We start from the raw sequence: 115,343 nt of genomic DNA, 5'->3' as shown, positions 1-115,343 counted from the left end.
GGCCGCGAGCGCGGGCATCCGGCCGGGAGACGTCGTGCTCGAACTCAACGACACGCTGCTCGAAACGCCGGACGACGTGCAGGCGCTCGAAGCGAAAGGCGGCGTGATCGCCGTGCTGATTCAGCGCGAGAACGCTCGCAAGTTCGTGTCGGTGCGGGCGCGGTAGGGTGTTGACGGGGGCGCGGGGCAGACCCGCGGTGCTCCGTCGATTCGTCATGTGGACGATGCAGCGCATCCGACGGCTTGACCGGAAACGGCGAACAGGTTGTGACGCGCTTCATGGGCGCCCCTGATCGCGACGACGCGCAACGCGTGGCACCGGAATCGAGCACACCTCGGCTGATGTGCGTTGCACTCACGCCATGCCCGTGGTCGCATCGTTACGCATGCGATATTCAGTCGGCGTTGTCGACAGGTATTTCCGGAACAGCCTCGCCAGTTGTGCGCCACTGTTGATGCCACAGCGACGCGCGACCTTGTCGACCGGCAAGCTCGATTCCACCAGCATCCTGCAGCTCATGTTCAAGCGCGCGCGTTGCAGATAGTCGGATGGCGTCATGCCGATCTCGCTCTTGAACCTTCTCAGGAAGTTGCGCTCGCTCATGGCCGCAACTTGCGCCGCAGCATCGATCGAGACGGGCCGGTCGACGTTTGCCTCCAGCCAGCGCGCGGATGCCGTGATCTGCTCGCTCACACGTGGCGCGTTGCTCGCCGCAACGAACGCATCCGACGGTGCAGGCGCCGGCATCGCCAGAGACCCGGACACTTGCCGCGCGAGCTCCCCGCCCAAATCGTCTTCGACGACGCGCAACGCAATGCGAATGGCATCAGGCTCGCCGCCCGGCGACCTGGCGGCATGCATGTCGGGAGTGTCGTTGGCTGCACGAAATCCGCTCGGAAGACCGGCCGCATCCAGAAGCAGCTTTCCGTCAGCGATCGGATGAACGGTTTCGCATAGCGGATGCTGGCGGCGCAGCCAACTGATCAGCCGCTTGTCACGACAGGCCGCATGATCAGCCGCTCCGCCGGCGACGAACATGATCTGCTTGCCTTCCACGCGCCGCCGCGAATCGATGCTTTCCGTCCAGACGAAGACCGATGAAGAGGCGGCAATTCGGCCGCCAGCAGCGGACACCAGCGATACGTCATAGCGCGCCTCGCCGGACGGACGAGCTGTGGTCAGCGCACTTGCCTTATGAAAAATCTCGATGATCGCCGCGACGTCGTGCAGTGCGAATCCGTTGGACAGCACAATGTCGACTCGCGTCGGCGCCCATGCGGCGGGCTTCTGCGAGCGAGACATGGTGGAGTGCTCCGATTCCATCGGTGATTCCCCAAGGATGTTGTTGACCGGCAGCGGCCCGCTTCGGGCTCTGCAACTCGAAGCCGTTGACGCATGCCTTACAGGCGGCCCTCGGCAACCATCGCGTGGCCGGATTCGACAGCCTGTGGCTGCCTGAAACAGGTAAGCACCCACGGACATGCGGCCCCGAGAATTCTAGGAAGGGCGGTCGGGGCGGCTTGACACTCCGTCTCAAAAAAACGGAACTTCTATCGGATGCGCAGGGCCCGGTCGGATTGCCGGAAGCACGAGCGATCAGGCCCGCCTTCGCGCAGGTGGAGAAATCGCGATTCGCAAACGATTGCTTGATGCTGAAGAAGTGGGAGGAGGGGCGCCGTGTGCTACGGCAAAGCACGTACTGGTATGCTTCGCGTGCTGCACTAGCGCGTTCCGGGCGAGCTATTGGATCAATATGGCGTTCAGGAGTGCTGGGCGGATCAAAGCCGGACGAAAATCAGCGAAGAGCGCCGCATTGAACGACGACCCACTACACACTGCGATACCGCCAGGCCGCCTGTTGTTGCCGCCGGAGCAGCCGGTGCTCGCGCCCGGCATCGTGCACAGCAGTTTCAGCGTTCAAGGCGACGCCCGTCGAAGCTTGCTGGCCTGGCAAGAGCGCATGAGTCCTGTCTACGACATACTGCCCTCGTCAAAGCAAGCTGAGGATACGTTCGATGCATCGATGTCCCGTTACACGATCGACAATCTGAGCATCTTCGACTTTCGCACGGGGCCGAACCTGGCCGTGCGATCGTTGGGGCGGGTTTCGACCGAGAGCGTGCGGGACATCACGTTCAGCATATTCCTTGAAGGGCCACCGGCGCAGTTCCTGGGCGGCAAACCACGGTCCGACACGCCGCACGTGCCGCACGTGCCAAGTATCCTCGCCCTGGACATGGATCAGCCGTGCACGATCCGGAGTTTTCATGGCCGGATACTTCTCCTTTTTGTGCCGCGCGCACTGGTGGAAAAGTCATTCCCTGATGCGGCCTCGCTGCATGGCCGCTGGATTCACGCTACCGATCCTCTGACGCGCATGCTGATCGAGCATGTGGTGGCGCTCAAGAAAACCATCGTCGGACTGAGCAAGGAGGAGGCGCATCGGTCCTTTCTCACCGCGGTGGAGCTGATCGTTGCAGCCTTCTGCCGCCAGGCGGGTCTTGCCGGCAATGCCCGAGCGGCGGTACGCGCTGCTGTATACGGGCAAGTGCGGCGGCACGTCGAGGCACATCTGCATGATCCGAATTTGTCGCCTGACAGTGTGTTGGCGTCGCTACATCTCTCACGCGCCAGCGTGTACCGCATATTCGAGCATGAAGGGGGCCTGGCCGCTTATATCCGCAACCGCAGGCTGCGAATGGCAGCCGATGAACTGGTGCGCTTTCCCCATGTGGAGGTACAGGACGTTGCCTCGGGGTTGGGCTTCAATGATGCGTCAAGCTTTACACGTGCATTCCGTCGCGCCTTCGACATCTCGCCACGGGAATTGCACGAGTACGCGCCGTTGCTCCAGCATGGAGATACAAAACGGGAGCGCTTCACGAAGAGGCAGGGTTGAACGGATTGGCTCGTCGGCTGCGACGAACCTGGCCGGCAGCATGTGTTTCGATAGCCGCTCGAAAGCGGCCACTGACTTCGGCCATCGGGGTGAACGATTGCTGCATGACTCGGCGCTGCTTCGGGAGATTACGGCGCATGAAGCGCCCGCCGTCAGCCTGCATGCTCATTCGGACACTCGAGCGACCGCTCCAGTCGGCAAACGGCCGTTCCGACGAGAACGATTCAGATCTCGTCATCTGCCAAAGCGCGGCTGACCTGCACTCAGGGTGTCCAGAACCTGGTGAATTCTCAACCCGACGGATGGGCGCTGCGGCGACATGCTACGATCAACGCGATCCGACTTTCATTCCGACGCACCATGACGACAATGTATGAATTGCTCGGTGTGTGCGAGAACGCCACCGACGAGGAAATCAAGCGCGGCTACCGAAAAGCAGCGATGAAAGCGCATCCCGACCGCAACGTCGGGTGCGAAGCGGACGCGCATGCGCGATTCCAGGAGATCAAGGAGGCATACGCGATTCTCTCGGACCCGCAACTGCGCCGCGTCTATGACACCGTTTACGCAGAGGAAATGCTCCGTCACGCACGGCTTCGCGAAGAAGAGGAGCGCTTGAAGGCAGAGCGCGAAGCGGAATATGCGCGGTTCGTGGCATTGGCGATGCGCTTCGCCGAGCAAGGGCAGAACCGCGACGTCGTGTTCGGTGTTCTGCTCGGCCGTGATTGCGATGTTCAACTCGCCGAGCGCATTGCCGGCAGCGTGGTCGAGCTGCATGCGTCGCGCCAGCCGGGCGCATCGCAGGACGGGCAGCGTGATGAGCAGATGCCGCAATGCGACGAGGGGGCGACACAGGCGGCATCGGCGCAGGCGCCAAAGAGCGACGCGCGAAGGAGTGACGAACACGCGCATACGGACTTTTTCAGCGCTCTGTGGCACGGCGTGTTCGGGCTGCGCCAGTGAGTCCTGGTGGGTGACCGGTTTTGCGAACGCGGAACTCGACCGCGGTCGGTGCCATCTTCGGGGGAGGTTCTTCGATCGACTGCTGCATTTTTGACGTGACACAGCGTCTGTGGAAACACAGTTGAGGCGTCAATTGAAAATCCTTCCGACACAAACAGACAAAGCCAGTCTTTCCGCCCTTGGGAAGGAAGCGTGCGCGATGCTCATGTGGCGCGATTATGCGGGATTGGCCGATCAGTTCGGTTATGCCCTCGCGCACGGTCGCGAGCTCGCAGCAGCCATTGAAGCCGACTTCATAGCCGCCGCCGCGTCGCCTTTTAACGAGGTTCTCGAAGAGAACCCTTCAATTGTGCTCACCTATTTCAAACCTAACAGCACGGGATTGTTTGCGGCTGTGGATTGCACCGTTGCAATAGGCGATGCGGCCTGTGTCTTTTTGAGTCTTGTTATTACAGGGAAGGGAGAAGAAAAATACGTAACCTTAGAGGACGTTTGTGGCGTCGCGTCGTAGCCCTGGCAATCTGAAAATCTTGAATGGACTGCTGTCCGTTCCCGGTAGCCCGATCAGGATTGACGGCTGTCGGCCAGTAGCGGAAGTTCGTCGCAGCCGAAGACCTGTCGTTGGAATGGCTGCTTTACATCCGTGACCAGCCGCGAGGCCAATTCACACAACTCGGCCTGAAACCCGGGGCAGGTCAGCGCGCCTGAAATGCCTGACTTCCACTTGCGGCGAAGTGCTATCGGCTCGCCGGTTCGCGCGCCGTCTCGCCAAGGTGAACACGCACAAAGCCGACATGCTCGCGAAGCACATAGAGGGCGTCCGCATAGGCCAGCGGCATGCGCAACGTATTGAGGGACTCGTCGATCTTGTCGAGCTCCTGAAGGAGCGCCTGTCCGTCACCTACCGACGCGTGATCCAGCGCGCGACGCTCGATCGCGATCAATGCGCCGTAGTACCGATAGAGGCGCGACTTCACGCGCCAGTTGTAAATTGCGGGGATCAACCTCAATGCTGGGAACACCAGAAAGGCGATCGGCAATACGACGACCAGCAGGCGGTCTGCAATGCTGGCGAGCCAGAAGGGCATCGTGCGATAGAGAAAGCTTTTGCCGGACTTGTAATAGCGCGCGGCGTCCTTGCTGATCGGGTATTCGCGTTCGGTCGGGTTCGGAAATTGCCCGGCGTGCTGCAGGAGCCCCGGCATGCTATGCACTTCCTGGGCAGCTTCGATAATGAGATCCGAAATGGCCGGATGCAGGTTCGACCGGGCCACGATTTCGACGGTTGGGCTGATCAGGCGCACCGTGTCGGGCGGTATCCGGTGTCGCAGATCGAACACGCCCGCCGGCAGGTCGATTTCGTCGAGATAGGGAAAGAGTCGCGTATACGTGCTGGCATCCCGGAAATCCAGCAGCGAGATACCTGGAGTGCGATACAGCTTCAAAATCAACGCGCGCGTGGCCGAGTCGCCGCTGAACACGGCTGCATCGATCCTCCCCGCCGCCAGTTCCGTGGCGGCCTGCGTGCCGTCCAACGGCAGGAATTCCGTCGCGCCGCCCGGTTCGATGCCGTTGGCGGCAAGCAGCTTGAGAGTAAGCTTGCGCGTGCCGCTGCCCTCGCGGCCGACTGCAATCTTCTTGCCTTCCAGCTGCAATAGCTGCGTCAGGCCCTTGCCCCGGTAGAAGATCACCGACGGAATATAGAAGACGCTGCCAAGGGATACGAGCTTCGACGCGGCGAATCCGTCCGATACGCCGCCTTGCACCAGCGCGACGTCAACCTGCCCTTTCGGGTCCAGCAGGCGTTGCAGGTTCTGGACTGAGCCCTCGGATTCAAGCACGTTGAGCGTGACGCCGTTGCGCGCGAGGATCTTCTTGTATTCTTCGGCCGTTTGCAGAAATGCGCTGTCGTGAGAGCCTGCGCTCATCGTGATCGATTTTGGCGGAGCCGGGTTCGCGACCCAGACAATCACCACGACCGCCAATGCAATGACGAGGGCAATCGACGCGACCATCAACGCGACGTCGCCCCACATCGAATGGCGGTGGCGCAATCGGAGTTGAAGCTGCTTAGGGAGCAGGCGAAATCGTTTCATGAGACGCCGTCCGTAGAGCCTGATTATCAGATCAATGCCATCATGCCAAATTTCGGCAAAAAGCTGCAACCAACCCGGCGTGAACGCAAGACCGTTGGAATCCGAGAACGGCCGTTGGCGTCCCTGCGACCTGAGTGACGGCAATGGGTCGACAAACGACCTCCCCGGAAATCCACGAAGAACGTTTTTTTGCATTGCGCACGTCCACGCGACGCGTGCGCGGAGGGCACCCGCTTGCAACCAAACCTGCCGATCGCTTCCGAACCGGCTGCACCGCGACACGCGACGCTGATCCTGCTGTGCGCGTTCTCGGTGCTGCCGTTGGGCCTGTTCCTGCCGTCGCTGCCGGCGATCGCGCGCGACCTGCACGCTGACTATGCGCTCGTCGCGCTGTCGCTCGGCGGCTACGCGGCGGTCGCTGCGTCGCTCGAGTTCGTGATGGGGCCGCTGTCGGACCGGTTCGGGCGGCGGCCGATCATGCTGACGAGCCTCGGCATCTTCACGCTCGGGTCGCTCGGCTGCGCGATGGCGACCGATATCCGCGGGTTCCTCGCCTGCCGGCTGATGCAGGCTGCGATCACGTCGGTCTATCCGGTGTCGATGGCGACGCTGCGCGACACCGCGGGCGGCGCGCGTGCGGCGAGCCGGATCGGCTATGCGGCGATGGCGGCCGCGTTCGCGCCGATGATCGGCCCGACGCTCGGGGGCGTGCTCGATCAGACGGTCGGCTGGCGCGCGAGCTTCTGGCTGCTCGGTGCGGCCGGCATCGTGCTGCTCGGCTGGTGCGCGTTCGAGCTCGCGGAGACTCATACGAAGCGCGCCACGACGCTTGCACAGCAGCTTCGCGCGTATCCCGCGCTGCTGCGTGCGCGACGCTTCTGGGCCTATGCGATTTGCATGGCGTTTTCGACCGGCGCGTTCTACGCGTTCCTGGCCGGCGCGCCGCTCGCCGCGCAAACGGTGTTCCGCATTCCGCCCGCGGAAATCGGCTTCTACATGGGGACGATCACGGCCGGCTTCGTATGCGGCAGCTTTCTGGCCGCGCGTTGCGCGCACTGCTATCCGCTCGCCACGACGATCCTGTGCGGCCGCATCGTCGCCTGCATGGGGCCGGCGATCGCACTCGCGCTGTGGTTCGGCGGTGCGACGCATGCGATCGCATGGTTCGGCCCATGCGTGCTGATCGGCATCGGCAACGGGCTGTCGAATCCGGGCGCACATGCGGGCGCGATGTCGGTGCGGCCGGAACTGGCCGGCAGCGCATCGGGGCTGGCCGGCGCGATGACGATCGCGGGCGGGGCCGTGCTGTCGTCGTTGACGGGGGCAGTGCTGACCGTCGGCAACGTCGGTCGTGCGCCGCTGGTCATGATGCTGCTGTCCACGGCGATCGCGCTGGCGGCCGCGGTGTGCGTACGAATCTTCGACGGCCGCGAACGGGGCGCGTGATCGACGCGACAGGATCGGTATGCCGATCCGGCGCGATGCGATCGCGGCCCGGATCGGCAAGGAGCGATACGACCCGACCCGACCCGACCCGACCCGACGGCCGTCGGACCGACTGCGCGTCGCGTGCGCCCGCACGATGCCTTACGGCTTCGCCCCCATCACGAACTCGAACGTCGCGACACCATCGACGCCACCCGTCACCCGGTCGCCCGGCTGCAGCGCGCCGACGCCGGCCGGCGTGCCGGTGAAGATCAGGTCGCCGGCCTTCAGCTCGACCGAGCGCGACACGTACGCGATCACGTCCGGCACCGCCCAGATCATGTCGGCGAGATCGCCTTGCTGGCGCGTTTCACCATTGACCGCGAGCCAGATCCGGCCGCTTGCCGGATGGCCGGTCGCGGTCGCCGCGTGCAGCGCGGTCACGGGGCCCGACGCGTCGAAGCCCTTCGCCCAGTCCCACGGCCGGCTCAGCTTCTTCGCTTCGGCCTGCAGGTCGCGGCGCGTGAGGTCGACGCCGACGCCGTAGCCCCACACGTGCAACAGCGCATCGGCCGGGTCGATCGACCGGCCGTCCTTGCCGATCGCGACGACCAGCTCGATTTCATGATGGAGGTCGCCGGTCAGCGGCGGATACGGGACGGTGCCGGCGGCCGGGACGATCGCGTCGGCCGGCTTCGTGAAGAAGAACGGCGGTTCACGGTCGGGATCGGCGCCCATTTCGCGCGCGTGGTCGGCGTAGTTGCGGCCGACGCAGAACACGCGGCGCACCGGAAAGCGCGCGGACGACTGTTCGACTTCGACGGAAGGACGCTCGGAAGCGTCGATGACGTATGCGGACATCGGATGGCCTCGTTCGATGAAAAGACGGATGCCGTTGCCCGCGCAATGCGCCGCGGGCCGGCATGCATGGAACGATACCCGACGCATGCGCGCCGGGATGCGACGCAACTGCGCTTTAACCGGACAAATCTACGCGTCGCCGGCCGCCGGCGCTGCATCGGCGGCCGGCAGCGCGGCGTTCGCATCCCGGTACGCCTTCGGCGACACGCCGACCCGCGCGCGGAAACGCCGCGCGAAATACCCTTCGTCGCGGAAGCCGACCGAGCGCGCGATGTCGGCGATGCGCCGGCTCGTATGCGCGAGCAGCGACTGCGCGAGCGCGATCCGGCGCTCGGTCACGAGATCGGTGAAGGTGCTGCCGGTTTCCTTGCGCACCAGGTGCGCGAGGTAGTTCGGCGACAGGAACGCGGCCTCGGCGGTGGCCGCGAGCGTCAGGTCCTCGCGGGTCAGGTTCGCGCGCACGTGGCGCAGCACGCGCGCGAGGGCGTCGCGCCGGCCCGCGCGCTGGGCGCCGCGCTGCGCGAGCTTGTCGAGCGCGCCCGCGTACTGCGTGCAGACGAGGCCGATCAGCTGCAGCAGGTAGCCGCGCAGCAACGTGGTCGAGCCGAAGGTGCGCACGCGGTCGGCATCGAGCATGCACAGCGCGAGGCGGCGCGCCTCGTCGAACGCGTCGCCGGTCAGGATGAAGTCGAGATGTTCCTGGAAGCGGAACGGCGTCAGCTCCGGAAAGCGCTGCGCGGGGACATCCTCGAGATCGAGCGGATCGACGTCGAGATCGGCGCGCAGGAACGCCTGGCTGAAGTTGATGACGATGAAGTGCGCGCCTTCCGGATGCGGAATCAGGTGCTCGCGGTGCGGCAGCACGAACGCGAGCGCGCCGCGCGGAAACGGCCGCGTGACGCCGCCGATCCGCTGCTCGGTGTCGCCGCCGAGGTTGAACTGGATCTGGAAATACGCGTGCCGGTGCGGCTCGGTGATCGCCTGGCGCGACGCCTGGTCGCGGATGTAGAAGTCGAGCCGGTCGCTGCGTTCGGGCATCCCGTACAGGCGCGGCGGGGCGGTGGAGGGCATGAAGGATTCTGCTGTTCGTGACGCGGTTGAGCCGCGATGGTACAGCGAACCGGGCGCGGCCGGAATCCGCGGGCCGATCCGCGCAGGCCGGCCGGGCGGGCCGCGTGGGGGCGCGCCCCGCCCGGCGACAGGGCAATCAGGCGGCCGGATGGAAGCCCAGGTAGCGGCAGCGCGTGCCGGCCTCGTCGGTGGCGAGCCGGCTGGATGCGCCGACCGAGCGGAGCGTGTCGGCGGTCGCGGTGCGATTCGTGAGCAGCGTCCATGCCGTCGGCGCCGGCTCGGCGGCCGCCGTCGCGCGCGCATCGTCGAGCGCGCTCAGCGCGGCCAGCAGCGCGTCGGCGGACGGCGCGTGAATCGCGAAGCCTTCGTTCGCGACGGCTGCCGTATCGATGCCGAGCGCCGCGCACAGTCGCGCGCGCAGCGGCGTCTCGGCCACGCTCGTCTCCCGTGCGCGCGCGATGTTCTCGCGTGTGAGCGCATCGACGATCGTGCCGCCGCGGGTGAGCGGCGCCTGCTGCCATGCGTCGGCCGGGCACTGCTTGCCGTCCGGCACCAGCGGTACGAACGGATTGACCTCGGCCGGGTAGATCCGGCACACCAGCGGCCGTTCGTCGTAGATCGCGCAGCGCAGGTCGTCGCGCAGGTTCGGGCACGGCCCGGCATGGGACGCGGTGAGCAGGGTGGTGACGCGTACCGGCAGCGTGCCGCTGAACGCGGGCGACGAACGTGCCCGCTTGTATGCGGCGAACGCGTCGTCGGGGGCCGGTTCGACGGGCCACGGCATGGCGTCGCACAACAGTTCCACGTGGCCGCCGCGCCGCAGCCATGCCGTGGCCTCGGCGACGGTCAGCGGAATGCGCAGGTCGTGGCAGCAGCGGCCGCAGCCGGTGCATGAAAAGTCGATGTCGTTCTGATTCATTTCGATAGGGAGCAGGGGTGCGGCCAGCTTGCGTCAGTCGGCGATCAGCGGTGCGACGCGGCGGCGCAGTTCCGGCACGACCTCGGCATCGAACCACGGATGGTGCTTGAACCATGCCTGGTTGCGCGGCGACGGATGCGGCAGCGGCAGCACGTCGGGGCCATAGTCGCGCCACGCGTGCACGGTGTCGGTCAGCGTCGCCTTGCGCGTGTCGCGCAGGAAATGCCGCTGCGCGTACTGGCCGATCAGCAGCGTCAGCCGGATCGACGGCAATTCGGCGAGCAGCCGGTCGATCCACAGTGGTGCACATTCGGGACGCGGCGGGTTGTCGCCGCTCGCGCCGCGGCCGGGGTAGCAGAAACCCATCGGCACGATCGCGAAGCGGGTCTCGTCGTAGAACGTGTCGGCGTCGACACCGAGCCAGCCGCGCAGCCGCTTGCCGCTGGCATCGTCCCACGGGATGCCGCTCGCATGGACGCGGGCGCCGGGCGCCTGCCCGACGATCAGGATGCGGGCGTCGCGATGGGCGCGCACGACGGGGCGCGGGCCGAGCGGCAGGTCGGCTTCGCAGGCGCGGCACGCGCGGATTTCGGTGAGCAGCACGTCGAGCGGCGTGCGCGTTCGTTTCGGCATCGATTCTGAACGGGGACGGACTGGCGGCGCGGATGCAAACGCGTCCATGCGGCGCGGCGAGCCGGAGCGGACCGGCGCATCGCGTCAGGCATTTCGCGGGGCGCGGCGTGGTGCTGCGCGGCGGCTCCGGCATCCCGTGCCGGGATGGATCACCTGTCCGCCGCACCACCTTCGGCGACCGCAGCATCATACAACGCCGTCTGCGCGATCGCCGCGGCGATGGCCGCGTCGTCGTGCGTACCGTCGAGCATGCCCCAGCGGCGGTACTGCAACAGGAACCACCGGCCTTCCTGCGGATCCGGCCGGTTCACGGCGCCGCCGTCGTGGAAGCGGATCGGCAGCGGCGGCTGCGCGAACGGCCCCGGGCCGTAGTCGCCGAGCAGGCGCGGTGCGATCAGCCGGGCCGGCACGCCGAGCGCATCGGGCGACGCGAGCCAGCCGGCCGCGTCGCGACGGTGCGCGGCGCTGTCGAGCCACGCGCACGCATCGACGAGCGTGCGGATCAGCGCGCGCGCGGTGGCCGGATACAACGCGACGAAATCGCGCCGGGCCGCGAGCACCTTCTCCGGATGATCGGGCCAGATCTCGCTGGTGACGGCGACGGTCCGGCCCGCGCCGCACGCTTCGGCCACCGCGTGCCACGGCTCGCCCGCGCAGAAGCCGTCGAGTTCGCCGCTCGCGAGCGCCGCGACCATCTCGGGCGGCGGAATCACGACGCTGCGCACATCGCGCAGCGGATCGATGCCGTGCGACGCGAGCCAGTGGTTCAGCCACATCGCATGCGTGCCGGTCGGGAAGGTCTGCGCGAGCAGCGGCTTGCGGCCGAGCGTCGAGAGCGCCGCGCGGACGTCGCCGCTTGCGCGGTAGGCGTCGGCGAGGCCGCGGGCGAACGTAATCGCCTGGCCGTTGCGGTTCAGCACCATCAGCGCGGCCATGTCGGCCTGCGGGCCGCCGATGCCGAGCTGCAGCCCGCACACGAGCCCGTACAGCGCGTGTGCGGCGTCGAGTTCGCCGCTCAGCAGCTTGTCGCGCACGGCAGCCCACGACGGCTGGCGGCTCAGCTCGAGCGTCAGGCCGTGGCGCGCGCCGAGATTCAGCTGCTGCGCGACGATCAGCGGGGCCGCGTCGCTCAGCGCGACGAACCCGAGACGAAGATGCGCGCGTTCCGGCGCGGCGGGAGGCGAAGGGTTCATGGCATTCATGACGGTTGGGACGCATCGAGCAGTTGCCGCGCGACGTCGACGATGCGCAGGCCCTGGTCCATCGCGCGCTTGCGCAGCAACGCATACGCATCGTGCTCGGACAGCCTGCGCTGATCCATCAGCAGGCGCTTCGCGCGATCGATCAGCTTGCGTTCGGCGAGTTCGCGCTCGACGTCGGCGAGCCGGCGGCGCAACGCATCGTCGTGCGAGAAGCGCGCGAGCGCGACTTCGAGGATCGGCGCGAGGCGCTCGGCTGACAGGCCCTCGACGAGATACGCGCTGACGCCGGCGCCGACCGCCGCGTGAATCAGCGCCTGGTCGGCATCGTGGCTGAACATCAGCACGGGGCGCGGCGCGGTCGCGTGCATCACGGCCAGTTGCTCGAGCGTGTCGCGCGACGGCGAATCGGTGTCGATGATCACGACGTCGGGGCGCTGCTCCTCGACGGCGGCGGGCAGGCGGGCGGGCGTCGCGACGTCGTTGAGCATTTCGTAGCCGAGGCGCGCGAGTGCGTCGCCGAGTTCGCCGATCGGCTTGTCGGTGTCGGTGACGAGCAGCACGCGCAGGCGTGCGGGCGGGACGGACGAACTCATGACGCGAACGGGGACGGACCGGCTTCGGTGCAAGGGTTGAACGGGCGGTGCGGGGTGCGGGCGAAAGTCGATGTGCTCGTCGGAACCTCGCGCATGCATCCCCGGCAGCCGGCGCGAACGCGGCCGCGGTGAGCGGAACGGGCGTGGGGACGGTGCCGCGTGACGTGACCCATGCTACGCCGCTCGCGACAGGCGCGCCTCGCCGGCGGCGTCGGTGCACTGCACTGCGGCTTCGCCGATCGCCGCGCCGACCAGCATCACGGCCGGGCTGCCGAGCCCGGCCGCCGCGACGCCGCGCGCGAGGCCGCCGAGCGTGCCGGTCCAGCGGCGCTCGTGCGGCGTGCCGGCCCACTGCACGGCGGCGGCCGGCGTCGACGCGGGCAAGGCGGCGAGCAGGCCCGCCGCGATGCTGGCCACGCGGCTCATGCCCATGTAGATCGCGAGCGTGGTGCCGGTTGCCGCGAGCGCGGCCCAGTCGGGTTCGCCGTGGTCCTGGCGATGTGCGGTGACGAACGTGACGCCCTGGCAGTGCTCGCGGTGCGTGAGCGAGATGCCGAGGCTCGCGGCGGCCGCGAAGCCCGACGAGATGCCGTTGATGATGTCGACGGGAATCGCGGCGGCGCGCAGCGTCGCGAGTTCCTCGCCGGCGCGGCCGAACAGCAGCGCGTCGCCGCCCTTGACGCGCACGACGTGCGCGCCGCGCAGCGCGTAGCGGCGCATCAGTTTCTCGATGAACGCCTGCGGCGTGGAGCGGCAGCCGCCGCGCTTGCCGACGCGGATCACGCGCGCGTGCGGCGCGAGTTCGACGACGCCGGGCGCGACGAGATCGTCGAGCAGCAGCACGTCGGCGGCCGCCAGCGCCTTCACGGCCTTCAGTGTGAGGAGATCGGGATCGCCGGGGCCGGCGCCCAGCAGCGTGACTTTTCCAGTCGTCATGTCGTGTTCCAGTGCCGCGTGCGTGCGGCGGTCGATAACGCATTGTTGCTTGCGGCGGCGGCGGGCGGTCGAAGCGATCGCGACATCCGGCCGTGCCGGGCACGGGGGGACGTCGTTGTCCTGATCTGTTCTGTTGCGCCCGCCTGCGACGGCGGGCCCAACTTGCGGGGACTGCCCACCGGCGCCGTTGCCGGTGTGGTCCGGATTCAGCAATATCCGGGCCAACCTGCTCAAACCGGGCGGCGAGCGCGGCAACAGACGTGGCGTAAGTGCGGCAATTAGTGCGGCAATAAGTGCGGCAATAAGTGCGGCGATACACACGGCGCGACCGCCACGACGGATGCCGGCCCGCATGCGGCCGCGGGGCCGCGGCGCACGCGATGCCGCATCGGCGTGCATCGTGCCCCGTCCACGCGCACCGCGATGTCGCACGGCGACAGTGCTGCAGCGCACCACATCTGTGCCTCGCTGCATCCCGACGCATCGCGCGCGGCGTCCCGCAGCGATGCGTGTGGCAGCCGGCGAGCCTTGCGCGGCGGGGCTGCGCGTGTGATTCGGGCCGACATGGCACGGCGTTTGCGTAAGCTGGCTCGGGCGGATCAATGGCGATTCGTCCGCAGTACCGATTACCGACGCGCCCGGAAACGGGCTTCATGGGCAACGGCGTCCTACACATCGGGTCTCGACGAGACCGGGTGTGCAGGACGCCGTTTTTCGTTTGGCGGATGACATGACCGACAAAGCTACCCGTATCGATCTCTTCAGCTTCCGCACCGCGCCGATGCGCGCGTTCCACATGACGTGGATGGCGTTCTTCGTATGCTTCTTCGCGTGGTTCGCATGCGCGCCGTTGATGCCGCTGATTGCGCGCGAGTTCCACCTCACCGCGGCACAGGTCGCGAACATCAACATCGCCGCGGTGGCCGCGACGATCGCCGTGCGGCTGCTGGTCGGCCCGATGTGCGACCGCTTCGGCCCGCGCCGCATCTATGTCGGGCTGCTCGTGCTCGGCGCGATTCCGGTGTTCGCGGTGTCGTTCTCGCACGACTATGTGACGTTCCTGATCTGCCGGCTCGGCATCGGCGCGATCGGCGCGGGCTTCGTGATCACGCAGTACCACACGTCGGTGATGTTCGCGCCGAACGTGGTCGGCACCGCGAACGCGACGACGGCCGGCTGGGGCAACGCCGGCGCGGGCGCGACGCAGGCGATGATGCCGCTGCTCGTCGCCGCCGGCCTGATGCTCGGCTTCGGCGACGACGCGTCGTGGCGCATCGCGCTCGTCGTGCCGGGCGTCGCGATGCTCGCGATGGCCTGGGCGTACTGGCGCTTCACGCAAGACTGCCCGCAAGGCGACTTCGTCGCGCTGCGCAAGCAGGGCGTGACGGTCGACAGCGGCAAGAAGGGCGGCTGGGCGAGCTTCTTCGCCGCGTGCGGCAACTATCGCGTGTGGATGCTGTTCGTCACGTACGGCGCGTGCTTCGGCGTCGAGGTGTTCATCCACAACATCGCCGCGCTGTACTACGTCGATCACTTCAAGCTGTCGCTGAAGGACGCCGGCCTCGCAGCCGGGACGTTCGGGCTGCTCGCGCTGTTCGCCCGCGCGCTCGGCGGCTGGCTGTCGGACAAGATCGCCGCGCGCCGCAGCCTCGACGTGCGCGCGACGCTGCTGTGCGCGCTGATCGTCGGCGAAGGGCTCGGGCTGGTCTGGTTCTCGCATGCGCAGGGCATCGGCATGGCGCTCGTCGCGATGCTGACCTTCGGCCTCTTCACGCACATGGCCTGCGGCGCGACCTATGCGCTGGTGCCGTTCATCGACCGCAAGGCGCTCGGCGGCGTCGCCGGGATCGTCGGCGCGGGCGGCAACGTCGGCGCGGTGGCCGCGGCGTTCCTGCTGAAGGGCGTCGGCGACGTGCAGCACACGCTGAGCCTGCTCGGGCTCGCCGTCACCGCGACCGCGCTGTGCGCGATGGCCGTGCGCTTCAGCGAAGAACACAAGGCACGCGAGGCCGAGCTGCGCGACCGCGCGCTCGCCGCCGCCAGCGTCGCGAACTGATCGACCGAAGGAAACGTCATCATGAAACTCATCGTCATCGGCCACGGGATGGTCGGCCACAAGCTCCTCGAATGCGTCGCCGCGCAAGCCGGCGCGGCGGGCGCGCTGCAGGTCACGGTGCTCGGCGAGGAACCGCGTCCGGCGTACGACCGCGTGCACCTGTCGGAATTCTTCGCGGGCAAGTCGGCCGACGACCTGTCGCTCGTTGAGCCCGGTTTCTTCGAACGGCATCCGCAGTTCGACCTGCGCCTGAACGCGTGCGTCGCGTCGATCGATCGCGACGCGCACACGGTCACGCTCGCGTCCGGCGAAACGCTCGCATACGACAAGCTGGTGCTCGCGACGGGCTCGCGTCCGTTCGTGCCGCCGGTGCCGGGCCGCGATCGCGCGGGCTGCTTCGTGTACCGGACGATCGAGGATCTCGAAGCGATGCAGGCGTGCGGCACGCACGCGAAGCGCGGCGTGGTGATCGGCGGCGGGCTGCTCGGCCTCGAATGCGCGAAGGCGTTGCGCGACATGGGGCTCGACACGCACGTCGTCGAATTCGCACCGCGGCTGATGGCGGTGCAGGTCGACGACGGCGGCGGCCGGATGCTGCGCGCGAAGATCGAGGCGCTCGGTGTGACCGTGCATACGGGCAAGAACACGCTCGAGATCGTCGACGGCGAGCAAGGCACGCACCGGATGGCGTTTGCCGACGGTTCGCATCTCGATGCCGACATGATCGTGTTTTCGGCCGGCATCCGCGCACGCGACGAACTGGCGCGTGCGTGCGGCCTCGAAATCGGCCCGCGCGGCGGCGTCGCGATCGACGACGCGTGCCGCACGAGCGACGCCGACATCTACGCGATCGGCGAATGCGCGGCCTGGAACGGGATGGTGTACGGGCTCGTCGCACCGGGCTACGACATGGCGCGCGTGGTCGCGAAGCAGCTCGGCGGTGCCCCGGAAGAAGCGGCCGACGCCGCGTTCGCCGGTGCCGACATGAGCACCAAGCTGAAGCTGATGGGCGTCGACGTCGCGAGCATCGGCGACGCGCACGGCGCGACGGCCGGCAGCCGCACCTACCAGTACGCGGACGAGCGCCGCCAGGTCTACAAGAAACTGGTGGTGTCCGACTGCGGCAAATTCCTGCACGGTGCGGTGATGGTCGGCGACGCGGCCGAATACGGCACGCTGCTGCAGATGATGCTGAACCGCATCGAGCTGCCCGAGTCGCCGGAATTCCTGATCCTGCCGTCGTCGGACGGCGCGGCGAAGCCCGCGATCGGTGTCGACGCGCTGCCGGAAGGCGCGCAGATCTGCTCGTGCAACAACGTGTCGAAGTCGCAGATCTGCGCGGCGGTGGCCGACGGCGCGACGAGCCTGGGCGCACTGAAGTCGTGCACGGGCGCGGGCACGTCGTGCGGCGGCTGCGTGCCGCTCGTCACGCAGATCATGAAGGCCGAGATGAAGAAGCAGGGCCTCGCGGTCAACAACCATCTGTGCGAGCACTTCCCGTATTCGCGCCAGGAGCTGTTCCACCTGATCCGCGTCGAGCGCATCACGACCTTCGACGCACTGCTCGCGAAGCACGGCCACGGGCTCGGCTGCGACGTGTGCAAGCCGGCGGTGGCGGGCATCCTCGCGTCGTGCTTCAACGAGTTCGTGCTGAAGAAGGAGCATGCGGGGCTGCAGGATTCGAACGACTACTACCTCGCGAACATCCAGCGCGACGGCACGTACTCGGTCGTGCCGCGCATGCCGGGCGGCGAGGTGACGCCGGAAGGGCTGATCGCGGTCGGTCAGGTCGCGAAGAAGTACGGGCTCTACACGAAGATCACCGGCGGCCAGCGCGTCGACCTGTTCGGCGCGCGCGTCGAGCAGCTGCCGTCGATCTGGGAGGAACTGATCGCGGCCGGCTTCGAATCGGGGCATGCGTACGGCAAGGCGCTTCGTACCGTGAAGTCGTGCGTCGGCTCGACGTGGTGCCGCTACGGCGTCGACGATTCGGTCGGCCTCGCGATCGACCTCGAGAACCGCTACAAGGGCCTGCGCGCGCCGCACAAGATCAAGTTCGGCGTATCGGGCTGCACGCGCGAGTGTGCGGAAGCGCAAGGCAAGGACGTCGGGATCATCGCGACCGAGAAGGGCTGGAACCTGTACGTGTGCGGCAATGGCGGGATGAAGCCGCGCCACGCGGAACTGCTCGCGTCCGACCTCGACCGCGCCACGCTGATCCGCTACATCGACCGCTTCCTGATGTTCTACGTGCGCACCGCCGACCGGCTGCAGCGCACCAGCGTGTGGCGCGACAACCTCGAGGGCGGGCTCGACTACCTGGCCGACGTCGTCGTGCACGACACGCTCGGGATCGCGGCCGAACTCGAAACCGACATGCAGCACGTGGTCGACACCTACGAATGTGAATGGAAGAAGGCCGTCACCGATCCGGACACGCGCAAGCGCTTCCGCCACTTCGTGAACAGCGACGCGCCGGACACGACCATCGCATTCGTCGAGACGCGCGGCCAGATCCGGCCTGCCACGCTCGCCGAGCGCGCGGGCGGCAAGCCCGTTGCGATTCCCGTCGTCGCCGAACCCGCAACCGTGTGACTTCGACCGACACCAGCGTCTTTTCCAAGGAGCCCATCATGAACGATCGTCATCCCCTGTCCTGGACCCGCGTGTGCCCGCTCGACGACATCGTGCCGAACACCGGCGTGTGCGCGCTCGTCAACGGCGAGCAGGTCGCCGTGTTTCACGTCGCGCATGCCGCGGAAGGCGGCGTGTTCGCGATCGACAACGTCGACCCGGTGTCGCAGGCGGCGGTGATGTCGCGCGGGCTGATCGGCAGCCTCGGCGAGCGCGTGGTGGTCGCGTCGCCGCTGTACAAGCAGCATTTCGACCTGCGGACCGGCGAATGTCTCGAAGCGCCCGAGCAGTCGGTGAGCGCGTATCCGTCGCGGGTCGAGGACGGTTTCGTGTGGATCGCCGCCTGAACGCCCCGGAGCACGCATGAGCGCCACCCCCGTCAAGAGCGTGTGCCCGTACTGCGGCGTCGGCTGCGGGATGGTGCTGCACGTCGAGGATGACGAAGTCGTCAAGGTATCGGGCGACTCCGACCATCCGACCAACTTCGGGCGGCTGTGCACGAAGGGCGCGTCGGCGCACGTCGCGTTGCGCCGTTCCGGGCGGCTCGACCGCGCGTTCGTGCGGCGCGCGCGCGAGGACGACCTCGTGCCGCTGCCGGCCCGCGACGCGATCGCCGAGACCGCGCGGCGGCTGCGCGCGGTGCTCGACGCGCACGGGCCCGACGCGCTGTCGTTCTACGTGTCGGGGCAGATGTCGATCGAGGCGCAATACCTCGTGAACAAGCTCGCGAAAGGCTTCGTCGGCACCAACAACATCGAGTCGAACTCGCGCCTGTGCATGGCGAGCGCGGGCACCGGCTACAAGCAGTCGCTCGGCGCGGACGGCCCGCCCGGGTCGTACCAGGACTTCGATCGCGCGAACCTGTTCTTCGTGATCGGCGCGAACATGGCCGATTGCCACCCGATCCTGTTCCTGCGGATGATGGATCGCGTGAAGGCCGGCGCGAAGCTGATCGTCGTCGATCCGCGCCGCACCGGCACCGCCGACAAGGCCGACCTGTTCCTGCAGATCCGGCCGGGCACCGATCTCGCGCTGACCAACGGATTGCTGCACCTGCTGCACGCGAACGGCCGCACCGATGCCGCGTTCATCGATGCGTACACCGAAGGCTGGGACGCGATGCCCGCGTTCCTCGCCGACTACACGCCCGAGCGCGTTGCCGAAATCACGGGCCTCGCGGAAGCCGACATCCGCACGGCCGCGCAATGGATCGGCGACGCGCAGGAATGGATGAGCTGCTGGACGATGGGGCTCAACCAGAGCACGCACGGCGTGTGGAACACCAACGCGATCTGCAACCTGCATCTCGCGACGGGCACGATCTGCCGCCCGGGCAGCGGGCCGTTCTCACTGACCGGCCAGCCGAACGCAATGGGCGGGCGCGAGATGGGCTACATGGGCCCCGGGCTGCCGGGCCAGCGCTCGGTGCTGTCCGACGACGACCGGCGCTTCGTCGAACACCTGTGGCGCGTGCCGGCCGGCACGCTGCGCCAGGACGCCGGCCGCGGCACCGTCGACCTGTTCGAACGGATGGCAGCCGGCGACATCAAGGCATGCTGGATCGTCTGCACGAATCCTGTCGCGACGGTGCCGAACCGGCAGAACGTGATCGCGGGGCTGCAGGCCGCGGAGCTCGTGATCGCGCAGGACGCATTCCTCGACACCGAGACCAACCGCTACGCGGACATCCTGCTGCCCGGCGCGCTGTGGGCCGAGGGCGACGGCGTGATGATCAACTCCGAACGCAACATGACGCTGATGCGCGCCGCGGTTGCGCCGCCCGGCGACGCGCTGCCGGACTGGCGCATCGTCGCGGAAGTCGCGCGCGCGATGGGTTTCGGCGATGCGTTCGACTATGCGTCGGCGGCCGACGTGTTCGACGAGATCGTGCGGTTTTCGAATCCGGCGACCGGCTACGACCTGCGCGGCGCGAGCCATGCGGCGCTGCGCGAGGGCCCGGTGCAATGGCCGGTCGCGCCGGGCGCCGCGCGCGAGCGGCACCCGATCCGCTACCTGAACGACGGCGTGAGCCAGACGCCGCGCGCGGCAGCCGACGGCGGCGATGCGCCGCGCCTCGCGTTCCCGACGCCGTCGGGCAAGGCGCGCTTCTTCGCGCGGCCGCACGTCGATCCGGCCGAGCTGCCGGACGATACGTTCCCGATCGTGCTGAACACCGGCCGTTTGCAGCATCAATGGCACACGATGACGAAGACGGGCAAGGTCGCGATGCTGAACAAGCTCAATCCGCGCCCGTTCGTCGAACTGCATCCGGACGACGCGAGCGCGCTCGGCATCGCCACGAAGGACAGCGTCGAGATTCGCTCGGCGCGCGGCCGCGCCGTGCTGCCGGCCGTCGTGACCGAGCGCGTGCAGCGCGGCAACTGCTTCGCGCCGATGCACTGGAACGACGTGTACGGCGACGACTTGTGCATCAACGCGGTGACGAACGATGCGATCGATCCGGAATCGCAGCAACCCGAACTGAAGTATTGCGCGGTCGCGCTCGCGCGCGTCGACACGGACGCGTTCGCGTCCGCCGCCGACGACACGGCGCGACCCGATGCCGCCGCTGGCGACGCGCGGCCCGTGCCGGCGGCGGTGCAGATCACGGCTTCACAGGAATCCGACATGGCAGACCTCGACACTTTCGCGGCCGCGCTCGGCGTGGCCGATCTCGCGCCGCCGCCGCTCACCGACGCGGAGCGCCTGTACGTGGCGGGCCTCGTCAGCGGGCTGAAGGCGAGCGCCGGCCGGCGCGACGGCGGCGTGCCGGTGCTGCCGGCCGGCGCGCCGCTCACGCCGCCGGTGCGGTTCTGGCTCGACGGAATGCTGGCGGGGCTGTTCAGCCGCGCGGTGCCGGCCCACACCGCGGATGGCGCGGCGCCCGCACTGCCGGCCGAGGCCGCCGCGCCCGGCGGCGTGCGGATCGTGCGCACGCGCCCGAAGGTCGTGCTGCTGTGGGCGTCGCAGACCGGCAACATCGAATCGCTGACCGAGGATTATGCGACGCAGCTGATGAACGCCGGCTTCGAGATCCGCACCGCGTGCATGTCCGACTATCCGGTCGCGTCGCTGGCCGGCGCGCAATACGTGCTGCTGATGACGAGCACGTTCGGCGACGGCGACGCGCCCGACAACGGCAGCGAGTTCTGGGACGCGCTGCAGGCCGGCAGCGCCGCGCGCCTCGACGGCGTGCACTTCGCGGTGCTCGCGTTCGGCGATCGCAACTACGACCAGTTTTGCGGGCACGGCCGCCGGCTCGATGCGAGGCTCGCGGAACTCGGCGCGGCGCGCCTGTGCGCGCGAGTCGATTGCGACGTCGAGTTCCAGCGCGATGCCGACCAGTGGCTCGAACGCGTGGTCGCCCGGATCAAGGAGGCGGATGCGGCGCTGCATGCGGTGCCGACCGCCGGGATGAGCGCGTCGGGGCTGCTGCCGACCAAGGCGCATCCGGCGCCGTCGAAGCTCGTCGCGAACCTGCGGCTCAACCGGCCGGGCGCCGCGAAGGACACGCGCTACGTGTCGCTGTCGACCGAAGGCGCGAACCTCGAATACGAAACCGGCGACGCGCTCGGCGTGTGGCCGACCAACTGCCCGGAGCTGGTCGACGAGCTGCTGTCGGTCACCGCGCTGAAGGCCGATGCCACCGTGTCGGTCGCGGGTGTCGGCGACGTGCGTCTCGGCGATGCGCTGGCGCGCCACTTCGACATCACGCGCCCGCATCCCGACACGCTCGCGTTCATCGCATCGCGCAGCGCGAATGGTGCGCTGAAGGCGCTGCTCGGCGACGATCGCAAGGCCGACCTGAAGCAATGGTTGTGGGGGCAACAGCTCGCGGACGTGCTGCACGAGTTTCCGGTCGATCTGTCGGGCACGGAGCTGGTCGGGATGCTGAAGCGGCTGCAGCCGCGCCTGTATTCGATCGCGTCGAGCCCGAGCGCGCACCCGGGCGAGATTCACCTGACGGTGTCGGCCGTGCGTTATCACAACGGCCGGCGCGCGCGCAAAGGCGTCGCGTCGACGTTCCTCGCCGATCGCGCGGACGACGGCCGTGTGCCGGTGTTCGTGCAGAAGTCCGCGCATTTCCGGCCGCCGGTGAACGGCGACGTGCCGGTCGTGATGGTCGGGCCCGGCACCGGCGTCGCGCCGTTCCGCGGCTTCCTGCACGAGCGGCAGGCGCGCGGCGCGCGCGGACGCAACTGGCTGTTCTTCGGCGAGCAGCATGCGCAGACCGACTTCTACTACGGCGACGAACTGAGCGCGATGCGCGACAGCGGCTTCCTGACGCGGCTCGATCTCGCGTTCTCGCGCGACCAGGCCGACAAGATCTACGTGCAGGACCGGATGCGCGAGCAGGGCGCCGAGCTGTACAAGTGGCTGGAAGAGGGCGCGCACTTCTACGTATGCGGCGACGCCGCGCGGATGGCCAAGGACGTCGATACCGCGCTGAAGGCGGTCGTCGCCGAGCACGGCGGGATGTCGGACGAAGCCGCGAACGACTACGTCGCGAAGCTCTCGAAGGCGCGGCGCTACATGCGGGACGTGTACTGAGCGCGCGCGGCGCGGCTCGACGCGGCCCGCCCGGTTGCGGGCCAGGCTTCGGCGACGCGTTGACCCGCGACGGTTCGTGCCGTCGGGAAGGTCATCGACGGCGAACGTCGTACGCGACAGGCCGGGCGGCGGGCAGGGCGTTCCTGCGTGAACCGCCGGCCGCCGCCGGTTTGCGTCACTGCTGACGGTCCCACGCGCGCGCCTGCTCGGCGCGCACGAACGCTTCCGACGACTGCGGCAGCAGGTTGCGGAACGCGCCGCCGTCGCTTTCGATCACGTCGACCATCTTCGCGATCATCTCTTCCGGATCGTGCTGTTCGAGTGGGAAGGTCAGCCGCTCGGGCGTCACGGTGTGGACGGCCGGATCGCGCCAGCGCCGCGGTGTTTCCATCATCCGGTCGTTGAAGCCGGTGCTGTACGGGCCCGGGTTCACGACCGCGACGCGGATGCCGTGCGGCGCCAGTTCCGCGTGCATCGCCTCGGCGACCGATTCGACCGCGTGCTTCGACGCGCAATAGGCGCCCGTGAACGGCCCGGTGATCAGCCCCGCGATGGACGACACGAACACGATCTTGCCGTGCCCGCGCGCGAGCATGCCGCGGGCGATCTGCTGCGTGAGTTCGAGCGGCCCGAACAGGTTGACGTCGAACAGCTCGCGCACGATCTCGACCGGCAGGTCGACCAGCGCGCCGGCTTCGCCGACGCCCGCGTTGTTCACGAGCACGTCGACTTCGAATTCGGCCGCGCGGGCGCGGTCGTAGGCCGACGTCACGTCGAGCTTCACCGCGCGCAGTGCCGTGCCGCGCTGCGCGGCGGCGTCCGTCAGCGCGTCGATCTCGGCGGTCGTGCGCACGCCGGCCGTGACCGCGTGACCGTGTTGCGCGAGCCGCAGCGCGACTTCGTGGCCGAAGCCGGTGCCCGCGCCGGTGATGAGGATGCGTTTCTGTGCCATGTGCTTACCTCGAGGTGGGAAAGATTGCGTGAAAGCGGTCGCGGCAGTGCCGGGCGATCGCGTCGTCCTGCTCGACGCTGCCGCCCGATATGCCGATCGCGCCGACGCAGCGCCCGCTGCCGTCGACGAGCGGCTCGCCGCCGCCGAACGTGACGAGCCCGCCGTGGCTGTGCTCGATCCCGCGCAGCGGGCCGTCGCCGGACATCGCGCCGAGCGCGGCGGTCGATGCGCGGAAGCGGATCGCGGTCAGCGCCTTGCGTTGCGCGAGGTCGATCGCACCGAGAAAGCAGTCGCCGGTGCGCAGGAACGCGAGCAGGTTCGCGCCGGCGTCGACGATCGCGACCGACACGCCGGCGACCTGCAGCGACGCAGCCTGCGCGAGCGCGGCTTCGATCGTCTGCCGGACGGCTGTGAGCGGCAGTGCGGGGCTGTTGTGCGAATTCATTCGATGTTCCGGTTGAAGGGCGACCGAGGCAGTGTAGGCAGTTCCGGTATATGGGAGAATCCGTATTCCACTCGAAGGAGTTTCAAGTTTTTTTAATGATGAGCAGACGCGATCCGATGGCCGGGCTGCACGTGTTCATGAGCGTCGCGACGGCCGGCAACTTCACGCGCGCGGCCGCCGCGCTGGGCCTGACGCCGGCTGCCGTCAGCCTTGCGATTGGCCAGCTCGAAGGCGAACTGAACGTGAAACTGTTCAACCGCAGCACGCGCGGCGTGAGCCTGACCGAAGCCGGCCAGCATTACCGGCAGCAGACGGAGCCTGCGTACCGGCAGGTCATGCAGGCGCGCGACGCGCTGAAGGAGGTGCGCAGCGAGCCGGGCGGGTTGTTGCGCGTCACGGCGCTGCCGCTGGCCCGCTCGCTCGTGATCGCGCCGGTTCTGGCCGCGTTCCGCGCGCGCTATCCGAAGGTCCGGCTCGAAATCCGCTACGAGAACGAGCTGGTCGATATCGCGAAGGAGGGCTTCGACGCGGGGATTCGTCTTGCCGACCGGCTGCAACCCGGCATGATCGGCGTGCGGATCGCGCCCGCGCTGACCTGCGCGCTGGTCGCCTCGCCCGGCTATCTGGCGCGGCACGGCACGCCCGCGTCGATCGCCGAGCTGGCGCGCCATGCGTGCATCCGTTTCCGGTTTTCGGAGAGCGGGCGCCTGCACAAGTGGCTGCTGCACGACGGGCGCCACGACGTCGATCTCGATCCGGAAGGCGTGCTCGTGACGAACGATGCGGATGCGGTGATCGATGCCGCGCGCGAGGGCGTCGGCATCGCGTTCGCGTTCATGCGCGAGCGCATCGACGCGGACCTGCGCGACGGCACGCTCGTCGAGGTGCTGCCCGGTGCGTGCCGGACACTGCCGCCGATGTGGCTCTATTACGTGAATCGCAAGCACGTGCCGGCGAAGCTGCGCGCGTTCATCGACGTGCTGCGGGAGCGCGACGGTGCGGATGCGACGTGATCGCATCGGCCGGCTGACTGCAGCGATGGCCGTGGCGGCGCATGATGGCAGCTCCAGCCACCAAGCCTTGGAGTCGCGTCATGACGGCATCTCCGTATTCTCCGATTCGAACCCTTGTGATCGCCGCAGCGCTGGCCGGCGCCGCGATCTGCGGCGCACCGGCCTTCGGACAGATGTCGACCGTGCCGGCCGGCTCGGCCACTGCGACGCCCGACAACGCGATATTGCTGACGGTTTTCCTGAAACACGACCAGTCGCGCCCGCTTGCCGAACTGAATGCGCAACTCGCGAAGCAGGGGTTCTACAAGGCGTTTCCGCCGCCGGGCGTCGAAGTGGTGAGCTGGACCGTGACGATGGGGATCGGGCAGATCGTCGTGCTGCGGCTGCCGGCGTCGCGGCTGCGCGAGGTCAATCGCGTGCTCGAGGATACGGCGTGGGGCGCGTACCGGACGGAGTTTTATCCGACTTACGACTACAAGGCGATTGCGTTGGGGGAGCGTGAGCGGGGGAAGTGAGGCGGAATATAAAAAGTGAAATGCGTGGTCGATTTCGAGATGGTGTTGAGGGCGCATCCTTTATCTCGATAATGATTTTTCAATGAAACACATTTTGACTATTTATCGTTCGGTAGTTTGTGGCGAGTCTCCGGAAAATTCGTGCTTGATATGAAATCATCGGGAATGCAATGAATGAGAAATGCCGCTGATTTGGCGGCAAATAGTGTGGAATCGATTGCGAATGGATAATTGCAATCGGACAAGTATTAAAAATAATAAATTTCACACATTTACGACGCTTGGCAATTGTTGACGGTTCGCCTGTGGTTTCCTGACGATTGCTTTGCTAACGTTCATCGATCTGAAAAGAAATCCAATAAAGAGCGATGAACCAGAAGACCTACCGTCTGGTGTATTCCAGATTCCGGGGAATGGTGGTGGCCGTCGAAGAGACGGCTACTGCTTCGGGGAAAACAGCTTCCGGCGAGCGCCGTGCCGGCCGGCGTGCGCTCGGCGGTTCGGGCTGGCTGATCGCGGCGGCTGCATCGCTGGCCGGCGCGCCTGCGCTCGCGCCGGCGCAGATCGTGCCGACGCCGGGCGCGCCCACCCACGTTATCCAGACGCAAAACGGCTTGCCGCAGGTGAATATCGCCAAGCCTTCCGGCGCTGGCGTATCGGTAAATACCTACAACCAGCTCGACGTTCAGAAGAACGGCGCGATCCTGAACAACTCGCCGACGCTCGTCAATACGCAGCAGGCCGGCTATATCAACGGGAATCCCAATTTCGGGCCCGGCCAGTCGGCGCGGATCATCGTCAACCAGGTGAACAGCGCGAACCCGTCGCAACTTCGCGGTTATGTTGAAGTCGCCGGAAATCGTGCGGAAGTGGTACTGGCCAACCGGGCCGGCATCGTCGTCGACGGCGGTGGCTTCATCAATACGTCGCGCGCCACGCTGACAAGCGGGCAGCCATATTACGGCGCGGACGGTTCGCTCGCCGGCTACAACGTCAATCGCGGCCTCGTCACCGTGCAGGGCGCGGGGCTCAATGCGGCGAACGTCGACCAGGTCGACATCATTGCCCGCGCCGTACAAGCAAACGCAGCGATCTACGCGAAGAACCTGAGCGTCGTCGCGGGTGCCAACCAGGTCAATCACGAAACGCTGACAGCGACGCCGATCCAGGGCGACAGCGCCGCACCTGGCGTCGCGATCGACGTCAGCCAGCTTGGCGGGATGTACAGCGACCGGATCCAACTGGTCGGCACAGAAGGTGGTGTTGGCGTACGTAACGCCGGCACGATCGCGGCGCAGGCGGGCGATATGACGCTGCAGTCGAACGGCCGGCTCGTGCTGACCGGCAAGACCACGGCGACCGGCAATCTCGCGATGTCGGCAGCGGGTGGTATCGACAACAGCGGCACGATCTACGCGCAGCAATCGGTATCGGCGAACACGGCGGCCGATCTAGTGAACAGCGGTACGTTCGCCGCGCGACAGAACGCGACGATTGCGGCTGGCTCGGTGAACTCGACCGGCACGCTCGGCGCCGGCGTGAACGACGACGGCGCCGTCGGGCACAGCGGCGACCTGAACGTCACGACGTCGGGGCAACTGACGGCGACCAGCCAGAACCTCGCCGGCGGCAATGCGTCGCTCACCGGCGGAGGGGTGAATCTTGCCGGCAGTCAGACGGCTGCGAACGGTGCGCTCGCGTTGAATGCGACGCAGGGCGACCTCAACTTGTCGGACGCGAAGACGAGTGCGCAGGGTGCCATTACGGCGAATGCGGCCGGTATGCTTGTCAACGATCGCGGCAGCCTGTCGAGCGACAACGACATCACGCTCAGGGGCGGCAACGTGTCGAACCAGGGCGGCAAGGTGTCGGCGCAAGGCTCGCTATCGGTGCATTCGGCTGGGCAACTCGCCAACCAGTCGGGCACGCTTGTGTCGCAAGCTGCGGCGGAGGTGCGCGGAGGCGCGATCCTGAACAATCGGGGCGCGATCCAGAGTGCCGCCGGGATGACGGTGGCCGGTGGGGCGCTGGACAACTCGGGCGGGCGCGTTACGTCGCTGAGTGGCGATGGGTTGTCGGTGGCGACGTTGGGACTACTGACGAATGCGGGCGGACCGACGGCGGATGGCGCGCAGGGCGGCGTGATAGGTGGCAACGGCGACGTCACGCTCCAGGCGGGTCAGTTGGTCAATCACGGTACGGTGACCGCCCGGCAGGATCTTCGCGCGACGAGCCAGGCGCTCGATAATGGCGGCGGCACGTTGTCAGCCGGGCGGAATGCGAACATCGATGCCGATGCAGCACTGACGAACGCCGCTGGCAGTATCGCAGCTGGCCATACGGCGGTCGTCAAGGCGACGTCACTCGACAACAGCGGCGGCGTCATCAACGCGGCGCAACTGACACTGACTGCCGGCGATCTTGCGAACCGCGGCGGGTCGATTGTGCAAACCGACACGGGCGCCATGCTTGCGGCGGTCTCCGGGACGTTCGATAACACCAGCGGTACGCTGCAAACCAACAGCACCGACCTGAGCCTGTCGCCGACCGCGCTGGTCAATGACCATGGCAAGATCGCGCACGCCGGCAGCGGCACGTTGTCGATTGCGACCGGCGCGCTGTCGAACAACGGTGGGCAGATCGCGACGAATGGCGCACTCGCGCTGCAAGCGGCCGAGCTGTCAAACCGGGCCGGCACCTTGAGTGCGCAGCGGCAGGCTTCCGTCACCGTCCAGTCGCTGGACAATCGTTCAGGAGGCTACGTCGGAGCCGACAGCGTCGCGCTGAATGCGCGAGGCAGGATCGATAACGGCGGCGGCATGATCGAGGCGAACAACGGCCTGACGGTCGCGGCCGACAGTCTCGCGAACGACACGGGTTCGATCAAGAACATCGGCGCAAGCAGCCTGAGCGTAACATCGAAGAACGCATTGTCGAACACGGCCGACGGCACGATTGGTGGCAATGGCGACGTGTCGGTCCTGGCGGGCCGTTTCGACAACTCGAACGGCTCTCTGTTGTCGGCGCAGGCGCTCACGCTGAAGTCGAGCGGCGCGTTGACGAACACCGCCGGCCTGATTCAGGCCAACGGTAATCTGGACGTTCACGCTCAGGGGGCGATCGGCAACGCCGGCGGTCAGATCGAGGCGAGCGGTGCGACATCGACGCTGGCGCTTTCCGGCAGCAGCATCGACAACAGCGATGGCCGGATCGTCAACGTCGGGACCGGTTCGACGACGATTGATGGAGGCGCATCGATCACGAACACCAATGCGGCAGGCAAGCCCGGCGCGGGCGTGATCGGCGGCAACGGGAACGTGGCGGTCACGGCGCAATCGCTGGCGAATACCCTGGGCGCCCAGATGCTGGCGGGCCGCGATCTGATGCTTGCCGTCGCCAATCGGCTCGACAATTCGAGCGGCGTGCTGTCCGCTGCGAACAATGCAACGCTGAACGGCCAGAACACGGTGCTCGTCAACCAGACGGGTTCCATTCGCGCGAACGGTGCGCTGGCGCTGACCTCCGCATCAATCGACAACACGAACGGCAAGATCGGCAACGACGCAGGTAGCGGCGGCAGCGTGGTGTTGAACACCGGCGCGCTGGTCAACCAGGGCGGCGCGATCGGCAGCGATCAGGATCTGACGCTGATGGCTGGCTCGCTGAGCGGCGACGGGTCGGTGGTCGCCGGCCGTAACGGCAGTGTGTCGCTAGCGAGCGATTACACGCATACCGCCGTGAACAAACTGCACGCGAACGGCGATCTGACGTTCTCTACGTCGGGCAAGCTGACGAACCAGGGTACGCTCGACGCCAACGGCGCGCTAACCGTCAACGCAGCCAATGTCGACAACCAGGTGGGCGCCGGTCTGAACTCGGCAAACACGACCGTCAATGCGAACGGCGGAACGATCGACAACGCAGGCCGAATCGAGGGCGACACGGTCGCGACGAACAGCGCGACGCTGAACAACACGGCGACGATCATCGGCCGCGACGTCACGCTGAACGCCGGCGTCATCTCGAATGCCGGGGCGGCGGCCGTGATCGCTGCAGCCAATCGGGCAAACCTGTATGCGTCGAACCGGTTGTCGAACACCGGCGGGGCGAGCATCTTCAGTGTCGGCGACATCAACGTCGCGGCGAACGGCCAGCGAGACGCGGACGGGTTCCTCGCCAATCGCGCGCCGATGGTGCTGAACGACCAGTCGTCGATCGAGGCGCTGGGCAACGTCGAACTGGCGGCCGATACGTTCACGAATACGCGCCCGGCTCCTGTGGTCGACACCAAGACGACCAGCGTCGACAAGAAGCATGAGACGAAGCGCAGCAAGTACATCGGTTGCCCGACCGGCAACGCGGCGCCGAATCACGGTGTTTGCTCCGATTCGACATGGCGCGGGCCGTACAAGACGCCGCAGACCGCGACGTATTCGAGCAGCCAGCTTGTCTCCAGCACAAACGGCGACAATGCCGTCGATCGCGTGCTCGTCGTCAACGTCAACGGCCAGTCGCAGACGATCTACTACAACACGCTGACCGACAACGGCAACGGTACGCTCACGGCCGTTTACTGGGACGGCTACGACCCGCGTGTCAACTACGACCCCGCCAGCGAATACGCGACCCGCAGCGACGGTCACAATGGCTACCAGCGCGTCGAGATCGCGCGCGACACCACGACGACGATCCGGCAGGACAAGGTAACGAGCCAGGCGCAGCAGGCGCAACTCGTCGCCGGCGGCAACATCGTCATGAAGAATGTCGGCACGATCAACAACGAATACAGTGCGATTTCGGCAGGCCGGTCGATCAAGATCGGCGATACGGACGTTGCCGGAAACGCAGCCTCGGGCGGCTACGGCGGGACGACGGTCAATAACATCGGGCAGACGCTGTATCAGTACGAGCGCGACGACATCGTCTCCACTTATGCGTGGAACGAGAACACCAGCTCGGACGTCGGAACGATCGTGCAGCCGTCGCGGGTGTACACGCCGGTCGCGATCGGCAATAGCGGCGGCACGATCGTCGCGAACCAGTCGATCAATATCGATGCGAAGGACGTGAACAACCGCAATGTCGCAGCGGAGAACTCGGCGACGGGTGCGACCGGCGGCACGCTCGGCGCGAACCAGGCCAATGGCGGTGTGACCGGCACCGGGCAGTCGAAGGTCGGCTCCGCGACCGGACAGAAGCCAGTCGACGCAGTGCAGTCGGTGGTGAGCCCGACCGGTGTGCTGCCCGACCTGAAGTTGCCGACGAGCGGCCTGTACTCGATCAATCCGGCGCCTGGGCAGCCGTATCTGATCGTCACTGACCCGCGCCTCACGGGCTACACGAACTTCATCTCGAGCGATTACATGCTCGGCCAGCTCAACCTGAATCCGGCGAGCATCGAGAAGCGTCTCGGCGACGGCATGTATGAGCAGCAGATGGTGCGCAACCAGATCACGCAGCTGACGGGGCGCACGTTCCTGCCGGGTTATGCGAGTGCCGAAGACGAGTATCGCACGCTGATGACGAGCGGCGCGAATTACGCGAAGCAGTTCGGCATGGTGCCGGGGATGGCGCTGTCCGCCGCGCAGATGGACGCGCTGACGAGCGACATCGTGTGGCTCGTGAACCAGACCGTGACACTGCCGGACGGTAGGACGACGCAGGTGCTCGCACCGGTCGTGTATCTGGCGAAGACGCACGCGAACGATCTGCAACCGACCGGTGCGCTGATCGCGGCCGACGACGTCGAGATCCGCGCAGCCGGCAGCACGACGAACAGCGGCGTGATCAAGGGCGGCACGAAAACGGTCGTGACGGCGACGGACATCCTGAATCGCGGCGGCGCGATCGCGAGTAGCGGGACGAACGGCACGACGGTGGTGTCGGCGAGCAACGACGTCGTGAACGCGTCGGGCCAGATTACCGGCAACCGGGTGGCAGTGCTGGCCGGGCGGGATGTGCTCAATACGACGCTGGTGGATACCGTCGGCGTGAGCGGGGCCGCCGGGGCGAGCAAGGTCAGCCAAAGCCTGGTCGGTCAGCAAGGAACGATTGCGTCGACGGGGGATTTTGCCGTGCAAGCTGGGCGGGATCTGTCGATTCATGGCGCGAATCTTTCGGCGGGTGGCGATGCGCTAGTCACGGCCGGGCGCGATATCAACGTTGATACGGTTCAATCGAAGACGGATCAGTCGTTGTATCTGAACGAACAGCATCATTGGGAAGAGGCGACGACGACGCATGTCACGAGCGGCGTCAGGGCGGCCGGCAACCTGACGATGCAAAACGGGAACGATGCGTCATTCAAGGGGGCGACCGTGATGGCCGGGAAGGATCTGTCGGTCGTGGCGGGCGGGAATCTGACGGCGACGGCGGTAACCGACGAGCATCAATTGAATAACGTCGCGGTCGACGGCCGTGCGCGCCAGGAGGTCGATCGCACATACGATCAACGGGCTGTCGGAACAACCTTCAGAGCGGGGAAGGATGCGACGCTTGGCGCCGTCAACGGGACCGATGCGACCAAAGGCAATGTCGTATTGACGGGCTCCTCGGTGACGGCTGGCGCGAATGCTGCCACGCCGGGCGGCGTGACGATCGCGGCATCGAGAGACTTGACCGTCAATGAAGCCCGCGAAGAGCACGACAGCTATCAGAACGTGCAGGTTAAGCGCGGCAGTTTCGTGTCGGGTACTGCGACGAAGGAATCGCACGACACGCGCGCGAATATCGGCGTGGCGAGCACTGTGTCCGGCGATACGGTGCAGATCCAGGCGGGCAGGGATCTCGCGGTTCAGGGCAGCAACATCGCCGGCACCAACGATGTGAAGCTCGGGGCGGCCAACAACATCACGATCACGAGTTCGCAAGATACCGTCCAGTCGGCGAACAGCTACGAGAAGAAAGAATCCGGGTTCATGTCGAACGGCGGGTTGTCCGTATCGGTTGGCACGCGTTCGATATCGGATCAGCAGCATTCGACAGACGTTAGTAACACGGGCAGCATGATCGGTTCGCTGAACGGGAATCTGACGATCGCGGCGGGCGACGACCTGCACGTAACGGGTAGTACGCTGCACGCGGGCAATGACGTGAACCTCGCGGGTAAGAGCGTCAAGATCGATGCTGCGACGGATACGACGAATTTTGCGGAGCAACAGCAGTTCCGCCAATCCGGATTGACGGTGGGCGTGACGAACCCGGTTGTGGCTGCGGTACAGACGGGCAGGCAAATGGCGAACGCGGCCCAGAGCGTGGGCGGCGATCCGCGGCTGCTCGCGCTTGCGGCGGCCACAACGGGGCTTGCGGCGAAGAATACCTATGACGCGGTGAAATCGGTCAGTGGCAATCCGGTGACGGCGGCGGCCAGTGTCGGTATCAACGTATCGGTTGGGGCGAGCAAGAGCGACAGCCAGACGCAGGCACAGTCGAGCACGGCAGCGGGGAGCACGGTGTCGGCGGGTCGGAATGTGACGATCGCGGCGGCTGGTGCCGGCAAGGACAGCAATATCGACGTGATCGGCAGCACGATCTCGGCAGGCAAGAACGCGATGCTTGCCGCCGAAGGCGATGCGAATCTTCAAGCGGCTCGGAATACGAGCAGTCAGCACAGTACGAATAGTGGATCGAGCGCTTCGGTAGGTGTTTCGTTCACCGTTGGCGCAAAGACTGGGGTTGCGCTCACGGCAGGAGTGGCAGGGAATCGTGGTAACGCTGACGGTGATTCGTCGACATCGACGAATACGCACGTAACCGCAGGCAACCAACTCGCCATTCAGTCAGGTGGAGATACGAATCTGAAGGGCGCGGTCGCATCTGGGACGCAGGTGGTTGCGGACGTTGGCGGCAACCTGAATATTGAAAGCCTGCAGGACAAGGATCGCTACGACTCGAAGCAGCAGAACGCAGGCGTATCGGTGAGCGCGTGTCCCCCGCCGTGCGTATCGAGCGTGGCGGGCAATGTCGGCCAGACGAAGATGAGCAGCGACTACGCCAGCGTGACCGAGCAATCGGGGATCAAGGCGGGCGATGGCGGTTTCCAGGTCGATGTGAAGGGCAACACCGATCTCAAGGGCGGAGTAATCGCGAGCAGCGACAAGGCTGTGCTGGACGGTGTGAATAGTCTGACTACGGCGACGCTGACGCATAGCGATATCGAAAACCATGCGTCATACGATGCCTCGCAAGTCGCGCTGAGCGGTGGCTACAGCTTCGGCGGGGATAACGGTTCGGGCGGCAACAAGAGCGGTATTGGTAAGGGCCAGAAGGGCAAGGCCGACAATGTGAATCCGGTTCCCGGGACCGAGTTGCCGAAGGGTGATGGTGGATTCTCGGTAGCACCCCCAATTGCGCTGGGCGCATCGGGCGACGCGAATTCGACCACGCGAAGCGGGATCAGCGGCGGCGCGTTGACGATTCGTGACGATTCAGCGCAACAGCAACTCACCGGTCAGTCCGCCGCTGAGATTGTCGCGAGCATCAATCGGGATACATCGGATACCGGCGGCGCACTTGCGCCGATCTTCGATAAGGGGAAAATTCAGGCCGGATTCGATATTACGAGTCAGTTCATCAATCAGGTTGGAACGTTCGTTACGAATCGTGCGACCGAAGTCGATGCAGCGAGGAAGGCGGCAGGCGACGCGAGCTTGACGCCGGAACAGCGCGCGGCGGCGCAGCAGCGAGCGGATCAATTGTCGGCGGAATGGGCGCCGGGCGGGACCTATCGTCAGGTGTTGACGGCGCTGGCTGTTGCGGCTGGCGGGAATGTGACGGGAGGAGCTGGTCAGTTTGCTCAGAACGCGACTGTGGCATATCTGCAGGAACTGGGGGCGAATGGTGTCAAGCGGATTGCGGATTCGCTTGGTAGCGAGTCGGCGCGTGCGGCGCTTCATGCGATCGTTGGCTGTGCGGGAGCGGCAGCGGGTAGTCAGAACTGCGGCGCGGGGGCGATGGGGGCGGCTGCTAGCTCAGTGATCGGAACGCTGCTCAAACCGACAGAAGGAATGTCTGCGGAGGACCGACAAGCGCGAGAGAACCTGGTGAGCAGTCTTGTGGCGGGAATTGCCGCGTCGGCGGGCGCAAATGCGGCGACGGCGACAGGGGCTGCCCAGATTGAAGGCGAAAATAATCAGTTGTGGGTGGTACCTGCGCCACGCTTGCCGCCTCTCGGTGGGTACGCAGGGAATGCGCCAACGAAAGGCGATGGTGTGATTGTTGATTCCGCCACTGAACTTGACCCGCCGATTAAAGTAGGCACACCAGGGTCGCAACTTGCGGGATCGGGTGTAATTGATCGAATATTTGATGCTCCGGCAATAGACGTTGTTTCGTGGCTGGTTGAGCATTTCGTTAATTCGGTTGGCGGGAAAAATTCCAGCGTTCCACCTTCAATCACTGGAAGTGACGGAACGCTACCGGCCGGTATAGGCGGATTGGGTACACCAATTCCGATGCCACCCAGCAGAGACCCGAATGCGACTGCCGAGAAATTTGCAAAAGATGCGTTCAATGGTCAGACACCCGTAAAAGTTGCTAACAACGTTACCGGGGAGGGAAGTTGGGTCGCCATTTTGCCAGACGGTACTGCTGTGACGTATCGTCCCGCTGGACAGGCATCATCCAAGACGGCTGGTGACACTGCAACCGTGGAGGTCAACAACTCGGCGGTTAAAGCAATAAACAGGGGTGAAATTGCAAAATTTAAATTTCCTGGAAAATGAGATTGCCATGAATGAATTCTCAGAAATAGCTTACCAGAAGCAGCTTATCGTATCCGGGCTTGATGATTTTTCTCCTAATGCGACGCTTCCGCGTGTGTTTGGTGGTCAGTTTGGTTCGAGTCCTGAGAGGTGGAAGGCCGCCGTTGTTGAGTTTCTGTGCATTAACGTTCGAGTGGGTTTGCTGGAATGTGTGAATCGAAAGGAGATATCAGGTGAAATCGGTGAGATTGTATTGAGGGAGTTGCTGAATTTTGGTGATAAAGAAAAAAACATGGATGCCGAGATGGTATGGAATATTCTATATTTCAGTTCGACTCCAGATATGGACCAAATATTGCAATCGTTGGGTTTGAATTCTTGGGATGCACTCAATCAAGGCGTGAATCGCCAGTTTTGTGAGATTTTGCGGGCATTGTATTATAAGGTTTGAGTGGCTGGTGTGATGGTTTGTGGTGCTTGTTGAAAATATGGCGATATGGGCGGGTGATGAAAGTTTATGTTGTGACGCTGGGGGGGTGATAAAAACATCACTTTACGTTCTGTGTCGAGCTCGCAAGGAGTTGCGTAGGCGAGATGGATGATCGACATGAGAAAAACTCGGATCCAAGTAGATTGGTTTCGGGCGCAAAATTGTTGTGGGTTTTGAGGGGGTTGCATGATGAGTGGTGAGGCGGGTTGTTGTTGCTCGAAATTATGGAAATCAATTTCCGAAACACGAGTTGAAATTATAAATATGTTCGAGAATGCACTCCGGAGAGTGATGTGGGGCTGGATAATGGGATGTGGATTTTCTGAGTCATGCCCCGCTTGAATTGGTTGGATTGGTCAGGGTGGACATGTCTATTGGATGTTAAATGCTCGGCACAGGTGCTTTGTGTGAGCATTGTTTCTCCGGCGCTAGATAGAAAAGTGTGAGCGACGGTGAATTGAGAAATCGGTGTCGACACTGACTGAATGAAGAAAAAAATGCGAGAGACCCAAAAACCGCCGCTTGTCGTCGACCTCGATGGCACGCTGACGACATCGGACACCCTTATGGAATCCGTGATCCGCGTCGTCAGGCGTAATCCTGCCTACCTGCTGCGATTGCCATTCTGGTTCACCGGCGGGCGCGCCTCATTCAAGGCGAAAGTGGCAGAACACGCCGATTTTCGAGCTGAGACACTCCCGTATCGCGAACCGCTTGTCGACTATCTCGAGAGCGAACGCGAAAGCGGCCGCAAGATCGTGCTCGCAACTGCCGCGCATCGTTCGATCGCCGAGCAGGTAAATGCGCATCTCGGTCTGTTCGATTTGGTCATCGCAACTACCGGCAACACGAATCTCAAGGGTGCGACCAAACTGGCCGGCATTCGCCGGCTGGTCGGCGACGACTTCGTCTATGCGGGTGACAGCAAAGCCGATCTGCCGATATGGGCAGGCGCGAAGGGTGCGGTCCTGGCCGGCGTTACGCATGGTGTTGCGGTGCATGTCCGTAATCGCGTTCCGGTTGAGCGAGAGTTTTCGAACGAGCGCGCAGGCTTCGCCACATGGTGCAAAGCGCTGCGTGTCCACCAGTGGCTGAAGAACCTGTTGCTGTTCGTTCCGCTGCTGACTGCATTTGCGTTCCTCGACACCGACAAGGTTGCCACACTCGCACTAGCCTTCCTGTCGATGTCGCTTGGCGCGTCGGCCACCTACATCGGCAACGATCTCTGGGATTTGGACAACGATCGCCGACACCCTCGTAAGTGCAACCGCGCATTCGCAAGTGGCACGCTGTCGATTGTGCAGGGGCTCGGTTGCGCGGCACTGCTGCTGACTCTGGCGTTTGCGCTGGCATTCGTGGTGTCGCCCGAATTTGCCGGCATGTTTGCGCTCTATCTGCTGCTCACGACCGCATACAGTTGGCGCCTGAAATCGATCGTTCTGCTCGATGTCGTCGTTTTGTCGTTGCTGTACACGTATCGAATCATCGCCGGAGCCGTCGCTGCGGAAATCACGGTCAGCCGCTGGTTGCTCGCGTTTTCCGTATTTGCGTTCCTGAGCCTCGCGCTTGTAAAGCGCTGCTCCGAACTGGTGCTTTTGCGTCAGCACAACAAACGCGTGTCGGCAGGCCGCGATTACCGCGTGGGCGATCTCGAAGTGCTCTGGCCGTTCGGTATCGGCGCATCGCTTGCCTCAGTGGTCGTGTTCGGCCTCTTCATCAACGCCCCCGAAACCGCCGCACGCTACGCGATTCCGCACTTGCTCTGGTTCGTGCAGATCGGCCTGATCTACCTGTTCGGGCGACTCTGGATCACCACGGTGCGCGGCGCGATGCACGACGATCCGATCGTTCATATCCTCGAAAACCGCGGCAGCGTCGTCATGCTTTGCGTCATGGTGACGATCGTGCTGGCCGCTCACTTCCTGCCGGCGCCGTAAGCGGCGACAACCTCATGACGGAAAAGAACCAAAACCGGGTGCGAGCCTTCTGCCGTTTCGCCATCGTCTACGTGCTGCTGTTCGTGTGCGCCGGAAACATCACGAACAGCATGCTGTTGAAATGGGGTTTCCGGGATGATCAGAAGGGCGACTTTGCAACGAGCTACAGCCTCGTCGGCATGATGAACGGCAATGCACCGAAACCTTATGTCTACCGGTCGTCGTTTCCGAGTGCCGCCAAGTGGATTGCCGAGCAGCTTGACCAGGCAAGACAGGACAAGTTGTTCAAATCGATCAAACGACATGACTCGCTGCGCAACGCCTATTTCACGAGCGTTCCGGAAGAATACTGGACGCCTGTCACGGCGCTCGTTTATCACCTGACGTACACCGCGATCGTGCTGTCGACCCTCTTTGCGCTTCTGCTGATCTATAAGCTGGCCAGGCTGCACGGACTCGGCTTCGGGCATTCCGTCGGATTTCTGGCCGCGTTCAGTTTCGTCTATCCGTTGACGTTTCAGCAGGGCGGCTACTACTACGATTTCTTTGAACTGCTCGGCGTGCTGGGTGCGTGCTACTTGCTGCTCAAGAAGCGAATGCTGGCATGCACGCTGATGATTGCGGTCTTCTCCCTGAACAAGGAAACCTTCTTTCTCGTACCGCTCGCGTTGTTCCTGTTGCACGAGCTGGACGTCGCAATGTCGAAGCGCGTTGTGTGGCTCGTCCTGCAACTCGGGATCTGCATAGCGACCCGGCAGTTCATCATGAGCGGATACAGTGAAAATGCCGGCGGATTCGTCGAATATCACGTGTGGGACAACCTGAAGTTCTGGGTGAATCCGAAATCCTATCTGTCCTTCTACAACCTCATCGGCAAAGGCATCTTCACGCCGAGCCTGGAAAATCCGCTGATGCTCGTGCCGCTTGCCGTGTTCTTTCGGGCGGCCTGGCGAGCGACGCCGACGCGCTTCCGAAGCTATTTCTTTGCGGCATTCCTGCCCGTGCTGGTGCTGTTCTTCTTTTTCGGCTATCGGGACGAGGCGCGCAATTTCTCTATCGTGTTTCCCGCGATCGTGTTGATTGCGCTGCACGGCGCGAACCGGTTCAACGCAATTTTCAGCACGAGTGCAGATGCATCGGGTGATAGTCGTGTCTCGCCCAATGGTCGGCCGGATATCGTGATGGCAGCGGAGGCGGCGCGATGAACTGGCTGATCGTTGCCGCGAGTGGCGTGTTCGGCGGCCTCGCCAGCGTATTGCTCAGGGTTGCTGCGCTCAAGGAAATCGCACCTGGCGAGTCGAACGTACTGCCATGGATTGCACGAGGTGCCGCTGTTGCCGCTTACGGCGTCGGGTTCTTGCTTTACGCGGCCGCATTGCGCAAGACAACCCTCGGCATCGCCTATCCCACCATGGTGGCGATCTCCATGCTCATCGTCCTGTCGTTCACGGCGATGCATGAGCATCTTTTGCGGCCAATGCAGGCGGCCGGCGCATTCGTGATCCTTATCGGCGTTTGGATGATCACGCGGTACGCGTAATCCAGAGAAACCAGCAATCCATGAAGAAAAAAATCCGGAGGGGCAACCTCGTCGCAGCTTCGTTACTGCTCGCATCGGCCGGAGCAGCGGCGCAATCCGCTTTGTCAGGCACGCTACCCGCGAGCAACGATCAGCGCGCTCGCGAGCAGGAAGAAGCACGCGAACGCGAAAGAACCGTTTCTGCACCTGCGGTTCGTTCATCGGTGACCGAGCGTGTCGCGTTCCCGTCATTGCCGTCCGAAACGCCATGTTTTCGCATCGACCGTTTTACGCTCGATGTACCCGATTCGCTGCCTGACACGGTGAAAGACCAGGGCGCGTCAGCGTTGCCGATGGATCGCTTCGCCTTCGCGCGCGAGTGGCTCGGTCACTACGAAGGTCAGTGCGTTGGCAAGCAGGGCCTCGACGTGCTCGTGAAAGGGCTGTCCCAGGCGATCCTGGCGCGTGGCTACATCACGACGCGCGTGCTTCTGCCCGAGCAGGATCTGTCCGCAGGCACGCTCAAGCTGGCGTTGATTCCCGGCGTCATCCGTTACGTCCGCTTCGCGGACGAAAAACGCCGCGGCACCTGGAAAACCGCCTTCCCGACCCGCGACGGCGACCTCCTGAACCTGCGCGATCTCGAGCAAGGCCTCGAGCAAATGAAGCGCGTCTCGAGCCAGGATGTCTCGATGCAGATCGTCCCTGCCGACACGCCGGGCGAAAGCGACGTCGTGCTCGATGTAAAACGCGGTAAACCCTGGACCGTCGCCGCTTCGATCGATAATTCCGGTACGCGCGCCACCGGCCGCCTGCAAGGCAACCTGTCGGTCGGCATCGACAACCCGCTCGGCCTGAACGACATCTTCAACATCGGCGTGAGCCAGGATCTCGAACTGGGCGACAAGCGTCTCGGCTCGCACGGCTGGAACGGCTTCTACTCGATTCCGTGGGGCTATTGGACCGCGACACTGTCGGCGTACACGAACACCTACTACCAGCAGATCGCCGGCGTGAACCAGACCTTCGTCGCGAGCGGCAACTCGAAAACCGTCGACTTCAAGCTGAACCGCGTGCTGCTGCGCAGCCAGAACGACGTGTTCGGCGCGCAATTCCGGCTGTCGCGCCGCTTCGGCCAGAGCTTCGTCGAAGACACGGAAATCCCGCAGCAACGCCGCAACAACACGTTCGTCGAAATCGGCCTGACCGATCGTCATTACTTCGGCGGCGCGCAGTTCGACGGAATGCTCGCGTACCGGCAGGGGATCGGCGCATTCGGCGCACAGGACGACATCCTGGCGGCCGAAGGCGGCCCGACCTACCGCTACCGGATGGCCGTGCTCGACGCGAACCTGCAGGTGCCGTTCGCCATTGCGAAACAGCCGTTCCGTTATGTCGGCACCTTCCACGGCCAATACACGAGCAATACGCTGTACTACATCGACGACCTGACGATTGGCAGCCGCTACACGGTGCGCGGTTTCGACGGCGAGACGATGCTGGCAACTGCGCGCGGCTTCTACTGGCGCAACGAGTTGCAGATGCCGATCGGGCAGACGGGGCAGGCGGTGTATGCAGGGCTCGATTATGGTCGCGTGTGGGGGCCGCAGCCCGTCGCGCTGGTCGGCACGCAATTGGCCGGCGCCGTGATCGGCGTGAAGGGAAGCGTCGGTACGCGATTCGGCGCTTACGCGTACGACCTGTTCGCGGGCACGCCGGTCTACAAGCCGTCGGGTTTCCCGACGTCGCGCGTGACGCTCGGTTTCCAGCTGACGGCGCAGTTTTGACGGCGACGGTTATGTGACGGAACGCGGGCGTAGCCCGCCAAGAGGGGAACGACCTGAATCGATCAAGCGGGGCATGCAACAGCAGTAATTAGCAGTATTTAACAAATAAAGGAGAAGGAAATGAAAATGAATCGACTGTGTGTGGCAACCGCGATCGGAGTGGCGGTACTGCTGGCGGGATGTGGCGGTGGCGATGGTGACGGTAGCGGCACCACGGCAACCGGTAACACCGGCAACAGCAATAACGGCTCGACCGGTGCGGTGACGGATTCCACGTCGACCGATCAAGCCGCAACGTTCAAGTGTCCGAGTGGCTACAAATCGATACAGGTGACGAAGAGCACGATCCCGAATGCAACCATGACGCTCGCGACCGACGACGGCGTGGCGACGTATACGTTCAAGACACCGCAGGACGGCGTGGTCCGCGACGGGACGGTGTGTCTGGGCAAGCCCGATCCGGTTCCAGCAGGCGTGCAGGCCGATGTGATCTACGAGATCAAGACGTATGGCGGTTTCTACGAAATGCCAGACCGGAAACTGACCCTGAACTTCACGTCGAACCTCATTCCAGATCCGTTCCCGCCGGTTGTCGAGCTGGCAGACGTATCGAGTGGAACGGTCACGTACAAGCCGGCAATCCAGGGGAGCCTCATTTCGACTCCACCCAATTTCAGCCTGAGCGTCTATCCGAACGCTCCCGGTTTGTATGTCGTGCGACTGAAACGGTAAGCACTGCGCCAGGCCGTGGCGAGCGCCCCGTTTCGTCTGCCGACGACTTGGCGCGTTGAGCCGCGGCCATCATGGTTAGCCTATCTGCTTGATATCGAGTCGCCCCGGCCTCCCTGCACACGGGAGCAGCGGAGTGCCGGAAAAATATGATCCGCTTCCTTGAAGGTATTTGACCCCATTCAAGTGGGCCCGCTCGGGCTTGCGGATTCGTGCTCGTCGCGGCGCCCCGTACGGCAGATTTCTCCCAAATGCATCACAAGTCATTCATCCGATGAAAAAACCGCCTGCGTTCCCGGTATGATGCGCACCGTGCGTTTGTCGGCCGCACGATTTTTATGTGAAGTTCACGCGCCGGCCAGCCACAAATCCGCACAATGCGAACCTGAAAGATTTTGTAATATAAGACCCGTATACTTGTAAGTTCTGATTCAGGCGCTCCCTGCCTTTTCTTCCGGCCGACCGCCCACGCAGAACAACCAGATTCGTCGCCGCGAGGCCACCCTGCGCCGCGACAAGCTACGCACCACCACTGAACACTCTATGTCTTCCCGCCACCCTGGCCAGCCCGGCCGTGCCGCGGCGGCGATCGCCCGTGTCGCGACGCTGATCCGCAACGAGCGCGTGCTGTCGCCGCTGCTCGCGCTCGGCATCGGCCTGCTGCTGATCGTGGTGTTCCAGCACCTGTCCGAATCCGTCGACTACCGGTCGGTGATCCGCCAACTGCGCCACCTGTCCGCGGGCGAGTGGGGCGCGTCGCTTGCCGCGACGGCCCTCAGCTATCTCGCGCTCGTCGCCCGCGATGCGGTCGGCCTGCGCTACGTCGCCGCGAAAGTGCCGCGCGCCGCGCTGTGGATCGGCGCGATCGCCGGCTCCGCCCTCGGCAATGCGACCGGTTTCGGCGCGCTGACGGGCGGCGCCGTGCGCGCGCGCGTGTACGGCGTGTCGGGCGTCACACCCGCGCAGATCGGCCGGATGACCGTCTTCACCAGCGGCACGCTCGCGCTCGCACTGGTGCTGATGACGGCGGTCGGCATGGTCTGCGTGCCGCAGACGCTCGCCGCGATGCTGCATGTCGCACCCGGCGTGCTGACGTGGAGCGGCGCCGCGCTGCTCGTGGTGCTGGCCGTCATGACGATGCTGTGCGGCAACGCCGCGCGCCCGGTCGTCACGCGCTTCAAATGGCTCGCGTTCGACGTGCCGGCGCGGCGCGACCTCGTCGCCCAGGTCGTCTATGCGGTGCTCGACGTCGTGGCCGCGGGCCTGACGCTGTGGGTGCTGCTGCCGGCCGCGCCAGTCGGCTTGCCGACTTTCATCACCGTGTACGCGGCCGCGCTGCTGCTCGGGATGATCGGCCATACGCCCGGCGGGATCGGCGTGTTCGAGGCCGCGATGGTCTTCACGCTGGGCCGCGAAGTGCCGGCGCACACGATGGTCGCCGCGCTGATCGCCTATCGCGCGATCTACTTCGGCGTGCCGCTCGTGCTGTCGGCCGGCCTGCTGGCCGGCTTCGAGGGCCGCGCGCTGCGCCGCCGGCTCGTGACGCGGCAGGCCGCGCGCGTGTCGCAGCTGGCGCCGCTGTTCCTGAGCCTCGTGACCTTCGCGGTCGGCGGGATGCTGGTGATCTCGAGCGCGACGCCCGCGTTCTGGCACCGGATCGCGATCCTGCGCAACATCGTGCCGCTGTGGGTGCTCGAAGGCTCGCAGGTGATCTGCAGCGTGCTGGGCGTCGCGTTGCTGTTCGTCGCGCGCGGGCTGCTGCGCCGGCTCGACGGTGCATGGTGGATGACCTTCGCGCTGACGCTCGCGAGCCTCGCGCTGTCGCTGGCCAAGGGCCTCGCGTTCGTCGAGGCCGGCGTGCTCGGCGCGCTGCTGGTGCTGCTGCTCGTCAGCCGCCGCCGCTTCAACCGGCATTCGTCGCTGCTCGCCGAGCGCTTCACGGTGAGCTGGTTCGTGTCGGTGACGATGGTGCTCGTGCTCGCCGTGTGGGTGCTGTGCTTCGCGTTCCGCGACGTGCCTTACACGCGCGATCTGTGGTCGCATTTCGCGTTCGACGAGCGCGCGCCGCGGGCGCTGCGCGCGACGCTGGCGGCCGGTGTGTTCGTCGCGATGTTCGCGCTGTGGCAACTGCTGCGGCCGGCGCCCGGGCGTTTCGTGAAGCCCGCTGAGCAGGACCTGATCGACGCGGAGCAGATCATCCGCGCGCAGGAGTGCAGCGATGCGGGCCTCGCGCTGATGGGCGACAAGTCGTTCCTGTTCTCCGAATCGCGCCGCGCGTTCCTGATGTATGCGAAGAACGGTCGCACGTGGGCCGCGCTGCACGATCCGGTCGGCCCGCGCGAGGAATGGCCGGCGCTGATCGGCAAGTTCATCGCGCTGGCGCACGCGCACAGCGGCCGCGCGGCGTTCTACCAGGTGCGCGCGAACGCGCTGCCGCTGTATCTCGACGCGGGGCTCACGCTGATGAAGCTCGGCGAGGAAGCGCATATCGCGCTCGACCGGTTCGACCTGAAGGGTTCGAACCGGTCGCACCTGCGCTATGCGCTGCGCCGCGGCGACAAGGACGCGCTGACGGTCGAGGTGATCGCGCCGCCCGACGTGCCGGCCGCGCTGCCGTCGCTGCGCGACATCTCCGACGGCTGGCTCGACAGCCGCGACGCGCGCGAGAAGAGCTTCTCGGTGGCCGCGTTCCACGACGGCTATCTCGCGACGCAGTCGGTGATGCTCGTGCGCCAGGCCGACAAGCCGATCGCGTTCGTCACGTTCATGACGACCGACCTCAACACCGAGGCGACGGTCGGCGTGATGCGTCATCTGCCGGACGCGTCGCCGTATGCGATGGAGTATCTGTTTACGCAGCTCGCGCTGCATCTGAAGGAAGCGGGGTTCCGCAAGCTGAGCCTGGGCATCGCGCCGTTCTCGGGGATGGGGGCGGCGAAGATGCCGTCGCCGTGGCACCGGTTCGGGCTGATGGTCTGGCGCTTCGGCGGCCGCTTCTACAACTTCCGTGGCTTGCGTGCATTCAAGAGCAAGTTCGAGCCGCACTGGGAGCCGCGCTATCTCGCGGCCTCGGGCTCGGTCGGCGTGTTCGTCACGCTCGCGGATCTGTCCCTGCTGGCTGGAGGTCGGCGTTCATGATGTTGAAGAAGGGTATCGCGCGGGCGGCAGCCGCCTGCGCGGGAATGATGCTGGCCGGCGCGGCGTTCGCAGCGCCGGCCGCGGCGAAACCGGAAACCGTGTCGGGCGGCCGCTACGGCCCCGTGACCGTGACGAAGCCGGGCGGCCCGCTGCGCGGCTTCGTCGTGCTGTTCTCGCGCGGGCGGGGCTGGGGCGCCGCCGACCAGCAGGCGGCCGACGCCCTCGCGAAAGCGGGCGCGATGACGGTCGGGGTGGATTCGGAGCGCTATGCGGCGAACCTCGCCGCGAAGCAGGAAACCTGTCACCACCTCGACGGCGATGCCGAAGCGGTCAGCCACCAGCTCGAACGCCTCGCGCAATCGGCGCGTTACTACACGCCGATCGTCGCGGGCGTGGGCCAGGGCGGCGCGATCGCGAAACAGATCCTGTCGATGGCGCCGGAGAACACGATCGCCGGTGTCGCGTCGGTCGCGCCGGCGGCGAAGCTCGATGCGCGCTTCAAGCCGTGCCCGCCCGATCCGACGATCGTGCGCCGCGCGATGCCGGGTTTCGTCGAAACGGCCGCGGCCGGCGACACTGCGAAGCTCGTGTCGCTCGTCACGTCGCACCTGCACGACACCAGCAGCACCGACGAGCTCGACGTGTCGGACCTGCCGCTCGTCGAGCTGCCGGCCAAGGGCGGCAGCGACCGCCTCGCGATCGTGATCTCGGGCGACGGCGGCTGGCGCGATCTCGACAAGACGATTGCCGAGGCGCTGCAGCGCGACGGCGTGGCGGTGGTCGGCATCGACAGCCTGCGCTACTTCTGGAGCGAGAAGCCGCCCGCACAGGTGAGCCGCGACCTGGCGCGCGTGATGCGCACCTACATGGCGCGCTGGCATGCGAACCGCGTGGCGCTGGTCGGCTATTCGTTCGGCGCGGACGTGATGCCGTTCGCGTACAACCGGCTGCCGGCCGACCTGCGCGACAAGGTGGCGGTGATGTCGCTGCTCGGCTTCGCGCCGGCGGCGGATTTCCAGATCCGCGTGACGGGCTGGCTCGGGATGCCGGCGAGCGACAAGGCGATGAAGGTCGCGCCGGAAATCGCGAAGGTGCCGCCGCGGCTCGTGCAGTGCTTCTACGGCGCGGAAGAAACGGACACGATGTGTCCGGCGCTCGCGAATACCGGTGCCGACGTGATCAAGACGGGGGGCGACCACCACTTCGGCCACGACTACATTGCGCTCGAGAAGAAGATCCTCGGCGCGTTCGGCAAGCCGGTGGCGGCGCGCTGAACGCCGGCGCCCGCTGCGCGGCGGGCGCGGCGCTTGCGGTTCATCGGACGGGCGGCCTGCGGGCCGCCCGTTTTCATTTCCCGGCTTGCGTCTCGACTTGCGTCGCCGCGTCCTGCCGCGGCGCCGCCGTTCTCGCATCGCGCTGATAGAAGCCGGGAAACCGGTCGAGCTGCCGGCGCGCGGCGGCCAGATCGACATCGGCGCCGAGCACCGCGCTCGAAAACCCGGTGCGCTCCATCAACAGCAACTGATCGACCAGCACGTCGCCCGTCGCGCGCAGGTCGCCGGCGAAGCCGAAGCGCTTGCGCAGCAGATACGCCTGGCTGTATGCGCGGCCGTCGGTGAAGGACGGGAAGTGCAGGTCGATGCGCGCGGCCTGCGCGATGCGTGCGGCGAGCGGCCGCAGCTCCTCGTCGTTGCCGATCGCCAGGGTCGTGCGTGTCGCGGTGTCCGGCGCGTTCGTATCGTCGGCGTGTTCGGCCGGCGTCAGCAGCCGGATGCGTGCGTTTGCGTTCACTGTTTCGTCGCCCGGTTTCATGCGTGCTCCGCCTGGTCACGGGCATCGTTGGCCGCGGCCTTGAAGGGCTCGGCGCCGATGCGGCGCACCGTGTCGATGAATCGTTCGCTGCGGCCGTCGGCGTCGAGCCGTGCGTCGAGATAGACGTTGACGAGCGCGTCGACGACATCGACGATCTCGTCCGCCGAGAACGACGGGCCGATCACCTTGCCCGGTCGCGCGGGGCCGCTCGCGCTCGAGCCATCCGAGCCGCCGAGCGTCACCTGGTACCACTCGGCGCCGTCCTTGTCGACGCCGAGGATGCCGATGTGCCCGCTGTGATGATGGCCGCAGGAGTTGATGCAGCCGCTGATGTGCAGGTCGATGTCGCCGACGTCGTGCAGCATGTCGAGATCCTGGAACCGCTCGGCGATCGCATCGGCGATCGGGATCGAGCGCGCGTTCGCGAGCGCGCAGAAATCGCCGCCCGGGCACGCGATCATATCGGTCAGGAGTCCGACGTTCGCGCTGGCAAGACCGATCGCGCGCGCATGCTCCCACAGCAGGAACAGGTCGTCGACGTGCACCCACGGCAGCACCACGTTCTGCGTATGCGTGACGCGTGCCTCGCCGGCCGAGAAGCGCTCGGCGAGTTCGGCGAGCGCGTCGAGCTGCTCGGGCGACGCGTCGCCGGGCGCCTGCAGGCGGCGCTTGAACGACAGCGTGACGATACGCAGCGCCGGGTCGCGATGTGCTGCGACATTGCGCGCGAGCCAGCGCGCGAAGGCCGGATGGCGGCTGGCGTGCGCGGACATGCGCGCTTCGACGTCCTGCAGGTCGAGCGTGCGGGGCGCGAGGCGCGGCGGCACGAACGATGCCGCGATGCGGTCGAACTCGGCCTGCGGGATCGTGTGCGGGCCGCCGTCATGCTCGACGATCTGGCGGAATTCTTCCTCGACATCGTCGATATAGCGCTGTCCCTCGCTCTTCACGAGGATCTTGATGCGCGCCTTGTACTTGTTGTCGCGCCGCCCGTAGCGGTTGTACACGCGGACGATCGCCTCGATGTAGTTCATCACCTGCTGCCACGGCAGGAACGCGCGCAGCAGCGTCGCGATCAGCGGCGTGCGGCCCATGCCGCCGCCGGCGCTCACGCGAAAGCCGAGTTCGCCCGCGTCGTTGCGCACGAGTTTCAGCCCGACGTCGTGCCAGTCGGTCGCAGCGCGGTCCTCGGCCGCGCCGGTGATCGCGATCTTGAACTTGCGCGGCAGGAACGCGAATTCCGGATGAAGGGTCGTCCACTGGCGCATCACTTCGGCGAACGGGCGCGGATCGGCGATCTCGTCCGGCGCGACGCCCGCGCGCTCGTCGCACGAAATGTTGCGGATGCAATTGCCGCTCGTCTGGATCCCGTGCATGTCGACGGTCGCGAGCAGGTCCATCACGTCGGCCGCCTTCGCGAGCGGAATCCAGTTGAACTGCACGTTGGTGCGGGTCGTGAAGTGCGCGTTGCGGGTCGGCAGGCGCAGCGTGCCGAGCAGCGCCTGCGCGTCGCAGGCGGCGCGGTAGGTGGCGTCGTCGGGCACGTCGTAGTCGCGTGCGATCCGGGCGAGCACGCGCAGCTGCGCGCTCGACAGTTCGCCGTACGGCACGGCCACGCGCAGCATCGGCGCATGGCGCTGCACGTACCAGCCGTTCTGCAGGCGCAACGGCCGGAACGCATCCTCGCTCAGCGTTCCGTGCTGCCAGCGTTCGAGCTGGTCGCGGAACTGGGCGGCGCGACTGTGCACGAGCGCCCGGTCGAATTCGGTATATCGGTACATGACGTGATACGCGAGAGGAGCGGCGGCGCAGGAGCGCGCGCCGCTCGGGAGGGGACGTTGCGACGGGTGTCGGGCAACAGGGACAGCGTAGGGAACGCGGGGCGGCGGGACAAGCAGCAGATCGGAACGGAAAGGGCGCAGCAGATCGGAGCGGAAACGGCGCAGATCGGAATGGAAAGGGCGCAGCAGATCGGCGGGGCGCGCCGGTGTGCGCCGGTGTGCGCCGGTGTGCGCCGGGGCATGCGTTGCGCATGCCCCGCGTCGGGTTCAGGCTTGCGCCGGCGCGTCGACGATCAACGCCGGATCGAGCGCGCGGATGCGCTGGTCGATGAAGTAGCCGCCGCCTTCCTGATAGCGCAGATAAAGCCGGCCGCACGATACGCAGCGGCTGACGTTGCAGCGGTTGTACGGAAAGTGGCGCGGCGCGATCGGCGCGTCGTCCGACGCATAGCGCGTGCCGGCCGGATGATATTCGTCGAAGCTCGGCTCGGCCTCGCCGGGCGGCGCAAGCGTGGCCACTTCGGTCAGTTGCGTGTCCTGCAGCGACAGCGGCAGGGTCGTCCAGCCGGCGAGCGATGTTCTCGTGCACGTACACGGCTGCGCGACGTGTGCCGCTTCGGCCACCAGTTTCAGCAACGCGTCGTGATCGAGGTAGGGCAGTTGGCTCATGGGCAATCGTGAAGGAGCGGCGGGATCAGCAATGTAACCCGCGCGCAGCTTCGCTGCATGGACGTGATGCGGGCGGCGCGCAGCGTGCGCACGAGGCGCGATCAGCCTGACTTGCGTACCGCCGGCCCGGCGACCAGTTCGCCGAGCACGCGGATCGCGCGCTCGATGTCGCGGCTCCACGGATGGCCGAAGTTCACGCGCACGCAGTGCTCGAAGCCGTGCGCGGCCGAGAACAGCGGCCCCGGTGCGAAGCTGATGCCGCGCGCGATCGCCTGGCGGTGCAGTTCCATCGCGTCGATCGCGTCGGGAAACGACAGCCACAGGAAATACCCGCCGTCCGGCCGCACCCACTCGACGCCGGGCGGCAGCCAGCGCCGCAGCGCGTCGTCCATGCGCGCGAGCTGCGCCTGCAGTGTGCCGCGCAGCTTGCGCAAGTGACGATCGTAGCCGCCGTGCTCCAGATAGTTCGCGATGCCGGCCTGCGCGGGAATGCTCGCCGACAGCGTGGTCATCAGCTTGAGCCGCTGCACCTTCTCCGCGAACCGGCCGGCGGCGGCCCAGCCGATCCGGTAGCCGGGCGCGAGCGTCTTCGAGAACGAACTGCAATGCATCACGAGGCCGTGCCGGTCGAATGCGCGCGCGGGCAGCGGGTAGTCGGGGCCGAAATGCAGCTCGCCGTATACATCGTCCTCGATCAGCGGCACCTCGCGTGCGGCCAGCAGCTCGACGAGCGCGCGCTTCTTGTCGAGCGACAGCGTGACGCCGGTCGGATTCTGGAAATTGGTCATGAACCAGCACGCGCGGATGTCGTGCCGGTCGAGCGCGTTCGCGAGCGCATCGAGATCGAGGCCCGTGCGTCGATCGACGGGAATCTCGACCGCGCGCAGGTCGAGCCGCTCGATCGCCTGCAGCGCCGCATAGAAACCGGGCGACTCGACCGCGACGACGTCGCCGGGCCGCGTGACGGCCATCAGGCACAGGTTCAGCGCTTCGAGCGCACCGTTGGTGACGACGATCTCGTCGACGGGCTGCGCGACACCCGTTGCCAGATAGCGCCGTGCGATCTGCTGGCGCAGCGCCTCGCTGCCGGGCGGCAGGTCGACGACCGTGCTCCACGGGCTGACGAGCCGCGTCGCCTGCGCGAGCGATTTCGCGAGGCGCGGCAGCGGAAACAGCTGCGGCGCGGGAAATGCGGAGCCGAGCGGCACGATGCCGGGCTGCGTCGCGGCGTCGAGCACCGAGAACACGAGGTCGCTGATGTCGACCTTGCGCGTGGCGCCGGCGCGGCTCGCGCGGCGTTTCGCGGGCGGGTTCGCCGCCGGGCCCGCGCCCGGCGCGACGTAATAGCCGGAACGCTCGCGTGCGCGGATCAGCCCCCACTGTTCGAGCAGGTAGTACGCGCGAAACACCGTCGACTGGCTCACGCCATGCTGCGCGATGATCTGCCGCAGCGACGGCAGGCGCGTGCCGACCGCGAGGTTGCCATTGCGGATTTCGTCGGCGATCGTCTGGGCGAGGGTTTCGTAGCGTTTCATCGGCGCGGGCGGGGCATGCTTGGTGCCGCTCGCGCGGGGCCGATGCGGCGCCGCGCCGGCGGGCGTGCGTCATTGTCCGACGAGCGGCCCGAAAAGGAAAGCGCGACGGCCGCGGCCGGTCGCGCTGTCGTGGCGATGCCGATGCGTGCGCATCCGTCGCGCGTGATCGCGGCGTTCACGCCGGCGTGGCGCGGATGCGCATGCGATGGCGCGACGCGCAGGCATGCGGAGGTGGCGATACGACGCGACGGATGACCCGCGTCGCCGAACGTACCGAACGCGCCGAACGCACCGAACGCACCGAACGCACCGAACGCACTGAACGCACTGAACGCACTGAACGCACCGAACACACCGAACACACCGAACACACCGAACACACCGAACACACCGAACACACCGAACACACCGAACACACCGAACACACCGAACACACCGCATGCATGCGCAGTACATGCAGCCGTGGCCCGTGGCTGCAGCGGAACCGGCACCGGCACACGTCGAGTCTTGCCTTTCACCTGATGATTCTCCGTTCGCGTGGCCGGGTTCGCGCGCGTGCGGCGACATGCGATCGCACGCGTCCACGGATGACGTGCGCCGCATGAGCGGATGCAGTGCGCGTGCGGCTTGTTCCAATTGCGCGGCGATATTTTTTGTGGTCTTGTTGCACGATCAAGCATCGACTAAAAAAAGGACAGTCGAATGCATACGGGGAATTCGGACGAGGACCGATTGATCAGGGGAATCGGCGCGTGCCGGCGTGCGCGCCGCGCGGCATGCCGGTGGCTTGTCGTCTTGACGCTGGGCTGGCAGGGCCTGCCTGCCTGCGCCGCTTCCCCCGAGACCGTCAGCGACAACATACTGCGTGTCCTTGCATGGCCCGGCTACGCGGACAACGATGTCGTCAATGCATTTGAGACGCACTTTCATGTGCACGTCGAAGTGACCTTCGTCGATTCCGACGAAGCGTTGTGGACGCGGATGCACAGCGCGTCGCCGCCACCATACGACGTGCTTGCGGCCAACACGGCCGAGATCCAGCGCTATGCGAGCGACGGCCTGCTCACGCCGATCGACCTGTCGCAGGTCCCCAACCGTCGGCGGCAACTGCCGAATTTCCAGCAGCTCGCGACGATCGGCGGACTCGTGCGAAACGGCTCGACCTATGCGATTCCGTTCACGTATTCGTCGATGGGACTGATCTACGATCGCAAGCAGGTGCCGGTCGCGCCGCACTCGATGGTGGAACTCTGGAATCCGCGTTACCGCGGCAAGGTGCTCGACTTCAACAGCGCGCAGCATAATTTTTCGTTCACCGCGCTCGCGCTCGGCTATTCCGACCCGTTTCACCTGTCGCCCGCACAAACGCTTGCCGTCGCGCACAAGCTGGTCGAACTGCGGCGCAACCTGCTCACGTATTACACGCTTCCGGAAGAGGCGACCACGCTGTTCGTCCAGCATCGCGCGGCGCTGATGTTCGGCAACTATGGCACGCAGCAGGTCGAACAACTGCGTCGCGCCGGTGCGGATGTCGGCTACGTGATTCCGGACGAAGGTGCGCTCGCGTGGCTCGACTGCTGGGGCGTCACGCGCGGCGCGGAGCATCGCGAACTGGCGTTCGCATGGATCAACTACATGCTCGAACCGGCGATCGGCGTGCTGCTGACCGAACGCCAGGGGCTCGCGAATACGCTCAAACCGCCACCCGGTCTCGAGGCCGGTCACCAGCACCTCGTCTGGATCCAGCCGGTCGAGGACATCGCGCGGCGTGAGTCGCTATGGAGCCGCATCGTGTCGGGCGACCGGCCGGAGCGGTTCGAAAAATGATCAGGCTCGGGCTCACGTGGAAGCTGTCGATGCTGTTCGCGTGCATCGGCGTGATCGCGTCCGGCACGACCGGCTACTACACCTACCGCGCGAACCGGACGATGCTCGTGCAGGAAGCGCAGCACAGCCTGCTGATGTCGACGCACTTGCTCGGACAGCGCTTCACGACCGCGCTGTCCGACGTGGCCGACGATGTGCTCGTGCTCGCGCAATTGCCGGCTTCGGCGTCTGTCGTGGGCGGCGAAGGCACCGATCGCGCGCCGCGCACGCGGCTCGAACAGGTGTATTACAGCTTCATGAAGAACCACCCCGAGTACCTGCAGATCCGGCTGATCGCGCGCGGGGATTTCGGGCTCGAGCGGATCCGCGTCGATCGCGACGCGCACGGCATCGTCGTGTTGCCTGAGAGTGCGTTCCAGGAAAAAGGGCAGTTTCCCTACGTATTCGATACGCTTGCGACGGCGCCCGGTCATATCTACCTGTCGCCGATCGCGATCAATCACGAGACCGGCTCGCATGCGGCCGAAGGGCTGCCGATCCTGCACGTGGGCACGCCGGTGGTCGACGAAGGCGGCCGGGTCGTCGGCGCGCTGGTCGTCGACGTCGAGCTGACGCGCATGTTCGACCGGCTCGAACGCGATCTGCCGCCAGACTACGTGGTGTATCTCGCGAACAAATGGGGCGATTTCCTCGTGCACCCCGATCCGTCGCAGATCTTCGGCTTCGATCGCGGGCGCCGCGTGCTGATGCAGGACAGCTTCCCCGACACGCGGCTGTTGTTCGTCGGCGCGCGCACGAACGTGGCGCTCAACGGTCTCGCGCAGCCCGACGCCGCACCGGGCCAGATGTTCGCGTTCGTGCGCACGCCGTTCGGCAACAACGAGGGCAACCGCTTCGTGGTGCTCGGCATGGCGCGTCCGCTCTCGGACGTGCTGGCGCCGGCCGGGATTCTCGGCGAGCGGATCATCCGGATGGTGCTTTTGATGAGCGTGGCGGCGGTGATTCTCGCGATCCTGTTTGCGAGCGCGATCACGCGGCCGTTGCAGATGCTCGCGCGCGCGGCGACCCACGTGTTCGACGATCCGGCCGCCGAACGGTTGCCCGTCGCGCGGGCCGACGAGATCGGCGTGCTGGCGCGCTGTTTCGACAGCATGCGCGTCGAGATCCGCACGCAGGTCGCGATGCTGCGCGCGAAGCAGCTGGAGCTTGCGCACCTCGCCGGTCACGACCCGCTGACCGGCTTGCCGAACCGCCTGTTGTTCATGGAGCATCTCGATGCCGCGATCCGGCATGCGGCCGCGGTGCGCGAGGGCCTGGCGGTGATGTTCGTCGATCTCGACCGCTTCAAGCAGATCAACGACCAGCACGGGCACGCGGCCGGCGATCGCACGCTCGTCGCGGTCGCGAAACGGCTGAGCCTCGCGCTGCGCAGCGGCGACATGGCCGCGCGGCTCGGCGGCGACGAATTCATCGTGCTGATTTCGGACGTGCGATCGCCCGCGGTGATCGGCGATATCGCGTCGCGTATCCAGATCGTGATGGCCGAGGAACTGGAATTCGGCGACCGGCACCTGGCCGTGGGCGCGAGCATCGGCGTCAGCGAATATCCGGCGGATGGCGCGTCGGCCGAGGAACTGCTGGTCAAGGCCGACGCGGCGATGTACGCGGCGAAGGGGGCCGCGCAGCGCGCGTGCGTGCGTTACCAGGAACTGCTGGGTGGCGGTATCGCCACGGACGACGGCGGCCGCGTGGCGGCGGAGGGCAGCCGCTGACGGCAGGCCGGCCCGGCGCGCGGCAAAAACGCGGCGAGCCCGTCACGGGACGGGCTCGCTGGATCCGGGCGGACCGCGCGCGATGCGCGCGGCGGCGGACTTAGTGGCCGAAGTAGACCGAGTCGCGCGCGTTGCGCACCTTGACCGCCGGTGCGCCGCCCTGGACCACCGGGGCCGGCTGCGCGCCGTAGCCGCTGTTGTCGGCAGCGTGCGCGCGCGCTTGCGCGGCCTGGATGTCGGCCGGGTAGTACGGGCTCGACTGGCTCGGCTTGTAGCCGGTGTTTTCGAGCTGGACGAGTTCGTTGCGCACCTGGGCGCGCGTCACGGTGCTTTGGGCGAAGGCGCCGAACGAAGCGGACAGGGCGACAGCGGCGACGACTGCGGAAACGAGCGATTTCATGATGACCTCCGATGTTCTATTGGGTTCGCCGGCGACACCATGTCGTAAGCGATTGATTACATCGTAGGCGTCGGTGGATCTAGGGTAAACGTGGATTCCAGCGAAAGATCATTGCCGGTGAGGCAACAATTCCAACATGGAATCGATCGGTCCCCATTGCGCGTTGCGGGAATTGCAAACTGACGGCGGGCGAGGGCGGCGAGACACCGCGCACGGGCGAACGCCCGGTGGCGGGGCGCCGGCAGGTGGGTCGGCAGGCGGGGGGAGGGCGTTGCCGGATCAGACGCCGTCGTCGTCGATTTCCTTGCGCTCGCGGCGTTCCTCGTTGCCGCGGCGCGCCCGCAGGCGCTGGCGCGACAGAACCGCGATCACCTGCTGGGTGGGCGCGCCGGACGGCAGCTCGTTGCGGATGCGATCGGGCACCATCGGCAGGCCCGCGCGCTGCCGGCGCAGTGCCTTCGCGATTGCCCGGCGGCATTCGTCCCCGTGGCAATCCCATTCATCGCGGATTCTCTGGCAATAACGGCATTGTTCCATCGGGACAGTCTAACGCGTCTTGGGGATCGGAGCTGAAGGTGCAGCGGACGGCGCTTGGACGGGCGGGCGCGAGGCGGTCGTTGTCTGCGCGTGTCCGGCGACGGCATTCGACATGATTCGAGGCTGAATCTTGCCCGAGCGCGGCGCGGGCATCGGGCGCGGTCACGGGATGGCGCGCCATCGAAGCGCTGCCCCCGGTTCAATCCAATTCATGATGCGTCGCTCTATCATGTGAAAAATACATGCACCGCTACAAGGAGGCGAGATGACGCTTGCGCAGTTGCAGGCCCTGGCTGCCGTGGTCGAACTCGGCTCGCTGACGGCCGCGGCCGACCGGCTCAGTCGCAGTCAATCCGCGATCAGCCACGCGTTGACCGAACTGGAGGACATCACCGAGGTCAAGCTGCTGTTGCGCGACCGCCAGCCGGTCGTCCTGACCGCTGCCGGAGAACGCCTGTGGCCGTACGTGCAGAACGTCGTCCGGGAAGCGCAGACACTGCGCCAGCAGTTCGGCCTGGCGCGCGGCAAGCTCGAAGGGCGGCTGGTGGTGGCGTCGCTGCCGAGCGTCTCGCTCGCGTTCGTCGTCCCCGCGCTCGAGGCGTTGAAGGAGGCGCACGAGGGCGTGACGGCGGTACTGCTCGAAGGCACCGACGCGGAAGTCGAAGGATGGCTCGACGACGGCACCGCCGACATCGGCGTGGTCGCCGGCACGAAGACCTTCGCGCACCACCTGCCGTTGCTCGACGAGGACTTCGTCGCGGTGGCGGCGGACGGCATGTTCGACGGCCGCGAGAGCGTGTCCGCGAAACGGTTGTCCACGATGCCGTTCATTTTTTCGAAGGCGGGGTGCGGGCCGGTCATCGCGGATTACTTCGCGCGCAACGGTGCATCGCTTCGCGCCGCGTTCAACGTGGTCGAGATGCGGACCATTCTGTCGATGGCGGAGGCGGGAATGGGCGTGTCGATCGTCCCGCGCATCACGCTCACCTATACACGGTTCGGCGGCCGGGTGCTGGCGTTGTCGCCCAGGCTGCACCGTTCCGTGCGGCTGGCGTGGAACGCGAGCGGCAACGCGGTCGCCGACGCATTCGTGAAACTGGTCGACGCGCAACGCGCGAAGGCGGGAAAGGCGATGCAGGCACGCGCGAAAAAGGGCAAGTAGCGGGTCGGCGGTACGAGGCGATGACGGGGTGAAGCGCGCTCATGGACGACTTGCAGTTTATTCATGCTGGCAGCCGTCGACATGCAATATATTGCTGGACACTCGCCCTGACTTCATCGCCCCGAAGGAGACTGCCATGCCGGCCTTGCCCACCCTGATTGCTTTCGGACTCGTATCGCTCGGCATGGTCCTGACGCCCGGCCCGAACATGCTTTACCTGATCTCCCGCTCGATCTGCCAGGGCCGCCGTGCGGGGCTGGTGTCGCTCGGCGGCGTCGCGCTGGGGTTCGTGTTCTACATGTTCTGCGCGGCATTCGGCATTACCGCGCTGGTGATGACCGTGCCGTACGCGTATGACGCGCTGCGTTTATCCGGCGCGCTGTACCTGTCGTATCTCGCGTGGCAGGCGCTCAAGCCGGGCGGCCGCTCCGCGTTCCAGGTGCGGCAACTGCCGCACGACAGCCGCGCACGGCTCTTCACGATGGGCTTCGTCACCAACCTCGCGAACCCGAAGATCGCGGTGATGTACCTGTCGCTGCTGCCGCAGTTCATTGCGCCTGGGCGCGGCAGCGTGCTCGCGCAATCGCTGGCACTGGGCTGCGTGCAGATCGCGGTCAGTGTCTGCGTGAATGCGCTGATCGCGAGCATGGCCGGCTCGATCGCGGGGTTTCTTGCCGGTCGGCCCGTCTGGGCGCGGGTGCAGCGCTGGTTGATGGGGACCGTGCTGGCCGGACTGGCCGTGCGTATCGCGCTGGAATCGCGAAGCTAGGGGCACGGTAGCGGCAACGCGGCTTGCGGTGGAAACCGGCGCGCCGATGCGCATGCAAGGTGCGGCGGTCGAATCGACGCAGCCGCTCCGCATGGCGCAGCCCGTCACGTATTCGCCGTATCCATCAGCGCGTCGCGCGCGCCGTCCCGCACGCGCCAACCCCGGCCGCCCGCCGCGCGATCACGCGCCGCGGGCGGCCGTCGCATCAGCGCTCGCGGCGCTTCTTGCTCAGCTCGATCGTCTCGAACAGCTCGTACTGTGCGCTCGGGTGCTGATCCGCGCCCGGCGCATGGTAGTAGCGCATCGTGATCGTCGTGTGGCCGCCCGGCTTGCCCGGATCGTGGTCGAACACGGCGATCCCGTAGCCGGTGCCCGTATCGCGGCGCGCGGACCAGATCGCATCCTCCAGCGCATCGGCCGGCTTGCGCACGAACGTGTTCGGCGCGGCGCCCGGCACCGGCCGGTTCGGCCTCGTGAAGACCTTGGCCTGCGCAAAGCCGGTCGCCGGGTTCTCGCCGTACACGTCGAGCGGCGCACTGGTGCCGCCGCCGCCGAGGATCAGGTGGATCGTGCCGTGGCTCGTGTCGAAGGTCGTGCGGTCGGGATCGGTCGACCCGACGGGACGCGGCTGCAGCGTCTCGACGACTTCGCCGGTCGATGCATCGACGCCCGCGCGGTGATTGCAGCCGCGCACCGGGTAGCTGCGCTCGTAGTCGTGATCGTGACCGCACAGCACGAGGTCGACGCCGTAACGGTCGAACAGCGGCAGCCACGCCTCGCGGATGCCCTTGTCCGAGCCGTTGCCCGTCTTCGACGAGCTCAGCGCGTCCTGGTGCATCTGCACGACGATCCAGTCGATGTCGTCATCGTGCGACGCTTGACGCAGCGTGTGCTCGAGCCAGCGCGTCTGCACGCCGTCGCTGTAGCCGCGCACGTAGAACGACGTGCCCGGTTCGATCGGCGCGCGGCCGGTGCTCGCGGCCGGCACGAGCGGAGCGGGGCCGCCGACGAACGCGGCCGCATCCTGGTACACGACGTCGTCGGCGTCGAGCGAGATGAACAGCACCGAGCTCACGCGGAAGCTGTACCAACGGCCCGGAAAGCGCGTGCCGTTCTCCGGCAGCGTGTAGCGCGCGAGGTACGAGTCGAGCCCCTGCGGGCCGTTGTTGAATTCGATCTCGTGATTGCCCGGGCACGGCATCCACGGGCGGTTCGCGGCCGACGTCTGGTTGTTGTTGCCGAAGTCGCGCCACACCTCCGGCTGATGCGCGGGGTTCAGGTTCGCGTAGCAGAGGTCGCCGTTCAGCAGGTGGAACAGCGGCTGGAACTGCTCGACGGCCTGCACCGCGAAGCGGCTTTGCGGCGACGACAGCACCCATGCGCCGTTCGGCGTCGCGAGGTCGCCGTAGCTCGTGAAGCGGAACGGTGCGCGCCCGCGCGGCGCGGTCGTGAAGGTCGCGGCAAACGGCTGCGCGGAATTGCTGTCGTTGTCGGCCGTCAGTTCGTAGCGGTAGCGCGTATTCGGCTTCAGGCCGTGCACGCGTGCGTGGTACGTGAACACCGTTTCGCCGTTCAGGCCGTCGGTGTAAAGGCGCTGCACGCCGTGCACGGTGCGTGCCGGTTCGCCGTCGGCGACGATCCGCGCCCGCGGATTGACGGCCGGCGCGAGCGATGCCCACGAGATCGCGACTTCCGACGTCGGGTCGCTGCCCCATGTCAGGTGCACCTGTTCGGGGGTGCCGTCCGGGTTCGACCCGGCGGCACGGGCGCCCGCGAGCCCGCCCGCAGCGGTGGCGAGGCCGGAGACGCCGGCCAGTTTCAGGAAGCCGCGACGCGATACGGAAGCGGCCGGCTCATTCGACTCGGCGGGGAAGTTGTCCTGGTTCGACATGATCGTATTTTCGTTGAGTGGCACGCGAAATGCGGAACCGTCCGGCCGTGCGCGAGCGCGTCCGGGGCGTGGGCCGGAAACGAGCGGGATCCCGGTGAAACGCATTGTCGAAGCGCAGTTTTGCCGGGTTGTGACAGACGGTCATCCGCGCCCGGACCCGATGCATCGCCGGGTGAGTGTGGCGTTGCCGGTGCGGAGGAAATTTATTTGTGCGCGTCGCGACGGATTTTTCCGCATGCGTCGTTTAACGAACGAACGGCCACGTCCGGCCATCACGTTCGCGACACGACGCTTCGGAGTCTTGCATGAAACTTTCCATTTCATTACGGTTTGCCGCGGGATGCGTGGCCGCGCTGGCGACCTCCGCCGCATTCGCGCAGGCCGTCATCGTCGCGCCGGTCGCGCCGCCGCCGCCGCGCGTCGAAGTGATGCCGGCGCCGCGCGCGGGCTACGTATGGGATCAGGGCCACTGGCACTGGCGGCAGGGCCGCTACGTGTGGATCCCCGGGCATTGGCAAGCGGTGCGCGTCGGCTATCGCTGGGTGCCCGGGCACTGGGCCGCGCGCGGCCCGAACTGGCGCTGGGTGCCGGGTCACTGGGCGTGACGCGCAAGGTGCCGCGCGGCGCGCAGCGCAGGTGCGGCGGGACTTCCACACAACCTTTTCCGTCGAGCCATGCCGTTTCGAACCATCGTGATCCTGACAGCCGCGGCCGTCGTGCTGGCCGGCTGCGTCGTGGTGCCGGCGCGTCCGGTGTATTACCGGCCCGCGCCGGTCGTCGTATATTGATCGCGCCGGCCGGCTGGCGATCGACAGGATCGATATGCCGTTCGAACCGGATGTCGACGAAACCGGCCTGGCGGATGCCGGGCACGGCGCGCGACGCGCCGTGGACGCGCCGGCATGGCGCCGTGCGGCGCCGGCCCGACGCATGCAAGGAGAGCACGACGATGAGCTTCAGCCGGACGGCGGGCCTGCCCGCCGGCAGCATGCGGCGTGCGCGCCGCGCATGGCGGAGCAGCCCGCGTTGAGCGACGCCGATCCGGACGCGGAACTCGTCGCGCGGGTCGGCGCGCGCGACACGTCGGCCGTGCGCGTGCTCGTCGCACGCAAGCTGCCGCGCCTGCTTGCGCTCGCGACGCGCATGCTCGGCGACCGGACCGAAGCCGAAGACGTTGCGCAGGAAACCTTCCTGCGGATCTGGCATCACGCGCCGCGCTGGCGGGATGGCGAAGCGCGCTTCGACACGTGGCTGCATCGCGTGGTGCTGAACCTGTGCTACGACCGGTTGCGCGGGCGGCGCGAGGAGCCGGTCGACACGCTGCCCGACGTGCCCGACCCGCAACCCGAGCCGGCCGCGCACGCGGAGTTGCGCGCGCGCGATGCGCGCGTGCGCGAGGCGCTCGCCGCGTTGCCGCCCAGGCAGCGGGAAGCGCTCGTGCTCCAGTACTATCAGGACATGTCGAACGTTGAAGCGGCCAACCTGATGGGCATCACCGTCGATGCGCTGGAAAGCCTGCTCGCGCGCGCGAGGCGCAACCTGCGCGCGCAACTGGCCGGCGACCCACCTAGCGAGGACAAGCGATGACACCCGAACGATTCCGTACCATCGTCGCCGCGTACGGCTCGGATGCGCGGCGCTGGCCGCGCGACGAACGCGCGGCGGCCGAAGCGTGGGCGCAAGCGCATCCGCGCGACGCGCTCGCGGCGCTCGACGATGCCGCCGAGCTCGATGCCTGGCTCATGCAGGATACGGTCGCGCCGCCCGCGCCGGCGCTCGTCGAACGCATCGTCGCGTCGGCGCCCGCGCCGCAGCGTGCGCGGCGCCGGGGCACGGTGTGGTGGTCGGGCGCGGCGTTCGCGGGCGTCGGGCTGGCCGGCGCGCTGGCGGGCGCGGTGGCCGTGTCGATGCTGATGCTCGGCAGCGCGCCGATCGCGCAACACGAACCGGGCTACCTGACGACGACGTTCGGCGGCCCGGGCATCGACGGAGGCGACGAATGAGCGAACGCGGCTGGAAATTCATGCTCGTCGGGTCGGTCGTGTTGAACGTGTTCATGTTCGGTGCGATCGGCGGCGGCGCGTATCGGTGGTTTTCGACGCATCGTGGCCTGGATGGGGCCGGGATGCCCGGACAGCGTACGGCATTGCGGTTCGCCGCGGACGAATTGTCCGACGCGCGTCAGCAAGCGTTTGCGACGGCGCTGAAGGCGGCGCGCAAGGAAGGCCGGGATTCCGCGCGGGAAGGGCGTGACGGGCGGATCACGGTGCTGGATCTGCTGGCGGCGCCGCAGCTCGATCGCGCGGCGATCGACGCGGCGCTCGATCGGACGCGGGCGGCCGATAGTGCATTGCGGGGGCAGGTCGAGCGCAGCATCGTCGATTTCGCGGCGACGCTGACGCCGGATGAGCGCGTGAAATTCGTCGACGGGTTGCGGCGCAGCGGGAACTGGCGGCTGCCGGCGAGGTTTCAGAAGAAGCGCGACGCGGCGGGGAGCCAGTAACTGGCGTGGCGTGACGATGCGTCATGCTCGCGAATCGGTTGGCGGCGATCTCGAGTGCCGCGACGGAGGCGAACCATGGATCGAAGCGAAGACTTGATCGTGCGCACCATGTCGGCCGACGAGGTGGCCATGTCGGTCGAATGGGCGGCAGCCGAAGGGTGGAACCCTGGCCTGCATGATCCGCCGTGTTTCAGGGAAGCGGACCCGGCCGGTTTTTTCGTCGGCGTGTGGCGTGGCGAGCCGGTCGCGTGCCTTGCTGCCGTCGCGTATGACGAACGCTTCGGCTTCATCGGTCTGTACATCGTGAAACCCGGGTTTCGCGGCAAAGGCTTCGGCATGCGAATCTGGCGGCACGGCATGCGTTACCTGGGAGACCGCAATATCGGTCTCGACGGTGTCGTGGCCCAGCAGGCGAACTACCGGAAGTCCGGGTTCCGGCTCGCGTATCGCAACATCCGCTATCAGGGGCGCGTGGACGGCATCGGATGCGCGCACGTGGCCGCGGCGGCCGATGTCCCGTTCGAGCAGTTGCTGGCGTACGATCGCCAGTGTTTTCCTGCGCCGCGCGCGCGTTTCGTCTCCGCGTGGCTCGCGCAACCGGATGCCGTTGCGCTCGCAACGGTCGACGCGGGTCGCATCATCGGATACGGCGTCGTGCGCCGCTGCAACGCGGGCTGCAAGATCGGCCCGCTGTTCGCCGATGACGCCGGCGTCGCCACGGGGCTGTTTCGCGCGCTGGCGGCGCGCATGCCCGGCGAGGTGATCGTGCTGGACGTGCCGGAAACGAATCCCGCGGCCGTCGCGCTGGCGGAACGGCACGGCATGTCGAGCGTCTTCGAAACCGCGCGGATGTATACGAAGGAAGCGCCCGCGATCGCGATCGACCGCGTGTTCGGGGTGACGTCGTTCGAGCTGGGGTGATCGCCGCAGTTGATGTCATGTCGCCACTTCGCATTCCTTTGAGTCCAGCTGGCTTTGCGGGAAGGACAAGCGGACGAAAGTGCGGCATGCCATGCAGGACTTCAGGTTCGAGTACTCGCGGCCTGTGTCGATCGAGCAAGGTCGCGAGCCGATCGTTGCCGGCCGATCTGCAGCATCGCGATACCGACGAGCACCAACGCGATCGCACTCGCTTCCAGCATGCCGACGTGTTCGCCGGCTGCCCAGCCGATCAGGAGTGCAACCGTGGGCGTGATGTACGTCGAACCCGACGCGGCAACGGGCCCAAGTTCCTGTAGCAGAAAGTAATAGAGCAGGTAAGCGATGCCGGTCCCCAGCAGACCGAGTCCCACCGCAACACCGCACGCGGCACGCCAGTCGTGAAAGATGCGATCGATTCCGGTGAAGTCCGTCAGCACGGCAAGAATCAGCAACGCCAGACCCATCTGCCACGTCACCAGCGCGAGCGGCTGAAGGCCGAACGGCGACAGAAAGCGCTTCACGTAGACGTACGAAAGCCCGAGGATGATCGCGCCTGCCAACATCCACGCGACACCCGCCGGATCGACCGGATTTCCCGCGCCTTCCCACGGGCGCGCAATCAGTACGACGCCGGCAAAACCCGCGACGATCCCGGATGCCATCAGCCGGTTCATTTTCTCGGTTCTGAGGAACAACAGCGAAAAGATCGCGGTGAAGATCGCGATCGAGCCGCCCAACACGCCCGCGATCCCCGATGGCAGCAGCGCCGTGCCTTTCACGATGGCCACGTAGTAGAGCGCTGTCGCGATTGACGCCATGACGAAGAAGTGCGGCAGATGTCGTGCCTGGCTCCGATGGATCGCGCGCTGACGCCATGCGGCGAACGCCAGCGGCAGGAAGCCGAACAGGACGCGCAGGAAGGCGATCTGCATCGGGCTGATCCACGCCGCCGCCCATTTCATGTAGATGAAGTTGGATCCCCAGATCAAGCCGAGAAGAGCGAAAGCGATCCTGGTCAGTTTCATGGTGCCCGCCTTGTCGGCCAACGAGATTGATCGTCAGTTAATCAGGGGCAAAAACGGGAAGATAGAACAAAACCGGCATCACGCCGGTGGATCGCGACATCCTGCTTCGCGATCCCTTGCAAGACGCGCGGTGCGCTGTCCGGTGAATTTTCGGCGTCATTTGAAAGCAAACAGCAAGGCATACGCTGCAAGCGTGGCAAGGCAAAAAAATATCTGTCGGTCGCGCGACGGATTTCCCGCGACCCTCCGTTAAACACGGGTCCGCATCGCGAGAGCCCCCGTCATGAACCACCCGAACGACATCTCACCGGCCGCCATCGCGCTGAACCGTTTCGGTCTCGGCGCGCGGGCCGACGAAGCGCCGCCTGCCGATCCGAAGGCCGCGCTGGTCGCCCAGCTCGACCGCTACGACCCGAGGCCGGCCGCATGGGCCGGCGAGCCGGACGCGATCACGCTCGCCACGCGCTTCGCGACGACCCGCAACACGATGACGAGCGACGACGCGGCGGCCAGGCGCGCGAGTGCGCAGTCGATCCGTCGCGACGGCCATGACGCCTATCGCAGCGCCGTCACCGCGCGGTTGAACAGCGCGCTCGCCACGTCCACGCCGTTCGTCGAGCGTCTGGTGCATTTCTGGTCGAACCATTTCGCGGTGTCGGTCGACAAGGGGCCGGTTGCCGCGTATGCGGGCGCATTCGAGCGCGATGCGATCCGCCCGCACGTGCTCGGCCGCTTCGAGGACATGCTCGTCGCCGTCGAGCAGCATCCCGCGATGCAGCTGTTCCTCGACCAGGCGCGCTCGGTCGGCCCCGACAGCCCGGCCGCGCTGCGCGCCGAAGCCCGCCAGCCGGCGGCACGGCGCGGCCTCAACGAGAACCTCGCGCGCGAAATCATGGAGCTGCACACGCTCGGGGTACGCACCGGCTACACGCAAACGGACGTGACGGAATTCGCGCGCGCGCTGACCGGCTGGAGCATTGCCGGCGGACGCGGGCCGCAGCCCGGCGATGCGGCGCCCGGCGCGTTCGTGTTCCGCCCGAAGCTGCACGAACCGGGCGCGCGCACGGTGATGGGCCGCATCTACGATCAGCCGGGCGACGCGCAAGCGCGTGCGATCCTGAGCGATCTGGCGCGTTCGCCGGCGACGGGCCGGCATGTCGCGTTCCAGCTCGCCCGTCATTTCGTCGCCGACAATCCGCCGCCCGCGCTCACCGACCGGCTCGCCCGTGCATTCGATGCGAGCGGCGGGGATTTGCCGACCGTCTATCGTGTGCTGGTCGATGCGCCGGACGCATGGTCGCCGGTCAATCGCAAGTTCAAGACGCCGTGGGAGTGGGCCGTGTCGTCGCTGCGCGGGCTCGGCTGGCGCGATACCGGCGACCTGAAGGCCGCGCCGCTGCTCGCGCAGCTCGGTCAGCCGGTGTGGCGGCCCGGGTCGCCGGCCGGCTACGACGATGTTGCCGCGAGCTGGGCCGCGCCCGACGCGCTGGTGCGCCGTGTCGAGATTGCGCAGCGGTTTGCCGCACGCACGGGCGACCGGCTCGACCCGCGCACGCTCGGCAATACGCTGCTGGCCGGCTCGCTGAGCGCAACGACGGCGACGGCACTGTCGCGTGCCGAGAGCGCGACCACGTCGCTTGCGCTGCTGCTCGTGTCGCCCGATTTTCAACGGAGATGAACATGGCCCGATCCCTTACCCGTCGACATTTCCTGAGCATCGCCGCCGCCGGTGCGGGCGCGATCCTCGTCGCACCGCGCATCGTGTTCGCGAACGTCGAAACCGACCGGCGCTTCGTGTTCGTGATCCAGCGCGGCGCGGCCGACGGGCTGAACATCGTCGTCCCGTATGCGGAACCCGCGTATGCGTCGTTGCGCGGGCCGCTGGCGATCGACGCGTCGACGGCGACCCGCATCGACGGCACGTTCGCGCTGCATCCGTCGCTCGTGCAGACCGCGCAGATGGTTCGCGACAAAGAGGCGCTGTTCGTCCACGCGATCGCGTCGCCGTATCGCGACCGCTCGCATTTCGACGGCCAGAACGTGCTCGAGACGGGCGGGCGCGCGCCGTACCAGGTGAAGGACGGCTGGCTGAACCGGCTCGCCGCGATGTTGCCGGCGACGCGGGACAACGCGATCGCGTTCGCGCCGACGGTGCCGCTCGCGTTGCGCGGCAGCGTGCAGGCCGCGTCGTATGCGGCGTCCGGGTTGCCGGCCGCACCGGACGACCTGCTCGCGCGCGTGTCGGCGCTGTACGAGGCCGACGCACAGCTCGGGCCGCTGTGGCAATCGGCGATGGCCGCGCGCGGTCTGGCCGGCGACGCGCATGCGCGCCAGGATCCGGCGGGCGTCGGCAAGCTCGCGGCGACGTTTCTCGCGCGCGACGACGGCCCGCGGATCGCGATGATCGAGACGGGCGGCTGGGACACGCACAGCGCGCAGAACGCGCGGCTCGCGAATCAGTTGAAGGCGCTCGACACGATGCTCGCCGCGTTGCGCGACGGTCTCGGGCCCGTGTGGCAGCAGACCACGGTACTCGTCGCGACCGAGTTCGGTCGCACGGCCGCCGCGAACGGCACGGGCGGCACCGATCACGGGCAGGCGTCGGTCGCGATGCTGGCGGGCGGGGCGGTCGCGGGCGGACGCGTGATCGCCGACTGGCCCGGCCTGCGGCCGGGCGACCTGTACGAAGGGCGCGACCTGAAGCCGACCGCGTCGCTCGACGCGCTGATCGCGGGCGCGGCCGCCGAAAGCCTGCGGCTCGATCCCGTTCATACCGCGTCGACGCTGTTCGCGGAAAGCGGCGCGACGCGGCCGATGACGGGCCTCGTTCGCGGAGCCGCGTGATGCGCGGATTGATGCGCAGCTCGATGCACGACTCGATGCACGGCGTACGCGGGTTCGCCTCCGCCGACCGATCGATTACACAACAGGGAGAATCGTAGATGAAGATCCGATCCGTATCGCTCGCCGTATGGGTAACGACGAGCGCGGCGCTGCTGTCCGCGTGCGTGGTCGAACCCGCGCGGCCGCCGCAGCCTGCGCCGGTCGCCGAAGTGATGCCGCCGCCGCCCGCACCCGGTTATCGCTGGGCGAAAGGTCATTACCGCTGGGCCGGCAACCACTGGGCGTGGGTGTCCGGGCACTGGGTCGCCGTGTATTGAAGCGGGCGGACGACGAGCCGTTCACCAGCCGATCCGGTGCTTCTCCTCGGTTTCGCTGTGTCGCCAGTCATCGTCCGCGTGCAGATACTGGCTCGTCGTCGTCAGCGATACGTGTCCGAGGTTGTCGCGCACGAGCCGCAGGTCGACGCGGCTATCCGCCATGTGCGAACCCGCGCTGTGGCGCAGCCAGTGGGCCGATGCCTGTTCGAGTACGCGCGCCTGTTGTTCGCCTGCATCCCCTTGCGCACGCAACCGGTCGGCCGCGAACCGGAACACCTGCTTCACGATCCGGTGCAGCGCCGCGCGCGTGAGCGGCTTGCGCGTGCGACCGGCGGGCAGCACGAGCGGCGTGGCTTCGCCGTCGGCCGGCAGCGCGGGCAGGCCATGCGCGCGCCGGTAGCGCGCGAGCTCGGCCATCATCTCGGCGGTGGCCGGCACGAGGCGCTGGCGGCCGCCTTTGCCGGTCACGTCGAGCCACCAGCGATCGCGCCCGTTCGCATCGCGCCGTGCAAAGAATTGCCCCATCGTCGTGTCGGCCGCCTCGGTGATGCGCAGCCCGCCGAGATACAGCAACGTGAACACCCAGCGCGCGCGATCCGCATGGAAGGCCGCACGCGCATCGTCGCGCGGCATCGCGGCGATCGCATCCTTGACCGCCTGCCACAGCGGCGGCCCGAGATGGCGCGTGACGCGCGGCGCGGGCCGCCGTTGCCGCTGCCGCGACAGCGCGAGCGGATTGCCGGCCAGATAGCCGGCCTGCACGAGCCACGAGAACATCACGTTCAGGATCACCATCGCCTGCCGCTGGCTGGCCGCCGACAGCGGCCCGTAGAACGGCCGCCAGCGCGGGTCGCCGCGCGGATGCTTGCGGCCGCCGTTCGCGCACCACACGTCGGCGGGCGCGGGCGCGAGCAGGAACTGCCGGTACACGACGAGATCCTCGTGCGTGAGCGACGACAGCGGCTTGCCGCACGCGATCACGGCCCACAGCAGCAGGCGCTCGGCCTCCTTGCGGTAGTTCTGGAACGTGGTGGGCGTATCGACGAAGCGCGCGAGCCATGCGCGCACGGCGTCGAGATCATGGGTCGCGGCGATCTGCGGATGCGCGCTCGTCGAGCGATTGGTGCCCGCGCGCCCGTCGAGTGCGGCCGGCACGGTCAGCGCGTCGATCGGCTGCGGCCGCAGCGCGGTGTCGGACGGAACGGGTGAGGTCATGCGAACAGGGGGCGCGGCTCGCCCGTGGTTGGGCGGGCGCACGCGGCGCGACGAAGCGTACGAGGAAACGCCGATGGTAATACACGATCACGACTTGGCGAAACGGAACGGGTTTCCGGCTGGCGCTCATACCGTCTGCATCGGCCGTTTCGGTGCAGACCGCTTCCTGCTTTCCGGCGTCAACAGCCGTATTGCTGGGATCGGGAGCAACCCGTTCACGAATCCGGCTTCCCGGCCCGTCGAACGCCTCACCCCAGCGACAACACGCTGTTCAGCAACATCCGCACGAGCGTCGCCTGTCGCGTGACACCCGTCTTGGAAAAGATCGCCCGCAGGTGCGAGCGCGCGGTGTTCTTGCTGATGTCGAGTTCGTCGGCCGCTTCCTCGAGCGTCGATCCGTTGACGAGCGCGAGCGCCAGCGCGGTCTCGGCCGGCGTGAGATCGAACAGTTTCCGCACGATGTCGTGCGACGCCTGCGACTTGCGCTCCGCATCGCGGATGAAGATCGCGCATGCGGGCCGGCGCGGATTGTCCTCCGACCATTCGCTGAGCGGCACCGGGCGGATCAGCACGCCGAGCGGCGGCTTGCCCGACGGGCGCGGCACGGCAATCGCCTGCGCGACCGACGGTGCGCCGCCCGCGCGCTCCGCGAGCACCTGCCGGATGAGCTTTTGCAGCTTGCGGTCCTCCAGCGGATACGATGCCTCGAGCGCACCGGCGCGCACGCGCAGGCCGTCGCATTCGGCGAAGATCTCGTCCGCGACGGAATTGGTCTTCATGATCGTGCCGCGCTCATCGAGGATCGCGGTCGCGACGAGCATGCGGTCGATCGTGCTCGCATACAGCGTGCGCTCCGATTCGACCATCCCGAACTTCGCATGCAGCCGCACCGCGCGCTTCAGGTGCGGCAGCAGCGCGTTGCAGACGGCCTTGTCGGTCGCCGAGAACGCGCGGCCGTGATGCGAGCGGCACACGCGGAAGCGGCATTCGATCCCGTCGGGCGTGCGCAGGTCGGCGCCCATCAGGTAGCCGACGTCGAACGGCTCGAGAAACTCGCGATACATCGCGCTGCTGCGCCACACGCCGACGCCGAGCAGTTCGTCGACGGTGACGACGCGATCGCTCGGCAGGTTCACGAACGGATCGAGCGCGTAATAGTAGTTGTTGTACGACGCGACGCCTGTCAGCGGCGCGCTCGCCGCGGACGCATTGATCATCAGCCCCGCATGGCCGCTGGCGGGCCAGCGCAGGATCATCGTCACGTAGTTCGCGCCGAGGTGCACGCGGATCTGTTCGAGCGCGCCGCCCCACGGCACGTCTTCCAGCGGGCCTTCGTAGATTGTCGCGAGCAGCGCGTCGAACTGCTCGAGCGTCAGTTTCGATTGGGCAAGGCACGGGGGAAGGGCCGGGGGCGCCGTGGTCATCGGGTTGTCTCCTGTTGCCGCCGCCGGGTCGCGGTGCGCCGGGCGTGCGGGTGCGTGCATGGGCGAATGCGGACCGCCGGCGGCGGCGCGCGGTTGCCTGCACCGGAATACGGTAACGCGTCCGTGCATGCATGACATCCCACGAATGAGGGGGGCGGCGCGCATACTGTAAGCAATTTGTGAACTTTGCCGGCGCACCATTCGTCTAATCGGCCCGCCAACGCTTCCTGAGGACCATCAGATGAATCGCAAGACCAGAACGCTGCTCGGCGCGGCTGTGATTGCCGGCAGCGCGCTGCTCGCCGGATGCCAGACCGGCGCGGCCGCGTCGGATGCGCGCGCGGCCCGCCCGGCCGACGGCCGGCCCGTGACCCGGACCGTTTATGTTGCGCCGCAGGCGGTGCGCTGCACGGGCGTCGCGCCGATGGACTGCCTGCAGGTGCGCAGCAGTCCGGCCGAGCCGTGGAGCCTGTGGTACGCGGGCATCGAGGGCTTTGCGTACCAGCCCGGCTATCAATATGTGCTGGAAGTCGACGAATATCGCGTCGCGCAGCCGCCGGCCGACGGTTCGACGATCCGCTGGGTGCTCAAGCGGGTCGTCGAGCGCCGCCAGATGAACTGACGGCCGCGTCTGCCCGCGGCGCCGCTCACGCGGACGGCCGCGGCGCGACCGGCCTTGGCGGCGCGGCGGTATCGATCCGCCGGAACACGACGGACGACAGCAGCGTGACCGCGCCCATGCAGACGAACGACAGCATGAAGCCGTTCGCCATCGAGCCCCAATGCGCGGCGAACAGGTTCACGAGCCCGCCGCCGATCGATACGCCGAGCCCCATCGCCAGCATCTGCATCATCGTGAACAGGCTGTTGCCGCTGCCGGCGTCGGCGTGTGACAGCCCCTTCAGCGTCACGGCGTTCATCGCGGCGAACTGCATCGAGTTCGCGGCGCCGAACACGACCAGCAACGCGATCTCCAGCGCCGGCGCGGGCCGGGCCGACACCAGCGCGAACCCCGCGATCGCGCCACCGACGATCCCCGTGTTCACGACCAGGAACGTCGCATAACCGAAGCGTTTCGCGAGCGGCGCGATCCAGCGCTTCGCGATCACGCCGGCGATCGCGGCCGGCAGCATCATCATCCCCGACTGCAGCGGCGTATAGCCGAGCTGCACCTGCATCAGCAGCGGCAGCATGAACGGCACCGCGCTCGTGCCGATCCGGCACAGCAGGTTGCCGAGCAGCCCCGCGCCGAAGTTCGGCTCGCGGAACAGCCCGAGCCGGAACAGCGGCTGCGCGCGGCGCCGTGCATGGGGCAGGTACGCAAGCGCGCTCGCCACGCCGAGCACGGCCAGCCCGATCGCCCAGCCGGTGCGGTGCGCGGGCATCGGCGGATCGATCGCGAGCGACAGCGCGATCATCGCGACCGACAGCAGCCCGCAGCCGATGAAGTCGAACGGCGGCGGCTGCGTCGCCTGGTCGTGCGGCAGGAAGCGCTGCACCGCGATGAAGCCGACCACGCCGACCGGCACGTTGACGATGAACACCCAATGCCAGGAAATCGCCTGCGTGAGCCAGCCGCCGAGCGTCGGCCCGACGATCGGGCCGAGCTGCGCGGCGATCGACACGAACGCGATCGCCGCGACGTACCGCTCGCCCGGCACGCGGCGCAACACCGCGAGCCGCCCGATCGGCAGCAGCATCGAGCCGCCGATGCCCTGCACGGCGCGCGCGACGACGAGCTGGCCGAGCGTGTGCGACGCCGCGCAGCCGATCGATGCGAGCGAGAACACCAGGATGGCGAGCGAGAACACGCGGCGCGTGCCGAAGCGGTCGGCGAGCCAGCCGGACGCCGGTGTGAGCATCGCCATCGTCAGCGTGTAGACGACCACGACCGGCTGCATCGCGAGCGGCGACGCATGCAGGCTTTGCGCGATCGACGGCAGCGCGGTGTTGACGATCGTCGTGTCGAGCGACTGCATGAAGAACGCGGCGGCGACGATCCACAGCAGCGCGGAGTGTGAGGGTTCGCGGGACATGACGAAACGGGAAGTGCGGCGACCGGCGCGGCGGCGACGTGACGGGCGGCGCGGCCCGACGACGGCAGGCCGCGCGCCGGCGCGCGGCCGGTCTACAAGCACTCGATGGTACCGATTCCGGTGGTCATCGGGAAGATGCCTCGATGCGCTGAACGGCGACCGGCCGCCCGCGCTGCCCGACGTCGAATTCATCGCGCTCGCCGCGAAGCGGCTCAGCCAGCCGGCCGGCACGCCGCTGGAGCTGCTGGAAACCAGCGACCTGCGCGTGCCCGGCGCGGCCGAGCAAAGGGGGGAGCGCACTCCGCCAGCCGACGGCAACCGTTCGCGCGGCATCCGGCCGGCTTGCCGCCGGCGGGGCAGCGCACCATGCGCCGAGCACAGCTTCCCGCGCGTCGCCGTGTCATGCCGCGCGTTTCTGCGAAATCACCAGCAGCGCGCCGTTCTTGTCCTCCAGCACCGCACGGTATTCGTGCGGCCCGGCCTGCACCGGCACGCGCACCGACGCACCGGCTTTCACGACCCGCGCCATCGCCGCGTAAAGGTCGTCATCCTCATCGACCCGCAGCGTGAGCGCCGCGCGCTCGACGATCTGCTCGTCGCCGGCGACCAGCGCGATCGTCAGCGGGCCGCCGTCGAGCGCGCAATAGCGGTCGCCGTCGCGGAACTTCACGTTCAGGCCCAGTCCGTCGACGAACAGCGGCAACGCCGTGTCGATGTCGGCGACCGGATACAGCAGCATCGATACCTTCATCCTGGATCTCCCTTGTCTTGATATGTGCGGCGTGCAACGCGCCGCCGGTCGATGCTAGCGCGTCGCTCGCGCGCTCACGCAGTCCGATCGGATGACCGTGAAACCCCTCTGTCCCCGCAGGCGGGCAGCTACTCCGAACAGATGATGTCCGCGCCAGCCGGCGCGCCGACACTTCGATTCGTGGACCGTCGCTACTCGTCCGTATCGTGCGGGCGGGCTGCGCGACCCCGACTCGTCCAACATACATGGAGACGCACGCAATGAAGTTTTCCCTCATCTACGAAGCCCAGACCACCGACGCATCGCGCGAGGGCGACCACCGGGTATTCAAGGAAACGGTCGAACAGGCGCTGCTCGCCGAGCAGGTCGGCTTCGACACAATCTGGTGCGTGGAGCACACGTCGCTGACCAACTATGCGCACATGAGCGCGCCGGAAACCTTCCTTGCGTACCTGGCCGGCCGCACGACGCGCATCGGCCTCGGCCACGGCGTCGTGTGCCTGCCGCCCGCGATGAACCACCCGATCAAGGTCGCCGAGCGCGTCGCGCTGCTCGACATCCTGTCCGGCGGCCGTGTGCATTTCGGCGTCGGCAAGGGCGGCAGCCAGCAGGAAGCGGGCGCGTTCGGTTATGACCTCAACGAGCTGCAGCCGATGATCGACGAATCGATGTACCTCGTGCCGAAGATGTTCGTGCAGGACGAGATCGAGCACGATGGCAAGTACATCAAGATCCCGAAGCGTCCGATTCATCCGAAGCCGATGCAGGATCCGCATCCGCCGATGTATCTCGCGTGCACGAACACCGACGCGCTGCTGCGCGCCGGCCAGCGCGGGATGGGCGCGCTGGTGCTCGGCTTCGGCGGCCCGGACGAAGTCGCGAAGAAGAATGCGGTCTACCGCGAGGCATGGGCGAACCGCAAGCCGGAAGACCAGGTCGGCTTCCGCCCGACCCAGCACCTCGCGGCGCTGTGCCCGACGGTGGTGATGGCCGACGGCCAGGCTGCCCGCAAGATCGGCATCCGCGGCCAGCGCTACTTCATGGAATCGCTCGCGTACTGGTACACGGGCGGCGAGCGTCCGGACCCGGCGAAGTGGGGCGACGACCTCGTGCAGGCCGATACCGGCGAGATGGTGATCCGCTCGCGCTTCGCGTCGGAGGAAGTCGTCGTGAACTTCGCCGACCCGGCGCTCGCGATGATGAACCCGAACCACGCGTACGGCACGGTGGACGACTGCATCGGCTATGTCGGCCGCTTGCAGGAAGCCGGCGTCGACGAAGTGCTGTTCCTGTGCCAGATGGGCACGGTGCCGCACGAAGCGCAGATGGAGACGATCCGCAACATCGGCGAGCACGTGATCCCGTTCTTCAACCGCGAGAAGGAACGCGCCTGCGCGTGATGCATGGGGCCGCGCCCGTCGTCCCGTCCGGTCGGACGATGCGGCGCGGTCGAGCGAAGCCGACCATCGGTGGTGGCGAGCATCGCCCGCGGCCATGCCGCGCCGGACAACTTTGAACGAGAGCGGGGCAGGCGCCGCGGCGCAGCCCCCGTTCCACAGGAGACATTCGTGCATCGCGACAACGATTCGAACGCACTGGCCGCCACGCTGATCGCCCGCGCCGAGGCGCTCGCGCCGACGCTGGCCGGCCGCGCCGCGCAGGCGGAAGCGCAGGGCCGCATCCCGGCCGAGACGATCGCCGACATGCAGGCCGCCGGCTTCTTCAAGGTGCTGCAGCCGAAACGCTACGGCGGCTACGAGCTCGATCCGCAAACCTTCTTCGACATCCAGATGGCGCTCGCGCGCGGCTGCATGTCGACGGCATGGGTGTACGGCGTCGTCGGCGTGCACAACTGGCAGCTCGCGCTGTTCGACGAGCGCGCGCAGCAGGATGTTTGGGGCAAGGATTCCGCGACGCTGATCGCGTCGACCTACATGCCGGTCGGCCGCGTGACGCCGGTCGACGGCGGCTTCCGCCTGTCCGGCCACTGGAAGTTCTCGAGCGGCAGCGAACTGTGCGAATGGGTGTTCCTCGGCGCGCTGGTGCCGCCGGCCGAGGCCGGCCAGCCGCCGGAATACCGCACCTTCCTGCTGCCGAAATCCGACTACCGGATCCAGCAGGACTGGGACGTGCTCGGCCTGCGCGCGACCGGCAGCCACGACATCGTCGTCGACGACGTGTTCGTGCCCGCGTACCGCACGCACAAGGCGATCGACGGGATGATGGGCACGAGCCCGGGCCTGGCCGTCAACGACGCGCCGCTGTTCAGGCTGCCGTTCGCGCAGATCTTCGTGCGCGCGGTGTGCACGTCGTGCATTGGCGCGCTGCAGGGCGCGCTCGACGATTTCACCGGCTATGCGGCCACGCGTGTGTCGGCCAACAGCGGCGCGAAGACGACCGACGATCCGGGCGCGCAGAACGCGTGCGCGAACGCGGCTGTCGCGATCGACGAGATGAAGGTGCTGCTCAAGCGCAATTTCGCGGAGCTGATGGCGTCGGTGACGGGCGGCCCGGCCGTGTCGATCGAGCGCCGCGTGCATTTCCGCTACCAGTCCGCGCAGGTCGCCGAGCGTTGCGCCCAGGCCGCGAACGCGCTGCTGCGCTATGCGGGCGGCAACGGCATCTATCACCGCAATCCGCTGGTGCGCCGCTTCCTCGACCTGCACGCGGCGCGCGCGCACTACGCGAACAACGTGGACCGCTTCGGCCAGAACCTCGGCGCCGTGATGCTCGGCCGCGAGAACACGGACTACTTCATCTGACGAGGCGGCGATGAACGACACGCAAGCGCAGCAATACGTGTTCGACGTCGTGGTCGTCGGCTCGGGCGCGGGCGCGCTGCTCGCGGCGTGCCGCGCGGCCGACCGCGGGCTGTCCGTCGTCGTGATCGAGAAGACGGCGCTGTACGGCGGCACGTCGGCGGTGTCCGGCGGCGGCATCTGGGTGCCGTGCAACCACCATATCGCGGAACTTGGCGCGACCGATACGCGCGAGGCCGCGCGCCGCTATCTCGACGCGTGCACGGCCGGCGCATCGTCGCGCGAGCGGCTCGACGCGTATCTCGACCAGGCGCCCGAGATGCTGCGTTACCTCGAAGCGAAGACACCGGTGCGCTACCAGGCGCTGCCGAAGTACGCGGACTATTTCCAGAAGCTGCCGGGCGCGATGCCGGGCTATCGCGCGCTCGATCCGCTGCCGTTCGACGGCGGGCTGCTCGGCGACGAACTCGACCGGCTGCGTCCGCCGTCGCCCGGTACGCTGATCGGCGGCCGCGTGGCCGTGACGTCGAAGGAGGCGCACACGCTGTTCTCGCGCGGGCCGGGCTTCATGAGGCTCGCGATCGCGCAGTTCGGGCGCTACTGGCTCGATTTCGGCGTGCGCCGCCGCACGCGGCGCGACCGGCGCCTGACACTCGGCAACGCATTGATCGGCGGCCTGCGCCGCGCGCTGCTCGAGCGCAACGTGCCCGTGTGGCTCGACACGCCGATGCGCGACCTGCTCGACGTCGACGGCCGCGTGACGGGCGTGCGTGCGCAGCGCTTCGGGCAGCCGGTGACGATCGCCGCGCGGCGCGGCGTGATCCTCGGCGCGGGCGGTTTCGAGCGCAACCAGCCGATGCGCGAACGCTACCTGCCGCAACCGACGCAGATGCAATGGAGCTCGACGCCGCCGGCCAACACCGGCGACGCGATCGCCGAAGGCCACCGGCTCGGCGGCGCGCTCGCGCTGATGGAACACGTTTGGGGGGCGCCGACGGTCGGCGTCGCGGGCGAGGAGAAGCAGCGCGCGCTGTTCGTCGAGCGCAACCTGCCCGGCTGCGTGATCGTCAACGGCTTCGGCAGGCGCTTCGTCAACGAAGCCGCGCCGTATTCGGAATTCGTGCCGGCGATGTATCGCGACCACGCGCGCACCGGCGCGTGCGTGCCGGCGTGGATGGTGTTCGACGCGCGCTTTCGCCGCAAGTATCCGTGCGGGCCGATCATGCCGGCGTCGATGATGCCCGACGCGCGCATTCCGGACGCGTTTCGCGACGTGCTCGTGAAGGCAGACACGATCGACGCGCTCGCCGCGCGGATCGGCGTCGATGCGGCCGGGCTGCACGACACGCTGCGCGACATGGCGCGTTACGCGGCAACCGGGATCGACGAAGCGTTCGGCAAGGGCGACAACCTGTTCGACACGTACTACGGCGATCCGAAGAACCGGCCGAATCCGTGCCTCGGGCCGGTCGACGAGGCGCCGTTCTACGCGGTGCGGATCGACGCGGGCGACATCGGCACGAAGGGCGGGCTCGTCACCGACGCGCAGGCGCGCGTGCTGCGCGCCGACGGTGCACCGGTCGACGGCCTGTACGCAATCGGCAACACCAGTGCATCGGTGATGGGCACGAGCTACCCCGGCGCGGGCTCGACGCTCGGTCCGGCGATGACCTTCGGGTTCATCGCGGCCGACCACCTGGCCGCGCAAGCGGCCGACGCCGGCGGCCGGACAGACCGGCCGTCCACGACTGAACTTGACGGAGTCCGATCATGAGCGATCTCACTACCCATCCGCTGCACACCGACATGCTGCTCGCGATGCGCCGCCTCGCGCGCTCCGTCACGGTCATCAGCAGCGCGCACGACGGCCGGCGCTACTCGATGTCCGCGACGGCGGTCGATTCGCTGTCGACCGATCCGCCGTCGCTGCTGATCTGCATCAACCGCAATGCGTCGCTGTATCCGCCGCTCGATGCGGGGGCACCGTTTTGCGTGAACGTGCTGTCGGCACGGCATGAAGGCATCGCGATCGATTGCAGCGGCCGCCTGAAGGGCGAGGCGCGCTTCACGACCGGCGAGTGGCACATGTCGCCGCTGGGTGTGCCGTATCTGCACGATTCGCAGGCGAGCCTCGTGTGCGAGCAGGACGGCCGCTTCGAATACGGCACGCATACGGTGTTCATCGGGCGTATTCGCGAGGTGCTGATGAGCGGTGACGTGGATCCGCTCGTTTATCTCGACGGTGCGTACACGACGCCAGGCGCGCCCGTGAGCCGGGCGGCCGCGTGACGGCGGCGCGCGTTTTTCCGCATTGGAAAGAGACGATCCATGACACGCAGACTGAACCGCCATCTCGCGAACGGCGCGAACACGACGATCCTGCGCGAGCTCGCGCAACTGATCGGTGCAGCGGCAACGCCGGTGCTCGACGCGTTCGCATGCATCGCGCCGGCACTCGCGTCGAACCCGGCACGGTTCCGCGTGGGCGAAGCCGGCCGGCGCGCGGCCGGTGCGGCATGAGGAGCGGGCGATGAGCGATTCACCGAGCGATTCCCGCTTCCACCGGCTGACCGTGGCCGACGTCATCGCCGAAAGCGACGACGCCTGCTCGTTCGTGTTCGACGTACCCGCCGCGTTGCGCGATGCGTTCGCGTATCGGCCCGGCCAGTTCCTGACGCTGAACGTGCCATGCACGGACGCGACGGTCGCGCGCTGCTATTCGCTGTCGAGCGCGCCGGGCATCGACGCGGCGCCGAAGATCACCGTCAAGCGGGTGCGCGACGGCCGTGCGTCGAACTGGCTGTGCGACCGCATCCGCGCGGGCGATGCGCTCGACGTGCTGCCGCCGGCCGGCGTCTTCACGCCGCGCACGCTCGACGGCGACTTGCTGCTGTTCGCGGGCGGCAGCGGCATCACGCCGGTGCTGTCGATCCTGAAATCGGCGCTCGTGCACGGCCGCGGGATGCTGACGCTGATCTACGCGAATCGCGACGAGCGCGCGGTGATTTTCCGCGACGAGTTGCAGCAGCTTGCGCACCGTCACCCGGGCCGCCTGCGCGTGATCCACTGGCTCGACAGCGTGCAGGGCGTGCCGCAGCAGCGGCATCTCGAGGAACTCGCGCGGCCGTTCAGCCAGCAGGAGACGTTCATCTGCGGGCCGGCGCTGTTCATGGAGAACGCGCTCGCCGCGATGCTCGGCCTCGGGCTGCCGCGTGCGCGCGTGCATGTCGAGCGCTTCGCGTCGCTGCCCGATGCGCCGGCACAGGCCGATCCGGCGGCATCGGCCGCAACGGCGGCGGCGTCCGGGGATCGCGACGGCGCGGCGATCGAGACGGTGCTCGACGGCGAGGCGTTCGCGTTCGACAGCGCGCCCGGCGAAACGCTGCTCGACGCGATGCTGCGCGCCGGCCTGCCTGCGCCGAATTCCTGCCGGATGGGGCAGTGCGGCGCGTGCATGTGCCGCGTCGAACGCGGCGCGGTGACGCTCGACAGCAACCACGTGCTCGACGACGACGAGATCGCGGCAGGCTGGACGCTCGCCTGCTGCGCGCGGCCCGCGAGCGACGCGCTGCGCGTGGTGTTCCCCGATTGAGCCGCAGCGTGTCGATGGCACCGACGGCAACCCTGTTTCGACGCATATGACGATGGACAACGAAATCCTCACCACACCCGCGCTGATCGCGCGGGCTGCCGCGCGCCACGGCGCGCATCCGGCGATCGAGTCGGAGCACGGCCGGCTGACCTATGCGGAACTCGACGCGGCGCGTCTCGAAGCGGCGCGCGCGCTGCTCGCGAGCGGCATCGACGCCGGCGACCGGGTCGCCGTATGGGCGCCGAACCTGCCGCAATGGATCGTCGCGGCGCTGGCGATCCACACCGTCGGCGCGATCCTCGTGCCGGTCAATACGCGGATGAAGGGGATGGAAGTGGGCGGCATCCTGCACGACGGCGGCGCGCGGCTGCTGTTCTGCTGCGGCACCTTCCTCGGCGAATCCTATCCGGCACTGCTCGCGCCGCACCGGCCCGCGACGCTCGAACGCGTCGTCGTGTTCGACGGCGAGCCGCCGTCCGGCGCGCACGATGAAACGTGGAATGCATTTCTCGCGCGCGGCGCGGCGGTGCCGCTCGCCGCCGTGCGCGAGCGGGAGGCGCAGGTGACGCCGGATACCGTGATGGACCTGATGTTCACGTCCGGCACGACGGGCCGCCCGAAGGGCGTGATGACCGCGCACGGACAGAACCTGCGCGCCGCGCAGGCGTGGGCGAAGATCGCCGGCGTGCGCCGGGACGACCGCTACCTGATCGTCAATCCGTTCTTCCATACGTTCGGCTACAAGGCCGGCTGGCTCGCCGCGCTGTCGAGCGGTGCGACCGTGCTGCCGCATCTCGTGTTCCAGCCGGCAGACGTCTTGCGCCGCATCGCCGACGAACGCGTGTCGGTGCTGCCCGGCCCGCCGACGCTGTACTACGCGCTGCTCGATGCGCCCGATCGCGCGACGCGCGACCTGTCGTCGCTGCGGATCGCGGTGACGGGCGCGGCCGCGATCGCGCCGAGCCTGATCGAGCGGATGCGCGCGGAGCTCGGCTTCGAGACCGTGCTGACCGGCTACGGACTGACCGAATCATGCGGGTTCGCGACGCTGTGCCGCCATGGCGACGACGCGGAGACGGTCGCCTGTACGTCGGGCCGTCCGATGCCGGGTGTCGAGCTGCGCATCGCGGGGCCGGACGGCGCGGCGCTCGGGCCGGACGAGACCGGCGAGATCTGGGTGCGCGGCTACAACGTGATGCGCGGCTACTTCAACCAGCCGGATGCGACGCGCGAAGCCGTCGACGCCGACGGCTGGCTGCATACCGGCGACCTCGGCTGTGTCGACGCGAACGGCAACCTGAAGATCACCGACCGGATCAAGGACATGTTCATCGTCGGCGGCTTCAACTGCTATCCGGCCGAGATCGAGCGGCTGCTGGCCGCGCATCCGGCGATCGCGCAGGTCGCGCTGGTCGGCGTGCCCGATACGCGGCTCGGCGAAGTCGGGCATGCGTATGTCGTATTGCGTCCCGGCGCGCACACCGACGCCGACGCACTGAACGACTGGGCGCGCAGCAACATGGCGAACTACAAGGTGCCGCGGCATTTCACGTTCGTCGAGCAACTGCCGACGAGCGCGGCCGGCAAGGTGCTGAAGTACCGGCTGCGCGCGGGCACCGAAGCGGCGGCCTGAACGCCGGCGCACGGCACGAAATCAACGGGACGAACGCATGAACGACAACGGATTTCCGCAGGGCGCGGTGCTCGTGTTCGGCGGCAGCGGCGGAATCGGGCAGGGCGTCGCGCTCGAATTCGCGCGCGCCGGCGTGCCGGTCGCGCTCGGTTACCGCAGCAAGTCCGACGTGGCCGAACGCGTCGCGCGCGATGTGCACGACGCAGGCGTCGCGGCCACCACGCATTGCGTGGACGTGACCGATCCCGCGCAGATCGATGCGGCGCTCGCGGTCGCGATCGGCGCGCACGGCCGCGTGCACACGATCGTGTGGGCGGCCGGCCCGTTCGTGAACCAGCGTCGTATCGGCGACATGACGCACGACGACTGGCGTCGCGCGATCGAGGTCGAGACGGTCGGCTTCTTCAATGCGGCGAAGGCCGCGTTGCCGCATTTCCGTGCGTCGGGCGGCGGGTCGTTCGTCACGCTCGGCTCGGCCGGGCATCTGCGCTGGCCGGATCGCGACGGATTGTCGGTCGCGCCGAAGGCGGCGAACGAGGCGCTGGTGAAGGGGCTCGCGCGCGAGGAAGGCCGTTACGAGATTCGCGCCAACTCGATCCTGGTCGGCGTGATCGAGGCCGGAATGTTTCCGCTGCTGCTCGAACAGGGGCAGTTCGACCAGGCGTGGATCGACGACACGCAGAAGATGCTCGCGCTCAAGCGCTGGGGGAAGGCGCACGATATCGGGCGTGCGGCGGTGTTCCTCGCGTCGGATCGCGCGAACTACATCACGGGGCAGCAGTTGAACGTGTCCGGCGGGTACGGGTTGTAGCGGATGCACCGGGCCCGCTCGGGAGAGCGGGCCCGGCAGACGAACGTTCGGTTGTTCTCGGCGCCGAAGCCGCCGTATCGATCCCGGATCTTCACGCCGCGGGCGCCCGGGATCGACCGCCCGCTTGCATGCGTCGAAGCGCATCAACGGCGATCTCGGCGGCGACTGGTTGCGCGCGCACCGTCCTCGGTATTCACCCTGACCCGTGCCGCGCGCTCATCGCATCCTGACCACGCGCGACTCGCGCGAGGTCACGTCGATGAAACATTTTCTGCCATGCGTGGCGTCACACGTGCTTGCACGCCGTTGCGATGTCGCGCGTGCCGACAGCCGCGCGTGCTTGCCCGGCGCGCGTCGCGGCACCCGATGCATCGCTCCGCCGCATCGGGCACGGCACTGAAGCGCCGAGAACAGATGCGTTCCTGAAACATTTCCGTCGATTCTCCCCCGCATCACCGCGGACGTTTGGCCGCGATGCTTGTCCCGTGCCGGTTCGCGCCGCATGGCACATGCCTTGCGGTTAGGCCGGGGCCGCTCGACACAACCGCGACTGATGGTAACGACAAATCGCGGGAGCGGCACGTAACGACATCGCAATATCGGGGATCGGATCGAGCCGCGGGATGGTGGCCCGTCGTGCCGGACGCACTGCGTCGTATCGGCGGCACGAACGGGCATCGTATGCTCGATCCGTCAAACAGCAAGCTTGCTTGCAAGATGTCGTGCCGGGGGACCCGCCGCGCGTGGCGACATGCGCTGCACGTGGCGGGTCGGCGCGCCCGGCACATGTCGGGGGGACGCCCGTGAAAATGACAGTGAACCAATGGGCAGCGCTGGCGATGGCAGTCACGGCCGGCGCGCACGCGCAGGAAATCTACCTGCAGGGCGGCACGCAGGGCGTCGGCATCGGCGCGGCCGTCAGCTTCAATTCGGTGCTGGGCGCACACGCGGATTTCAACGCGATCAATGTGACGCATGATTTCACAGTGGCCGGCAATCGCTACCAGGACGACATCAAGTTGCGGCAAGGCGGCCTGTATGCGGACATCTTTCCGTGGCGCGGTAGCGGCTTTCGCGCGACGATCGGGTTGCGCTTCAACGACGACGAGATCCGCGGCGTGTCGGTGCCCACCGACGGGACCTACGTGTTCGCCGGCAAGCGTTTTCCGGCGCTGCCGGGGATGTACGCGGTCGCGGAGGCACGCTATCCGACCGTGATGCCGTATGTCGGGATCGGCTACGGGCACCGGCCGGCGTCGAAGGGGCTCGGTTTCGTCGCCGACCTGGGCGTCGCGTACGGCATCCCGCGCTGCTCGTACACGCTGTCGCCGCAACTCGCCGCCGCGGCCGGACCGCAGAAGAGCCAGATTCTGACCACCAGCGGCCTCGACGAACTGAACCGGGTGATGTCGCGGTATCGGTGGTACCCGGTGCTGCAGATCGGGATCTCGTACCGGTTCTGAGCGGGACGCGCATTACGGCACGGCCGCGCTCCGGCCGTTCGACGCTTTCGTGCCGTGGCCGTATCCGCTGACCTTCCTGTTGCTCGACTGCCGGAACGTCCGGCCGAACCGGCTCGAATCGATTGTCCTGGCGCTCACCTGGACCGTGCCGGCCCAGGCGTTCGTCGCAGTCGTTACCGGCACGATGTTGCCGATCGCGTCCGTGATCCTGGTCGCGGTGCTGGCGATGATCGTGCGGCGCGCGTCGGATTCGACGCCGCGCCGCGCCGGACATCCCGCACCGGCGCAGACCACCCATCAGTGAATGGCCATTCGGCCGTCTTTTTTCGTCGCCGCGGCTGGATTACCTTGGACAACAGCAGTTCGACGCGTCGGGCCGACGGCGGAACGTGGGTGGCTTCATGCCGTCCGCTTCTGCCGGCCAACGCCGACCACCGTCTTCCGTCCGATCACGACGATGATAGCAATGCTTGCAATTCACCGTCTTGGCGCTATCATTGATAGCAATCTGGATGGAGGGACTCATGGCAAATCTTCTGGTGCGTAACGTGGATGACAGTATCGTTCAGAGCCTTCGAGAGCAGGCCGCGGCGAACGGCAGGAGTGCCGAGGCCGAACATCGGGCCATTCTGGCCGATGCGCTCGGCCGGCCGAAGCGAAGGACATTCGCGCAAGTGCTGATGAGCATGCCGGACGTCGGTGAAGACGCGGATTTTCAACGTGTTCAGGATTCCGGCGAGGTCAGGCGTGTTTTTGATTGATACGAACGTCATCAGCGAGATCAGGAAGGGCAAGCGAACCAACCGCGGCGTGCGCGGGTTCTTCATGCAAGCCGAGGCCGACGCGAGTTCGCTTTACCTGTCGATCGTCACGGTGGCCGAACTTCGGCGCGGCGTCGATCTGATCCGTCATCGCGGCGATCATCCGCAGGCGTCGGCGCTCGAGGCATGGATGGCGACGATTCTGTCCGGCTATGCGTCGAACATCCTGCCGGTCGATCTCGAGACCAGCCAGATGTGGGGCCATTTGCGTGTGCCCGACCCGGCGCACGCACTCGACAAGCTGATCGCGGCCACCGCGCTGATCAACGATCTCACGGTCGTCACGCGCAATGTCGACGATTTCGCCCGCACCGGCGTCCGGCTGCTGAACCCGTTCGAGTGAGCCGGGTTGCCGCGTCGCGGCAAGCCGCCATCGCTTCCCGCCTTCTTCCCTTGCGCGTTCTCCGTCGCGCATCGCCCGCTTGCAGCCCGTATCACCGGGCTTTAGCGCGCGTCCGATTCCCGGTCCTTTCCCGGCCGGCCTCGTCCTAAATGACCCACCGGCTCTCGTCCCAACAGACGATGTGACGCCATCCCCGACCGTCCAGAATCCTTTCACGAACAACGGATTCTGAACCTGGAGGAGGCCGACATGATCGATGTCCGTGCGCTCGGCTACGTCGTCGTCGAGGCGACCCGCGTCGATGCGTGGCGCCGCTACGCGGAAGACGTGCTGGGCATGCAGGCGCTCGACGCGCCCGACGGCGCGCTGTACCTGAAGATGGACGACCGCGATTTCCGCTACGTGATCGTCCCCGGCGCGACCGACCGCTATTTCGCGTCGGGCTGGGAACTGCCCGACGGCGCCGCGTTCGACGCCGCGCTGACGGCACTGCGGCAGGCGGGTGTCGAAGCCGTGCGCGCCACGCGCGACGAAGCCGCGCTGCGCCGCGTGCAGGCGATGGCGTGGTGCACCGACCCGTCCGGCAACCGCCACGAGCTGTACTGGGGCGCGCGCTGCGACTTCCGCCGCTTCGTATCGCCGCTGGGTGTCGCGCGCTTCGTCACCGGCGACATGGGGCTCGGCCACGCGGTGCTGCCCGCGCCGCAGTTCGACGCGACCGACGCGTTCGTGCGCGGCGTGCTCGGCTTCGAGCTGTCCGACATCTACCGCGTGAAGTTCACGCCCGATCCCGCCGAACCCGAGAAGCGCATTTACTTCATGCACTGCCGCAACGCGCGCCATCACAGCCTCGCGCTGTTCGAGATGGCCGTGCCGTCGGGCTGCGTGCACGTGATGGCCGAAGTCGACTCGATGGACGAAGTCGGCCGCGCGCTCGATCGGGTCGCCGCGCACGACGTGAAGATGTCGGCGACGCTCGGCCGGCACTGCAACGACCAGATGATCTCGTTCTACATGAAGACCCCCGGCGGCTTCGATCTCGAATACGGCTTCGGCGGCCTCACGGTCGACTGGTCGAAGCATGCGGTATTCGAGGCCACCAAGGTGAGCCAGTGGGGCCACGATTTCAGCATCGGATACCGGTAAGCCAGCACGATGACGATGAAACCTCTCGACAAGACGATGTCCGCGCGCGACGTGGTCGCGCAACTCGCCGACGGCATGACGATCGGCATCGGTGGATGGGGCCCGCGGCGCAAGCCGATGGCGCTGGTGCGCGAGATCGCGCGCTCGAACCTGAAGGACCTGACGATCGTCGCGTACGGCGGCGCCGACATCGGCCTGCTTTGCGCGGCCGGCAAGGTGCGCAAGGCGGTGTTCGGCTTCGTGTCGCTCGACGTGATTCCGCTCGAGCCGCATTTCCGCCGGGCCCGCGAACAGGGCCGCGTCGACGTGCTGGAACTCGACGAAGGGATGCTGCAGCTCGGTCTGCGCGCGGCCGCCGCGCGCCTGCCGTTCCTGCCGACGCGCGCCGGGCTCGGCACCGCGCTGCTCGATCACGCGCCGCAGCTGCGCACGGTGCAATCGCCGTACGACGACGGCGAGACGCTGCTCGCGATGCCGGCGATCGAACTCGACGTCGCGCTGCTGCACGTGAACGCGGCCGACCGGATGGGCAATACGCGCATCGACGGTCCCGATCCGTTCTTCGACGCGTGGATGGCGCGCGCCGCGCAGCGCTGCTACGTGTCGGCGGAAACGGTCGACGCGTCGCTCGCGAGCGACGACCTCGACGCCGCACGCCGCAATCCGTTCGAGCGCTCGCTCGTCACCGGCGTCGTGCACGCGCCGGGCGGCGCGCACCCGACGTCGTGCGGGCCGGACTACGGCTGGGACCTGCCGCACCTGCGCGCGTACTGCGCGAGCGCGGAAGACGATGCGAAGACGGTGGCTTACCTGCGCGACGTGGTCGGCCAGGACGAACGCCAGTACCTCGAAGGCGTCGGCGGGCTGTCGCACGTGACGACGCTGCCGTTGCCGATTCTGTAAAGGAGCGCCTGTGAGCGAATCTCTCGACCATTCCCTCGCGGAACTGATGATCGTCGCGTCCGCGCGACTCTGGCGCGATGACGGCGAAGTGCTGGCGACCGGCATCGGCACGGGCCCGCGGCTCGCGGCCGGCCTTGCGCGGCTCGCGTACAACAACGGGCTGATGCTGACCGACGGCGAGGCGTATCTCGTCGAGGAGCCGGTCCCGCTCGGGCCGCGTCCCGACGGCTATCGCGTGAAGGCGAGCGGCTGGATGACCTACGAACGCGTGTTCGACTGCCTGTGGCACGGCCGCCGCCACGCGCTGGTGATGCCGACGCAGATCGACCGCTTCGGCCAGGCGAACATCTCGTGGCTCGGCGACGACTACGCGCGGCCGAAGACGCAGCTGCTCGGCGCGCGCGGCTTCCCCGGCAACTCGACGAACCACGCGAACTCGTTTTTCGTGAGCGGCCACGGCAAGCGCACGTTCGTCGAAGGCGAGGTCGACATGGTGTGCACGGTCGGCTACAACCCGGCGCGCCGGCTGCCCGGCATGAAGACCTTCGTCGACCTGCGCAGCATCGTCACCGACCTGTGCGTGATGGATTTCGGCGGGCCCGACCACGCGATCCGCGTGCGTTCGCTGCATCCGGGCGTGAGCTTCGACGAGGTGCAGGACGCGACCGGCTTCCCGCTGATCGCGGCGCCCGACCTCGGCACGACGGCCGCGCCGAATGCGGAAGACCTGCGCATCGTGCGTGCGCTCGACCCTCACAACCTGCGCGCGACGATCGTGCGCAACAATCCGGCGCCGCGCCGCGGATGAGGTCCGACATGGAAGCGACCCAGATGACGTTCGGCGACGGTGTCGTCGACTACGCGGTCGAGGACGGCATCGCGACGATCACGATGAACCGCCCCGAGTATCACAACGCGCAGAACTCGAAGATGACGTATGCGCTCGACGCGGCGTTCCGGCGCGCGGCGCACGACGACGCGGTGAAGGCGATCGTGCTCGCGGGCGCCGGCAAGCATTTCTCGGCGGGTCACGACATCGGCACGCCGGGCCGCGACATCCACGAGTCGTTCGACCGCGCGTCGCTGTGGTACGACCACGTCGACAAGGAAGGCGGCGAATTCCTCTATGCGCGCGAACAGGAGGTGTATCTCGGGATGTGCCGGCGCTGGCGCGACCTGCCGAAGCCGACCATCGCGATGGTGCACGGCGCGTGCATCGCGGGCGGGCTGATGCTCGCTTGGGTGTGCGACCTGATCGTCGCGTCGGAGGATGCGTTCTTCGCGGATCCGGTCGTGCGGATGGGGATTCCCGGCGTCGAGTATTTCGCGCATGCGTACGAGCTGAACCCGCGCATCGCGAAGGAGTTCCTGTTCCTCGGCGAGCGGATGCCGGCCGAGCGCGCGTATCAGATGGGGATGGTCAATCGCGTGGTGCCGCGCGAGCGGCTGCGCGATGCGACCTACGCGATCGCCGCGAAGGTCGCGACGATGCCGCGCCTCGGCCTCGCGCTGACCAAACAGGCGTTGAATCACGTCGAGGAACTGCAGGGCAAGCGCGCGGCAATGGACGCGGCGTTCGCGTGGCATCACTTCGCGCATGCGCACAACGAGCTCGTCAGCGGTGACCGCCTCGGCGGCTACGACGCCCGCAAGATGGCCAGCTCGCAGCGCAGGCCGGAACCGGCGGACGGCGAAGGGCAGGCCGACGCCGCGCCGGCCGCCATCAACGGAGCCGCCGCATGAGCACGACGCTGCATACGCCGCTGTGCGACCTGCTCGGCTGCCGCTACCCGATCGTGCAGACCGCGATGGGCTGGGTAGCCGACGCGCGGCTCGTCGCGGCGACCGCCAACGCGGGCGGCTTCGGCTTCCTGGCCGGCGCGACGCTCGAACCCGATCAGGTCGAGTCCGAGATCCTGAAGGTGAAGTCGCTGACCGACAAGCCGTTCGGCATCAACTTCCACATGTTCCAGAAGAACGCCGCGCAGGTGGTCGATCTCGCGATCAAGCACCAGCTGCGCGCGGTCAGCTACGGCCGCGGGCCCGACGCGAAGACGATCCGCCGCTTCAAGGACGCCGGCATCGTCTGCATGCCGACCGTCGGCGCGCCGAAGCACGCGGCGAAGGCGGTGGAACTCGGCGCGGACATCGTGACGGTGCAGGGCGCGGAAGGCGGCGGCCACACGGGCTCGGTGCCGACCACGCTGCTGCTGCCGAAGGTGCTCGACGCGGTGCGGGTGCCGGTGGTCGCGGCTGGCGGGTTCTTCGACGGCCGCGGGCTGGCGGCCGCGCTCGCGTATGGCGCCGCCGGCATCGCGATGGGCACGCGCTTCCTGATGAGCGCCGAATCGCCGGTGCCGCGTGCGACGCTGGACCGGTACGTCGCGGTCGGCGATCCGGCGCGGATCCGCGTGTCGGACGCGCTCGACGGGCTGCCGCAACGCATGATCGACAACCCGTATCTGCTGAAGCTCGAACGCTTCGGCCCACTGCGCCGCACGTGGTTCGCACTGAAGACGGCCGAAGCGTGGCGCCGCCAGAACGGGCTGCGCACGACCGACATGCTGGGCCTCGCGATCAAGGCGCTGCGCTCGCACGACTACACGGCGAGTCAGACGCTGATGGCGGCGAACGCGCCGTTCCTGATCCAGCGCGCGATCGTCGAGGGTCGTCCCGACGAAGGCGTGCTGCCGAGCGGCCAGGCGGCCGCGATGATCGGCGCGATCGAATCGTGCGACGCGCTGATCGCGCGCATCGTCGCGGAAGCCGGCGAGCGGCTCGACGCGCTGGCCGCGTTGCGCGGCGCGGCCGCGGCACAGGCTGTGTGAACAACATCACAGGGAGGCTTTGGAGATGACTGCATCCAATCAACCGGGCGGCGCGATGCCGTTCCGGATCGAGCGCGCCGACGGCATCGCCGAACTGGTGATCGCCCATCCGCCCGTGAACGCGCTCGATGCGCAGGGCTGGCATGCGCTCGCGCGCGCGCTCGATGCGCTCGGGGAGGACGACGACGTGCGCGTGATCGTCGTGCGCGGCGAAGGCCGCGGCTTCTGCGCGGGCGTCGACATCAAGGAGCTGGCCGTGCATCCGGAGCGCATCGTGTCGGTCAACGCCGGCAACTACGAGACGTTCCGCGCGGTGCACCGCAACCCGAAGCCGGTGATCGCGGCCGTGCACGGTTTCGTGCTCGGCGGCGGGATCGGCATCTGCGGCGCGGCGGACATCGTCGTCGCGGCCGATTGCGCGCGCTTCGGCGTGCCGGAGATCGACCGTGGCGCGATGGGCGGCGGCGCGCACCTGCAGCGGCTGTTCGGTGTGCAGAAGGTGCGCGCGATGTACTTCACCGGCGACATGATCGACGCAGCCGAGGCGTACCGGCTCGGCGCGGTCGAGCAAGTCGTCGCGCGCGACGACCTGCGGGAAGCGGCGCTCGCGATCGCGCGCAAGATCGCGGCGAAAAGCCCGGCGATGGTGCGGCTCGCGAAGGAGGCGCTGAACGGCGTCGAGGACGGCGATCTCGAGGACAAGTACCGCTGGGAGCAGGGCTTCACGCTGCAGGCCTACATGACGAACGACTCGACGGAGGCGCGCGCCGCATTCGTCGAGAAGCGCGACGCGCGGTTCGACGCGCAGGCAGGCGTCGAGGAGGCCCGCGCATGAACCTGACCTATACGCCGCAGCAACAGGCGTTCCGCGCGGAAATCCGCGCATGGCTCGCCGCGCACGTGCCGCGCGAGCGGCTGCCGAGCTTCGATACCGAGGAAGGCTTCGCCGCGCACCGCGAATGGGAGCGCACGCTGCACTCGGGCCGCTGGAGCATGGTCACGTGGCCGCGCGAACTCGGCGGGCGCGGCTGCGACCTGATCGAGTGGCTGATCTTCGAGGAAGAGTACTGGCGCGCCGACGCGCCGATGCGCGTGAACCAGAACGGCATCTTCCTGCTCGGCCCGACGCTGATGGACTTCGGCACCGACGCGCAGAAGGCGCGCTTCCTGCCCGCGATGGCGGCCGGCGAGCACGTGTGGGCGCAGGGCTGGTCGGAGCCGAACGCGGGTTCGGACATGGCCGCGATCCGCACGACGGCGATCCGCATCGGCGACGAATACGTGCTCAACGGTCAGAAGATCTGGTCGACCCGCGCGGTGTGGGCCGACTGGCTGTTCGGGCTGTTCCGCAGCGATCCGGAATCGTCGCGTCACCACGGGCTCACGTTCCTGATGGTGCCGCTGTCCGCGCCGGGCATCACGGTGCGGCCGATCCGGCAGCTCAACGGGCAGACCGGCTTCGCGGAAATCTTCTTCGACGACGTGCGCGTGCCCGTTGAGAACCGTCTCGCGGCCGAAGGCGCGGGCTGGCAGGTCGCGATGGCGACGGCCGGCTTCGAGCGCGGGCTGATGCTGCGTTCGCCCGCGCGGTTCCAGCGCACCGCGCAGGCGCTGCGCGACCTGTATCTCGCGCACCGCGACAGCGCGGACCGCGACCCGACGCTGCGCGAACGCGTAGTCGCCGCGTGGATGGACGCGCAGGCGTACGCGCTATCGACCTACGCGACCGCGAGCCGGCTGCTGAAGGGCGGCCACATCGGCGCGGAGTCGAGCACCAACAAGGTGTTCTGGTCGGAGCTCGACCTGCGGATGCACCAGACCGCGCTCGACATTCTCGGCGCGCACGGCGAGGTCGTCCCGCAGACGGCCGCGCAGCACGCGACGCTCGGCCACTGGCTCGACGGCTTCCTGTTCGCGCAGGCCGGCCCGATCTACGCGGGCACCAACGAGATCCAGCGCAACATCGTCGCCGAACGGATGCTCGGCATGCCGCGCGCGTAAGCGCGCCGGCGATTCCCTCACTGAACGGACATCGTATGGATTTCGTATTCGATGAAGACCAGGAAGCGCTCGCGGACAGCGTGAAGCGTCTGCTGATGACCGAGATGACCCCGGAGCTGATCCGCGAGCTGTGGGCCACGCCGACCGGCCGCTCCGACGCGCTGTGGTCGCTGTTCGCGTCGCAGGGGCTGACCGCCGTGTCGGTGCCCGAAGCGCACGGCGGCCTCGGCCTGACCGAAGCGGAATGGGCGCTGCTCGCGCAGACCTACGGCTATTTCGGCAGCCCGGAGCCGCTGCTCGACACGGCGCTCGTGTCGGCCGGCGTGCTCGCGCGGCTGCCCGCGAGCGACTGGCGCGACGCGCTGCTGCGCGACATCGCCGAAGGACGCGCGCGTGTCGCGCTCGTGCATCCGGTGAACCCGTATGCGGCCGACGTGCACGTCGCGCAGGCGCTGCTGTGCGAGCACCGTGGCGAGCTGCATCGTGTCGACCCCGCGCGGTGCGCGTGGCGCGCGGTCGACAGCGTCGACCCGTCGCGGCGCCTGTTCACGCTCGACTGGGAGCCGTCGGCTGCCACGCGCATCGCGAGCGCTGACGAAGCCGCGCCGCTGCTCGATCGCGCGCTCGACCACGGCGCGTTCGCGGTGGCCGCGCAGCTGCTCGGCCTCACGCAGCGCGTGCTCGACGTCGCGATCGACTACAGCGCGCAGCGCAAGCAGTTCGGCAAGGCGATCGGTTCGTACCAGGCGCTCAAGCACCTGCTCGCCGACGTCGCGATCCGCTACGAGTTCGCGCGGCCGGTGGTCGCGCGCGCGGCTCAAGCGATCGCCGACGATCACCCGCAACGCGCGGTGCTCGTGTCGCACGCGAAGCTCGCGGCGATCGCCGCCGCGCAACTGGCCGCGCGCCACACGATGCAGGTGCACGGCGCGATCGGCTACACGTGGGAGCTCGACCTGCAGATCTTCATGAAGCGGATCTGGGCGCTCTCCGGCAGCTGGGGCGACACCGCGTTCCACAAGGCCCGCGTGGCCGATGCGATTCTTGGCGACGCATTGCCGATCGGCCCCGCGCAGACCTTCGACTTCGAGGAAACCAATCAATGAAACAAGCCTATATCGTCGACGCGCTGCGCACGCCGACCGGCCGCCGCAAGGGCGGGCTCGCGCACGTGCATGCGGCGGACCTCGGCGGCTTCGTGCTGAAGACGCTCGTCGAACGCAACGCGATTCCGGCCGACGAATACGACGACGTGGTGTTCGGCTGCGTCGACACGATCGGCCCGCTCGCCGGCAACATCGCGCGCACCTGCTGGCTCGCGGCCGGGCTGCCGCTGCAGGTGCCGGGCGTGACGGTCGATCGCCAGTGCGGCTCGTCGCAGCAGGCCGTGCACTTCGCCGCGCAGGCCGTGATGAGCGGTGTGCAGGACGTGGTGGTTGCGGGCGGCGTGCAGACGATGACGCAGATCCCGATCTCGTCCGCGATGACGAGCGCGGTGCCGCTGGGCTTCAGCGACCCGTTCTCGGGCAGCACCGGCTGGCGCGCGCGCTTCGGCGACGCGCCGGTGTCGCAGTTCGTCGCCGCGCAGCGGATCGCCGATCACTGGAACCTGTCGCGCGACGCGATGGAGCGCTATGCGCTGGAGAGCCATCGCCGCGCGGTGGCGGCGATCGAGGCCGGCCATTTCAAGCGGGAAATCGCGCCGCTCGAAGGCGTGCTTCACGACGAGACGCCGCGCCCCGACACGTCGCTCGACAAGATGGCGACGCTCGAACCGCTGATGCCGGGCGGCTCGCTGACGGCCGCCGTCGCGAGCCAGACCTGCGATGCGGCCGCGGCGCTCCTGATCGTGTCGGAGGACGCGCTCAAGCGCTACGGGCTCACGCCGCGTGCGCGCATTCATCACCTGAGCGTGCTCGGCGACGATCCGCTGTGGATGCTCACCGCGCCGATTCCGGCGACCAAGGCCGCGCTCAAGAAGAGCGGGCTCGACTGGGCGCAGATCGACGTCGTCGAGATGAACGAGGCGTTCGCGTCGGTCGCGCAGGCGTGGCTCGCGGACACGCGTTTCCCGCACGAGAAGACCAACCCGAACGGCGGCGGCATCGCGCTCGGTCATCCGCTCGGCGCGACCGGCGCGCGGCTGATGACGACGCTGCTGCACGAACTGGAACGCACCGGCGGACGTTACGGGTTGCAGACGATGTGTGAAGGCGGTGGTCTCGCGAACGTCACGATCATCGAGCGCCTGTGAGCGCGTCACTTTCACGATCTCTCGATCCAGGAGGCACCAGCATGGGAATCTGTAACGGACGCACCGTCATCATCACCGGCGCGGGCGGCGGGCTCGGGCGCGAATACGCGCTCGCGTTCGCGGCCGAAGGCGCGGCGGTCGTCGTCAACGACATCCGGCACGACGCCGCGCAGGCCGTGTGCGACGAGATCGCACGACACGGCGGCCGCGCGCTCGCGAATTCGGACGACATCACCAAGATCGACACCGCGCAGCGGATCGTCGACGCCGCGCGCGAAGCATTCGGCGACGTGCACGTGCTCGTCAACAACGCAGGCATCTGCCGCGACAAGATGTTCACCAGCATGACCGAAACCGACTGGGACGACGTGATGCGCGTACACCTGCGCGGCCACTTCTGCCTGTCGAGCGTGCTGGCGCGCGTGTGGCGCGACGCCGCGAAGGCCGGCCATCCGGTCGACGCGCGCATCGTCAACACGAGCTCCGGCGCCGGCCTGCAAGGCTCGATCGGCCAGTCGAACTACGGCGCGGCGAAGGCCGGCATCGCGGCGCTCACGCTGATGCAGGCGGTCGAGCTGCAGCGCTACGGCGTGCGCGTGAACGCGCTTGCGCCGGCCGCGCGCACGTCGATGACCGAAGGCGTGTTCGCCGACATGATGAAGAAGCCCGAGGACGGCGGCTTCGACTATTTCGATCCGGCCAACGTCGCGCCGCTCGTCGTGTGGCTCGGCAGCGCGCTGTCGGCCGACGTGACGGGCCAGGTGTTCGAGGTCGCGGGCGGGATGATCGCGGTGGCCGAAGGCTGGCGCACCGGCCCGAGCGTCGATCGAGGCGCGCGCTGGGCGCCGGCCGAGGTCGGCCCGGCGGTCGCGCGGCTGCTCGCCGACGCGCGGCCCGCGCAGCGCGTGTACGGGAGCTGACGATGGATCTGGCGCTCACCGACGAACAGGCGATGATCCGCGACGCGGCGGCCGACGTGCTCGCCGAACGCAGCGCGTCGGCCGACGTGCGCCGCGCGCTCGAACAGTCGGCCGGCCGCGACGACGCGCTGTGGGCCGCGCTGGCGGGCGAGCTCGGCTGGAACGCGCTGGCGCTGCCGGAGGCGGCGGGCGGGATGGGGCTCGGCGCGGTTGAACAGACGCTGTTGATGGAACAGCTTGGGCGGCGCGTCGCGTGCGTGCCGTATTTCTCGACCGCGTGCCTGGCGGCCACCACGCTGGCAGGTTGCGATACGCCGGGCGCGACCGCCTGGCTCGCGAGGATCGCCGAAGGGGCATGCAGCGCGACGCTCGCGCTGCCGTTCGACTGGCCGTTCGGCGAGCCAAGTGGCGCGCGGGGTAGCCGGCCATATGGCGGGCCGGGTGCCAGTGCGTTCGGCGTATCGTCCGGCGACTCGTTCGACGAACTGTCCGGTGCGCGACCGCTTCCGTTCATCGCGGAAGAAACCGCGGCTGGCTTCGCGTTGTCCGGCGTCGCGGCACACGTGTTCGACGGCGCGCGCGCCGACCTCCTGCTGGTTCCGGCGCGAATCGCGAACGAAGGGCAGTCGGTCGGCCTGTTCGCGATCGACATGACCATCGGCGCAGCCGGCGTTGCGGCGACGCCGCTCGACACGCTCGACGCGACGCGGCCGATCGCTCGCGTCGTGCTCGACGAGGCCCGGGTGAGCCGCGATGCGTTGTTCGCGAGTGGCGCTGCTGCCGCGAAGTTGCTCGAACGCACCGCATGGTTCGCCGCGCTCGCACTGGCCGCCGAACAACTCGGTGGCGCACAGCAATGCCTCGATCTCACGCTCGACTACACCGGCCAGCGCGTGCAGTTCGGCCGCGCGATCGCATCGTTCCAGGCGGTCAAGCACCGCTGCGCGCAGATGATGGTGTTGATCGAATCCGCGCGCTCGGCCGTGCTCGGCGCCGCCCACGCGTGGGACGCGGAAGCCGGCAGCAGCACGCCCGGCGCTGCGCTGCGCGCCGACGTCGCGGCCGCAAAAGCCGCCGCCAACGATGCGTATGCGTTCTGCGCACAGGAGGCGATCCAGCTGCACGGCGGCGTCGGCTTCACGTGGGAATACGATCCGCATCTTTATTTCAAGCGCGCGCAGGCGTCGGGCGCGCAGTTCGGCAGCACGCCGCAACTGCTCGAATGGATCGCCCGCCAGGCGATCGACGGCGGCGCGTCGCAGCACGACGCGGTGCTCGCGTCGTCGTCGCCGTCGGCTTCGATCGCCACGCGTCCTTCCGCCGCGCGCACCGGAGCCCTCCAATGAACAGCGAATCGCGCGAACAGCAATTGCGGCACGAAGTCGCCGACTGGGTGCAGTCACACCTGACCGGCGAATTCGCGTGCCTGAAATACCGCGGCGGCCCCGGCGACGAGGAAGCGTTTCCCGAACTGCGCAAGGCGTGGGAACGCGAGCTCGCGCAGGGCGGCTGGACCGGCCTCGGCTGGCCGACCGACGCGGGCGGCCGCGGCTTTTCGGTCGCCGAGCAGGTGATCTTCCACGAAGAATACGCGCGTGCCGGCGGCCCCGGGCGGATGGGCCATATCGGCGAAGGGCTGCTCGGCCCGACGCTCGTCGCGTGCGGCACCGACGACCAGCGCGCGCGTTTCCTGCCCGGGATTCTCGCCGGCACGCAGTTCTGGTGCCAGGGTTACTCGGAGCCGGGCGCGGGCTCCGATCTCGCGAACGTGCGCACGCGCGCCGAGCAGGACGCCGACGGTACCTGGCGCGTGCACGGCCAGAAGGTGTGGACGTCGCTCGCGCACGATTCCGACTGGATCTTCGTGCTCGCGCGCACCGATCCGGCGTCGAAGGGCAACAAGGGGCTGTCGTTCCTGCTGATGTCGCTCGACCAGCCGGGCATCGAGATTCGCCCGATCAAACAGCTCAACGGCGGCGCGGAATTCAACGAAGTGTTCTTCGACGGCGCGCGCGCGGCAGCACGTGACCTGGTCGGTGCGCCGGGCGACGGCTGGCGGATCGCGATGACGCTGCTCGGCTTCGAGCGCGGCATGTCGACGCTCGGCCAGCAGATGCAGTTCGTCCGCGAACTCGAATGGGTGATCGACGCCGCGCGCGAATCGGGCGCCGATCGCGACCCGGTGCTGCGCCAGCGGATCGGCCGCGCGTGGGCCGGGCTGCGGGTGATGCGCTACAACGCGCTGCGGATGCTGTCGGGCGCGGACGACGTGAACGGCGCCACCGCACCGCTGCGCCGCGAGGCGCTGATCTACAAGTATTTCTGGTCGAACTGGCACCGCGACCTCGGCCAGCTCGCGATGGACGCGCTCGGGTCGCGTGCGAACGTGATCGATCCGGCCGACGAAAAGCTCACCCATCTGCAGCGCGTGTTCCTGTTCTCCCGTGCGGACACGATCTACGCCGGCACCAACGAAATCCAGCTGAACATCATGGCCGAGCGCGGGCTCGGCATGCCAAGAGAACCGCGAGGAAACGCATGACCGAACCCCAGATCCAGAAAGCGCCGGCGTACGTGCCGGGCCACCAGCTGCTCGCCGGCAAATCGGTGCTGATTACGGCCGCCGCCGGCGCCGGCATCGGCTTCGCGGCCGCGCGCCGTTGCGCGGAGGAAGGCTGCCGCGCGCTGTTCATCTCCGACATCCACGAGAAGCGCCTCGAACAGGCCGTGGAGACGCTGCGCGCCGAAACGGGGCTGAAGCAGGTCTACGGACGGCTGTGCAACGTCGCGGTGGAAGACGACGTGCAGGCGCTCGTCGCGGACGCGCAGGACAAGCTCGACGGCGTCGACGTACTGATCAACAACGCCGGGCTCGGCGGCGCGAAACGCATCGTCGAAATGGACGATGCCGAATGGTCGCGGGTGATCGACATTAGCCTGACCGGGACGTTTCGGATGACGCGCGCGATGCTGCCGCACATGCAGGCCCGCGGCCGCGGCGCGATCGTCAACAACGCATCGGTGCTCGGCTGGCGTGCGCAGGCGGAACAGGCGCATTACGCGGCGGCGAAGGCGGGCGTGATGGCGCTCACGCGCTGCGCGGCGCTCGAGGCGTCGCCTTACGGGGTGCGCATCAACGCGGTCGCGCCGAGCATCGCGATGCACGATTTTCTGAAGAAGTCGGCACCGGCCGACTTGCTGAATCAACTGGCGTCGCGCGAAGCCTTCGGGCGCGCCGCCGAAGTCTGGGAGGTCGCGAACGTGATGGTGTTTCTTGCAAGCGATTACGCGTCGTACATGACGGGCGAAGTGCTGTCGGTCAGCAGCCAGCACGCATGATGAGCGCGACCCTCGACCCCGTGCGCGCGACGCCCCGCGTGTTCGCGCATCCCGGCGAACTCGCGGCGGCCGTTGGCGACACGCTCGGCGCGAGCGCCTGGCTCGCGATCGACCAGCTCCGCGTCGACGGCTTCGCCGACGTGACGGGCGATCACCAGTGGGTGCACGTCGACCCGGTGCGCGCGAAGGACGGCCCGTTCGGCGCGTGCATCGCGCACGGCTACCTGACGCTGTCGCTCGTCAATTACTTCCTGCCGCAGATCGTGCGCATCGACGGCGCGCGGCTCGGCGTCAACTACGGCTGCGACAGGATCCGCTTCCCGGCGCCGGTGAAGGTCGGCGCCCGCGTGCGCGGCGTCGGCGAGCTGCTGCGCGTCGAGCCGCTCGACGGCGGCGTGCAGGCGTGGATTCGCGTGACCGTCGAGATCGAAGGCGAGGCCAAGCCCGGCTGCGTCGCCGACACGATCAGCCGCTACTACTTCTAGTTTCGATTCAGAGAGCCAGCTCATGGAAGACGCAGTCATCGTTTCCGTCGCACGCACGCCGATCGGCAAGGCGTTTCGCGGCATGTTCAACGACACCGAGGCGCCCGCGCTGGGCGGCCACGTCGTGCGCGCGGCGCTCGAACGCGCGGGCATCGCGCCGGCCGACGTCGACGACGTGCTGATCGGCTGCGCCGCGCAGCAGGGCACGCAGGGTTACAACATCGGTCGCCTGTCGGCCGCCGCGGCCGGGCTGCCGGCGTCGGTGCCCGGCATGTCGATCGACCGCATGTGCTCGTCGGGCCTGATGTCGATCGCGAGCGCCGCGCGCAGCATCGGCGCGGGCGACGCGCGGATCGTCGTCGCGGGCGGCGTCGAATCGATCTCGCTCACGCAGAACAAGCACAAGAACGGCTACCGCGCGCGTTCGCAGGCCGTGCTCGACCATCAGCCGGCCGCGTACATGGCGATGATGGAAACGGCCGAGATCGTGTCGCGCCGTTACGGCATCTCGCGCGCCGCGCAGGACGAATTCGCGCTGCAGAGCCACCAGCGCACGGCCGACGCGCAGGCGGCCGGCCGCTTCGATGCGGAAATCGCGCCGCTCGACGTGCGGCGCGCGCTGTTCGACAAGGAAGGTAACCCGACCGGCCACGAAGCCGTCCACGCGGCGCGCGACGAGGGCGTGCGCGCCGACACGACGGCCGAACGGCTCGCGGGGCTCAAGCCGTCGTGGAGCGGCGGCAAGGTCGTCGAGCAGGGCGAGTTCGTGACGGCCGGCAACGCGTCGCAGCTGTCGGACGGCGCGGCGGCGGTGGTCGTGATGTCGCGGACCGAAGCCGCGCATCGCGGGCTGACGCCGCTCGGCACGTTCCGCGGCCTCGCGGTGGCCGGCTGCGAGCCGGACGAGATGGGCATCGGCCCGGTGTTCGCGATTCCGAAGCTGCTGGAGCGCTTTGGGATGACCGTGCGCGACGTCGGACTGTGGGAGCTGAACGAGGCGTTCGCGTGCCAGGCGCTGTATTGCCGCGACACGCTCGGCATTCCCGATGAACGGCTGAACGTCGACGGCGGCGCGATCGCGCTCGGCCACCCGTTCGGGATGTCGGGCACGCGGATGACGATGCACGCGCTGCTCGAAGGCGCGCGCCGCGGCGTGCGGCATGCGGTCGTGACGATGTGCATCGGCGGCGGGATGGGTGCCGCTGCGCTGTTCGAAGTCGGCGCGTAACGACGCTCGAGGAAGGCTCACCGGCAGCCGAGCCGGCAGCCCGGTTCGGCTGCCATCCATTCGGGACCATTCGAGGCCGCGGCAACGACCGACGGCCAGCGGCAGGGCGAGCGCGTCGGCGCGGGCCCGGGCCGGTCGCAGAGAAGGAGACAAACCGATGAAACGTACTTTGCCAGGACTCGCGATGTCGGCGCTCGTGCTCGGCGCCGCGCTGTTCGCGTTCTCGCCGCGCCCGCTGCCGGCGTTCCCGGTCACCGCGATCCATGCGGACCGCCTGCAGATCAACGGGCTCGCCCGAGCCGGCACGCGCATCGTCGCGGTCGGCGAGCGCGGCGTGATCCTGCTGAGCGACGATGCGGGCGGCCGCTGGCGGCCGGCGTCGGTCACGCCTGACCAGGGCTCGACGCTCACGCAGGTGAGCTTCATCACGCCGACACTCGGCATCGCGGTCGGTCACGACGGCCGGATCCTGCGCAGCGACGACGCGGGCGTGCACTGGCGCGAAGTCCATATCGACAACGCGCATTCCGATCCGCTGCTGTCCGTGTGGGGAACCGCGAACGGCCCGCTGTTCGCGGCCGGCAGTTTCGGCCAGCTGCTGCGCTCGGACGACGCGGGGCTCACGTGGCAGCCGCTCAAGACGCCAGCGGGCGACCGCCACCTGAACGCGATCGTCGGCGACGGCCACGGCGACCTGCTGATCACCGGCGAGAGCGGCACGCTGCTGCGCTCGACCGACAACGGCACGAGCTGGGACAAGCTGCCGTCGCCGTACGCAGGCTCGCTGTTCGGCGCGCTGATGCTCGCGAACGGCGACTGGGTCGCGTACGGGATGCGCGGCAACGTGCTGCGCAGCACCGATCGCGGCGCGACCTGGACGCACGTCGACAGCCACGTGCCGGTGTCGTATTTCGGCGCGACCCAGCTTGCCGACGGCCAACTCGTGCTGGTCGGGCAGGGCGGCGCGATCGTCGCGTCGCGCGACGGCGGCCTGACCTTCGACGTGCGCAAGCTCGGCGGCGTGCAGAGCCTCGCGGCCGTGCTCGACATGGGCCGCGGCGCGCTGCTGCTCGGCGGCGAGGCCGGCGTCGCGCCGCTCGCTGCGTCGCCGTCCTGATGCGCGGCGGCGGTCGCTTCACCGCGCCGCCCCGCATCGTCCGCATCGCCTGTTCCGTCCGTTCCGACACGAGAAATCCATGAACGACCTGTCACGCCCCACCGAAGCCGTTCCCGCGTCGCGCCTCGCCGCGTTCGTCGAGCGCTGCGCCGACACGATCATCCGGCAGCGCCGGCTGCTGATGCTGCTGTGCGTCGCGGTGACGCTCGCGCTCGGCCTGTCCGCGACGCGCCTGAAGCTCGATCCGGGCTTCAACAAGATGATCCCGATGCAGCACCCGTACATGCAGGTGTTCGAGCGCTACGCGGGCGCGTTCCCCGGCGCGAACACGATCCTCGTCAGCCTGCGCTGGAAGGGCGACGGCGACATCTACAACCAGACGTTCATGGACGCGCTGCGCCACGCGACCGACGACGTGTTCTTCATCCCCGGCGTGAACCGCTCGCGCGTGTTCTCGCTGTTCACGCCGAACGTCCACTACACCGAGGTGACCGAAGCCGGCTTTCGCGGCGACGTGGTCGTGCCGGGCCAGTTCTCGAGCGCGAACCCGGACGATCTCGCGAAGGTGCGCCGCAACGTCGCGCGCTCCGGGCAGATCGGCCGCCTGGTCGGCAACGACCTGAAGTCGGCGCTGATCCGCGCGGAGCTGCGCGAGACCGATCCGGCCACCGGCAAGCGGCTCGACTACAGCGCGGTGGCGCGCCAGCTCGAGGAAATCCGCGCGCGCTACGCGAAGCAGGGCATCGACGTGAACATCATCGGCTTCGCGAAGCTGGTGGGCGACGTCGAGGCCGGGATCGCCGGCGTGATGGCGTTCTTCGCGCTTGCGTTCCTCGTGACCGCCGCGCTGCTGTTCGCCTATACGCGCTCGCTGAAGACCACCGTGCTCGCGCTCGTCGTCGCGCTGCTGCCGGTCGTCTGGCTGCTCGGCGCGCTGCCGCTGCTGGGGCTCGGCATCGACCCGATGTCGATCCTCGTTCCGTTCCTGATCTTCTCGATCGGCGTGTCGCACGCGGTACAGATGACCAATGCGTGGAAGCAGGCGCTGGTGCGCGGCGCGGCGTCGGCCGAGGCCGCGCGCGACGCGTTCCGCAAGCTGTTCGTGCCGGGCACGGTCGCGCTGCTGACCAACGCGCTCGGCTTCATGGTGATCATGCGGATCAAGATCGACATCGTGCGCGAGCTCGGCATCACCGCGTGCCTTGGTGTGCTGCTGATGATCGTCACCAACAAGGTGTTCCTGCCGATCCTGCTGTCGTATACGCGCCTCGAACGCGGCACGCTCGCGCGGGCGCAGCGCACCGCGGCAGCCGGCGGCAGCCCGATGTGGTCGCGCTTCGCGGTATTCGCGCGCCCGGCGCCCGCGCTCGGCGTGTTCGCCGTGGCGCTCGCGCTGCTCGCGTACGGCACGCTGGAATCGCGCAAGCTCGAAATCGGTGACATCGGCACCGGCGCGCCGGAACTGCGCGCGAACTCGCGCTACAACGTCGACAACGCGGCGATCACGCACCAGTACAACATCGGCGTCGACGTGCTGTCGGTGATCGTCGAGACGACCGGCTTCGACGACGCGTGCCTGCATTACCCGGTGATGAGCGCGATCGAGAAGTTCGAAATGAACATGCGCGGCGTGGCCGGCGTGCAGTCGGTGACGAGCGTCGCGTCGCAGGGCAAGGTGTTCATCGCCGCGTTCAACGAAGGCAATCCGCGCTGGGCCGCGCTGCCGCGCTCCAGCGACGGGCTCACGCAGGGTTCCAACGCGTTCGACCCCGACAACGGGATGAACACCGCGAACTGCAAGGCGATCCAGGTGCTGATCTACACGAAGAACCACGAAGGCACGACCATCGCGCACATCGTCGACGAGATCAAGCGCTACGCGGCCGAGAACCCGACGCCGAACGTCGCGTTCCGGCTCGCGGGCGGCAACGTCGGCGTAATGGCCGCGACCAACGAGGCGGTCGGTGACGCCGAGATCGCGATGCTGCTGTCGATCTTCGGCGCGATCGCGCTGCTGTGCGCGGTCACGTTCCGCTCGTGGCGCGCGGTGCTGTGCATCATCGTGCCGCTCACGCTGGTGTCGATCCTGTGCAACGCGGTGATGGCGCGGCTCGGCATCGGGCTGAAGGTCGCGACGTTGCCGGTGATCACGCTTGGTGTCGGGGTGGGCGTCGACTACGGGATCTACCTGTACGAACGCCTGCAGCACGACCTGCGCCACGGCGCGACACTGCCCGACGCATTCGCCGACGCGATGCGCCAGCGCGGCACCGCGGCGCTGTTCACGGCCGTCACGATGTTCATCGGCGTCGGCACGTGGGCGTTCTCCGCGCTGAAGTTCCAGGTCGACATGGGCGTGCTGCTCGCGTTCATGTTCCTCGTGAACCTGTTCGGCGCGGTGTTCCTGCTGCCCGCGCTGGCCGCGTGGCTCGGCGTCGAGCGTGCCGAGCGCCGCGTGGCGCAACAGCCGCAGTCGTCCGCGCCGTCTGCGCCGGCACCCGCGCTCGAGCCGACGCGCGCGCTCGAACCCGGCAATCCGGTGCGCTGAACGACGCAACCCCCGAACCCCCATTACCCCGGTGCGCGGCGGGCCGCCGCGCGTCCCCAAAGAGGAGTCAACCCACATGTCCGCACGCCCTTACAAGATCGAAGCCCAGCCGCTCGCGCAGCGCTATGCGCGCGGCTGGCACTGCCTCGGGCTCGCCCGCGACTACAAGGACGGCAAGCCGCATACGCTGAACATCTTCGGCCGCAAGCTCGCCGCGTTCGCCGATTCGGCCGGCAGGATCAACGTCGTCGACGCGTACTGCCCGCACATGGGCGCCGACCTGAGCCTCGGCACGGTCGAAGGCGACAACCTCGTCTGCCCGTTCCACGGCTGGGCGTGGAACGGCGCAGGGCAGTGCGCGTCGATTCCGTATTGCAAGCGGATTCCGCCGAAGGCGCGCATCGGTGCGTGGCCGACCTGCGAGGAGAACAACCTGCTGTTCGTGTGGAACGACCCGGAAGGCAACGCACCGCCGCCGGAAGTCGCGATTCCGCGGCTCGACGTGTGCTTCTCCGACGAATGGTCGGACTGGGTCGTCGACAAGATGGTGATCAACGCGAACTGCCGCGAGCTGGTCGACAATATCTCGGACGTCGCGCACTTCGCGACCGTGCACCATGCGCCGATCGACTATTTCGCGAACCTGTTCGAGGATCACAAGGCGACGCAGCTGATGGTCGGCCGCAGCGAGAAGCTCGGCGGCGACAGCCTGACCGCGCTGTCGACGTATTTCGGGCCGGCCGTGCACATCACGCAGATGACGGGGCAGAGCGGCGGGCAGCCGATCCATTCGGTGCTGCTGAACTGCCACGTGCCGATCGACATGAACAGCTTCGAGCTGCGCTACGGCGTGATCGTGAAGAAGGTGGCCGGGCTGACCGACGAGCAGAACATGGAGATCGCGAATGCGTACGTGAAGGAAGCGCAGCGCGCGTTCTACGAGGACGTCGACATCTGGCACAGCAAGACGCGCATCGACAACCCGCTGCTGTGCGAAGGCGACGGCCCGTTGTACCAGATGCGCGACTGGTATGCGCAGTTCTATCTGGACGCGGCCGACGTGCGGCCGTCGAGCGTCGCGCGCAAGGCGTTCGAGATGACGATCCGCGACGGCGAGACGCCGCCGGCGCTGCATCACGTGTTCGAACCGCAGTAACGCAGTAACGTAATCGCGGCGAGCGGCGAGAAAAATGGGGGGCGTATCGCTACGCCTCCCGATCGCCGCGAACGCCCGCCGGACAAGGCGGCGCGCGCTGCCGTGCGCACGCGCTGCATCGAAAGGACTTGACGGATCGGCTTGCATCGCGTAGTGTCCGAGACCGAAGTCTTCAAGAAGCTCGATTGCTCATCATTGGCCGCACGGTGTGCGGCAGTCGTTGGTCTCTCCCTCTTTGATTCTTTCTGTGCCTGTCACGGGCGCATGTTCATTTCATTCGTATTAAGGAAGTATTTGTGGATACCGGTACCGTCAAGTGGTTCAACGAAACCAAGGGCTTTGGTTTCATCTCCCCGGACAACGGCGGCGACGATCTGTTCGCCCATTTCTCTGAAATCCGCGGCACGGGTTTCAAGACCCTGGCCGAAGGCCAGAAGGTCAGCTACGAAGTGAAGCGCGGCCCGAAGGGTCTGCAAGCGTCGAACATCACGCCGCAGTAAGCCGTATCGGCACCGGTCGCCAAGCGGCGGCCGCTGCCGGACGGATCTCGCGCGGAGGCCGGCCCGAGCCGGCGTCCTGCGCGTTCCGACGCACACGACCGATGCATCGCGGCATTCACGATGCATCGGTCGTGTGCTTCCCTCATCCATCGCACGTCCGTACGACGTGCGATCCAACGCCCTCGCGACGCGTTCGCCGTGTCGCCAGCGGCCCATGCTGCAACCCGAGTAGACCGTCGCCATGCCGCACGCGGCGCGGTCCCGACTTTGCGCGGTGCTGATCGCACCGCCGCCACTGACCGCCCGACCGCCGCAACGCGCCGGGCTCCGATTGCAAGGCGGGCCCGTCGCCCGTCTGAACGAATTGATACCCGGCATCCTCTGCCGGCCGCCGTCCCGTTGCGGGACACGGCGCCGGTGAGCTCGCCGCGGCCGCGGTCATTCACCTTGTCTGGAGGAATTGGTTTGGCAAAAGAAGAACTGCTGGAACTGGACGGAATCGTCGACGAAGTGCTGCCGGACAGCAAATACCGTGTCACGCTGGAAAACGGCGTCGTGGTCGGCGCGTATGCGTCGGGCCGCATGCGCAAGAACCACATCCGCATTCTCGCGGGTGACCGTGTGACGCTGGAACTGTCGGTGTACGACCTGACGAAGGGGCGCATCAACTTCCGCCACAAGGACGCGAATTCGCCGCGTCCGCCGCGCGCCGGGCAACCGCGCCGCTAAGCAGTAGCGACCGGGCGGCGCAACGCCGCACCGATCGAAACCCGTCCGGCCCGGTCATGCGGCCGGGCACACCGGATGGACGGCGCAGGTCGCGCCGTTCGCCGGTCTGGTTCGCGGATTCGACATCGGCGAGCCATCTCCGACGAGCGCCGGCCCAAAGCGCGCGCTCCGCTCCCATCCAGTTGTACGCATCAACGTGTCGCACCGCGCGTTTCAATTTCGAAACGTGCCGATGCGTCGGCACAGCGGCGTGTTCGGCCCGCTCGTGACGGTGACGCCACCACGTGGTCGCCGGGCGCGCGTGATGGCGGCAATCAACATGGGCCGATGCATGAGAGACGCAGGCCTGTATCAACGCTGCAACACATCCATTCGCCCAACGGGCCCATCTCCGCATTTTTCGGTTTCAACGCGCCTTGCGCACCCGACCCGCATTGGTGGCACGCCACTTGCAGCGGGGAATGTGTCTGCGGGCGCGTGATTTCATGGAAACCGCCGTGGGTGACCGTAACGTGGCGCACGGCGTCTTCGGGGGAAGGCCCGTCGCGTGATCTACGGTTCGGTCGTGCGTTTCTCCGTCGTGACAAGACGCATTCGAGTTCGCCTTTCCTCGCCGGCCGGCGACGGGCGTGATCGAACTTCACGACGGGAAACGTTACAAGAACAACCGGTCGGCGTCTGGGGCCCAGAGTCATGACATTCACGTTCACGCTGGTCGATCTCGCCGGCTCGATTGCGCTGGTGCTGCTCGGGACGCAGATGCTTCAGACCGGCATGCAGCGCGCGTTCGGCGCTGGCCTGCGGTCGCTGCTGGAACGGGCGCTTTTCGGGCGACTCCCTGCCTTCTTCGGCGGCATGGGCGTAACAGCGGTGCTGCAGAGCAGTACGACGACCACGGTCATGACGAGCGAGCTCGCCGCGCAGGGGCGCGTTGGCCTTGTCCCGGCACTGGCCGTCGTGCTCGGCGCGAACGTGGGTACGACGTTGCTCGTGCAGGTGCTTTCGTTCGAAGTCGGCGCCGTGTCGCCCGCCCTGATCCTCGTTGGCGTGCTGATGTTCCGCAAGGTATCGAACACTTGCGCTCATGAGTTGGGGCGCACGCTCATCGGCCTGGGCCTGTTGCTGCTCGCACTGCATCATCTGCAGGAGTTGATGACGGACTACGAGGATGCGCCGAATCTTCGGATGCTGCTGAGCGACGCATCCACGATACCGCTGATCGACGTCCTGCTGGCGGCCGGCCTGGCCTGGGCCGCTGATTCGAACGTCGCGATCGTGCTCCTGATCATGTCGCTGTGCGCGCAAAACGTCATTCCCCCCGATACGGCTTTCGCCCTGGTGCTGGGTGCCAACCTGGGCGCGGCCATCCGCCCGGTGCTGGAGGAGACCGCGACACACGATCCGGCCTCCAGGTGCGTGCCGGTCGGCACGCTGCTCATTCTGTCGGTCGGCGTGGTGATTGCGCTTGTCGCACTGACGCCGATCGGCTGCGTCATGGTCAGGATCGAACCGGACAATGGGCGGGTGGTGGCCGATTTCCATACGCTGTTCAACCTGTCGCTGGCCGGCCTGTTCCTGCCGCTGCTGGTCCCGTACGCCGACCTGCTGACCCGACTGCTTCCTTCGCTCGTGAAGGTCTCGGCCGCGCCCCGATCGCAGTACATCGACCCGCTCGCGGAACAGGCGTCCGGAATCACGCTCGGCATGGAAGCCCGCGATGTGCTTCCCGTCGTCGACCCGCGATACGGGATACGCTCACGAGCCCGTGCCGCATCGATCGCCCGTGCCGGAACGTCGGTCACGGAAGTCCGTACCCACGACGATGTTCTCGACAATGTCAGGATTGCGCCCCGGACACCGCTGACGCGCCCCGATGCCGGACAACTTGCCGGCTACGAGGGACGGCACCGGCATGCAGGCGAGGACCGGCTACAGGAGGACGCGCGGCATCGCATCGAAATCAGGAAATGCGCCGGCCATACGGTCGAGCACCTTGGCGCCGACGGCAACGTGCAGACGTACTACCCGGCGAAGTCGCTGTGGCTTACCCTGCAGGACATCCAGGTCGTCAGGCGACTGGAGCCAGCCGGCGGGACAACGCATTCGACGCTTTCGACCTATGTCCAGGGGACGGCGAGTCTGGACGACTGCTGTCTGTCGATCATGGGTGACGTGCAGAACAGCACGCGCACGATACACATCACCTTCGCGGCTCGCGAGATCGGCCAGCCTGAACGGCACGGCCTTCGCGAGTTGCAGGACGAACTGGGCATCACCCATTCGGACGATCCGCTTGGCACGGCACGGCTCGGCTACAACGAGTCCGATGACGAGATGCAGGAACCGGCTCAGTGGTGGGCTTTGTGCGACGTGCCGGCGAGCAGCATGCAGGCACTTGCCGACGGCGTCGAGGCGGGACAGGTCACAGCCGTCAAGGCCGGGCTGTGCCTGCGGGACGTCTACACGTCGATCCCGCCCGGTGCTGTGCTGGCGGGGGGATTCCGCGTGTTCCTGAGGCCCGGCGAGGATGGCAACGCATTGAAGGCGCCCGCAACCGCCAGCGGATACGTCGTGTATCTCGCCATCGATCTCCCGAAGGTCAGTCTGCCGGGAGATGGCCGGTCAGCGCGGATGCCGCTGCGCACGGACGACGGCAATCCCGTCGTGGCGCTGACGGAAAGGCTCGACAAGGTGTTCACCGGCTTGAAGTGGCTCGCTGCGCTGGTCGCGATCCTGGTTGTCGTGCTTCTGATCAAGGGGCGGTGACAACCAGGAAGCCGGGGTCTGCCGATCGCGTTGCGGCCGATTCGGCTACCGGCTCCGAATCACCGCATCAAGCGTGCGCAATGCTCGAGCGGCCGCGTCTCGCAGGAAATCTTCCACGAACGGCTCGCATCATGCCGACTGCCGCGCGCGCTGCGGCAGTCGCGCCGATCACCGCGAGGCCGTTCGCGATCACTGCGCCGCCGCCGGCCGTCGTCACTCGCATGCCGACGCGTTCCGACCACGGCCCCGAGCGTGGCGACACGGCGACGAACACGAGCGCCATCGGCAGCAGCGCGAGGCCCGCACCGGTCGGGTCGAGACGGCCGATGCTGCCGACACCGTGCCGTCAGTAGCCGGCGGGGGCATATCGAACGCAGGGCCGCATCGACGCGCGCGACGTCACTGGAGCGGGATCACGCAATGCTCGATCGCCTGGATCAGTTCGGTCTGCCGGGTCACGCCCATTTTCGAGAAGACGGCGCGCAGATGCGAGCGCGCGGTGTTGTGGCGGATCGCCATCGTTTCGGCGGCGTCCTGCAGCGACAGCCCTTGCGTCAGGTGTAGCACCAGCGACGCTTCGCTGCGGGTCAGGTTGAACATCGCCTGCAGCGTTTCGCCCGATATCTGCGGCCGGCAGTCGGGATCGCGCACCAGGACGACCGCCGCGGCGCGCCGCTTGCGGCCCGATTGCTCGTCGATCGGCAGCGGCCGCACGAGCAGGCCCAGCCGCGCGCGCCCGGCGCGGCGCGCCAGCGTCATCCCGCACGCGGCGCCGGCCTTTCGCGCCAGCGCGTCGCGGATCAGCGCCTGCAGCGTGCGCTGGCTCGCGGCGCCGTCGCAGGCGAGCTTGCCGTCGACGATGAACAGCCCGTCGCGTTCGGCCAGCACCTGCGCCGCGTCGTCGTTGGTCTTCATCACGCGGGCCTGCTCGTCGAGGAGGATCGCGCCGATCCGCAGCTGGCTGACCGTCTCCGCGTATACGCGGCGCTCGTTCGCCGTGACTTCGAGGCTCGCGCGCAGGCTCGCCGCGCGCTTCAGGTGCGGCAGCAGGAACCGGCACAGCCGCTTGTCGTTCGAGCCGAACGGCGGCGCGCCGTGCGGCCGGCAGATGCGCAGCCGGCACTCGTTGTCGGCATCCACGTGAAGATCCGCGCCCATCACGTGGAGCACGTCGTACATCCGGTCGAAGTTCCGGTATTTCTCGCTGTCGAGCCAGCCGCGTTCGCCGAGCATTTCGTGGACGGTCGTGACCGTGTCGCGCGGCAGGTTGACGAACGCGTCGAGCGTGTAGAAGCGCTGCAGATACGCGCCGGTGCCGACCGACGTATCGACGAGGCTCGACGTGACGATCAGCCCCTTCATCGCATCGGCGGGCGGGCGCAGCACGAGCGTCGCGTAGTTGGCCGCGAGCCGGACCCGGAGCGCGTCGAGCAGCCCGCGCCACGGTACGGCGGACGTCACGCCTTCGTAGACGAGGCCGATCAGGTCGCTCAGTTCGTCGGGCGTCGCCGCGGCAAGGTCGGTGCCGGCGTGCTCGGGCGGCGGGGCGGTCATGGGCACAGCGGTGTCTCCTGTCCTGTCGTTGCGTCGCCGTCGAGGGCGACGGGCGACGGGCGATCTCGCGATGTTGCCGTACGCGAGCGGCTGCGTGAATGCGTGCGTGCCACTAGCTTCGTCGAACGACCGTCACGGCTGGCGAGCCCCGCAGTCGCGGCACTCGCCAGCCGCCGCGCGATCGATGCGGCGGGGCGCCATTTCTAGTCCAAACCGGGGTTGTTTGCGGCCGTTCCGCGCAGGAACTTGCGCCGGTGTCGTGCGCGGGCGGCGATCTCGTCCATCCGGAGTATGTTCGGCCCCGACCCGGTTCCGACAATGGGCCGCACACGACTCGATCACGGAGGGGACACATGGAACTGCAACACGCCGCCCGGGCGGCGGGCGACCGGTATGCGCGCGGCTGGCATTGCCTCGGGCTCGCGGCCGACTATCGGGACGGCCGGCCGCACCGGCTCGACATCTTCGGCGCGCAGCTCGTCGCGTTCGCGGGCGACGACGGAGCGATCCGGATCCTCGATGCATGGTGCCCGCACATGGGTGCCGACCTGTCGAAGGGCGAGGTGAGCGGCAACGCGCTCGTCTGTCCGTTCCATCAGTGGCGCTGGGGCGGCGACGGCACCTGCGAGCACGTGCCGTATGCGACCCGCGTGCCGCCCGAGGCGCGAATCCGTTCGTGGCACACCTGCGAGCAGAACGCGTTGCTGTTCGTCTGGCACGACCACGAAGGCGGCGAGCCACCGGCGCACGTCGCGATTCCGCGCATCGACGCGTGCTTTTCCGGCGAATGGACGCCGTGGGCGGTCCGCAAGATGACGATCCACACGAACTGCCGCGAACTCGTGGACAACCTCGCGGACGTCGCTCATTTCGGCCCGGTCCACGGCTCGCCGGCGAGCTACTTCTGCAACACCTTCGTCGGCCATACCGGCTACCAGATGTTTCGCGGCGGCCAGAGCGAACTGCTCGGCAACGGGCTCGTCGCCGACAGCGCGTATTTCGGCCCCGCGTATCACGTCACGCGGATGACGGCCGACGTCGACGGGCGCGCGGTCGACAGCATCCTGCTCAACTGCCACGTGCCGATCGACCAGCACAGCTTCGATCTGCGCTACGGCGTGATGATCCGCAAGGATCCGGCGCTGTCCGACGACGAGAACCGCGCGATCGCGAACGCGTACGTCGAGCAGGCGCACCGCTCGTTCTTCCAGGACGTCGAGATCTGGCACAACAAGACGCGAATCGATTTCCCCGTGCTGTGCGAAGGCGACGGCCCGATCTATCAACTGCGCGACTGGTACCGGCAGTTCTATACCGACGTCGCGAAGCTGCCCGCCGACCTCGACCGCAAGAAAGTCTTCGAATGGCACGACGGCGCGTGGCGCACGCTGCACGACGTGCCGCCGCTCGCGGCCAGCCGGCTGCATACGATCTGACGGAGCGCGACGATGTCATTCAACGACAAGGTGGTGCTCGTCACGGGCGCGGGCTCGGGAATGGGGCGCGCGACCGTGCTGCGGTTCGCCGCGCACGGCGCGACGGTGGTGGCCGCCGATCTGGACGGCGCGCGCGCCGACGAGACGCTGCGTCTCGCACAGGCCGCCGGCACGGGTCTCGCCCACGCGTGCGACGTGGCCGACAGCGACGCGGTCGCCGCGCTGTTCGACGCAATCGCGCAACGCTACGGGCGGCTCGACGTGCTGGTCAACAACGCGGGCGCGGGGCAGGTGCCGGGAGACGGCTTCGAACTCGCGCAGCAGCGCATCGCGCAGCGCGTGCAGCAGCTGGCGAACGGCGAAACGCCGACTGTGTTTTCCGACACGATCGTCGATCTCACCGAGGGGGGCTGGCGCCGCGTCGTCGACATCAACCTGAACGGCACGTTCTTCTGCTCGCGCGCCGCCGTGCGGCTGATGATCGCCGCGGGCGTGCGCGGCGCGATCGTCAACATCGCGAGCGTGTCGGCGCTGTCCGGCGAAGGCCCGCCGGCCTATTGCGCGTCGAAGGCCGCGATCCTCGGGCTGACGCGCTGTCTTGCGCGCGACCTCGGCCCGCGCGGCATTCGCGTGAACGCGATCTGCCCGGGCCCGACCCGCACGCCGATGATGCAGTCGATCCCCGACGAATGGGCGCGCGAACTCGAACGCGCGATTCCGCTCGGCAGCATGGCCGAACCGGACGACATCGCACGCTCGATCCTTTACCTCGCGTCCGACGACGCCCGGCAGATGACCGGGCAGACTTTGTCGGTCAGCGGTGGCATGTACATGATCTAGAACCAGGAGACAACGATGACAGGACGTCTGCAGCACAAGACCGCGCTGATCAGCGGCGCGGGCACGGGAATCGGCGCGGCGACCGCGCAACGCTTCGCGGCGGAAGGCGCGCGCGTGATGCTGTGCGGCCGGCGCCGCGAACCGCTCGAGCAGGTCGCGCGCGCGATCGTCGCGGCGGGCGGCGAGGCCGGCTGGGTCCAGGCCGACGTGACCGACGAGGCGGCGGTCGGCCGCGCGGTCGACGCGACGCTCGAGCGCTTCGGCCGCCTCGACGTGATGGTCAACAATGCGGTGAACTACACGTGGGGCCTCGTCGACCAGGTGAGTACGGACGACTGGCATCGCTGCCTGCGCGGCACGCTCGACGTCGCGTTCTTCGGCACGCGCGCGGCGATGCGCGTGATGAAGCGGCAGGGCGGCGGCGCGATCGTCAATCTCGGCTCGGTCGCGGGGCTGCTCGGCAGCCCCGGGTTGTCCGCGTATGGCGCGGCGAAGGCCGGCGTGCTCAATTTCAGCCGCGCGGTCGCGCTCGAAGGCGCGGCCGACGGGATCCGCGTGAACGTCGTGATTCCCGGCGTGGTGTGGAGCGAGGGCACGCGCGAGGCGCTGCAGGACGACGCGATGCGCGACGGCACCGCGCGTGCGGTGCCGCTGCGGCGGATCGGCGAGCCGCGCGAAGTCGCGGACGCGATCCTCTTTCTCGCATCCGACGAAGCGTCGTACATCACCGGGCAGAGCCTCGTCGTCGACGGCGGCAAGACCTGCCGCCTCGATGTCGGCGCGACCGACTACGTGTCGGACACGTCCGCCGAACGGCGCGCGCAATCCGACCCGCAACCCGATCCGGCCGGAGCACCCGCACGATGAACGACACGACCCTGCTCGCGCGGATCGACCGGCTCGAATCGATCGAGGCGATCCGGATGCTGCCCGCGCAATACGCGCTCGCGCTCGACATGCGCGATCTCGACGCATGGACGAACCTCTTTCCGGAGGACGTCGTGGTCAGCCGCGACCAGATCGGGCGCGCGCACCTGAAACGCTGGATCGACGACACGTTGCGCCACCAGTTCACCGTCACGTCGCATCACATCGGCGGGCACATCATCGAGTTCTCGGATGCCGACCACGCGAGCGGCGTCGTCTATTCGAAGAACGAGCACGAGACGGGCCCCGAGTGGGTCGTCATGCAGATGCTCTACTGGGACGACTACGAGCGGATTGACGGACGCTGGTATTTCCGCCGGCGCTATCCGTGCTACCTGTATGCGTCGGACCTGAACCGGCCGCCGATCGGCGAACGCAAGATGCGCTGGCCGGGGCGCGAGCCGTATGACGGCTCGTGGCATGCGCTGTGGCCGTCGTGGCAGGCGTTCTGGAACGACAAGCCGAACGGGTTGCCCGACGTCGCGCCGCCCGCGTCGCTCGATGCGTTCCTCGCGACGATGCGGCGCGGTTCGCCGTTCCCGAAGATTCGCACGCGCTGACGGGCGCACGGAGGCCGACCATGAGCATGCCGCTTTTCGAACCGGCGCGCATCGGTGCCATCACAATGCCCAACCGCATCGTGATGGCGCCGATGACGCGAAGCCGCGCGGACGAACACGACGCGCCCGGCGACCTGCATGTCGCGTACTACGCGCAGCGCGCGGGCGCCGGGTTGATCGTCGCGGAAGGCACGTATCCGCTCGCCGACGGCAAGGGCTACTGCCGCACGCCCGGCATCGCGACGCAACACCAGATCGATGCGTGGCGGCGCGTGACCGACGCCGTGCACCGCGCGCACGGCCGCATCGTGCTGCAGCTGATGCACGTCGGGCGTGTCGCGTCGCGTTTCAACAAGGCGCCGCACGCCGATACCGTTGCACCGTCCGCGCTGCGTGCGAATGGCACGATCCACGCGGACAGGCATGGCCCGGTGCCGATGGACATGCCGCGCGCGCTCGCCCGTGCGGAGATTCCCGACGTGATCGACGGCTTCCGGCAGGCGGCCGTCAACGCGCTTGCCGCCGGCTTCGACGGCGTCGAGCTGCATGCGAGCAGCGGCTATCTGCCGATGCAGTTCCTGCTCGCTTGCTCGAACCGCCGCACCGACGACTACGGCGGTACGCCCGCGCGGCGCGCGCGTTTCACGATCGAAGCGCTCGACGCGATGGCCGGCGCGATCGGCGCGCAGCGAGTCGGGCTGAGGATCTGCCCCGGCAATCCGTACAACGACATGCACGACGACGATCCCCCGCTGACGTACGGCACGTTGCTCGATGCGGTGGCGCCGCTCGGGCTCGCGTATCTGCACGTGAGCCGCTCGCCGGACCGGCAGCTCGATGCGTTCGCCCTCGCGCGCCGGCATTTTCGCGGTGCGCTGATCGCGAACGACGGATTCGACGCGCACAGCGCGGCCGACGCGCTGACGGCCGGCCACGCGGACGCCGTGTCGTTCGCGCGGCACTTCATCGCGAACCCCGACCTCGTCGCCCGCTTTCGCGACGGCGCGCCGCTCGCCGCATTCGACCGCGCGACGCTGTATACGCCTGGTGCGCACGGCTTCACCGACTATCCGACGCTCGCCGCCTCCGCCGCGGACGTTCCTCTCATCCACCGGAGTGCCCCGTGACCTCAACGTTTCCCGTGCTGCCGACGATCCCCGCGATGCTGGCCGCATCCGCGCGCCGTTACGCGACGCAGGCGGCGATCGTCGACGACGGCCGTTCCATCGGCTACGCGGCGCTTTACGATGCGGCCCGGCGCGCCGCACGCGCGCTGATCGCGCTCGGCGTGCAGCCGGGCGAGCGCGTCGCGATCTGGGCGCCGAACCTGCACGAATGGATCGTCGCCGCGCTGGGCATCCATTGCGCGGGCGCAGCGCTGGTGCCGCTGAACACGCGACTCAAGGGCGACGAAGCAGCGGACATCCTGAATCGCAGCCGCGCGCGCGTGCTGTTCTCGATCGGCGAATTTCTCGGCATCCGCTACCCGGACATGCTCGCCGGGCATGCGCTGCCGTCGCTGCGGCACACGGTCGTGCTGCGCGATCCGGAGGCCGGCGAGGCGGGCTGGGACGCGTTCGTCGCGCGCGCCGAGGCGGTCCCCGAAGCCGTGCTCGACGCACGGATCGCCGCCATCGGGCCGCATACGCCGTCGGATGTGCTGTTCACGTCCGGCACGACCGGCCGGCCGAAGGGCGTCGTGACCGCGCACGGGCAGAACCTGGCCGCATTCGACCAGTGGTCGACGCTGGTCGGCCTGCAGGCCGGCGATCGCTACCTGGTCGTCAACCCGTTCTTTCACGCGTTCGGCTACAAGGCCGGCTGGCTCGCCGCGCTGATTCGCGGCGCGACGATCCTGCCGCAGGCGACCTTCGATGCCGAAACGGTGGCGCGCCGCATCGCGGACGAACGCGTGACCTTTCTGCCCGGATCGCCGACGCTGTACCTGAGCCTGCTCGCGCATCCCGGGCTCGACCGCTTCGACCGCTCGTCGTTGCGCGTGGCCGTCACCGGCGCCGCGAACGTCGCGCCCGACCTGATCGCGCGGATGCGCGACCGGCTCGGCTTCGCGTCGGTGCTGACCGCATACGGACTGACGGAATGCTGCGGGCTCGCGACCGTCTGCCGCGCGGGCGACGACGAGCACGTCGCCGCGACGACCTGCGGCCAACCGCTGCCCGGCATCGAATTGCGCTGCGTCGACGCGGCGGGGGCCGACGTGCCGGCCGGGATGCCGGGCGAGATCCTGATTCGCGGCTTCAACGTGATGCAGGGCTATCTCGACGACGACGCGGCGACCCGCGACGCGATCGATGCGAACGGCTGGCTGCATACGGGCGACGTCGGCGTGCTCGACGAACGCGGCTACCTGTGCATCACGGATCGTTTGAAGGACATGTTCATCGTCGGCGGATTCAACTGCTATCC

The 115,343-nt window shown here is 67.6% G+C and carries 97 protein-coding genes and 2 pseudogenes (2 of these 99 only partly in view); 73 read left to right on the top strand and 26 right to left on the bottom strand.

All coding sequences use genetic code 11. From position 1 onward, the window contains the following. Nucleotides 1–166 carry the final stretch of a trypsin-like peptidase domain-containing protein gene (locus U4Y91_RS20495; protein ID WP_321806649.1) on the top strand. 1,436 nt of this gene lie to the left of the window's left edge, so the window shows 166 of its 1,602 coding nt (coding positions 1,437–1,602); its start codon lies off the left edge, out of view; it ends in the stop codon at nucleotides 164–166. Nucleotides 167–355: 189 nt separating this feature from the next. Here the strand turns inward: U4Y91_RS20495 and U4Y91_RS20490 are convergent, their stop codons facing one another. Next, nucleotides 356–1,303, bottom strand: a complete 948-nt coding sequence (locus U4Y91_RS20490; RefSeq protein WP_321806604.1) for a GlxA family transcriptional regulator — start codon at nucleotides 1,301–1,303, stop codon at nucleotides 356–358. A gap of 511 nt (nucleotides 1,304–1,814) precedes the next feature. Here U4Y91_RS20490 and U4Y91_RS20485 point away from each other — a divergent pair. From U4Y91_RS20485 to U4Y91_RS20475, 3 genes are all read left to right on the top strand, one after another. Beyond that, a complete protein-coding gene (locus U4Y91_RS20485; RefSeq protein ID WP_321806603.1) occupies nucleotides 1,815–2,900 on the top strand; it encodes a helix-turn-helix domain-containing protein in 1,086 nt (361 codons plus the stop codon). 360 nt (nucleotides 2,901–3,260) lie between these two features. After that, on the top strand, nucleotides 3,261–3,863 hold the full coding sequence (locus U4Y91_RS20480) for a J domain-containing protein (protein WP_321806602.1): 603 nt from the start codon (nucleotides 3,261–3,263) through the stop codon (nucleotides 3,861–3,863). Between the two features lie 133 nt (nucleotides 3,864–3,996). Further along, nucleotides 3,997–4,374, top strand: coding sequence for a hypothetical protein (locus U4Y91_RS20475; RefSeq protein WP_321806601.1), 378 nt, complete (start codon nucleotides 3,997–3,999; stop codon nucleotides 4,372–4,374). Nucleotides 4,375–4,600: 226 nt separating this feature from the next. Here U4Y91_RS20475 and U4Y91_RS20470 read toward each other — a convergent pair whose 3' ends face one another. Continuing rightward, a complete protein-coding gene (locus U4Y91_RS20470) occupies nucleotides 4,601–5,899 on the bottom strand; it encodes a TAXI family TRAP transporter solute-binding subunit (RefSeq protein ID WP_321806648.1) in 1,299 nt (432 codons plus the stop codon). A 294-nt stretch (nucleotides 5,900–6,193) separates the two neighbouring features. Between U4Y91_RS20470 and U4Y91_RS20465 the strand changes: the two genes are divergently transcribed. Beyond that, a complete protein-coding gene (locus U4Y91_RS20465) occupies nucleotides 6,194–7,405 on the top strand; it encodes a multidrug effflux MFS transporter (protein WP_321806600.1) in 1,212 nt (403 codons plus the stop codon). A 141-nt stretch (nucleotides 7,406–7,546) separates the two neighbouring features. Here U4Y91_RS20465 and U4Y91_RS20460 read toward each other — a convergent pair whose 3' ends face one another. The 7 genes from U4Y91_RS20460 to cobA all read right to left on the bottom strand — a co-directional run bounded on the left by U4Y91_RS20460 (nucleotide 7,547) and on the right by cobA (nucleotide 13,599). Next, complete coding sequence (locus U4Y91_RS20460) at nucleotides 7,547–8,245, bottom strand: fumarylacetoacetate hydrolase family protein (RefSeq protein ID WP_321806599.1); 699 nt, start codon at nucleotides 8,243–8,245, stop codon at nucleotides 7,547–7,549. A gap of 129 nt (nucleotides 8,246–8,374) precedes the next feature. Beyond that, nucleotides 8,375–9,316 (bottom strand): helix-turn-helix transcriptional regulator, encoded by a 942-nt coding sequence (locus U4Y91_RS20455; protein ID WP_321806598.1) that lies wholly within the window; start codon nucleotides 9,314–9,316, stop codon nucleotides 8,375–8,377. 136 nt (nucleotides 9,317–9,452) lie between these two features. Beyond that, nucleotides 9,453–10,235, bottom strand: a complete 783-nt coding sequence (locus U4Y91_RS20450; protein ID WP_321806597.1) for a YkgJ family cysteine cluster protein — start codon at nucleotides 10,233–10,235, stop codon at nucleotides 9,453–9,455. A 33-nt stretch (nucleotides 10,236–10,268) separates the two neighbouring features. Beyond that, nucleotides 10,269–10,868: a uracil-DNA glycosylase family protein gene (locus U4Y91_RS20445; RefSeq protein WP_321806596.1), complete on the bottom strand. Its 600-nt coding sequence runs from the start codon at nucleotides 10,866–10,868 to the stop codon at nucleotides 10,269–10,271. 149 nt (nucleotides 10,869–11,017) lie between these two features. Further along, nucleotides 11,018–12,061 (bottom strand): CmpA/NrtA family ABC transporter substrate-binding protein, encoded by a 1,044-nt coding sequence (locus U4Y91_RS20440; RefSeq protein ID WP_321806595.1) that lies wholly within the window; start codon nucleotides 12,059–12,061, stop codon nucleotides 11,018–11,020. Between the two features lie 5 nt (nucleotides 12,062–12,066). Then, nucleotides 12,067–12,663, bottom strand: coding sequence for an ANTAR domain-containing response regulator (locus U4Y91_RS20435; protein WP_124522046.1), 597 nt, complete (start codon nucleotides 12,661–12,663; stop codon nucleotides 12,067–12,069). A gap of 174 nt (nucleotides 12,664–12,837) precedes the next feature. Beyond that, the gene (gene cobA / locus U4Y91_RS20430) at nucleotides 12,838–13,599 is read right to left on the bottom strand and encodes a uroporphyrinogen-III C-methyltransferase (RefSeq protein WP_321806594.1); all 762 of its coding nucleotides are present in this window, start codon (nucleotides 13,597–13,599) and stop codon (nucleotides 12,838–12,840) included. A 730-nt stretch (nucleotides 13,600–14,329) separates the two neighbouring features. On the opposite strand from cobA, the gene U4Y91_RS20425 reads away from it, so the two are divergent. Genes U4Y91_RS20425 through U4Y91_RS20410 form a run of 4 tightly spaced genes read left to right on the top strand, consistent with a single transcriptional unit; the run spans nucleotide 14,330 to nucleotide 22,840 of the window. Next, nucleotides 14,330–15,655: an MFS transporter gene (locus tag U4Y91_RS20425; protein ID WP_321806593.1), complete on the top strand. Its 1,326-nt coding sequence runs from the start codon at nucleotides 14,330–14,332 to the stop codon at nucleotides 15,653–15,655. A 21-nt stretch (nucleotides 15,656–15,676) separates the two neighbouring features. Beyond that, nucleotides 15,677–18,250: a nitrite reductase large subunit NirB gene (nirB, locus tag U4Y91_RS20420; RefSeq protein ID WP_321806592.1), complete on the top strand. Its 2,574-nt coding sequence runs from the start codon at nucleotides 15,677–15,679 to the stop codon at nucleotides 18,248–18,250. 38 nt (nucleotides 18,251–18,288) lie between these two features. Further along, nucleotides 18,289–18,636, top strand: coding sequence for a nitrite reductase small subunit NirD (gene nirD / locus U4Y91_RS20415; protein WP_321806591.1), 348 nt, complete (start codon nucleotides 18,289–18,291; stop codon nucleotides 18,634–18,636). Between the two features lie 16 nt (nucleotides 18,637–18,652). After that, nucleotides 18,653–22,840: a bifunctional nitrate reductase/sulfite reductase flavoprotein subunit alpha gene (locus tag U4Y91_RS20410; protein ID WP_321806590.1), complete on the top strand. Its 4,188-nt coding sequence runs from the start codon at nucleotides 18,653–18,655 to the stop codon at nucleotides 22,838–22,840. Nucleotides 22,841–23,015: 175 nt separating this feature from the next. Here the strand turns inward: U4Y91_RS20410 and U4Y91_RS20405 are convergent, their stop codons facing one another. Together U4Y91_RS20405 and U4Y91_RS20400 are read right to left on the bottom strand one after the other, a co-directional pair. Then, the gene (locus U4Y91_RS20405; RefSeq protein WP_321806589.1) at nucleotides 23,016–23,792 is read right to left on the bottom strand and encodes an SDR family oxidoreductase; all 777 of its coding nucleotides are present in this window, start codon (nucleotides 23,790–23,792) and stop codon (nucleotides 23,016–23,018) included. A gap of 4 nt (nucleotides 23,793–23,796) precedes the next feature. Further along, the gene (locus U4Y91_RS20400; RefSeq protein ID WP_321806588.1) at nucleotides 23,797–24,237 is read right to left on the bottom strand and encodes a heme-binding protein; all 441 of its coding nucleotides are present in this window, start codon (nucleotides 24,235–24,237) and stop codon (nucleotides 23,797–23,799) included. Between the two features lie 98 nt (nucleotides 24,238–24,335). On the opposite strand from U4Y91_RS20400, the gene U4Y91_RS20395 reads away from it, so the two are divergent. From U4Y91_RS20395 to U4Y91_RS20345, 11 genes are all read left to right on the top strand, one after another. Then, nucleotides 24,336–25,250, top strand: a complete 915-nt coding sequence (locus U4Y91_RS20395) for a LysR family transcriptional regulator (RefSeq protein ID WP_321806647.1) — start codon at nucleotides 24,336–24,338, stop codon at nucleotides 25,248–25,250. An 80-nt stretch (nucleotides 25,251–25,330) separates the two neighbouring features. Further along, nucleotides 25,331–25,765, top strand: a complete 435-nt coding sequence (locus tag U4Y91_RS20390) for a hypothetical protein (protein ID WP_321806587.1) — start codon at nucleotides 25,331–25,333, stop codon at nucleotides 25,763–25,765. 368 nt (nucleotides 25,766–26,133) lie between these two features. Next, complete coding sequence (locus tag U4Y91_RS20385) at nucleotides 26,134–35,487, top strand: hemagglutinin repeat-containing protein (protein WP_321806586.1); 9,354 nt, start codon at nucleotides 26,134–26,136, stop codon at nucleotides 35,485–35,487. A gap of 7 nt (nucleotides 35,488–35,494) precedes the next feature. After that, nucleotides 35,495–35,917, top strand: a complete 423-nt coding sequence (locus U4Y91_RS20380) for a hypothetical protein (protein ID WP_321806585.1) — start codon at nucleotides 35,495–35,497, stop codon at nucleotides 35,915–35,917. Between the two features lie 536 nt (nucleotides 35,918–36,453). Beyond that, complete coding sequence (locus U4Y91_RS20375) at nucleotides 36,454–37,893, top strand: UbiA family prenyltransferase (protein ID WP_321806646.1); 1,440 nt, start codon at nucleotides 36,454–36,456, stop codon at nucleotides 37,891–37,893. A 14-nt stretch (nucleotides 37,894–37,907) separates the two neighbouring features. After that, nucleotides 37,908–39,098 (top strand): hypothetical protein, encoded by a 1,191-nt coding sequence (locus U4Y91_RS20370; RefSeq protein ID WP_321806584.1) that lies wholly within the window; start codon nucleotides 37,908–37,910, stop codon nucleotides 39,096–39,098. After that, the gene (locus tag U4Y91_RS20365; RefSeq protein ID WP_321806583.1) at nucleotides 39,095–39,433 is read left to right on the top strand and encodes a small multidrug resistance protein; all 339 of its coding nucleotides are present in this window, start codon (nucleotides 39,095–39,097) and stop codon (nucleotides 39,431–39,433) included. Before U4Y91_RS20370 ends, U4Y91_RS20365 begins: the two co-directional genes overlap by 4 nt. 20 nt (nucleotides 39,434–39,453) lie before the next feature. Further along, entirely contained in the window at nucleotides 39,454–41,199 is a 1,746-nt protein-coding gene (locus tag U4Y91_RS20360) for a ShlB/FhaC/HecB family hemolysin secretion/activation protein (protein ID WP_321806582.1), read from the top strand. A 120-nt stretch (nucleotides 41,200–41,319) separates the two neighbouring features. Then, a complete protein-coding gene (locus U4Y91_RS20355; RefSeq protein WP_321806581.1) occupies nucleotides 41,320–41,931 on the top strand; it encodes a hypothetical protein in 612 nt (203 codons plus the stop codon). A 540-nt stretch (nucleotides 41,932–42,471) separates the two neighbouring features. After that, entirely contained in the window at nucleotides 42,472–45,066 is a 2,595-nt protein-coding gene (gene mprF / locus U4Y91_RS20350; RefSeq protein WP_321806580.1) for a bifunctional lysylphosphatidylglycerol flippase/synthetase MprF, read from the top strand. After that, entirely contained in the window at nucleotides 45,063–46,340 is a 1,278-nt protein-coding gene (locus tag U4Y91_RS20345) for a virulence factor family protein (protein ID WP_321806579.1), read from the top strand. The genes mprF and U4Y91_RS20345 overlap by 4 nt, the downstream gene beginning before the upstream one ends. A 73-nt stretch (nucleotides 46,341–46,413) precedes the next feature. On the opposite strand, the gene U4Y91_RS20340 is transcribed toward U4Y91_RS20345, so the two are convergent. From U4Y91_RS20340 to U4Y91_RS20320, 5 genes are all read right to left on the bottom strand, one after another. Beyond that, on the bottom strand, nucleotides 46,414–46,878 hold the full coding sequence (locus U4Y91_RS20340) for a DUF934 domain-containing protein (RefSeq protein ID WP_321806578.1): 465 nt from the start codon (nucleotides 46,876–46,878) through the stop codon (nucleotides 46,414–46,416). After that, nucleotides 46,875–48,659 (bottom strand): nitrite/sulfite reductase, encoded by a 1,785-nt coding sequence (locus U4Y91_RS20335; protein WP_321806577.1) that lies wholly within the window; start codon nucleotides 48,657–48,659, stop codon nucleotides 46,875–46,877. Before U4Y91_RS20335 ends, U4Y91_RS20340 begins: the two co-directional genes overlap by 4 nt. A gap of 267 nt (nucleotides 48,660–48,926) precedes the next feature. Next, entirely contained in the window at nucleotides 48,927–49,328 is a 402-nt protein-coding gene (locus tag U4Y91_RS20330) for a hypothetical protein (protein WP_321806576.1), read from the bottom strand. Between the two features lie 101 nt (nucleotides 49,329–49,429). Beyond that, nucleotides 49,430–50,863 carry a PLP-dependent aminotransferase family protein gene (locus U4Y91_RS20325; RefSeq protein ID WP_321806575.1) on the bottom strand — a complete coding sequence of 478 codons (1,434 nt, stop codon included), beginning with the start codon at nucleotides 50,861–50,863 and terminating at the stop codon, nucleotides 49,430–49,432. Next, nucleotides 50,860–51,381, bottom strand: a complete 522-nt coding sequence (locus U4Y91_RS20320; RefSeq protein ID WP_321806574.1) for a hypothetical protein — start codon at nucleotides 51,379–51,381, stop codon at nucleotides 50,860–50,862. Before U4Y91_RS20320 ends, U4Y91_RS20325 begins: the two co-directional genes overlap by 4 nt. 184 nt (nucleotides 51,382–51,565) lie before the next feature. Between U4Y91_RS20320 and U4Y91_RS20315 the strand changes: the two genes are divergently transcribed. Together U4Y91_RS20315 and U4Y91_RS20310 are read left to right on the top strand one after the other, a co-directional pair. Next, nucleotides 51,566–52,690 carry an extracellular solute-binding protein gene (locus tag U4Y91_RS20315; RefSeq protein WP_321806573.1) on the top strand — a complete coding sequence of 375 codons (1,125 nt, stop codon included), beginning with the start codon at nucleotides 51,566–51,568 and terminating at the stop codon, nucleotides 52,688–52,690. Next, entirely contained in the window at nucleotides 52,687–54,462 is a 1,776-nt protein-coding gene (locus U4Y91_RS20310) for a diguanylate cyclase domain-containing protein (RefSeq protein WP_321806572.1), read from the top strand. Before U4Y91_RS20315 ends, U4Y91_RS20310 begins: the two co-directional genes overlap by 4 nt. 100 nt (nucleotides 54,463–54,562) lie before the next feature. On the opposite strand, the gene U4Y91_RS20305 is transcribed toward U4Y91_RS20310, so the two are convergent. Both U4Y91_RS20305 and U4Y91_RS20300 read right to left on the bottom strand, forming a co-directional pair. Next, nucleotides 54,563–54,862: a DUF4148 domain-containing protein gene (locus U4Y91_RS20305; RefSeq protein ID WP_321806571.1), complete on the bottom strand. Its 300-nt coding sequence runs from the start codon at nucleotides 54,860–54,862 to the stop codon at nucleotides 54,563–54,565. A 279-nt stretch (nucleotides 54,863–55,141) separates the two neighbouring features. Then, nucleotides 55,142–55,399, bottom strand: coding sequence for a hypothetical protein (locus U4Y91_RS20300; RefSeq protein WP_006478949.1), 258 nt, complete (start codon nucleotides 55,397–55,399; stop codon nucleotides 55,142–55,144). Between the two features lie 265 nt (nucleotides 55,400–55,664). On the opposite strand from U4Y91_RS20300, the gene U4Y91_RS20295 reads away from it, so the two are divergent. Continuing rightward, on the top strand, nucleotides 55,665–56,561 hold the full coding sequence (locus U4Y91_RS20295; RefSeq protein ID WP_321806570.1) for a LysR family transcriptional regulator: 897 nt from the start codon (nucleotides 55,665–55,667) through the stop codon (nucleotides 56,559–56,561). Nucleotides 56,562–56,697: 136 nt separating this feature from the next. Then, a complete protein-coding gene (locus tag U4Y91_RS20290; protein WP_321806569.1) occupies nucleotides 56,698–57,330 on the top strand; it encodes a LysE family translocator in 633 nt (210 codons plus the stop codon). A gap of 205 nt (nucleotides 57,331–57,535) precedes the next feature. Here the strand turns inward: U4Y91_RS20290 and U4Y91_RS20285 are convergent, their stop codons facing one another. Continuing rightward, a complete protein-coding gene (locus tag U4Y91_RS20285) occupies nucleotides 57,536–59,221 on the bottom strand; it encodes a metallophosphoesterase family protein (RefSeq protein ID WP_321806568.1) in 1,686 nt (561 codons plus the stop codon). Between the two features lie 305 nt (nucleotides 59,222–59,526). On the opposite strand from U4Y91_RS20285, the gene U4Y91_RS20280 reads away from it, so the two are divergent. From U4Y91_RS20280 to U4Y91_RS20260, 5 genes are all read left to right on the top strand, one after another. Beyond that, the gene (locus U4Y91_RS20280; RefSeq protein WP_321806567.1) at nucleotides 59,527–59,826 is read left to right on the top strand and encodes a YXWGXW repeat-containing protein; all 300 of its coding nucleotides are present in this window, start codon (nucleotides 59,527–59,529) and stop codon (nucleotides 59,824–59,826) included. A gap of 217 nt (nucleotides 59,827–60,043) precedes the next feature. Next, on the top strand, nucleotides 60,044–60,808 hold the full coding sequence (locus U4Y91_RS20275; protein WP_321806566.1) for an RNA polymerase sigma factor: 765 nt from the start codon (nucleotides 60,044–60,046) through the stop codon (nucleotides 60,806–60,808). Beyond that, nucleotides 60,805–61,224: a hypothetical protein gene (locus U4Y91_RS20270; protein ID WP_321806565.1), complete on the top strand. Its 420-nt coding sequence runs from the start codon at nucleotides 60,805–60,807 to the stop codon at nucleotides 61,222–61,224. Before U4Y91_RS20275 ends, U4Y91_RS20270 begins: the two co-directional genes overlap by 4 nt. Further along, nucleotides 61,221–61,724 (top strand): periplasmic heavy metal sensor, encoded by a 504-nt coding sequence (locus U4Y91_RS20265; RefSeq protein ID WP_321806564.1) that lies wholly within the window; start codon nucleotides 61,221–61,223, stop codon nucleotides 61,722–61,724. The genes U4Y91_RS20270 and U4Y91_RS20265 overlap by 4 nt, the downstream gene beginning before the upstream one ends. Nucleotides 61,725–61,799: 75 nt before the next feature. After that, a complete protein-coding gene (locus U4Y91_RS20260) occupies nucleotides 61,800–62,645 on the top strand; it encodes a GNAT family N-acetyltransferase (RefSeq protein WP_321806563.1) in 846 nt (281 codons plus the stop codon). A gap of 101 nt (nucleotides 62,646–62,746) precedes the next feature. Here the strand turns inward: U4Y91_RS20260 and U4Y91_RS20255 are convergent, their stop codons facing one another. After that, on the bottom strand, nucleotides 62,747–63,670 hold the full coding sequence (locus U4Y91_RS20255) for a DMT family transporter (protein WP_321806562.1): 924 nt from the start codon (nucleotides 63,668–63,670) through the stop codon (nucleotides 62,747–62,749). A 283-nt stretch (nucleotides 63,671–63,953) separates the two neighbouring features. Here U4Y91_RS20255 and U4Y91_RS20250 point away from each other — a divergent pair, with 283 nt between their 5' ends. From U4Y91_RS20250 to U4Y91_RS20240, 3 genes are all read left to right on the top strand, one after another. Further along, nucleotides 63,954–65,348 carry a DUF1800 domain-containing protein gene (locus tag U4Y91_RS20250; protein WP_321806561.1) on the top strand — a complete coding sequence of 465 codons (1,395 nt, stop codon included), beginning with the start codon at nucleotides 63,954–63,956 and terminating at the stop codon, nucleotides 65,346–65,348. Between the two features lie 2 nt (nucleotides 65,349–65,350). Beyond that, complete coding sequence (locus U4Y91_RS20245) at nucleotides 65,351–66,514, top strand: DUF1501 domain-containing protein (protein WP_321806560.1); 1,164 nt, start codon at nucleotides 65,351–65,353, stop codon at nucleotides 66,512–66,514. Nucleotides 66,515–66,612: 98 nt separating this feature from the next. Beyond that, nucleotides 66,613–66,831, top strand: a complete 219-nt coding sequence (locus tag U4Y91_RS20240) for a YXWGXW repeat-containing protein (RefSeq protein WP_321806559.1) — start codon at nucleotides 66,613–66,615, stop codon at nucleotides 66,829–66,831. Nucleotides 66,832–66,852: 21 nt separating this feature from the next. Here U4Y91_RS20240 and U4Y91_RS20235 read toward each other — a convergent pair whose 3' ends face one another. Both U4Y91_RS20235 and U4Y91_RS20230 read right to left on the bottom strand, forming a co-directional pair. After that, on the bottom strand, nucleotides 66,853–68,046 hold the full coding sequence (locus U4Y91_RS20235) for a tyrosine-type recombinase/integrase (protein ID WP_321806558.1): 1,194 nt from the start codon (nucleotides 68,044–68,046) through the stop codon (nucleotides 66,853–66,855). Nucleotides 68,047–68,294: 248 nt separating this feature from the next. Continuing rightward, nucleotides 68,295–69,470, bottom strand: coding sequence for a helix-turn-helix transcriptional regulator (locus tag U4Y91_RS20230; protein WP_321806557.1), 1,176 nt, complete (start codon nucleotides 69,468–69,470; stop codon nucleotides 68,295–68,297). 241 nt (nucleotides 69,471–69,711) lie between these two features. Between U4Y91_RS20230 and U4Y91_RS20225 the strand changes: the two genes are divergently transcribed. After that, entirely contained in the window at nucleotides 69,712–70,092 is a 381-nt protein-coding gene (locus U4Y91_RS20225; protein WP_321806556.1) for a DUF4377 domain-containing protein, read from the top strand. Nucleotides 70,093–70,117: 25 nt separating this feature from the next. Here U4Y91_RS20225 and U4Y91_RS20220 read toward each other — a convergent pair whose 3' ends face one another. Further along, entirely contained in the window at nucleotides 70,118–71,506 is a 1,389-nt protein-coding gene (locus tag U4Y91_RS20220; protein WP_321806555.1) for a DHA2 family efflux MFS transporter permease subunit, read from the bottom strand. A 148-nt stretch (nucleotides 71,507–71,654) separates the two neighbouring features. Between U4Y91_RS20220 and U4Y91_RS20215 the strand changes: the two are divergent. Continuing rightward, nucleotides 71,655–71,789, top strand: a pseudogene (locus U4Y91_RS20215) (LysR family transcriptional regulator); the annotation flags it as partial. Nucleotides 71,790–71,906: 117 nt separating this feature from the next. Here the strand turns inward: U4Y91_RS20215 and U4Y91_RS20210 are convergent. After that, entirely contained in the window at nucleotides 71,907–72,257 is a 351-nt protein-coding gene (locus U4Y91_RS20210; RefSeq protein WP_043190962.1) for a VOC family protein, read from the bottom strand. A gap of 260 nt (nucleotides 72,258–72,517) precedes the next feature. Here U4Y91_RS20210 and U4Y91_RS20205 point away from each other — a divergent pair, with 260 nt between their 5' ends. The 33 genes from U4Y91_RS20205 (at nucleotide 72,518) to U4Y91_RS20045 (ending at nucleotide 107,599) form a co-directional block, all read left to right on the top strand. Continuing rightward, nucleotides 72,518–73,657, top strand: a complete 1,140-nt coding sequence (locus U4Y91_RS20205) for an LLM class flavin-dependent oxidoreductase (RefSeq protein ID WP_321806554.1) — start codon at nucleotides 72,518–72,520, stop codon at nucleotides 73,655–73,657. 168 nt (nucleotides 73,658–73,825) lie between these two features. Then, nucleotides 73,826–75,019: an acyl-CoA dehydrogenase family protein gene (locus U4Y91_RS20200; protein WP_124570890.1), complete on the top strand. Its 1,194-nt coding sequence runs from the start codon at nucleotides 73,826–73,828 to the stop codon at nucleotides 75,017–75,019. Between the two features lie 10 nt (nucleotides 75,020–75,029). After that, nucleotides 75,030–76,790 carry an FAD-dependent oxidoreductase gene (locus U4Y91_RS20195; RefSeq protein ID WP_321806553.1) on the top strand — a complete coding sequence of 587 codons (1,761 nt, stop codon included), beginning with the start codon at nucleotides 75,030–75,032 and terminating at the stop codon, nucleotides 76,788–76,790. After that, entirely contained in the window at nucleotides 76,787–77,305 is a 519-nt protein-coding gene (locus tag U4Y91_RS20190; RefSeq protein ID WP_321806552.1) for a flavin reductase family protein, read from the top strand. Before U4Y91_RS20195 ends, U4Y91_RS20190 begins: the two co-directional genes overlap by 4 nt. 39 nt (nucleotides 77,306–77,344) lie before the next feature. Then, nucleotides 77,345–77,536: a hypothetical protein gene (locus U4Y91_RS20185; RefSeq protein WP_321806551.1), complete on the top strand. Its 192-nt coding sequence runs from the start codon at nucleotides 77,345–77,347 to the stop codon at nucleotides 77,534–77,536. A 10-nt stretch (nucleotides 77,537–77,546) separates the two neighbouring features. Continuing rightward, entirely contained in the window at nucleotides 77,547–78,608 is a 1,062-nt protein-coding gene (locus U4Y91_RS20180; protein ID WP_321806550.1) for a ferredoxin--NADP reductase, read from the top strand. Between the two features lie 46 nt (nucleotides 78,609–78,654). Next, on the top strand, nucleotides 78,655–80,241 hold the full coding sequence (locus U4Y91_RS20175) for a FadD3 family acyl-CoA ligase (protein WP_321806549.1): 1,587 nt from the start codon (nucleotides 78,655–78,657) through the stop codon (nucleotides 80,239–80,241). A 37-nt stretch (nucleotides 80,242–80,278) separates the two neighbouring features. After that, nucleotides 80,279–81,052 (top strand): SDR family NAD(P)-dependent oxidoreductase, encoded by a 774-nt coding sequence (locus U4Y91_RS20170; protein ID WP_321806548.1) that lies wholly within the window; start codon nucleotides 80,279–80,281, stop codon nucleotides 81,050–81,052. A gap of 809 nt (nucleotides 81,053–81,861) precedes the next feature. After that, nucleotides 81,862–82,515: a hypothetical protein gene (locus tag U4Y91_RS20165; RefSeq protein ID WP_321806547.1), complete on the top strand. Its 654-nt coding sequence runs from the start codon at nucleotides 81,862–81,864 to the stop codon at nucleotides 82,513–82,515. A gap of 49 nt (nucleotides 82,516–82,564) precedes the next feature. Further along, nucleotides 82,565–82,819, top strand: a complete 255-nt coding sequence (locus U4Y91_RS20160) for a hypothetical protein (RefSeq protein WP_321806546.1) — start codon at nucleotides 82,565–82,567, stop codon at nucleotides 82,817–82,819. A 220-nt stretch (nucleotides 82,820–83,039) separates the two neighbouring features. Then, nucleotides 83,040–83,276 (top strand): FitA-like ribbon-helix-helix domain-containing protein, encoded by a 237-nt coding sequence (locus U4Y91_RS20155; RefSeq protein ID WP_014899176.1) that lies wholly within the window; start codon nucleotides 83,040–83,042, stop codon nucleotides 83,274–83,276. Then, nucleotides 83,263–83,679, top strand: coding sequence for a type II toxin-antitoxin system VapC family toxin (locus tag U4Y91_RS20150; RefSeq protein WP_321806545.1), 417 nt, complete (start codon nucleotides 83,263–83,265; stop codon nucleotides 83,677–83,679). The genes U4Y91_RS20155 and U4Y91_RS20150 overlap by 14 nt, the downstream gene beginning before the upstream one ends. Before the next feature lie 249 nt (nucleotides 83,680–83,928). After that, nucleotides 83,929–84,825: a VOC family protein gene (locus U4Y91_RS20145; RefSeq protein WP_321806544.1), complete on the top strand. Its 897-nt coding sequence runs from the start codon at nucleotides 83,929–83,931 to the stop codon at nucleotides 84,823–84,825. A gap of 9 nt (nucleotides 84,826–84,834) precedes the next feature. Then, the gene (locus U4Y91_RS20140; RefSeq protein WP_321806543.1) at nucleotides 84,835–85,728 is read left to right on the top strand and encodes a CoA transferase subunit A; all 894 of its coding nucleotides are present in this window, start codon (nucleotides 84,835–84,837) and stop codon (nucleotides 85,726–85,728) included. 10 nt (nucleotides 85,729–85,738) lie between these two features. Then, nucleotides 85,739–86,536 (top strand): ketoacid CoA transferase, encoded by a 798-nt coding sequence (locus U4Y91_RS20135; RefSeq protein WP_321806542.1) that lies wholly within the window; start codon nucleotides 85,739–85,741, stop codon nucleotides 86,534–86,536. A gap of 8 nt (nucleotides 86,537–86,544) precedes the next feature. Next, on the top strand, nucleotides 86,545–87,471 hold the full coding sequence (locus tag U4Y91_RS20130; RefSeq protein ID WP_321806541.1) for an enoyl-CoA hydratase: 927 nt from the start codon (nucleotides 86,545–86,547) through the stop codon (nucleotides 87,469–87,471). Beyond that, entirely contained in the window at nucleotides 87,468–88,556 is a 1,089-nt protein-coding gene (locus U4Y91_RS20125; RefSeq protein ID WP_321806540.1) for a nitronate monooxygenase, read from the top strand. The genes U4Y91_RS20130 and U4Y91_RS20125 overlap by 4 nt, the downstream gene beginning before the upstream one ends. A 25-nt stretch (nucleotides 88,557–88,581) precedes the next feature. After that, a complete protein-coding gene (locus U4Y91_RS20120) occupies nucleotides 88,582–89,391 on the top strand; it encodes an enoyl-CoA hydratase family protein (RefSeq protein WP_321806539.1) in 810 nt (269 codons plus the stop codon). Continuing rightward, nucleotides 89,388–90,557, top strand: coding sequence for an acyl-CoA dehydrogenase family protein (locus tag U4Y91_RS20115; RefSeq protein WP_044845670.1), 1,170 nt, complete (start codon nucleotides 89,388–89,390; stop codon nucleotides 90,555–90,557). Before U4Y91_RS20120 ends, U4Y91_RS20115 begins: the two co-directional genes overlap by 4 nt. Before the next feature lie 35 nt (nucleotides 90,558–90,592). Then, the gene (locus tag U4Y91_RS20110) at nucleotides 90,593–91,663 is read left to right on the top strand and encodes an acyl-CoA dehydrogenase family protein (RefSeq protein ID WP_321806538.1); all 1,071 of its coding nucleotides are present in this window, start codon (nucleotides 90,593–90,595) and stop codon (nucleotides 91,661–91,663) included. Beyond that, a complete protein-coding gene (locus tag U4Y91_RS20105) occupies nucleotides 91,660–92,811 on the top strand; it encodes an acetyl-CoA C-acetyltransferase (protein WP_321806537.1) in 1,152 nt (383 codons plus the stop codon). The genes U4Y91_RS20110 and U4Y91_RS20105 overlap by 4 nt, the downstream gene beginning before the upstream one ends. 41 nt (nucleotides 92,812–92,852) lie before the next feature. Continuing rightward, entirely contained in the window at nucleotides 92,853–93,731 is an 879-nt protein-coding gene (locus U4Y91_RS20100; protein ID WP_321806536.1) for an SDR family oxidoreductase, read from the top strand. 2 nt (nucleotides 93,732–93,733) lie between these two features. After that, on the top strand, nucleotides 93,734–95,077 hold the full coding sequence (locus U4Y91_RS20095; RefSeq protein WP_321806535.1) for an acyl-CoA dehydrogenase family protein: 1,344 nt from the start codon (nucleotides 93,734–93,736) through the stop codon (nucleotides 95,075–95,077). Beyond that, nucleotides 95,074–96,273, top strand: coding sequence for an acyl-CoA dehydrogenase family protein (locus tag U4Y91_RS20090; protein ID WP_321806534.1), 1,200 nt, complete (start codon nucleotides 95,074–95,076; stop codon nucleotides 96,271–96,273). The genes U4Y91_RS20095 and U4Y91_RS20090 overlap by 4 nt, the downstream gene beginning before the upstream one ends. Then, nucleotides 96,270–97,070, top strand: a complete 801-nt coding sequence (locus U4Y91_RS20085; RefSeq protein WP_321806533.1) for an SDR family oxidoreductase — start codon at nucleotides 96,270–96,272, stop codon at nucleotides 97,068–97,070. The genes U4Y91_RS20090 and U4Y91_RS20085 overlap by 4 nt, the downstream gene beginning before the upstream one ends. Continuing rightward, entirely contained in the window at nucleotides 97,070–97,555 is a 486-nt protein-coding gene (locus U4Y91_RS20080) for a MaoC family dehydratase (RefSeq protein ID WP_321806645.1), read from the top strand. The genes U4Y91_RS20085 and U4Y91_RS20080 overlap by 1 nt, the downstream gene beginning before the upstream one ends. Nucleotides 97,556–97,577: 22 nt before the next feature. Then, on the top strand, nucleotides 97,578–98,783 hold the full coding sequence (locus U4Y91_RS20075; RefSeq protein ID WP_321806532.1) for an acetyl-CoA C-acyltransferase: 1,206 nt from the start codon (nucleotides 97,578–97,580) through the stop codon (nucleotides 98,781–98,783). A 157-nt stretch (nucleotides 98,784–98,940) separates the two neighbouring features. After that, entirely contained in the window at nucleotides 98,941–99,900 is a 960-nt protein-coding gene (locus tag U4Y91_RS20070; RefSeq protein WP_321806531.1) for a sialidase, read from the top strand. A 79-nt stretch (nucleotides 99,901–99,979) separates the two neighbouring features. Next, complete coding sequence (locus U4Y91_RS20065) at nucleotides 99,980–102,448, top strand: efflux RND transporter permease subunit (RefSeq protein ID WP_321806530.1); 2,469 nt, start codon at nucleotides 99,980–99,982, stop codon at nucleotides 102,446–102,448. A 76-nt stretch (nucleotides 102,449–102,524) separates the two neighbouring features. Beyond that, nucleotides 102,525–103,604, top strand: a complete 1,080-nt coding sequence (locus tag U4Y91_RS20060; protein ID WP_321806529.1) for a Rieske 2Fe-2S domain-containing protein — start codon at nucleotides 102,525–102,527, stop codon at nucleotides 103,602–103,604. Between the two features lie 296 nt (nucleotides 103,605–103,900). Next, complete coding sequence (locus tag U4Y91_RS20055; RefSeq protein ID WP_006751843.1) at nucleotides 103,901–104,104, top strand: cold-shock protein; 204 nt, start codon at nucleotides 103,901–103,903, stop codon at nucleotides 104,102–104,104. Nucleotides 104,105–104,569: 465 nt separating this feature from the next. After that, nucleotides 104,570–104,833 carry a translation initiation factor IF-1 gene (infA, locus tag U4Y91_RS20050; RefSeq protein WP_059451274.1) on the top strand — a complete coding sequence of 88 codons (264 nt, stop codon included), beginning with the start codon at nucleotides 104,570–104,572 and terminating at the stop codon, nucleotides 104,831–104,833. Between the two features lie 693 nt (nucleotides 104,834–105,526). Next, entirely contained in the window at nucleotides 105,527–107,599 is a 2,073-nt protein-coding gene (locus U4Y91_RS20045; RefSeq protein ID WP_321806528.1) for a Na/Pi symporter, read from the top strand. 133 nt (nucleotides 107,600–107,732) lie between these two features. Here U4Y91_RS20045 and U4Y91_RS20040 read toward each other — a convergent pair. Both U4Y91_RS20040 and U4Y91_RS20035 read right to left on the bottom strand, forming a co-directional pair. Beyond that, nucleotides 107,733–107,930 (bottom strand): annotated as a pseudogene (locus U4Y91_RS20040) (MFS transporter); the annotation flags it as partial. 68 nt (nucleotides 107,931–107,998) lie between these two features. Further along, nucleotides 107,999–109,153: a helix-turn-helix transcriptional regulator gene (locus tag U4Y91_RS20035; protein ID WP_321806527.1), complete on the bottom strand. Its 1,155-nt coding sequence runs from the start codon at nucleotides 109,151–109,153 to the stop codon at nucleotides 107,999–108,001. A 353-nt stretch (nucleotides 109,154–109,506) separates the two neighbouring features. Here U4Y91_RS20035 and U4Y91_RS20030 point away from each other — a divergent pair, with 353 nt between their 5' ends. The 6 genes in view from U4Y91_RS20030 to U4Y91_RS20005 are tightly spaced (at most 35 nt apart) and all read left to right on the top strand, a layout consistent with a single transcriptional unit that may run on beyond the window. Further along, a complete protein-coding gene (locus U4Y91_RS20030) occupies nucleotides 109,507–110,589 on the top strand; it encodes a Rieske 2Fe-2S domain-containing protein (RefSeq protein WP_321806526.1) in 1,083 nt (360 codons plus the stop codon). Between the two features lie 12 nt (nucleotides 110,590–110,601). Next, nucleotides 110,602–111,429, top strand: coding sequence for an SDR family NAD(P)-dependent oxidoreductase (locus U4Y91_RS20025; RefSeq protein ID WP_321806525.1), 828 nt, complete (start codon nucleotides 110,602–110,604; stop codon nucleotides 111,427–111,429). 15 nt (nucleotides 111,430–111,444) lie between these two features. Beyond that, complete coding sequence (locus U4Y91_RS20020) at nucleotides 111,445–112,296, top strand: SDR family NAD(P)-dependent oxidoreductase (protein ID WP_321806524.1); 852 nt, start codon at nucleotides 111,445–111,447, stop codon at nucleotides 112,294–112,296. Further along, the gene (locus tag U4Y91_RS20015) at nucleotides 112,293–112,916 is read left to right on the top strand and encodes a nuclear transport factor 2 family protein (protein ID WP_321806523.1); all 624 of its coding nucleotides are present in this window, start codon (nucleotides 112,293–112,295) and stop codon (nucleotides 112,914–112,916) included. Before U4Y91_RS20020 ends, U4Y91_RS20015 begins: the two co-directional genes overlap by 4 nt. Before the next feature lie 20 nt (nucleotides 112,917–112,936). Then, the gene (locus U4Y91_RS20010; RefSeq protein ID WP_321806522.1) at nucleotides 112,937–114,043 is read left to right on the top strand and encodes an alkene reductase; all 1,107 of its coding nucleotides are present in this window, start codon (nucleotides 112,937–112,939) and stop codon (nucleotides 114,041–114,043) included. Between the two features lie 35 nt (nucleotides 114,044–114,078). Continuing rightward, nucleotides 114,079–115,343, top strand: partial view of a FadD3 family acyl-CoA ligase gene (locus U4Y91_RS20005; protein ID WP_321806644.1) — the 5' portion only. Its footprint extends 280 nt past the window's final position; 1,265 of the gene's 1,545 nt are visible here — the first part of the coding sequence; it begins with the start codon at nucleotides 114,079–114,081; its stop codon lies off the right edge, out of view.

The organism is Burkholderia sp. BCC1993, from assembly GCF_905339865.1.
Taxonomy (GTDB): domain Bacteria; phylum Pseudomonadota; class Gammaproteobacteria; order Burkholderiales; family Burkholderiaceae; genus Burkholderia.
This window is presented reverse-complemented; position numbering and strand designations above follow the sequence as displayed.

Coding starts and splice junctions, on each gene's coding strand:
- U4Y91_RS20070 (WP_321806531.1), top strand. CDS start 98,941: ATGAAACGTACTTTGCCAGGACTCGCGATGTCGGCGCTCGTGCTCGGC.
- U4Y91_RS20175 (WP_321806549.1), top strand. CDS start 78,655: ATGACGATGGACAACGAAATCCTCACCACACCCGCGCTGATCGCGCGG.
- U4Y91_RS20015 (WP_321806523.1), top strand. CDS start 112,293: ATGAACGACACGACCCTGCTCGCGCGGATCGACCGGCTCGAATCGATC.
- U4Y91_RS20370 (WP_321806584.1), top strand. CDS start 37,908: ATGACGGAAAAGAACCAAAACCGGGTGCGAGCCTTCTGCCGTTTCGCC.
- U4Y91_RS20130 (WP_321806541.1), top strand. CDS start 86,545: ATGGAAGCGACCCAGATGACGTTCGGCGACGGTGTCGTCGACTACGCG.
- U4Y91_RS20155 (WP_014899176.1), top strand. CDS start 83,040: ATGGCAAATCTTCTGGTGCGTAACGTGGATGACAGTATCGTTCAGAGC.
- U4Y91_RS20305 (WP_321806571.1), bottom strand. CDS start 54,862: ATGAAATCGCTCGTTTCCGCAGTCGTCGCCGCTGTCGCCCTGTCCGCT.
- U4Y91_RS20395 (WP_321806647.1), top strand. CDS start 24,336: ATGAGCAGACGCGATCCGATGGCCGGGCTGCACGTGTTCATGAGCGTC.
- U4Y91_RS20300 (WP_006478949.1), bottom strand. CDS start 55,399: ATGGAACAATGCCGTTATTGCCAGAGAATCCGCGATGAATGGGATTGC.
- U4Y91_RS20125 (WP_321806540.1), top strand. CDS start 87,468: ATGAGCACGACGCTGCATACGCCGCTGTGCGACCTGCTCGGCTGCCGC.
- U4Y91_RS20295 (WP_321806570.1), top strand. CDS start 55,665: ATGACGCTTGCGCAGTTGCAGGCCCTGGCTGCCGTGGTCGAACTCGGC.
- U4Y91_RS20240 (WP_321806559.1), top strand. CDS start 66,613: ATGAAGATCCGATCCGTATCGCTCGCCGTATGGGTAACGACGAGCGCG.
- U4Y91_RS20375 (WP_321806646.1), top strand. CDS start 36,454: ATGCGAGAGACCCAAAAACCGCCGCTTGTCGTCGACCTCGATGGCACG.
- U4Y91_RS20385 (WP_321806586.1), top strand. CDS start 26,134: ATGAACCAGAAGACCTACCGTCTGGTGTATTCCAGATTCCGGGGAATG.
- U4Y91_RS20330 (WP_321806576.1), bottom strand. CDS start 49,328: ATGAGCCAACTGCCCTACCTCGATCACGACGCGTTGCTGAAACTGGTG.
- U4Y91_RS20280 (WP_321806567.1), top strand. CDS start 59,527: ATGAAACTTTCCATTTCATTACGGTTTGCCGCGGGATGCGTGGCCGCG.
- U4Y91_RS20490 (WP_321806604.1), bottom strand. CDS start 1,303: ATGTCTCGCTCGCAGAAGCCCGCCGCATGGGCGCCGACGCGAGTCGAC.
- U4Y91_RS20205 (WP_321806554.1), top strand. CDS start 72,518: ATGAAGTTTTCCCTCATCTACGAAGCCCAGACCACCGACGCATCGCGC.
- U4Y91_RS20090 (WP_321806534.1), top strand. CDS start 95,074: ATGAACAGCGAATCGCGCGAACAGCAATTGCGGCACGAAGTCGCCGAC.
- U4Y91_RS20460 (WP_321806599.1), bottom strand. CDS start 8,245: ATGTCCGCATACGTCATCGACGCTTCCGAGCGTCCTTCCGTCGAAGTC.
- U4Y91_RS20020 (WP_321806524.1), top strand. CDS start 111,445: ATGACAGGACGTCTGCAGCACAAGACCGCGCTGATCAGCGGCGCGGGC.
- U4Y91_RS20105 (WP_321806537.1), top strand. CDS start 91,660: ATGAAACAAGCCTATATCGTCGACGCGCTGCGCACGCCGACCGGCCGC.
- U4Y91_RS20425 (WP_321806593.1), top strand. CDS start 14,330: ATGACCGACAAAGCTACCCGTATCGATCTCTTCAGCTTCCGCACCGCG.
- U4Y91_RS20470 (WP_321806648.1), bottom strand. CDS start 5,899: ATGTGGGGCGACGTCGCGTTGATGGTCGCGTCGATTGCCCTCGTCATT.
- U4Y91_RS20045 (WP_321806528.1), top strand. CDS start 105,527: ATGACATTCACGTTCACGCTGGTCGATCTCGCCGGCTCGATTGCGCTG.
- U4Y91_RS20405 (WP_321806589.1), bottom strand. CDS start 23,792: ATGGCACAGAAACGCATCCTCATCACCGGCGCGGGCACCGGCTTCGGC.
- U4Y91_RS20445 (WP_321806596.1), bottom strand. CDS start 10,868: ATGCCGAAACGAACGCGCACGCCGCTCGACGTGCTGCTCACCGAAATC.
- U4Y91_RS20100 (WP_321806536.1), top strand. CDS start 92,853: ATGGGAATCTGTAACGGACGCACCGTCATCATCACCGGCGCGGGCGGC.
- U4Y91_RS20225 (WP_321806556.1), top strand. CDS start 69,712: ATGAATCGCAAGACCAGAACGCTGCTCGGCGCGGCTGTGATTGCCGGC.
- U4Y91_RS20235 (WP_321806558.1), bottom strand. CDS start 68,046: ATGACCTCACCCGTTCCGTCCGACACCGCGCTGCGGCCGCAGCCGATC.
- U4Y91_RS20120 (WP_321806539.1), top strand. CDS start 88,582: ATGACTGCATCCAATCAACCGGGCGGCGCGATGCCGTTCCGGATCGAG.
- U4Y91_RS20285 (WP_321806568.1), bottom strand. CDS start 59,221: ATGTCGAACCAGGACAACTTCCCCGCCGAGTCGAATGAGCCGGCCGCT.
- U4Y91_RS20170 (WP_321806548.1), top strand. CDS start 80,279: ATGAACGACAACGGATTTCCGCAGGGCGCGGTGCTCGTGTTCGGCGGC.
- U4Y91_RS20035 (WP_321806527.1), bottom strand. CDS start 109,153: ATGACCGCCCCGCCGCCCGAGCACGCCGGCACCGACCTTGCCGCGGCG.
- U4Y91_RS20380 (WP_321806585.1), top strand. CDS start 35,495: ATGAATGAATTCTCAGAAATAGCTTACCAGAAGCAGCTTATCGTATCC.
- U4Y91_RS20010 (WP_321806522.1), top strand. CDS start 112,937: ATGAGCATGCCGCTTTTCGAACCGGCGCGCATCGGTGCCATCACAATG.
- U4Y91_RS20355 (WP_321806581.1), top strand. CDS start 41,320: ATGAAAATGAATCGACTGTGTGTGGCAACCGCGATCGGAGTGGCGGTA.
- U4Y91_RS20390 (WP_321806587.1), top strand. CDS start 25,331: ATGACGGCATCTCCGTATTCTCCGATTCGAACCCTTGTGATCGCCGCA.
- U4Y91_RS20220 (WP_321806555.1), bottom strand. CDS start 71,506: ATGTCCCGCGAACCCTCACACTCCGCGCTGCTGTGGATCGTCGCCGCC.
- U4Y91_RS20025 (WP_321806525.1), top strand. CDS start 110,602: ATGTCATTCAACGACAAGGTGGTGCTCGTCACGGGCGCGGGCTCGGGA.
- U4Y91_RS20290 (WP_321806569.1), top strand. CDS start 56,698: ATGCCGGCCTTGCCCACCCTGATTGCTTTCGGACTCGTATCGCTCGGC.
- U4Y91_RS20340 (WP_321806578.1), bottom strand. CDS start 46,878: ATGAAACCGGGCGACGAAACAGTGAACGCAAACGCACGCATCCGGCTG.
- U4Y91_RS20065 (WP_321806530.1), top strand. CDS start 99,980: ATGAACGACCTGTCACGCCCCACCGAAGCCGTTCCCGCGTCGCGCCTC.
- U4Y91_RS20325 (WP_321806575.1), bottom strand. CDS start 50,863: ATGAAACGCTACGAAACCCTCGCCCAGACGATCGCCGACGAAATCCGC.
- U4Y91_RS20075 (WP_321806532.1), top strand. CDS start 97,578: ATGGAAGACGCAGTCATCGTTTCCGTCGCACGCACGCCGATCGGCAAG.
- U4Y91_RS20115 (WP_044845670.1), top strand. CDS start 89,388: ATGAACCTGACCTATACGCCGCAGCAACAGGCGTTCCGCGCGGAAATC.
- U4Y91_RS20185 (WP_321806551.1), top strand. CDS start 77,345: ATGACACGCAGACTGAACCGCCATCTCGCGAACGGCGCGAACACGACG.
- U4Y91_RS20260 (WP_321806563.1), top strand. CDS start 61,800: ATGGATCGAAGCGAAGACTTGATCGTGCGCACCATGTCGGCCGACGAG.
- U4Y91_RS20060 (WP_321806529.1), top strand. CDS start 102,525: ATGTCCGCACGCCCTTACAAGATCGAAGCCCAGCCGCTCGCGCAGCGC.
- U4Y91_RS20180 (WP_321806550.1), top strand. CDS start 77,547: ATGAGCGATTCACCGAGCGATTCCCGCTTCCACCGGCTGACCGTGGCC.
- U4Y91_RS20085 (WP_321806533.1), top strand. CDS start 96,270: ATGACCGAACCCCAGATCCAGAAAGCGCCGGCGTACGTGCCGGGCCAC.
- U4Y91_RS20210 (WP_043190962.1), bottom strand. CDS start 72,257: ATGAAGGTATCGATGCTGCTGTATCCGGTCGCCGACATCGACACGGCG.
- U4Y91_RS20110 (WP_321806538.1), top strand. CDS start 90,593: ATGGATTTCGTATTCGATGAAGACCAGGAAGCGCTCGCGGACAGCGTG.
- U4Y91_RS20400 (WP_321806588.1), bottom strand. CDS start 24,237: ATGAATTCGCACAACAGCCCCGCACTGCCGCTCACAGCCGTCCGGCAG.
- mprF (WP_321806580.1), top strand. CDS start 42,472: ATGTCTTCCCGCCACCCTGGCCAGCCCGGCCGTGCCGCGGCGGCGATC.
- U4Y91_RS20270 (WP_321806565.1), top strand. CDS start 60,805: ATGACACCCGAACGATTCCGTACCATCGTCGCCGCGTACGGCTCGGAT.
- U4Y91_RS20265 (WP_321806564.1), top strand. CDS start 61,221: ATGAGCGAACGCGGCTGGAAATTCATGCTCGTCGGGTCGGTCGTGTTG.
- nirD (WP_321806591.1), top strand. CDS start 18,289: ATGAACGATCGTCATCCCCTGTCCTGGACCCGCGTGTGCCCGCTCGAC.
- U4Y91_RS20030 (WP_321806526.1), top strand. CDS start 109,507: ATGGAACTGCAACACGCCGCCCGGGCGGCGGGCGACCGGTATGCGCGC.
- U4Y91_RS20195 (WP_321806553.1), top strand. CDS start 75,030: ATGAACGACACGCAAGCGCAGCAATACGTGTTCGACGTCGTGGTCGTC.
- U4Y91_RS20095 (WP_321806535.1), top strand. CDS start 93,734: ATGGATCTGGCGCTCACCGACGAACAGGCGATGATCCGCGACGCGGCG.
- U4Y91_RS20360 (WP_321806582.1), top strand. CDS start 39,454: ATGAAGAAAAAAATCCGGAGGGGCAACCTCGTCGCAGCTTCGTTACTG.
- U4Y91_RS20435 (WP_124522046.1), bottom strand. CDS start 12,663: ATGAGTTCGTCCGTCCCGCCCGCACGCCTGCGCGTGCTGCTCGTCACC.
- U4Y91_RS20190 (WP_321806552.1), top strand. CDS start 76,787: ATGAGCGATCTCACTACCCATCCGCTGCACACCGACATGCTGCTCGCG.
- U4Y91_RS20245 (WP_321806560.1), top strand. CDS start 65,351: ATGGCCCGATCCCTTACCCGTCGACATTTCCTGAGCATCGCCGCCGCC.
- U4Y91_RS20275 (WP_321806566.1), top strand. CDS start 60,044: ATGCCGTTCGAACCGGATGTCGACGAAACCGGCCTGGCGGATGCCGGG.
- U4Y91_RS20165 (WP_321806547.1), top strand. CDS start 81,862: ATGACAGTGAACCAATGGGCAGCGCTGGCGATGGCAGTCACGGCCGGC.
- U4Y91_RS20315 (WP_321806573.1), top strand. CDS start 51,566: ATGCATACGGGGAATTCGGACGAGGACCGATTGATCAGGGGAATCGGC.
- U4Y91_RS20365 (WP_321806583.1), top strand. CDS start 39,095: ATGAACTGGCTGATCGTTGCCGCGAGTGGCGTGTTCGGCGGCCTCGCC.
- U4Y91_RS20410 (WP_321806590.1), top strand. CDS start 18,653: ATGAGCGCCACCCCCGTCAAGAGCGTGTGCCCGTACTGCGGCGTCGGC.
- cobA (WP_321806594.1), bottom strand. CDS start 13,599: ATGACGACTGGAAAAGTCACGCTGCTGGGCGCCGGCCCCGGCGATCCC.
- U4Y91_RS20255 (WP_321806562.1), bottom strand. CDS start 63,670: ATGAAACTGACCAGGATCGCTTTCGCTCTTCTCGGCTTGATCTGGGGA.
- U4Y91_RS20480 (WP_321806602.1), top strand. CDS start 3,261: ATGACGACAATGTATGAATTGCTCGGTGTGTGCGAGAACGCCACCGAC.
- U4Y91_RS20145 (WP_321806544.1), top strand. CDS start 83,929: ATGATCGATGTCCGTGCGCTCGGCTACGTCGTCGTCGAGGCGACCCGC.
- U4Y91_RS20455 (WP_321806598.1), bottom strand. CDS start 9,316: ATGCCCTCCACCGCCCCGCCGCGCCTGTACGGGATGCCCGAACGCAGC.
- U4Y91_RS20310 (WP_321806572.1), top strand. CDS start 52,687: ATGATCAGGCTCGGGCTCACGTGGAAGCTGTCGATGCTGTTCGCGTGC.
- U4Y91_RS20250 (WP_321806561.1), top strand. CDS start 63,954: ATGAACCACCCGAACGACATCTCACCGGCCGCCATCGCGCTGAACCGT.
- U4Y91_RS20450 (WP_321806597.1), bottom strand. CDS start 10,235: ATGAATCAGAACGACATCGACTTTTCATGCACCGGCTGCGGCCGCTGC.
- U4Y91_RS20440 (WP_321806595.1), bottom strand. CDS start 12,061: ATGAACCCTTCGCCTCCCGCCGCGCCGGAACGCGCGCATCTTCGTCTC.
- U4Y91_RS20140 (WP_321806543.1), top strand. CDS start 84,835: ATGACGATGAAACCTCTCGACAAGACGATGTCCGCGCGCGACGTGGTC.
- U4Y91_RS20345 (WP_321806579.1), top strand. CDS start 45,063: ATGATGTTGAAGAAGGGTATCGCGCGGGCGGCAGCCGCCTGCGCGGGA.
- nirB (WP_321806592.1), top strand. CDS start 15,677: ATGAAACTCATCGTCATCGGCCACGGGATGGTCGGCCACAAGCTCCTC.
- U4Y91_RS20335 (WP_321806577.1), bottom strand. CDS start 48,659: ATGTACCGATATACCGAATTCGACCGGGCGCTCGTGCACAGTCGCGCC.
- U4Y91_RS20080 (WP_321806645.1), top strand. CDS start 97,070: ATGAGCGCGACCCTCGACCCCGTGCGCGCGACGCCCCGCGTGTTCGCG.
- U4Y91_RS20230 (WP_321806557.1), bottom strand. CDS start 69,470: ATGACCACGGCGCCCCCGGCCCTTCCCCCGTGCCTTGCCCAATCGAAA.